The following is a 113409-nucleotide window of genomic DNA, read 5'->3' as shown; positions in this document are numbered from 1 at the left end:
ACCCGGTCCGTCGCGGTGACCCCGGTCGACCTGGGGTCGGACGCCGTGGCCAGCGTGGACGTGACCGTGCCGCTGCCGGCGCTGCCCACGGTCGTGCTGCCTCCGGCGCCCGTCCCGGCCGAGGCCGAGCCCGAGCCCGCCGCCGAGACGGTGCCCGCCGCCGAGGCCGAGGCCGAGACCGAGACCGAGGCCGCCGCCGAGACCGGGGCAGCAGCCGTACCTGCGGCGCCCGCGGTGCGGCACCGCGCCGCCGGTGGCCGGCACCGCCGCCCGGTGGAGAAGCGCCGGCCCCGCGTCTACGTCGCCGCCGCCCTGGTGGGGGCCACCGGCGTGGGTCTGGTCACCACCGGTACCGACGGTGCAGCCCAGGCCGACGAGGCGGTCGAGGTCAGCACCAGCGTCGCCGAGCAGCTCGGTCGCGAGGCGCAGCGGACCCGGGTGAGCGACGTGGAGGCCGGGCGGCTCCTGCAGGAGATGGCGGCCTCCCGCGCCGAGCGTACGAGCGCCGCGGTGCGTGCCACGCAGGTGCAGACCGAGGCCGACCGGGTCGCCGCGGAGGAGGCTGCCGCGGCCGAGGCCGCCGCTGCGGCCGCCGCCGCCGAGGCGGCTCGCCCCACGGTGGTGCTCCCGGTCGCCGGTGCCCGGCTGAGCAGCCCCTTCGGCTACCGCTGGGGCACGCTGCACGCCGGCATCGACCTCGCCGCCCCGATGCTCACCCCCGAGTACGCGGCCATGGACGGCGTGGTCATCGAGGCCGGTGCGGCCAGTGGCTACGGCCAGGTCGTCTACATCCAGCACGCCGACGGCATCGTCACCGTCTACGGCCACATGGAGCAAATCCTGGTCGAGGTCGGTCAGACGGTGCGGGCGGGCGACACCATCGCGCTGCTCGGCAGTCGCGGCCAGTCGACCGGGCCGCACCTGCACTTCGAGGTGATCGTCGGCGGCATCGACGGGGAGAAGGTCGACCCGCTGGTCTGGCTCGCCGACCACGGCGTCGTCCCCTGAGACCTGCACCCGGCTGACCCCTGCCCCGGTCGGCCCCGCCCCGCCCCGCCCTGTCGCCGCGCCCACCACCCGGTCGGCGTCCAGGCCGGGAGGCGTGGTGCACACTCGTCGCATGCACGAGGACGCATGTGACACCCGGCGGTGACGGCGTGGTGCCGGTGAGCGCCGCGCCCGGGCCCGTGCACGACAGGCACCCGTCCACCAGTCGCGGTCCACGTCAGGGGCACGCGCACGGGCACGCCCACGGGCACACGCACGTGCACGGCACGGCCAGCGGCGCGCAGCGCCGCCGGCTGGCCGTGGTGCTGGGCCTGACGCTGGGCGTGCTGGGCGTGGAGGTGGTCGGGGGAGTGCTGTCCGGCTCGCTGGCGCTGCTGGCCGACGCCGGGCACATGGCCACCGACGCGCTGGGCATCGCCCTCGCCCTGGGCGCGGTGTCCCTGGCCCAGCGCCCCGCCGCCGGCCGGCGCACCTTCGGCTGGCAGCGCCTGGAGGTGCTCTCCGCGGTCGCGAACGGGCTGCTGCTCCTCGGGGTCGCCGTCTACGTGCTGGTCGAGGCGGTCGGCCGGATCGGCGACCCGCCCGACATCGCCTCCGGCCTGATGCTGTGGGTCGCGGTGGCCGGGCTGGTGGTCAACCTGGTGTGCCTGGAGGTGCTGCGCCGCGGCCGGGGCGAGTCGCTGACGCTGCGCGGGGCCTACCTGGAGGTGGCCGGTGACGCGCTCGGCTCGGTCGCCGTCATCGTGGCCGCCCTCGTCATCGCCACCACCGGGTGGACGCCCGCCGACGTGCTGGCCTCGGTGGTCGTGGGGTTCCTGGTGCTGCCCCGGGCCTGGTCGCTGCTCCGGGAGGCGCTGGACGTGCTGCTGGAGGCGGCGCCCCGCGGCGTCGACCTGGAAGACGTCCGCCGGCACGTGCTGGGTGTGCCGGACGTGATCGGCGTGCACGACCTGCACGCCTGGACCATCACCTCTGGGCTGCCGGTGCTCTCCGCGCACGTCGTGGTCACCGACGCGGCACTGGACGTCGGCCACGGCGGGCGGGTGCTGGACGCGCTCGGCGCCTGCCTCGGCTCGCACTTCGACGTCGCGCACTGCACGTTCCAGCTGGAGTCCCCGGGCCACCGCACCCACGAGGCCGCCTCGCACGACTGATGAAGGACCGGCCTTCCCCCCACGACGCGCTCCGCACGCCGCGGGCCCCTGAAGGCCGGCCGCCCTCGCCCCCACCGGACGCTCCGCGCGCGGCGGGACCCTGCGAGGGGGCCGACCTCTGTGTCCGAGGTGGTGGGACAGTGGGGGAGCGGGCTGTCCGCCCAGCACGGCACGACGGAGGTAGCGCGTGGACCACACCGACCACAGCGGCATGTGGATGCCGACCGACCCGCCCACCTGGGCGCGGATGTTCGTGCCGCACCTGGACGCGTGGTCGCTGATCCCGGCCGTCTCGGTGCTGGCGCTGGCGGCCTACCTCGTCGGGCTGGTGCGGCTGCGGCGCTCCGGGGTGCGCTGGCCCTGGTGGCGAACGCTCTCGTTCGCGCTGGGCGCCCTGTCGCTGTTCGCCGTCACCGGCACCGGGCTGAACGGCTATGCGATGGTGTTGTTCAGCGTGCACATGTCCCAGCACATGGTGCTGTCGATGATCGCGCCGATCCTGCTGCTGATCGGCTCGCCGGTCACCCTGGCGCTGCGCACGCTGCCCCGCGGCAGGACCGCGGCCGGCACGCCGCGGGCGCTGCTGCTGGAGGCGCTGCACAGCCGGGTGGCGCGCTTCCTGTCGCACCCGGGTTTCACGATGCCGCTGTTCATCGGCAGCCTCTACGGCGTCTACTTCACGCCGGTGTTCGACGACCTGATGGCCGACCCGTTCGGCCACCAGGTCATGCTGGCCCACTTCACCGTCACCGGGCTGCTCTTCTTCGGCCCGATCATCGGCGCCGACCCGTGGCCGCGGAACCTGAGCCACCCGGGCCGGATGGGCGAGCTGCTGCTCCCGGTGCCGTTCCACGCCTTCTTCGGCGTGGCGATCATGATGGCCGACTCGCTGCTGGTGACCAGCTTCGCGAACCCGCCCGCGTCCTGGGGCGTGGACGCGCTCGCCGACCAGGCCACCGCGGGTTCCATCGCCTGGTCGTTCGGGGAGCTGCCGACGGTGCTGGTGCTGGCCGTGGTGTTCTTCCAGTGGGCCGGCAGCGAGGAGCGCAAGGGGCGCACGCAGGACCGCACGGCCGACCGCAACGGTGACGCCGACCTGGTCGCCTACAACGAGCGGCTGCGCCGGATGGCCGACGCCCGCCCTTGAGTGCAGGGCGGGCGCCGGACTCCGTCAGCCGGCGTGCGCGACGGCGCCCTCGGCGGGCAGGTCCTCCTTGGTGGCCTTGATCATCACCAGTGAGGTGAGTGCACCGAGCAGGAGCAGCACCGAGCCCCAGAACAGGGCGGTGGTGTAGCCCTCGGTCATCGCCTGCAGCCCCGGGCCGGCGGGGCCCGTCGTCGGGTCGTCGGAGGCGGCCGCGGTGATCGCGGTGACCGAGATCGTGCTCAGCAGCGCGGTGCCGATCGAGGCGCCGATCTGCTGCACGGCCTGCAGCACCGCGCTGGCCGCGCCGGCGTCGCGCGGGTCGATGCCGACCAGGGCCAGGTTCGACAGCGGCACGAAGGTCAGCCCCAGCCCGAGGCCCAGCAGCAGCTCGCCCGGCAGCACCAGGGTGACGAAGGCGGTGTCCGGCGTCAGGAACGACATCAGGAACAGCCCCGCGGCCGCGAACAGGCCGCCGGCGACCATGAGCGGCTTGGGGCCGATCTTCGGCACCAGTGCGCTGGCGGAACCAGCGGCGACGAGCACGCCCAGGGTGGTGGGCAGCGAGGCGAGACCGGCGGTGATCGGCGTGTAGCCCTTGACCAGCTGGAAGTACAGCGACAGGAAGAAGAACGCGCCGATCAGGCCCGCGCCGACGAACGTCGAGGTCAGGTAGGCGCCGCCGCGGTTGCGGTCGAGCACCAGCCGCATCGGCAGCAGCGGGTTGCGCACCTTGAGCTCGACGACGGTGAACGCCGCGACCAGCACCAGGCCCACGACGATGAAGGCCAGGGCCGCGGGGTCGCCCCAGGCGTTGCCGGTGGGGTCGCTCTGCGCCTGCTCGGCCACCTGGGTGAAGCCGTAGACCAGCGACGCCAGGCCCAGGGTGACCAGCACGGCGCCCGGGACGTCGTACGTCGTCTCACCGGTGGCCTTGCTCTCCGGCACGATCCGCAGGGCTGCGACGACGGCGACGACGGCCACCGGCACGTTGACCCAGAAGCACCACTCCCAGCTGGCGTACTCGGTGAGCACCCCGCCGAGCAGCAGGCCCACGGCCGACCCGCCGCCGGCGATGGCGCCGTAGACGCCGAAAGCCTTCGCCCGCTCGGCCGGGTCGGTGAACAGCACGGTGATCAGGGCCAGCGACGCCGGGCCGAGCAGCGCGCCGAAGGTGCCCTGCAGCGCGCGGGCGGCGAAGAGCATGGCCTCGTTGGTGGCCACGCCGCCCAGCGCGGAGGCGAGGGCGAAACCGACGGCGCCCACCAGGTAGGTGCGCTTGCGGCCCCAGAAGTCGGCGATCCGGCCGCCCAGCAGGAGGAACCCGCCGAATGTCAGCGTGTAGGCGGTGACGATCCACTGCTGCGTGGCGGGGGTGATCTGGAGGTCCGCGGCGACCGCCGGCAGGGCGATGTTCACGATCGTGGCGTCGAGCACGATCATCAGCACCGTGACGGCGATGACGGCCAGTGCGAGCCAGCGTCGGGGGTAGGGCTCGTCGGTCAGGACGGGTCCGGAGGGGGATCGGGCGGGCTCGGTCACGCGGGGTCCTCCGGGAGGGTGCGGGCTGGGTAATCTGTGGCGCTCGTGTGCGGTCCGGACGCTACCGGCGGGAGGTGACCGGTTCATGGCCATCTCACTGACGGTGATCAGCGACACCCACCTGCCGAAGCGGGCGAAGGCGCTGCCGCCCGCGGTGTGGGCGGCGGTCGAGGCGGCCGACGTCGTCGTGCACGCCGGGGACTGGGTCGACGTCGCCCTGCTGGACGAACTCGAGGAGCGCGCCCGCCGCCTCGTCGGGGTGTACGGCAACAACGACCACGGGCCGCTGCGCGACCGGTTGCCCGAGGTCGCCCGGGTGGAGCTGGAGGGCCTGCGGCTGGCCGTGGTGCACGAGACGGGTCCGGCCGCCGGCCGGGAGGCCCGCTGCGCCGCCCGGTTCCCCGACGACGACGTGCTGGTCTTCGGGCACAGCCACATCCCCTGGGACACGACCACCGGCACCGGCCTGCGGTTGCTCAACCCCGGCTCGCCCACCGACCGGCGGCGTCAGCCGCACGGCACCTGGCTCACGGCCGTGGTCGACGACGGGCGGCTGGCCGACGTGCGGTTGCACCCCGTCCTGCGCTGAGCGCGCGTGGCAGCCGGGCGGTCAGCCGGCGCGCAGCCAGGTCTCGACGTCGTCCAGCTCGCGGTGGGTGAGGCCGGCGTGCAGGTCGGGGGCGACGACCAGCACCTCCGGCTGTCCCGCCAGCCAGTCGTCGGTCAGCGGGTCACCACTGCCCAGGTCGTCGTCGATCCAGACCACCCGCCGGCCCGGCCGACTGCGGGTCACCTCCTGCGCGGGGCCGAGCTTCCACCAGGTGCGCAGGCCGCGGAACCGGTCGCCGTGCCCGGTGGGCAGCGCCCGGTCGGGACGCCGGTGGGTGGTCAGCCCGGTGGGCAGCCCCATCGGCCCGGCCAGCAGCCGGTCGGCGTCGGTGGTCCAGGTGGTCAGCCACTGGATCTGCACCAGGCCGTCGTCGTGCCAGCAGCGCAACCGGGCGGTGATCGTGGGGTCCCAGCTGACCAGGTAGCCGTTGTAGGTGCCCTGCTGCCAGCCGTCGGGCAGCGCAGCCAGCCCGGCCAGGCCGTTGAGCACGCCGTCCACGTCCAGCAGCAGCACCGCCGGCCCGTCCGTCGCGGAGTCCATCCCACCCCCTCGCAGGCACCGGCCGTGACCAGGCCGGCGCCCGCTGTCGTCGTCGGCTCCAGGGTCCTCCCCGTCGCCGGCTGGCAGGCTGCCGGGCATGACGTCGCGCCCGCCGATGCCGGCCGAGGCCGTCGCCCTGCTGGCGTGCCCGGTGTGCGGCGCGCGCCTGGGCCCGGACCGGGACGGCCTGCGCTGCACCGTCGGGCACGCCTTCGACCGCGCCCGGCAGGGACACGTGTCGCTGCGGACCCCCGGCGCGCCGGCCGTCGCCGGTGACTCCGCCGGGATGGTGGCCGACCGGGTCGGCTTCCTGGCCGCGGGGCACTACGCGGGCCTGACCTCGGCGCTCGCCGCCGCGGTGCTCGCCGACGGGGAGCCCGGCTCGGTGCTGGACGCCGGGGGTGGGACGGGACAGCACCTGGCCGGGGTGCTCGACCGGGCCCCCGGTGCGGTCGGCGTGGTGCTGGACTCCTCGGTCTACGCCGCCCGCCGAGCCGCCCGGGCGCACCCGCGCGCGATGGCGGTGGTGGCCGACACCTGGGGCCGCTGGCCGGTGCGGTCGGCGGTGCTGGACCGGGTGCTGGTGGTCTTCGCCCCGCGCAACGGTGCCGAGACCGCCCGCGTCCTGCGGTCGGGCGGCCGGCTGGTGGTGGTGACGCCGGCGACCGACCACCTGGGGGAGCTGGTCGGTCCGCTGGGCCTGCTCACCGTCGACCCGCGCAAGGCCGATCGGCTGGGCGCCGCGCTGGAGCCCGACCTCGCCCCGGTGCGGGCCGCGGTGCACCGGGAGGTGCTGCAGCTGGACCACGGCGCCGTGCGGACGCTGGTCGGGATGGGCCCGCACGCCCGGCACCTGGACCCGGCGGCGCTGGGCGCCGCGGTGGCCGCACTGCCGTCCGTCGTGCCGGTGACCCTGGCGGTCGACGTCGCCACCTGGACGCCGCGCCGCTGAGGGCCGGCGGCACCCCGGCAACGCGCGAGGGCCCGGCCAGGTGGCCGGGCCCTCGTGGGTGCGTGGTGCGGCTGCTCCCTCTCGGGGAGGGAGCAGCGGTGCCTCAGTGGTGGACGCGCTTGCGGCCGGTCGCGGCGACGTAGATCCCGAGGACGACGATGGCGCCGAGGATCGATCCGATGATCCCGGAGGTGCCGAGCTCGAACCCGTTGCCCTGGATGAGGCTGCCGAGCAGGTTGCCGACGAACGAGCCGATGATGCCCAGCGCGATGGTCAGCACGATGCCCAGGTCCTGCTTGCCGGGGATGACCGCGCGGGCGATGAAGCCGGCGATCGCACCGATGACGATGAGCACGATGACGTTCCAGATCATGGGGAGCCTCCTTGGTGCTGGTGGCCAGGGCCACCGCGATGCCCTGGTCCGTCCAGAGGCAGGGTCGTGGTGCCCCGGTACTGCCGTTCTCAAACATCGTGTTGATCTTCGGTCGCCCACCTCGGATCCTGGAACGGGCTCCTGAACTGGGCTTTCCCGTGCCGGCCGGTTCCTGTGAGCCAGCTGGACGGTGCTGTCGGTGGCTCACCCCACAGGGTGATGGGGGGCTCCCCGGCAGGTTCCGCACAGGCCGCTCCAGCAGCGTCTAAGCTGCGCCTTGTGACGATCGCACCCGCGCCGATCGTGAGCCGGCCCAGTCCTGCTCACGTGCCCGAGAAGGGCTCGCGGCTGTCGATGCTGCTGCGCACCACGGACCACAAGACGATCGGCCTGATGTACATGGTCGTGTCGTTCATCTGGTTCATGGCCGGCGGGTTGATGGCCATGCTGATCCGAGGAGAGCTGGCCAGGCCCGGCCTGCAGTTTCTCTCGGCCGAGCAGTACAACCAGCTGTTCACGATGCACGGCACGATCATGTTGCTGTTCTTCGCGACCCCGCTGTTCTTCGCGTTCTCGAACCTGATCATGCCGCTGCAGATCGGGTCCCCGGACGTCGCCTTCCCGCGGCTGAACGCCTTCTCCTTCTGGCTGTTCTTCTTCGGGTCCTCCATCGCGGTCGCGGGGTTCCTGACCCCGGGCGGCGCGGCCGACTTCGGCTGGTACGCCTACAGCCCGCTGTCGGACGTGACCAACTCCCCGGGCGCCGGTGGCGACCTGTGGATCGCCGGCCTCGCGGTCAGCGGCCTCGGCACGATCCTCGGTGGCGTCAACTTCATCGCCACGATCGTCTGCCTGCGCGCTCCCGGCATGACCATGTTCCGGATGCCCATCTTCGTGTGGGCGACGCTGGTCACCAGCGTGCTCGTGCTGCTGGCCTTCCCGATCCTCACCGCCGCGCTGATGGCCCTGCTGGCCGACCGGCACCTCGGTGCGCTGGTGTTCAGCACCGAGAACGGCGGGGCGATGCTGTGGCAGCACCTGTTCTGGTTCTTCGGGCACCCCGAGGTCTACATCATCGCGTTGCCGTTCTTCGGGATCATCTCCGAGATCATCCCGGTGTTCAGCCGCAAGCCGCTGTTCGGCTACAAGGGCATGATCTTCGCCCTGATCGGCATCGCGGCCCTCTCGCTCAGCGTCTGGGCGCACCACATGTTCGCCACCGGCGCGGTGCTGCTGCCGTTCTTCGCCTTCCTGACGTACCTGATCGCCGTCCCGACGGGCATCAAGTTCTTCAACTGGATCGGTACGATGTGGCGGGGGCAGATCACCTTCGAGGCGCCGATGCTCTTCTCGGTCGGCTTCCTGATCACCTTCCTGCTGGGTGGCCTGACCGGTGTGCTGCTGGCCAGCCCGCCGCTGGACTGGCACGTCAACGACAGCTACTTCGTCGTGGCGCACTTCCACTACGTGGTGTTCGGCACGGTCGTGTTCGCCGCGTACGCCGGGATCTACTTCTGGTTCCCCAAGATGTGCGGCCGGATGATGGACGAGCGGCTGGGCAAGCTGCACTTCTGGCTGACCTTCGTCGGCTTCCACGCCACGTTCCTCATCCAGCACTGGCTGGGCAGCTCCGGCATGCCGCGCCGCTACGTCGACTACCTGCCGACGGACGGCTTCACCACGATGCACACGGTCTCGACGATCGGGTCCTTCATCCTGGGCGCCTCGACGATCCCGTTCCTCTACAACGTCGTGAAGTCCTGGAAGTACGGGAAGCTCGCCCTGCGCGACGACCCGTGGGGCCACGGCAACTCCCTGGAGTGGGCCACGTCCTCGCCGCCCCCGCGGCACAACTTCACCGAGATCCCGCGCATCCGGTCCGAGCGCCCCGCGTTCGAGCTGCACTACCCGCACCTCAAGGACCGTCTGCAGATGGAGGCGCACGCCGGCAAGGGCCACGAGCCCTACGCCAGCGAGCTGCTGGACGGCACCGGTTCGCGTCAGGGTCCTGCCGACAAGGACCCGACCTGAGCTGAGGCCCCCCGGGCCGACCTCGAACGCCCCGTCAGCCACCCGGCCGGCGGGGCGTTCGTCGTCCGTGCCGGGGGCGTCCGGCACGATGACCGGGTGACCGACACTCGCGCGATCGACGTCTCCGCGACCGCCGACGTGGCCAGTCCGCCTGCCCGCCCGGCTCCCGGCGGCTCCGGGCCGACGGCGCTGATCACGGTCACCGGTGCCGACCGGCCCGGGGTCACCGCCCGGCTGTTCACCGGGCTGGGCGCGCTCGGGGCCGGGGTGGAGGTGCTCGACGTCGAGCAGGTGGTCGTGCACGGCCAGCTCGTCCTGGGCGTCGTCGTCCGCGCGCTGACCGGGCAGCGGCCGCCCGGGTCCGGGGCCCTGGTGGACTCACTCGACGTCGTGGCCGCCGACGTCAGCGCGGCCACCGGCGTCCAGGTGACGGTCGAGCACGGCGACCCCGGCAGTGGCGGGGCGCCGGCTGCCGACGCGCGCCGGCACCACGTGATCGTCCTGGGGCGCCCGGTGCCCCCGGACGCGGTGGCCGGTGCCGCCCGGGCCATCGCCGCGGTGGGCGGCAACATCGACGCGATCCGGCGGCTGTCGGACTACCCGGTGACCAGCTTCGAGCTGACCGTCTCCGGGGCGCAGGCGGCGCCGCTGCGCGCCGGGCTGGCCGGGGTCGCCGCCGAGACCGGCGCCGACATCGCCGTGGAGCAGGTCGGCCTGGCCCGCCGCAGCAAGCGGCTGATCGTGCTGGACGTGGACTCCACGCTGGTGCGCGGCGAGGTGATCGACGAGCTGGCGGCGCGGGCGGGACGGGCCGACGAGGTCGCCCGGATCACCGCCGCCGCGATGAACGGCGAGCTGGACTTCGAGCAGTCGCTGCGAGCCCGGGTGGCGGCGCTGGCCGGGCTGCCGGAGTCGGTGCTGGACGAGGTGCGCGAGCACCTGGTGCTCACCCCCGGGGCGCGCACGCTCATCCGCACCCTGCAGCGGCTCGGCTTCCGCTGCGGCATCGTCAGCGGCGGGTTCACCCAGATCACCGACCCGCTCGCCGCCTCGCTCGGGTTGGACTTCTCCGCCGCCAACACCCTGGAGGTGGTGGACGGCCGGCTGACCGGTGGACTGGTCGGCGAGGTGGTCGACCGGGCGGCCAAGGCCCGCGCGCTGGCCCGCTTCGCCGCCGAGCACGGCATCCCGATGGAGCAGACGGTGGCCGTGGGCGACGGCGCCAACGACCTGGACATGCTGGCGGCGGCCGGCCTGGGCATCGCCTTCAACGCCAAGCCCTTCGTCCGCGAGCAGGCCGACACCGCCCTGAACCAGCCCTACCTCGATGCCGTCCTGCAGGTGCTCGGGTTCACCCGCGACGAGGTGCTCGACGCCGGCCCGGCCGACTGAGCACCCACCGGGCCGGCCTCACGCCCCGAGCGTCTCGACGACGGCCTCCCCGCGGGACAGCGCAGACGCCTCCGCCGGCAGCGCCTCCCGCGAGCGCCGGTGGTGCTCCCGCGCGGCCTCCAGCGCCCGCGCCGGGTCGGTCGGCAGCACGGGGCGCCCGCCCCGCACCAGCGGGACGACGAGCGACCGGTCGCCGTCCCGGGGCTCGATCGGTGCGCTGCTCACCACCTCGGCGGTGACCGTGCCCGCCGGGTCGTGCCGCCGGACCGCCTGCTTGCGGCCACCCACCGAACGCTTGCCCTCGGAGTTCTTCGCCACCGGCACGCCGTCCCGCTCGACGAGCTTGTAGACCATGCCGGCGGTGGGGGCGCCGGAACCGGTGACCAGCGAGGTGCCGACGCCGTACCCGTCCACCGGGGCGGCCTGCAGCGCGGCGATCGCGTACTCGTCCAGGTCGCTGGTGACGATCACCCGGGTGCCGGTGGCACCCAGGGAGTCCAGCTGCGCGCGGGCGGCGGTGGCCAGCGAGGGCAGGTCGCCGGAGTCCAACCGGATCGCACCCAGCTCCGGGCCGGCCACCTCGACCGCCGTCCGGATGCCCTGGGTGACGTCGTAGGTGTCCACCAGCAGCGTGGTGCCGACGCCGAGGGCGGCCACCTGGGCGCGGAACGCCGATGCCTCGTCGTCGTGCAGCAGGGTGAAGGCGTGCGCGCTGGTGCCGGTGGTGGGCACCCCGTAGCGCTGGCCGGCGGCCAGGTTGGAGCTGGCGGAGAAGCCGACCAGGTACGCGGCGCGTGCGGCGGCCACCGCGGCCTGCTCGTGGGTGCGCCGCGAGCCCATCTCGATGCAGGGGCGCCCGCAGGCGGCGCCCACCATGCGGGCCGCGGCGGAGGCGATCGCGCTGTCGTGGTTGAGCACCGACAGCGCGAGGGTCTCCAGCAGCACGCCCTCGGCGAAGGGCGCGCGCACCGTGAGCACCGGCGAGCCGGGGAAGAACACCTCGCCCTCGGCGTAGCCGTCGACGTCCCCGGAGAAGGAGAAGCCGGCCAGCCAGTCCAGCAGCCGCTCGTCGTCCAGGCCCTGGGCGCGGAGCGAGTCGATCTCGGCGGCACCGAAGCGGAACGCGGCCAGCTCCTCCAGCAGCCGCCCCGTGCCGGCCAGCACGCCGTAGCGCCGGCCGTGCGGCAACCGCCGGGCGAAGACCTCGAAGACGCAGTCGCGCATCGCCGTGCCGTCGGCCAGCGCGGCGGCGAGCATCGTCAGCTCGTACCGGTCGGTGAGCAGGGCGGGGCCGGTGCGGCCGGGCGCGGGCGGTGGGTGCTCGTCCGACATGGGCCAGCAGCCTAGATCGTGGGCTCCTACAGTGTGAGCCGTGGCCGGTCCCCTCGCGCCCACGCGCACCCCCGAGACGACGACCGAGGTGGTCTCCGAGCTCGATCGCCCGTGGGTCACCATCGTCTGGAACGACCCGGTGAACCTCATGACGTACGTGACGTTCGTGCTGCAGGAGCTGTTCGGCTACGACGAGCAGACCGCCACCACGCTCATGCTGCAGGTGCACGAGGAGGGCAGGGCCATCGTCAGTTCCGGGCCCCGCGAGCGCATGGAGCACGACACCAGCCGGCTGCACGCCTACGGCCTGTGGGCCAGTTACCAGCGGGACTCATGACGCCCTTCACGCGGACGCGCGACGGCCTGGTGGCTCGGCTGGACCGGGCCGAGGTCGACGTCCTGGGGCTGCTGTGCGACCAGCTGGAGCAGCTGCTCGACGCCGACGCCGAGGACGCCGGCGGCGACCCGGTGCTGGCGCGGCTGCTGCCGCCCGGGCACCGGGGTGACCCCGAGGTGGCCGCGGACTACCGGTCGCTGACCGAGGGCGCGCTGCGGGAGGGCAAGGCCGACGACCTGGCGGTCGTGCGGGCCACTCTGCCGGTCGGTGGCGGGGACCTGCAGCTGGACACCGACCAGGCCCGCGCCTGGCTGCGCTCGACCAACGACCTGCGGCTGGCGCTGGGCACCCGGCTGGACATCACCGAGGACACCGAGCCGCCGGCGGAGGTCACCAGCGACGAGGAGCAGCAGCTGGCGGTCTACTACTGGCTCACCGCCGTGCAGGGGTCGCTGGTCGACGCCGTGACCGCGGCAGGCCGCGGCCGTAGGTGAGCAGCACCAGCACCGCGAGCAGCAGGCTGGCGACGAAGAACACGTACACCAGGCTCGGCAGCTCGAGGCCCTTGACCAGCGCGCCCACGGTGGACACCAGCACGACGGCGGACAGCGCCAGCATGGCCACCAGCCCGAGCACCCGCGCCAGCACCAGCACGACCAGGCCCAGCCGGTCGGCCCGCTGGTCGGGGCTGTAGCGGCCGCTGCGGCGCATCAGGTTCGCCGAGCCGAGCACCAGCGCCGGCACCGGCAGCGCCAGGACGCCGAGCGCCATGAGCACCTGGATGACCACCACGAGACGGCACGGTATCGCCCCGTCGTCCGGCGGACGTCAGCTGTTCACCCGTGCAGGGGTCACGGCCGGGCCGGGGGGTCCAGCAGCCGGGTCGTCGGCTTACGATGGCGCCGTGCTGCGCATCGACCGCGCGACCTACGACGCCATCGTGGCCCACGCCCGGGAGGACCACCCGGACGAGGCCTGTGGCGTCGTCGCCGGTCCCGAGGACAGCGACCGCCCCGAACGGTTCATCCCGATGTTGAACGCCGCGCGGTCCCCGACGTTCTACGAGTTCGACTCCGGGGACCTGCTGCGGCTCTACCGGGACATGGACGACCGGGACGAGGTGCCGGTGGTGGTCTACCACTCGCACACCGCCACCGAGGCGTACCCGTCGCGCACCGACATCAGCTACGCCTCCGAGCCGCACGCGCACTACGTGCTGGTCTCCACCCGCGAGCACGGCACGCAGACCGGCCTGGTCGGCGACGAGGTCGAGTTCCGCAGCTTCCGCATCGTCGACGGCGTGGTCACCGAGGAGGACGTCGACGTGGTGGAGTCCTACCTCTTCGGCCACTCGCCGGCCACCGTCGTCTACGACTGACGCCAGGACCCTCCTGCCCCCACGGCGCGCCCCGCACGTCGCGGGGCCCCGCAGGAGGGCCGGGACGGCGGTGGAATCGGCCGCCGTCGTCGAGCGTTACGCCGTCCAGTTGTCGCGCGCTGCCCTCACGCAGCCCCCCGTCCACCTGAGGAGAACCCGCACACATGGCCATCGAGGTCCGCATCCCGACCATCCTGCGCACCCACACCGGGGGCAACAAGACGGTCGAGGGGAGTGGCGCCACGCTCGGCGCGCTGGTCGACGACATCGACACCCAGCACCCCGGCATCAAGGGCCGCCTGGTCACCGACGAGGGCAAGCTGCACCGCTTCGTCAACGTCTACGTCAACGACGAGGACGTCCGCTTCACCGGCTCGCTGGACACCGCCGTCAAGGACGGCGACTCGGTCACCATCCTGCCCGCCGTCGCCGGCGGCTGACCGCGCCGCACCGCCCCCGGCGCCCTCCCCGGGCGTTCCTGTCTGCCTCTGGAGTCCCGTCATGGCCCGCTTCAACTCCCTCGTCGAGTCCCTCGGCGGCACCCCGCTGGTGGGGCTGCCGTCGCTGTCGCCGACGTCCGACGTCCGGCTGTGGGCCAAGCTGGAGGACCACAACCCGACGGGCTCGATCAAGGACCGCGCCGCCATCGCGATGATCGAGGCCGCGGAGAAGGACGGCCGGCTGCGCCCGGGGGCCACCGTGCTGGAGCCGACCAGCGGCAACACCGGCATCTCGCTGGCCATGGTGGCCCGGCAGCGTGGCTACAAGCTGATCTGCGTCATGCCGGAGAACACCTCGGTCGAGCGGCGCCAGCTGCTGGAGCTGTACGGCGCGCAGATCATCAGCTCGCCGGCCGCCGGGGGCTCCAACGAGGCCGTCGCGGTGGCCAAGGGCCTGGCCGCGGAGCACCCGGACTGGGTGATGCTCTACCAGTACGGCAACCCGGCCAACGCCCAGGCGCACTACGACGGCACCGGCCCGGAGATCCTCACCGACCTGCCCACGATCACCCACTTCGTGGCCGGTCTGGGCACCACCGGCACCCTGATGGGCGTCTCCCGGTACCTGCGCGAGCACAAGCCCGGCGTGCAGGTCATCGCCGCCGAGCCCCGCTACGGCGAGCTGGTCTACGGCCTGCGCAACATCGACGAGGGCTTCATCCCCGAGCTGTACGACCCCGAGCTGCTGGACAGCCGCTTCTCCGTCGGCCCGGACGACGCCCTGCACCGCACCCGCCAGCTGGTCGAGCGCGAGGGCATCTTCGCCGGCATCTCCACCGGGGCGATCCTGCACGCGGCGCTGGGCGTGGCCGACAAGGAGGTCGCGGCCGGCCGCAAGGCCGACATCGTCTTCATCGTCTGCGACGGCGGCTGGAAGTACCTGTCCACCGGCGCCTACGCGGGCAGCCTGGAGGAGGGCGCGGCCGCGCTGGACGGCCAGCTCTGGGCATGAAGGACCACCCTGCCCCCCACCACTCGCAGGCTCGTGGCGGGCCCCTGCAGGATGGCCTGCACCTGGCGGCGGGCGGGGTGCTGTTCGACAACGACGGGGTGCTGGTCGACTCCGACGCGGCGGTCGCGGTGTCGTGGGCGCGGTGGGCGCACGAGCACGACCTCGACCCCGGCCGGGTCATCGCCACCGTGCACGGCCGCCGGTCCGCCGACACCGTCGCGACGCTGGTGCCGCGCGCCCGGCAGGCCGAGGCCACCCGGCTGATCGACGCCTACGAGCTGGAGGACTCGGCCGTGGTCACCGCGTTGCCCGGGGCCGCCGAGCTGCTGCCCACGCTGCCGGCCGAGCGGTGGGCCGTGGTCACCTCCGGCAGCCTGGCGCTGGCCTCGGCCCGGCTGCGCGCCGCCGGCCTGCCGCTGCCGGCGGTCCTGGTCACCGCCGAGGACGTCGAGCGCGGCAAGCCCGACCCGCAGGGCTACCAGCTCGGCGCCCGCCGGCTGGGCCTCCCGGTCGAGCAGTGCCTCGTGGTCGAGGACAGCGCCGCGGGCGTCGCCGCCGGGCTGGCCTCCGGTGCGGCGGTGCTCGGGGTCAGCGAACGCGCCCTGGGCACGGCGGCACCCGTGGTCGTCCGCGACCTCGGCGGTGCCCGGTGGGTCGACGGCGGCCTGCTCCTGCCGTCCGACGCGGTGCTGCGCGCCCCCTGACCCGTTCCGGTCGGCACCGGCGGCTAGCCTGGGCGGTGAGATGAGCACAGCCCCCGCGGACGCCCCGATCGGCATCTTCGACTCCGGGGTGGGCGGGCTGACCGTGGTCCGGGCGGTGCTCGACCAGCTGCCGCACGAGGCGGTCCGCTACACCGGCGACACGGCGCACGGGCCCTACGGTCCGCTGCCGATCGCCGAGGTGCGCCGGCACTCGCTGGCGATCATGGACGACCTGGTGGCGGCGGGGGTCAAGATGCTCGTCGTCGCCTGCAACACCGCCAGCGCGGCCTGCCTGCGGGACGCCCGGGAGCGCTACGACGTCCCCGTCGTCGAGGTGCTGCTGCCCGCCGTCCGCCGGGCCACCGCGGCCACCCGGACCGGCCGGGTCGGCGTGATCGGCACGCAGGCCACGGTCACCAGCGGCGCCTACGAGGACGCGTTCGCGGCCGCGCCGCAGATCACCGTCACCAGCGCGGCGTGCCCCAGCTTCGTGGACTTCGTCGAGCGCGGGGTCACCAGCGGGCGTCAGCTGCTGGGGCTCGCCCAGTCCTACCTGGACCCGCTGCTCGGCGCCGACGTCGACACCGTGGTGCTGGGCTGCACGCACTACCCGCTGCTCACCGGGGTGCTCTCCCTCGTGCTGGGCGACGAGGTGACCCTGGTCAGCAGCGCGGAGGAGACGGCGAAGGACGTGTACCGGGTGCTCACCCGCGCCGACCTGCTGCGCGACCCCGACGCCCCCGCGCCGCAGCACCGGTTCCTGGCCACCGGTGACCCGGAGCCGTTCGCGCGGCTCGGTCGCCGGTTCCTCGGCCCGGAGATCGGCGCGGTCGCCGCGGTGGCGCGCGCGTGAGGCTCACCGTGGTCGGCTGCTCGGGCAGCGCGCCGGGCCCGGAGTCGGCGGCGTCCTGCTACCTGGTGGAGGTGGCCGGGTTCCGGCTGCTGCTCGACCTGGGCAACGGGGCCTTCGGTGCCCTGCAGGGGATCGTCGACCCGGACACCGTGGACGCCGTCTTCCTGAGCCACCTGCACGCCGACCACTGCCTGGACGTCGCCCCGTTCATCGTGTGGCACCGCTACAGCGGCCGCTCGTCGGGCCGGCCGGTGCCGCTGTACGCCCCGGTCGGCGCCGACCGCCGGCTCGCGCTGGCCTACAGCGACGGCGACGGGCCGATCGACGACGTCTTCAGCACCACCGCGGTCGGGCCGGGCACGTTCGAGATCGGGCCATTCACCGCCACCACGGTGCGCACCGAGCACCCGGTGGAGTGTCACGCCGTGCGGCTGGAGGCCGGTGGCCGTTCGCTGGTCTACACCGGCGACACCGGGTCCTGCCCGGAGGTGGTCGAGCTGGCCCGCGGCGCGGACGTCCTGCTCGCCGAGGCCGCCCACCCCGACGGCGTGCCCGGCCTGCCCGCGGCACTGCACCTCACCGGGACCGAGGCCGGCGAGCACGCCGCCGCTGCTGCCGTCGGCCGCCTGCTGCTCACCCACGTGCCGCCCTGGGTCGACGCCCCGGCCCAGCTGGCCGCCGCGACCCGCGCGTTCCCGGCCACCGAGCTGGTGCGCGCCGGCGCCGTCTACGACGTGTAGCGGGCTTGCCGGTCGACGGCGCGGCGGGCACGGTGGGCGGGTGGTCGACGAGGAGCGGGACGGCGTCCGGCTGAGCAGCCTGGACCAGCCGCTGGGCGACGGGCTCGGCGTGACGAAGGGCCAGCTGGTCGACCACCTGGACGCCGTCGCCGACCGGCTGGTGCCGCTGCTGGCCGGCCGGCCGCTCACGGTGGTCCGGGTGCGGCCCGGGCAGGCGCCGTTCGTGCAGCGCAACGTGCCCAAGGGGGCGCCGGCCTGGGTGCGCACGGTGGCGGTCTGGTCCGACGCGGTGCACCGGGAGACCCACCAGGTGCTCTGCGACGACCGGCGCACCCTGCTGTGGCTGGCCAACCAGCGGGCGGTGGAGTTCCACGTGCCCTTCACCCCGGCCGGCGGTGACCGGCCCACCGGCCTGGTGCTGGACCTGGACCCGCCCGAGGGCGCCGACTTCTCCCAGGTGGTCGCGGTGGCCCAGCTGGTGCGCCGCGCCCTGGCCGACGCCGGGCTGGCCGGGGCGGTGAAGACCAGCGGCGCCAGCGGGCTGCACGTCGTCGTCCCGGTGCACGGGTCCGGGCCCGAGGACGTCGCCGCGGCCACCCGGGCGCTGGCCGCGCGCACCGCCGAGCTGGACCCGGCGGCGGCGACCACCGCCTACCTGCTGGCCGACCGGGACGGCCGGGTCTTCGTGGACTCCACCCGGTCGGGCCGCGGCACGGTCGTGGCGGCCTACAGCCCGCGGGTGCGGCCCGGCCTGCCGGTGTCGGCGCCCGTGCCGTGGGACGCCCTGCCCGGGGCGCGGCCCGGCGACGTCTCGGTGGCCGCGCCCGGCGAGCTGGCCGACTGGGCGGCGCTGCTGCCGGCGCCGCAGCAGCTCCCCGCGGACCTGGTCGCGCAGGGCCACACCATCCCGGTCGCCCGGGTGGCGGCCATGCACGAGGGCAAGCGCCGCGCCCGGGCGGCCCGGGAGCGCGGGGACGGGCCGGCACCCGCCACCGGGTGAAGCACGACCCACCGACAGGACCGGCCCCGGCGTCCCCAGGTGGTGCGCCCGTCCACAGGTGCTCCCGTCCAGCACCGGCGCAGCGGGCCGCGGACCAGGCTCGGGGCATGGACCCCCACCCGCAGATCACCGCCTTCCTCGACCAGGCTGGTGCGCACACCGCCCAGCTGGTCCGCCGGCACCGCTTCACCGTCGTGCACGTCGACCGCTGCGATCCGTGGGACGCGGGACCCGACGACTGGGACCTGGTACCCGGCGACGACGGGGACGTGGGGTGGGACGACGACCCGGAGCACCCCATGTCGTCCGCCGGGGGACCCGCGTTCGGCTACACCGTGGGCCTGTTCGGCCTGGGGCACCCCGAGCTGGTCGTCGTCGGGGTGGGGCCGGACGAGGGCCACGACCTGCTCGACACCACGGCCCGGCTGGTGGTCGCCGGTCGGGACCTGCTGCCGGGCGAGCAGATCGACCTGCCGGGCCGGCCGGGCGGGCTGGTGGTGGAACACCTGCCCAACCCCGGCGACGTCGTCGTCCGGGCCAACGAGTTCTACTGCCGGCCCGACGAGTACTCGGTCCCGGCGCTGCAGCTCACCTGGGCGCACACCGACGGCTCGTTCCCGTGGGACCCCGGCTGGCCGTGCGGCCCGGACTGCCAGCCCCGGCCGGGTACCTGGACCACGTGAGGCTGTCGGGCCGCCCGCCGGCTCCCTCGCGGCGACCGCCCGGCCCCCTCGCAGGGGCCGGCCTGCGAGGGGTGGGGGGCGAGGGGGTGGCCGCTCAGTCCAGGCCGAGGTCCCGGCGCAGCTTCGCGACGTGCCCGGTGGCCTTGACGTTGTAGGCGGCCTTCTCCACCCGGCCGTCGGCGTCGATCACGAACGTCGAGCGGATGACCCCGACGACCTCCTTGCCGTACAGCTTCTTCGGCCCGAAGGCGCCGTAGGCGGCGAGCACGGACTTGTCCTCGTCGGAGACGAGGGTGATGTCCAGGCCCTCCTTCTCCCGGAAGGTCATCAGCTTGGCCGGCGGGTCGGGGGAGATGCCGATGATGTCCAGCCCGGCCTCGGCGAGGTCGCCCGCGGCGGCGGTGAAGTCGACGGCCTGCGTGGTGCAGCCGGGGGTCAGCGCGGCGGGGTAGCAGTACACGATCACGCGCCGCCCGCGCCGGTCGGCCAGGGCGACCGGGTTGCCGTCGGCGTCGGGCAGGGTGAACTCGGGCGCCGGGTCGCCGGGGCTCAGCCGGGTGGGCGCGGTGTCCGTGGTCTCGGTCATGCCGTCATTCTGCCGGTCGCCGGTGACGTTCCTGTTCAGGGCGTCGTCCGGGTGACCCCGGCGGGTGCCTCAGCCGGGCAGGAACGTCAGCCGCACGTGCCGCTCGGGGTTGTCCACGTTGGTGTCCACCAAGCAGATCCGCTGCCACGTGCCCAGCGCCATCCGGCCCTCGAGCACCGGCACGGTGGCGTGCGGGGGCACGAAGGCGGGCAGTACGTGGTCCCGGCCGTGGCCCGCCGCGCCGTGCCGGTGCCGCCAGCGGTCGTCGCGGGGCAGCAGCTCGTCGAGCTGGCGCAGCAGGTCGTCGTCGCTGCCGGCGCCGGTCTCGATGATCGCGATGCCGGCCGTCGCGTGCGGCACGAAGAGCTGGAACAGGCCGTCGCCCTGGTCGGCGACGAACTCGGCGCACTCGTCGGTCAGGTCGACCACCACCGGGTCGGCCCCGGTGCGCACGCGGCGCAGTTCCGATCGCATGGCGCGAGCCTGACAGGGCGGCGGGCGGCCCGCAGGGCGACCACTACCCTCGGCGCACGTGACCCGCCCCGACGGCCGTTCGGCCGACCAGCTCCGCCCGGTGACCATCACCCGCAACTGGCTCGACCACGCCGAGGGCTCGGTGCTCGTCGAGTTCGGCCGCACCCGGGTGCTCTGCGCGGCCAGCGTCACCGAGGGCGTGCCGCGCTGGCGGCGCGGCTCCGGTCTGGGCTGGGTCACCGCCGAGTACTCGATGCTGCCCCGGGCCACCCACACCCGGAACGACCGGGAGTCGGTGCGGGGCAAGATCGGTGGCCGCACGCACGAGATCAGCCGGCTGATCGGCCGTTCCCTGCGGGCGTCGATCGACCTCGCCGCCCTGGGGGAGAACAGCGTCGCGCTGGACTGCGACGTGCTGCAGGCCGACGGCGGCACCCGCACCGCGGCGATCACCGGCGCCTACGTGGCGCTCGCCGACGCGGTGACGTGGCTGGGTGGGCGGGGGAAGCTCAGCAGGCCCGCGCCGCTGGTCGAGTCGGTGGCCGCGGTCAGCGTCGGGGTGGTCGACGGCGAGCCGCGCCTGGACCTCGCCTACGAGGAGGACGTGAAGGCCGGCACCGACATGAACGTGGTCTGCACCGGCAGCGGCGGGTTTGTCGAGGTGCAGGGCACGGCCGAGGGCGCCGTGTTCGACCGGGCCACCCTGGACCAGCTGCTCGACCTGGCCGTCGCCGGGTGCGCCGACCTCACCCGGGCCCAGACCGAGGCGCTCGCAGCGCCGGTGCCCACCCGATGAGCACCCGGCTGCTGCTGGCCACCCGCAACGCCGGCAAGCTCGTCGAGCTGCAGCGGATGCTGGCCACCGCCGTCCCCGGCGTCGAGGTGATCGGCCTGCGGGACGTGCCGGAGTACCCCGAGGTGCCGGAGACGGGCGCCACCTTCGAGGAGAACGCGCTGCTCAAGGCCCGTGAGGCGGTGCGCTGGACCGGCCTGCCGGCGGTGGCCGACGACTCCGGGCTGACCGTCGACGCGCTCAACGGGATGCCGGGGATCCTCTCCGCGCGCTGGGCCGGCCGGCACGGCGACGACCCGGCCAACACCGCCCTGCTGCTCGCCCAGATCACCGACGTGCCCGACGAGCGCCGTGGCGGGGCGTTCGTGTGCGCGGCGGCGCTGGTCACCCCGGACGGCCGGGAGCACGTGCTGGAGCGCCGCTGGCGCGGCGTCGTCGTCCGCGAGCCGCGCGGCAGCAACGGCTTCGGCTACGACCCGGTGTTCGCACCGGCCGGGCTGGACGTCACCGCCGCCGAGCTGGCGCCCACGGACAAGGACGCGATGAGCCACCGCGGGCAGGCGTTCGCCGCACTGGTGCCGGTGCTGGCCGAGGTGCTCACCGGCCGCTGACCGGCCGGCTCAGAACGACCGGGACAGCAGCACCGCGCCCAGCACCAGCCCGGCGACCAGCAGGGTCAGCAGCAGCAGGCCCACGGCGGCCGGCACCACCACCCAGCGGCGCTTGAACCGGAAGCGCCGCGGGGCGCGCGGGCCGGTCGCGGGCCCCGCGGTCCTGGTGGGGGTCGCGCGCCGCTCGGCCAGCGTCCGCGCCTGGTCGATGGCGCCGTCCAGTGCCCGGTGCCGCACGTCCCGGGCCTGGGTCCGGGCGTCCCGGGCGACCGCGCCGAGCGCCGAGCGGGACGCCGAGGCCAGCGCCCGCAGCTGCTGCCGGTCGAAGCGCTCCACCCGGTTGCCGGCACCGGCGGCGACGTGCAGCGTCGGCGTCCCCGGCAGGCCACCGGCGGCGTGCGGGCCGGCCGGCGTGCGGCCGGCCACGACGTCCTGCAGCAGCAACCGGGCCTGGTCCACACCCGCCCGGCGGGCCGGCTCCTTGGTGAGCAGCGCGTGCAGTGCGGGGGCCAGCGGCCCGGCGGCCACCGGCGGCTCCGGGTCCTCGCTGACCACGGCCAGCAGCGTGGCCATCGGCTCGCCCCGGGAGAACGGCAGCCGGCCCTCGACCGCGGTGTAGAGCGTGGCGCCCAGCGACCACAGGTCGACCGGGGGGAGCGGGTCCTCGCCGTGCGCCCGCTCCGGGGCCATGTAGCTGGGCGAGCCGAGCACGATGCCGTCCATCGTGAGCGTGGCTGACCCGGTGGTGGAGGCGATCCCGAAGTCGGTGAGCCACGCGTGCCCGTCCGCGCCGACCAGCACGTTGGCCGGCTTCACGTCGCGGTGCACGATCCCGGCCCGGTGCGCGGCCTCCAGCGCGGACAGCACGTCCAGGCCGATCCGGGCCACGGTGGCCGGGGGCAGCGGGCCGTCGGCGTCCACGATCTCCTGCAGGCTGCGGGAGGGCACGTGCTCCATCACCAGCCACGGCTCGCCGCCGTCCTCCACGACGTCGTAGACGGTGGTGACGTTCGGGTGGTCCAGCCGTGCCGCGGCCCGGGCCTCGCGGCGGGTGCGCTCGCGCAGCACCTCGCGCTCCTCGGCCGTGGTGTGCAGCGGGAAGGTGATCTCCTTGAGCGCCACCTCGCGCTCCAGCACGTGGTCGGTGGCCCGCCAGACCACGCCCATGCCGCCCCGGCCCAACTCGGCCGTCAGCGTGTACCGCCCGGCGACCAGCCGGCCGTCGGGCACTGCGTCGGCGACCACGGGCGGACCTTACGTCCTCCGGCGCCCGCCCAAACCCGGGTGACCGGGCGGTCACGGACGGTCTGCGCGGACAGTCAGGACCAGCCGCTCGCCGTCGCCGACCGACCACCACCGGGAGCTGTCCCGGGACGTTCGCCCACGCCGTCAGCGCCCCTGCTGTTCCCTCCTGGAACGGTGGTGCCCGGCCCGGCTGACGTGGTCCAGCGCAGTACGGAAGAGAGATGCCCGCCGCTCGATCTCGGCCATGTCCCCCGACGCCATCGCCGCCCCGGGCATCAGATCCGAACCCGCCCCCACGAGGGCCGCCCCGTGGCCGAACCACGCGCTCAGGGTGTCCGGTGTGACACCTCCCGTCGGCATGAACGACGTGCCGGGGAAGGGGCCGAGCAGAGCGGACAGGTAGCCGGGGCCGACCACCGAGGCCGGGAACACCTTGACGACGTCCGCGTCGTGAGCGCGGGCGAGCATCACCTCGGTGGGGGTGAGAGCGCCGGAGACCACCAAGGCCCCGGTGCCTGCCATCGCGGCGCAGATCACCGGATCGATGCCGGGGCTGACGAGGAACTCCGCACCTGCGTCGGCCGCCTCGCGAGCCTGCGCCGGTCGGAGGACGGTGCCGGCCCCGACGACGACTGCATCACCGTGCTCCTGGACGACCCGACTGATGACCGCGGCTGCGTCCGGCGTCGAGTACGTGACCTCGACCCCGGAGATCCCGCCGCGCACCAACGCCTCGATCGTGGCGGTCGCGCACTCCGCGGACGGGGCGCGCAGGACGGCGACGACGCCCGTCGCGAGAAGCCGGTCCAGGCGCCCGGAGGTCGGGCGTCCGGTCGTCACCAGACGTCCCCCGTCGTGCCGAGCACGCGGGCTGCGCATGTGTGGGCCAGGCGCAGGCGGTCGCCGAGAGACCGCTTCTCCAACGTGGCGGCGAGAAAGCCGGCCGCGAACGCGTCGCCGGCGCCCACCTGCTCGAGGACGTCGACCACGAGCGCCGGCTCGAAGACCACGGCCGCCCCGTGGAAGGCCGTGGCGCCCACCGCAGCGTCCTTCACCACCAGGAGGTCAGGATCGGGCAGGAGGCGCCGGACGTCCTCGGCGTCGGCGCTGCCCCAGAGGGCCTGCGCCTCGTCCAGGCCCACGAAGACGATGTCCGCCTGGCGCGCGAGTTCGCGGAGGAACATCGATGCCCGTTGCGAGCTCCAGAGCGCCGGGCGGAAGTTCACGTCGAAGCTGACGGTCACCGATGCGGCGGCGGCACGATCGAGCACCGCGTCGACCAGGTCGGCGCAGCCGGCTGACAGGGCGGGCAGGATGCCGCTGACGTGGACGATGCTGACGTCGTTCCATCGCACCGCATCGAGCAGGGCCGGGGACGAACTCGCGGCAGCTGACCCGGCTCGGTAGTAGTGCACCCCGGCGCCCGGGTCCTTCAGGTAGAGCCCGGTGGGTCGGTCCGGGTCGATCTCGGCCCACGGCTCGACGCCTGCTGCCACCAGGCGGTCCAGCACCCGCTGACCCAGAGGGTCGTTGCCGAGCCGGCTCCGCCACACCACGCGATGGCCGAGCCGAGCGAGCCCCATGGCCACGTTCGACTCCGCACCTCCGGCGTCCATGCGGAAGGTCTCCGCCAGCCGGAGGGGCTCGGGCGCCATGGGCGCCACGACGCCCATCGTCTCGCCGAGACACAGCACGGCGCCGGTGAGGGATGGGATCATGGACTCACTCCCAGGTGACGATCGGGTCATGGGGCCGCATCCCGCGTGCGGATGGCCGTGCGGCGTCCGGCTCGTCACCGGGCCAGCACCCCGCGGTTGCCCTGCTCGCGCCCGGGGAGCAGGCCGCTGCCGACGAGGCGCTGGACGCCGCGCGTGAGCTCGAGGTCCGAGTTCGCCAGAGCGACCCTGATCGCGTGCCTGCCCGCACTGCCGAACGTGGGCCCCGGCGCGACAGCGACCCCGTGGTGTGCCACGAGTGCGCGGGCGACCTCCTGGCCGTTGCGCTCTCCCACGTCGAGCCACAGGTAGAAGCCGCCGGCGGGCTCGGTGTAGCCGATCCCGGCATCGCCGAGCATGCCGCCCACGGATCGTGCGCGTTCGCGGTAGGTCTCCACGCCGACGCGGACGCACTCCTGGGGGCCGGTCAGTGCGGCCAGCGCGGCGAACTGTGCCGGTGTGTTGACGCAGGAGATGATCGGCTCCTGCAGCTTGGCGAGCGTGGGGTGCAGCGCGGGCGGGCTGACCACGTAGCCCACGCGCCAACCCGTCATCGCGTACGTCTTCGAGAAGCTGTAGACGCTGATCACCCGTTCCGGACGAGCCTCCAGGGAGCCGGCGGCCGTGTGCTCGCCGGTGAAGACCAGCTGGTCGTACACCTCGTCGGAGACGATCCACAGGTCGTGGTGCTCGGCGAACGCGTGCAGGGCGGCGAGGCCGGCGGCCTCGATCACGGTGCCCAGGGGATTCGACGGGCTGTTCAGCACGAGGGCCCGGGTCCGCGGCGTCACCAGCGAGGCGAGGTGATCGAGGTCCGGCTGCCCGGTGAGCACGTCGATCCGGTAACCGCGTGCCTCGATGCCGAGGATGTCGGCCATCATCCGGTAGTTGGGCCATCCGGGATTCGGGAGCAGCACGTCGTCACCCCGGCTGACGATCGAGGTGAGCACGCTGAAGAGACCTTGCACCGCGCCGTTGGTGACGATCACGTCGTCCGGGCCGGCGGCCACGCCGTTGACCGAGGTGACCTTGTCGGCCAGGGCTTCCCGCAGCTCGGGGAGTCCGGTGTTGGGCGCGTAGTGCGTCATACCGCGGGACGCCGCGTCATGGGCGGCCTCGATGATGTGCGGAGGCGTGTCCAGGTCGGGCTCACCGATCTCGAGACGGACGACGTCGTCGAGGCGACCGGCCAGCTCGCCGATCTCGCGGATGCCGGATCGCTGCATGTCCTGCAACCGAGGTGCGATGTACATGGTGGGCTCCCGATCGGGCGAGGGTGGGGGCAGAGCTGGCGGTCGGGACGAGCGGTCGTCAGGTCGACTCGGTACCCACCGCGTGCCGACCCCCGGTGGACAGGACGACGGCGTCGGCACGGACGTACCCGCGGCCCAGGGCGAGGCCGGCCAGGCAGAGCGTCTCCGGCGTCCCAGAAGTGTCAGCTGGCAGGATGCTGCAGGTACAGCGAAAGATCGCGAACGAATAGTTCAGAGAACGTGATGAGCCTCCCGAACCTCAAGATTCTCCGAACCTTCCTCGAGGTCGCCTCGCAGGGCTCCATGACCGACGCAGCCACAGCGCTGGGGTACGTCCCGTCCGCCGTGTCGAGCCACGTGGCCGACCTGGAACGTGAGCTCAGAGTGCGGCTCATCGACCGCAGCCCGGGCAGCCGGCTCGTGCTCACCGCAGCCGGTCGGGCGGTGCAGGCAGCCGCGGCGGAGCTGTTGGTCTCTACGACCTCCTTCCAGGACGCCGTGGGCGAGCTGGCAGACGGCCACGTCGAGGAACTGCGGCTCGGTAGCTTCCCCTCTGCGCTCGCCCATCTGGTCGCACCAGCTCTGTCGGGCGTCGCCGACGGCGTGCGGCTGCACATCGTCGAGGTGGAGACCCCGGCGGGGTTGCGCATGGTGAAGTCGGGTGAGATCGATGCGCTCGTCGCCTATCGCTACCTGCCGGACGACGAGCCGTACGCGCGGGACGGCTTCCAGGTCAGCCAGCTCGGGCACGACGCGCTGACGCTGGTCGCCTCGAGCGACCGGGACTGGGACTTCGCGGCGTGTGTCGACGCCAGGTGGGTCGCGGGGCACGCGGGGAACGGAGATCGACGCCTGCTCGAACGATGGGCGCGTTCCCTGCGCTTCAAGCCGACCATCCGCTACGAGGTGGAGGAGTTCCAGAGCTCCCTCGCGCTGATCCAGACCGGCTGCGCCGTCGGACTCCTGCCGACCCATGTCGCGGCGCCGTCCATCGATCGCGGCCTGATCCGCCCCGTGGCGCTCCCGGACGACCTCAGCTGTCCGCCCCGCGAGATCCTCGGCGTGACCAGGACCGTCCACCGACCCCGGGTGGTGCTGCGCCTCTTCGACGAACTGACGGTCCGACTCGGGGGCTGACGGGCGTGACCGACCGTGCGGGAGGGGGGACTCGAACCCCCACGCCCGAAGGCACCAGATCCTAAGTCTGGCGTGGCTGCCGTTACACCACTCCCGCGTCGGGGGGAGTCTAGGACGGTGTGGCAGCGCGCGGCCGCCCGCGGCATGGCACGATCTGGCGCGTGCCCCGCGACCCCCGACAGATCCAGCTGGAGATCGACGCTGCTCGGGAGTCGCTCGCCGCGACCCTCGACGAGATCGCGTACCGGGGCAGCCCGAACAGGCTGAAGGCGCAGGGGCAGGTCGCCGCGCAGCGCTGGCTGGAGTCCCCGGCCGGCAAGGCCACCATCGGCGCGATCGGCGTGCTGGTCACCTTCGTCGTCGTGCAGCGGATCCGGCACCGCCGCCGCTGAGCCGGCGCCCGCACGTGCGGGCGCACACTGGGGCCATGTTCTCCAGCCACCATCCCACCCCCGACCCGGTCGGACCCGGACAGGAGTCGGTGTGGGACTACCCGCGCCCGCCGTCGGCCGAGGTCAGCCCGCGCCGGGTCGTCGTCGAGATCGGCGGCCGTGTCGTGGCCCGCACCCAGCGAGCGATCCGGGTGTGCGAGACCAGCCACCCACCGGTGTTCTACGTGCCCCGCGGGGACGTCGTCGAGGGCGTGCTGGAGCGCGGGCAGGGCGCCTCGTGGTGCGAGTTCAAGGGCACGGCGACCTACTGGGACGCCGTCGTGGACGGCGTCCGGACGCCCGCGGTGGGCTGGTCCTATGAGCGGCCCACCCCCGGGTACGAGCACCTGGCCGGCGCCGTGGCGTTCTACCCGAGCAAGGTGGAGCGCGCCCTGGTCGACGGCGAGGTGGTGCTGTCGCAGCAGGGCGACTTCTACGGCGGCTGGATCACCGCCGAGGTGGTCGGGCCGTTCAAGGGCGGGCCCGGCAGCCGGGGATGGTGACACACCCCCGGCCCGCCGTCAGGCAGGCTGGGCAGCCGTCGCCGAGCGCACCAGCGGCATGACGACCTGCTCGAGCACGAGGTCGGCGTAGTCGTCGTCGACCGTGTCGCCGGTGAGCAGCCAGCGCTGCACGAGCATCGCCGAGGCTACGTCGGGCACCGGGCCGGTCGCCTGGCCGGCGGCGACCTCACCGCGGCGCTCGGCCTGGGCCCAGACCTCGTTGAAGCTGTGGGTCCACTGCCCGAGCGGGCCGTTGCGGAAGGCCGCGGCGAGAGCGGGCTGGTGGGGCAGCGTGGACAGCAGGCTGACGGTCGCCGAACCCAGCGGGGAGTTCATGGTGGTCACCAGCGCGTGCAGCAGCATGCGGAGGTCCCCCTCCAGGCTGCCGGTGTCGGGCACGAGCGCCTCGGTGCGGTTGACCTCGGAGATCGTGTCGACGACCAGGTCGCTCTTGGTGCGCCAGCGGCGGTAGATCGTCGCCTTGCCCACGCCCGCCTCGGACGCCACGGCGTCCATGGTGAGGGCCGCGTAACCGCTGTCGGCCAGCAGCCGCAGGATGGCCGCGCGGATCACTCCGTCGCGGGACGGGTCGCGCGGCCTGCCGCCGCGATTGGGCCGCACGTTCTCGGCGGCGGTGGGGGAGACCATGAGTCGCACTTTAGACCGGGAACCCCTGGTTCAATAGCGCCCCACGCCTGCTCCGGGGAGTTGAACACCACCTCCTGACCTGCGGATGTGACCGCGGCGGAGGACTCGACGGCCCCCGTGCGGGCGCGCCTGGGCGCGTCGGCTGCCGAACTCGGTCATCCTGGCCGGGTGACCCAGCTCATCGGCCGCGCGGACGGGCCCGCCCGTCCGCGGCAGCGGCGCGGCGCCAGGCCCGCCGTCCTGGCGCCGCCCGCCGCCGGGTCGGTGCGGGCTCGCTCGCTGGCGCTCGGCCCGGTCGCGGCCGGGCCCGAGCCGTTCGCCGTGCCCCGGCCGGACTGGCCGCTGCCGGTGCGGCCGCGCCGCGCGCTGTTCGCCACGACGGTCGGGCACCTGCTGCCGGCGGTGGTGGACAACGCCGGCGGGCTCGGGCTCGACGTCGCCCGCGCGCCCGGACTGCTCGACGTCGTGGACCCCGGCGACGGCGCCGGCCTGCTCGGCCTGCTGGACCGGCTGGCCCGCGAGCTCACCGTCGCCGAGACCGAGCAGCTGCGGATCGCCACCGACCCCGCCGCCGACGGCGTCCGGCTGGCCGCGCAGCTGCTCGTGGCCCCGACCCTCGCCGTGGAGCTCGCCCGCCGGGGCGTCAGTGCCGAGATCGGGTTGCTCGTCGAGGCCGACCTGTGGCCGGTCTACCAGCCGATCGTCTCCCTCGCCGACCGGCGGGTCACCGGGCACGAGGCCCTGCTGCGGGGTCAGGTCGACGGCCGGCACGTGGGCGGCGGTGACCTGTTCTTCCTGGCCGAGGCCGCCGGCTGGCTGCCCGAGCTGGACCGGGTGGCCCGGCACGCGGCGCTCGGCGGCGCGGCGCCCTGGCTGGGCTCGGCCGACCTGTACGTCAACCTGCACCCGGCGTCGGTGCACCGCCCGCAGGTGTGCCTGGCCGGCACCGAGGCGCTGGCCGCCGAACTCGGGGTCGCCCCGGGGCAGCTGGTGATCGAGGTGGTCGAGTCGCACGCCGTCGTCGACCGCGGGCACCTGGTCGCCCTGCTGGAGCACCACCGCTCGCTGGGCTGGCGGGTCGCCCTGGACGGCGCCGGCTGGTCGAGCCTGGGGCTGCTCGGAGCGCTGCGGCCCGACGTCGTCAAGCTGGACAAGGCGCTGGTGCAGCAGCTGCCCGCACCGGGCGCCCGGGCCGTGGTGGCGGCCGTCGTCGAGCTGGCCCACTCCCGCGGTGCCACCGTGGTGGCCGAGGGCGTGGAGGACGAGGAGACGGCCCAGGAGGTGGCCGCGCTCGGCGCGGACCTGGGCCAGGGCTGGCTGTTCGGCCGTCCGGTCCTGCAGCCGGCCGCCACGACCGACGACCGGCCGGCCGCGGGCTGAGCCCGGTCAGCCCACGTTCCACCCGGTGAGCACGGGCCGGCCGTGCTCCCGGCCCAGCACGCCGTAGGACCCGGCGGCCAGGGCGAACAGGGCCCCGGACTCCGGGGCCAGCCGCAGGTAGCGCGCGGTGAGGATGCGCAGCACGTGGCCGTGGGCGACCAGCGCGACGTCACCGTCGGCCAGGGCGGGCTGCACCCGGTCCAGCACCCGGTCGACCCGCGCCGTCACGTCACCCAGGCTCTCCCCGGGGGTGTCGCCGGGCACCGTGCCCAGCGTCCACAGCGACCACTCCCGGCCGAGCTCAGCGCTGATCTCCGGCGTGGTGCGGCCCTCGTAGCCGCCGTAGTCGACCTCCACCAGGTCCTCGTCGACCTCGACCGGGTGCAGGCCGGCCAGCTCGGCGGTGTGCTGTGCCCGCCGGCGCGGGCTGACCAGCACCTGGGCGAACCTGCGGCCGGCCAGCTCCGTGCCGAGCACCCGGGCCCGCTCCTCGCCCTCCGGCAGCAGCGGCAGGTCGGTGACCCCGGTGTGCTGACCGCTCTTGCTCCACTCGGTCTGTCCGTGCCTGACCACCACGAGTTCGCCCACGCGTCCGTCTCCTCACCGTGGCCGGCCCGCCGCCCGGGCCGACCCGACCAGCCTGGCCCAGCCGCCGCCGCGCCGCGCGGGCGGGGCCGCCGAGTGGTGGTCCCGGTCACATGCCGCGCGCATCGGGAAGCCCGGGCCGGTCGTGCTCGCTGTGCCCGGCATGACCACCTCCACGACAGCCCGGGACACCTTCGACCTCGGTGGCGACCTCACCGTGCACCGCCTCGGCTACGGCGCCATGCAGCTGCCCGGCCCCGGCGTCTGGGGTGAGCCGGTCGACCGCGACGCCGCCCTCGCCGTGCTGCGGGCCGCCGTCGAGCTCGGCGTCGACTTCATCGACACCGCCGACTCCTACGGCCCGCTGGTCAGCGAGCAGCTCATCGCCGAGGCGCTGCACCCCTACCCCGCCTCGCTCGTCGTCGGCACCAAGGCGGGGCTGACCCGCCAGGGCCCCGGCATCTGGACGCCGGTGGGCCACCCCGCCTACCTCCGGCAGCAGGTGGAGCTCTCCCTGCGGCACCTGCGGGTGGAGCGGATCGACCTCATCCAGCTGCACCGCATCGACCCGGGCGTCCCGCTGGCCGACCAGCTCGGCGCCTTCGCGGAGCTGCGCGAGGAGGGCAAGGTCCGGCACATCGGCGTCTCCGAGGTCTCCGTCGAGGAGCTCCGGGCCGCGCAGCAGATCACCCCGATCGCCAGCGTGCAGAACCTGTACAACCTGACCAACCGGCAGAGCCAGGACGTGCTCGACCACGCCACCGCCGAGGGCATCGCCTTCATCCCGTGGTTCCCGATCGCCACCGGTGACCTGGCCCGCCCGGACAGCCCGGTCGCGGCGATCGCCGCCGAGCTGGACGCCACCCCGTCGCAGGTCGCGCTGGCCTGGCTGCTGCAGAAGTCGCCGGTCGTGCTGCCCATCCCGGGCACCAAGTCCGTCGACCACCTGCGGGAGAACCTCGGCGCCGCCCAGCTGACGCTGTCCGAGGCCGACATGGCACGCCTGGACGGGCTGGCCTGAGGCCGCACCCCGCCGTCCCGCCCGGGACGGCGGGGAGGTCGCCGGGCCTGCTCGCGCGGGCGGGCCCCGGGCGACGATGATGCAGCCATGGACGCCGACGTCTTCGACCAGGTCCGGGCCGCGGTGCGGCAGCTCGTGCGGGAGGTCGTGCTCCCGCGCGAGGAGGAGATCGACCGGCACGACCGCGTGCCCGAGGAGCTGCGCGGGGCGGCGGCCGACATGGGCCTGTTCGGCTACGCGCTGCCCGAGGAGTTCGGCGGGCTCGGCGTCACCATGGTCGAGGACGTGCAGCTGGCCTTCGAGTTCGGCTACACGACGCCGGCCTTCCGCAGCCTGTTCGGCACCAACAACGGCATCGCCGGGCAGGTGATCGCGAAGTTCGGCAGCGACGAGCAGAAGAAGACGTACCTGCCGCGGCTGGCCGCCGGTGAGCTGATCGGCTCCTTCGCCCTCACCGAGGCCGAGGCCGGGTCCGACCCCGCCGGCCTGCGCACCAGTGCCCGTCGCGACGGCGACGGCTGGGTGATCGCCGGCGGCAAGCGGTACATCACCAACGCGCCGATCGCGGACCTGTTCGTCGTCTTCGCCCGCAGCGACCCGGCCGCGGCCGGTGGCCGCGGCATCTCCAGCTTCGTCGTCGACGCCTCGCTGCCCGGGGTGAGCGTGGGCCCGCACGACAGGAAGATGGGCCAGTCCGGCGCCTGGACGGCGGAGGTGTTCTTCGACGACGTCCGGGTCGACGGCGACGCGCTGGTCGGCGAGGAGGGCCGCGGGTACGCCAAGGCGCTCACCGTGCTCTCCCGCGGCCGGCTGCACGTGGCGGCGCTGTGCGTCGGCATGGCACAGCGGGTGCTCGACGAGTCGGTCGCCTACGCGGCCACCGCGAAGCAGGGCGGTGCGCCGATCGGCCGCTTCCAGCTGGTGCAGGCGATGCTCGCCGACATGCACGCCGAGCTGATCGCCGGCCGCAGCATGGTGCTCGACGTCGCGCGGCGTTACGACTCCGGTGAGGACACCTCGGTCGGTCCGTCCGCGGCCAAGCTGTGGTGCAGCGAGATGGTCGGCCGGGCCACCGACCGCGCCGTGCAGGTGCACGGCGGGCTGGGCTACCTGCGCACCACGCCGGTCGAGCGCTTCTACCGCGACGCCCGGCTGTACCGGCTCTACGAGGGCACCAGCGAGGTGCAAAAGGTGATCATCGGCGGGTCGCTGCTGCGCGAGGCCGGCATGCCGCGGTGACGCCCGAGCGGCCGGTGCACGCCCGGACGGGGTCCGACGTCCGCGGCGCGGTCGAGCAGGGCGGTGCATGATCGGGTCGTGCCCATCAGGACCAGCGCCTTCGCCCATGTCCGCCTCACCGTCACCGACATCGCCCGGTCCCGCGCCTTCTACGACGACGTCTTCGGCCTCCCGGTGGCCTTCGAGGTGCCCGCGGACGCCGACGACGCCACCCGCGAGCAGCTCGGCTTCCTCTACGGCGGGGTGATCTACGCCCTCGGCGACAGCCTGCTCGGCCTGCGCCCGGTCGCCGACGACGGCTTCGACGAGGACCGCACCGGGTTGGACCACGTCAGCTTCCTGGTCGACACCGCGGAACTGCACGCCGCTGCGGCGATGCTCGACGAGAAGGGCATCGCGCACAGCGGTGTCAAGGACATCGGTGCCGGGCACATCCTGGAGTTCCGGGACCCCGACGGCATCGCCCTGGAGCTCTTCGCCCCCGCGGGCTGACCGCCGGCGCCGTCAGCTGCGCGAGTCGGCCGGCTGGGCGGGGTGCTCGGGCACGCTGCCGGCCGGCCGCATGATGTCCCCGGGCGCGCCCTGGCCGCGGCTCAGCGCGGCGACGAACTCCGGCAGCAGGTGGTTGCCGGTGTGCCGCGGCGTCCACTCCAGCAGTCGCTTGGCCCGGGTGTTGTCCAGCGCGGGCACGCCGAGGCCCAGGTCGAGCCACCCGGGCTCGATCGGCACCAGGTGGGCTGCGTAGGCGGCCTGCAGCCCGGCCCGCAGCAGGGCGGCCGGCACCGGCACGCGCACGGTGCCCAGTGCCTCGGCGATCTCCGCCGGGCCCATGATCGGGTCGGCGGTCAGGTTGAAGGCGCCGTCGGCCCGGCGGTCCAGCACCCGGACCAGCGCCTGGCCCACGTCGTCGGCGTGCACGAAGCCCAGGTGCAGGTCACCGGGCAGCGGCAGCGGCAGCCTGCTGGCCAGCGAGCCGGGCACCATGCGCACCGCGGCCAGCGCGAACGGGCCGAGGAAGTAGCGGCCGATCTCGCTCGCGGCGTCCGGCTGGAGCACCAGGGTGGGCCGGATCATGGTGATCGCGGTGTCCGGCGCGGCGCCGACGACGTCCCGCACGATCTGCTCGGTGGCGACCTTCATCCGGCTGTACTGCGAGGACGGCACCCCGGTGGTCGGCCAGTCCTCGGTGATCCGCCGTGCCGGCGGCCCGGCGGCGTACGCGCCGAGGGAGGACAGGTGGACGACGTGGCCCACGCCGGCGGCGACCGCCGCCTCCATCACCCGCCGGGTGCCGTCGACGTTGCACCGCTGCAGCAGGTCGTGGTCCCGGTCGGGGGACAGCAGCCACGCGGTGTGCACGACGGCATCGGCGCCCTCGAGCAGCTCGGCCAGTGCGGCGCTGCTGGCCTCCTCGCCCAGGTCGGCGCGGGTCCAGCGGACGTCGGAGAAGAGCTGGGTGGGCGGCGGCGGGCGGCGGGAGAGCCCGCGGACCTCGGCCACCCCCGAGTCGCGGAGCGCGCGCAGCAGGCCGGTGCCGACGTTCCCGGTGACCCCGGTGACGGCGACGGTCATGCCCTGGAGGCGTCCGGTGGTGAGTGCAGACATGCCGGTCGGCTACCCACCGATGCCGGTGCCCACCCCTCGCCCGCGGCTCAGCCGTGCGTGCGGGCGTGCGCGACGACCAGCCCGGCGGTGTGCTCGGCGGCCACCTCGGGGATCCAGTGCGGCACCCCGAGCAGCACCTCCAGCTGGTACGGGGCGTCCACGTACCGCCCGGTGGCCTCCGCGCCGGCGCGGGACAAGGCCGGGTCGCCCGAGCTCCACACGTGCAGCGTCGGCACCGTGATCCTGCCGACGGTGCCCCGTCCCCGGGTGCCGGCCATCGCGCGGGCGGAGAAGGGCAGCGCCCGGTACCAGTCCAGGGCGGCGGTGAGTGCCCCGGGCTCGCGCATCCGGGCGACGTAGCGCTCGGCGTGGTCCCGGTGGAGCCCCATGGTCTCCAGCAGGCGGGTCAGCGGGGTGCCGTTGCCGGCCAGCAGGACCCGCTCGGGCAACGCCGGCAGCTGGAAGAACGCGATGTAGGTGCTCATCAGCGCCTGCGGGCTGGTGATCAGGGCGCGGCTGAACGCGGCCGGGTGCGGCACCGACAGCGCGGTGAGCGTGCGCACCCGCTCCGGGTGCCACGCGGCGAGCGCCCAGGCCACCACGGCGCCCCAGTCGTGGCCGACCACGTGCGCGCTGCGCAGGCCGGCGGAGTCCAGCAGCGCCCGGACGTCGTCCACCAGCTCGCGCAGCGCGTAGGCCGAGCGGCCGGTCGGCCGGGCGCCGGGGGAGTAGCCGCGCTGGTCCGGGGCCAGCGTGCGGAAGCCCTGGCCGTGCAGCGCCGTCGCCAGCCGGTCGTAGGCCGAGGAGTCCTGCGGGAAGCCGTGCAGCAGTACGACCGGTTCGCCGTCGGCGGGGCCGCCGTCACGGACGTCGAAGACGAGGGGACCGCGTCGGAAGGTGTCCACGCCGACAGCATGCCCGGCGCGGCGCGCCCTCACTCCCGCACCCGACCGGCCCCCGGCCGGGGACGGGAGCGACATCGACACCCGGACACCATCGACACGAACTCCTCGCCACGATGGCCATCGTGGCGAGGAGTTCGTGTCGGTCGCTGTGTCAGGCGGCGTCGGAGAGCACCTGCAGGTAGTCGTCCAGGCTGTAGGTGAGCGACAGGACGGTCGGCGGGGACACCGCGGCGATGGCCTCGGTGCCGATCATGGTGGCGTGGTGGCCGGACTGCACCTGCGGCATCAGCTGCGTGTACGGCTGGGCGTCGAAGGTCGCCGCCTCCTCCGGGGTGGAGGCGTAGCTGAGCAGGATGTCGCTGGTCAGCTCGGGCACCTGCTCGTAGCTGATCGTGGTGTAGAAGGTCGACTCGCCGCTGTCCAGCGCGGTCACGCTCGGCGCCACGGTCAGGCCCAGGTCGGTGAGGAACTCCACCCGGGCGTCGGCCGGCTTGTAGACGTAGAAGGTGCCGGCGGTGTCCCAGACGGCGGCGACGGTCTTGCCCTGCAGCTCCGGGTGCTCGGCGGCGGCATCGGAGATCACCTTGTCGGTGTCGGCGACCAGCTGCTCGGCCTCCTCGGCCTTGCCGAGCGCCTGCCCGACGGTGGTGACGACGTCGCGCCACGGGGTCGCCCACGCCTCACCGGGGTAGGCGACGGTCGGCGCGATCTCGCTGAGGGTCCGGTACTCCTCCTCGGTGATGCCCGAGTAGTTGGCCAGGATGACGTCCGGCTGGGCCGCGGCGATGGCCTCGAAGGGCACCTCGTCGCCGTCGGGCAGCATGGTCGGCCGCTCGGCGCCCATCTCGTCCAGCTTCTCGCCGATCCACGGCAGCACGCCCTCGGCGTCCCCGCCGTAGGTCTGCGTCGGGATGGCGACCGGGACGACGCCGAGGGCCAGGGCGGCGTCGGTGCTGCCGAAGCCCCACGTGACGACGTCGACCGGCTGCTCGTCGATGACGGTCTCGCCGAACGTGTGCTCGATGGTGACCGGGAAGGCACCGGAGGAGGACCCGCCGGCCGCGGACGAGTCGGTGTCGGACTCCGAGGAGCCGCAGCCGGTGACCAGCAGGGCGGCCACCGCCAGGGGGGCGACGAGGCGGACGGGACGGGTAGAGCGCACGGTGAGGACCTCCGGGGTGGTGATTAGGCGAGGCTAACCTAGCCTGCTGTGTCCGGCCGGGTGGCCCCACCCCTGCCGGGACGGCGGCGGGTGGCTGGCCGGCGGGTCGCCCGGGCCGCGTCCGCCCCGTGCGGCGAGGAGCACGGTGGTCGCACACAGGCTGCCGATCGCCAGCACGAGCAGGGTCAGGAACAGTCCAGTGGAGGTCATGCGACCAGCCTGGCGGCGCGAGGACTGGTGTGGATCGGTCCAATACGGCATGGTGGCCTGCATGCCAGTGGTCGGTCAGCTGCCCGGGTCGGCCGTCGCGTCCGGGTCCGCCCGCGCGTTCGGGTCCGCCCTGGGGTCGCTCGACGACCTGCCCGGCCCGCGCTACGCCGCCTTGGCCCGCCGGGTGCGGGAGCGGGTCGCCTCCGGCGAGCTGCCGGTGGGCACCCGGCTGCCCGGGGAGCGGGAGCTCGCCGCCGCCCTCGGGCTGAGCCGGGTCACCGTCGCCTCGGCCTACCGCGTGCTCCGGGAGGAGGGCTTCGCCCGCACCCGGCACGGGTCGGGCACGGTGGTCGAGCTGCCGCCCGGCCGGGCGGCAGCCGACTGGCCGCCGCACGACACCGGCCTGGTCGACCTCGCGCACGCGGCCCCGGGCGCGGCGGGGCAGCTGGTGCCGGCCTACCGCGCCGCGCTGGACCAGCTGCCCCGGCTGCTCGACGACCACGGCTACCACCCCGGCGGTCTGCCGTCGCTGCGGGCCGCGGTCGCCGCGCGCTTCACCGCCCGCGGGCTGCCCACCGAACCCGAGCAGGTCGTGGTCACCGCCGGCACGATGGACGCCACCGCCGTCGTGCTGCAGACCCTGGTGCAGGCCGGCGACCGGGTGCTGGTCGAGCACCCCACCTACCCGGGCGCGGTCACCGTGATCGAGCAGGCCGGTGGGCGCTGCATCCCGGTGCCGGTCGACGCCGCCGCCCCGGATGCGCTCGTCGAGGCCGTGCACCTCGCGGCCCGGCAGAGCGCGCCCCGGCTGGCCTACCTGATGCCCGACTTCTCCAACCCGTCCGGGGCCGTGCTGTCGGCCGCCGGCCGGCGCCGGCTGGCCGCGACGCTGTGGCGCCACGGCGTGCTCGGCGTCGTCGACGAGGTCTCCGCGGAGTTGCGCCTGGACGGCGCGCAGGACGTGCCGCCCTTCGCCGCGAGCCTGCCGGACGCCGCGACCGTGACGCTCGGTGGGCTCAGCAAGGTGGTGTGGGGTGGCCTGCGGATCGGCTGGCTGCGCACCGATGCCGCCCTCGCCGCCCGGCTCGGTGCCGCGCTGGGCCACCGGCAGATGACGGTCAGCGCGCTGGACCAGCTGACCGCCGTCGAGTTGTTCGCCCGCTGGGACGACGTCCTGGCCGAGCGCCGCGCGCTGCTGCGGCACCGGCGCGACGTGCTGCTGGGCGAGCTCGCCGAGCACCTGCCGGACTGGCAGGTGACGCCGCCGGCCGGCGGGCTGTCGCTGTGGTGCCGTCTCCCCGCCGGGCTGGGCTCGGCGGCGCTCGCCGCTGCCGCCGCCCCGCACGGGCTGGTGCTCGCCGAGGGGCGGGCGTTCGGCACCGGGCACGCCTTCGACGACCACCTGCGGCTGCCCTTCACCCTCGGTGAGGACGACCTGCGCACCGCGGTCGCCGTGCTGGCCGGGCTGGTCGGCCAGGTGCAGACGACGGCCGGCCGGACCTCACGAGCGGTCGCCGTCGTCTGAGCGTCACCCCCGGCGGGGTGTCACGCCGCCGGGGGCCACTGCTTGGCGACCATCGTCAGCACGTCGTAGGTGGCGACCGGCTTCCCCTCGGAGTTGACCACGACGGCGTCCCAGCGCACCTCGCCGTGCTCGGCACCGCCCCGCGGGCTGATCTGCTTGCAGGTCAGCGTCACCGTCAGCGTGTCCCCGGGCTTGACCGGGGTCAGGAACCGCAGGCCGTCGACCCCGTAGTTGGCCAGGACCGGGCCCGGGTCGGGGTCGACGAACAGCCCGGCGGCGAAGGAGACGATGAGGTAGCCGTGCGCCACCCGGCCGCCGAACAGGGGGTTCGCCGCGGCGGCCGCCTCGTCCATGTGCGCGTAGAACGTGTCGCCGGTGAACTCGGCGAAGTGCTCGACGTCGGCCAGGGTCACCTCGCGCGGGCCGGCGGTGACCGAGTCGCCGATGCGCAGCTCGGCCAGCGACTTCCGGAACGGGTGCACCCCGTCGTCGGTGCGCCGGGCGCCGGTCATCCAGCGGCCGCCGACCTCGGTGAGCACGTCGGGTGAGCCCTGCACGGCGGTGCGCTGCATGTGGTGCAGCACGCCGCGGATGCCGCCCAGCTCCTCACCGCCGCCGGCCCGGCCCGGGCCGCCGTGCACCAGCACCGGCAGCGGGGAGCCGTGGCCGGTGCTCTCCCGGGCGTCGTCCCGGTCCAGGACCAGGATCCGGCCGTGCGCGTGCGCGGCACCCAGCACGAACTCCCGCGCGACCGCCGGGTCGTGGGTGACCAGGGAGCCGACCAGCGACCCCTGACCACGTTCTGCGAGGGCCACGGCATCGGCGACGGAGTCGTAGGGCAGCACGGTGCTCACCGGGCCGAACGCCTCGACGTCGTGCGGCTCGCCGGCGCCCAGGTCGTCGCAGCGCAGCAGCATCGGCGGCAGGAAGGCCCCGCGCTCGCGGTCCGCGCCGCGGACCGTGAAGTCGTCCGGGTCACCGGCGACCAGCCGCGCCACCCCGCGCAGCGCGCCGACGGCCTTCAGCACCTCGCGGCGCTGGTCCGGGCTGGCCAGCGCGCCCATGGTCACGCCCTCGGCGGCCGGGTCGCCGACCACGACCTCGGCGAGCTTCACCCGGGTCGCCTCGACGACGTCGTCCACGAGTGCGCGGGGGACCAGGGCGCGGCGGATCGCGGTGCACTTCTGGCCGGCCTTGACCGTCATCTCGGTGACCAGCTGGTCGACGAACAGGCCGAACTCGGGGGTGTCCGGGGTGGCGTCCGGGCCCAGCACCGAGCAGTTCAGCGAGTCCGCCTCGGCGTTGAACCGCACCGAGTTGGCCAGCACCGCCGGCGTGCTGCGCAGCTTGCGGGCGGTCTCGGCCGAGCCGGTGAAGAAGACCAGGTCCTGCCCGCCCAGGGAGTCGAGCAGCCCGGCGGGGTTGCCCACGAGCAGCTGCACCGAGCCCTCGGGCAGCAGCCCCGACTCGACCATCCGGCGGAACACCAGCTCGGTGAGGTAGGCGGTCTGGCTGCCCGGCTTCACCACCGTCGGGACGCCGGCCAGGAACGCCGGTGCCAGCTTCTCCAGCATCCCCCACACCGGGAAGTTGAAGGCGTTGACCTGCACGGCGACCCCGCGCATCGAGGTGTAGACGTGCTGGCCGAGGAACGTGCCCCGCTTGCCCAGCACCTCCGGTGCGCCGTCCAGGACGACGGTGTCGTCGGGCAGCTCGCGGCGGGCCTTGCTGGCGTAGGACAGCAGCGTGCCGAACCCGCCGTCGACGTCCACGGCGGAGTCCCGGTCGGTGGCGCCGGTGCGGCGGCTCAGCGCGTAGAACTCGTCCTTGCCGGCCATCAGCTTCAGGCCCAGCGCCTTGAGCAGGCCGGCCCGCTGGTGGAACGTCAGCTCGCGCAGCGCCGGGCCGCCGACCCGGCGGGCGTGGTCGAGCATCGCGGTGACGTCGACGCCGGCGGTGGACACCCGGGCGACGGTCTCCCCGGTCACGGCGTCCGGCAGAGGTGTGCCCTCGTCATCGGCGGCGACCCAGCGTCCGGCGATGTGGCTCTCCAGCAGCGGTGCGGTCATCGTGTGCAGCTCCTTGACGTCGTCCTTCACCTTGACTTCTTCCCGAAGAAGTCAGGAGGGGTGGTGCGCAGGCCGGTGAAGAGGGTGGTGACGAGGGCGTCGGCCAGGGCGTCGGGGGTGAGCGGGCCGCCGGGGCGGTACCACTCGGTGAGCGAGTTGACGGTGCCGAAGAGCAGCCGGCTGGTGACCGCGGGGTCGACGTCCGGGCGGACGCTGCCCTCGTCCTCGGCCAGGCGCACCAGGTCGGTGACGACCCGGTCGAACTCGCGCCGGCGCCCGAGGGCGTGCTGCTCGACCTCGGTGTTGCCGCGCACCCGCAGCAGCAGCGTCACGAAGGGGAGCTCGCCGGTGAGCACCCGGACCGACCCGCGGACGACGTGCTCCAGCCGGTCGATCGCCGGGCCGCTGGTCGCCGCCGGCTCGGCGAGGACGGCGAACAGCCCGTCCAGCGCCCGGTCCAGCGCGAGGCGCAGCAGCTCGACCTTGCTCGGCACGTGGTGGTAGATCGCCGACTTGGTGACCCCCAGCCGCTCGGCGAGGGAGTCCATCGACGTCGCCTCGTAGCCGCGCTCGTTGAACACCTCGACGGCGACGTCGAGCAGCGAGTCCAGCGAGTGCCCCGGCCGCCCCCGGCGCGCGGCGACGGTCACGAGCGCTGGTCCACGAGCCGCTGCAGCTTGCCCACCGACCGGGCCAGGGTCTCCGGGTCGACCACCTGGACGTCCATGCTGACGCCGACCGTCTCCTTGACGGCCCGGGCGACCTCCTCGGCGGCGTCGGCCCGGCGGGCGGGCGGGCAGTCCGGGCGGGCCTCGACGGTGACGGTCAGGTGGTCCATCCGGCCGCGGGTGGACAGCAGCAGCGAGAAGTGCGGCGACAGCCCCGGCGTCCGGAGCACGACCTCCTCGATCTGGGTCGGGAAGACGTTCACCCCGCGCAGGATGATCATGTCGTCGGTGCGGCCGGTGACCTTCTCCATCCGGCGCATGCCGGGGCGGGCGGTGCCGGGCAGCAGCCGGGTGAGGTCGCGGGTGCGGTACCGGATGATCGGCATCGCCTCCTTGGTCAGCGAGGTGAACAGCAGCTCGCCGCGCTCCCCGGCCGGCAGTGGCTCCGCGGTCAGCGGGTCGACGACCTCGGGGTAGAAGTGGTCCTCCCAGACGTGCAGGCCGTCCTTGGTCTCCACGCACTCGTTGGCGACGCCGGGGCCCATCACCTCGCTCAGCCCGTAGATGTCGACCGCGTCGATGTCCAGGCGCTGCTCCATCTCCTGGCGCATCTGCTCGGTCCACGGCTCGGCGCCGAAGATCCCGATCTGCAGGGACGACGTCCGCGGGTCGATGCCCTGCTTCTCGAACTCGTCGATGACGGTGAGCATGTAGCTGGGCGTCACCATGATGATCCGCGGCGCGAAGTCGGTGATCAGCTGCACCTGGCGCGGGGTCATGCCGCCGGACACCGGGACGACCGTGCAGCCCAGCTCCTCGGCGCCGTAGTGCGCGCCCAGCCCGCCGGTGAACAGCCCGTAGCCGTAGGCGTTGTGCAGCACGTCGCCCGCCCGGCCACCGGACGCGCGGATCGACCGGGCCATGACGGTCGCCCAGGTGCGGATGTCCTGCTCCGTGTACCCGACGACGGTGGGGCGGCCGGTGGTGCCCGACGACGCGTGCACCCGGCGGACCTGCTCCCGCGGGACGGCGAACATGCCGAACGGGTAGTTCTCCCGCAGGTCCGCCTTCGACGTGGTGGGGAAGCGGGCCAGGTCCTCCAGCGAGCGGCAGTCGTCGGGGTGCACGCCGGCCGCGTCGAAGACCTTGGTGTAGTGCGGGACGTTCTCATAGGCGTGCCGCAACGTCCACTGCAGCCGCTGCAGCTGGAGGGCGCGCAGCTCGTCGACGCCCATCCGCTCGGCGTCGTCCAGGAGTGCCGGATCGGGGGCCTGGCCCAGTCGCCGCGTCGTCATGCCGCTCTCCTCGCCTTCCGGGCCGCACGTGATTACCGACCGGGTGGTCAGTAATCAACTCGGCCCGGCACGCGCTGTCAAGACGGGTTGTGCGCGGCATGGTTCTGGGGCACACTGATTACCGACCGCTTGGTCAGTAATTGATCGGAGGCCCCCGATGTCCGCACCCACGCTCGACCGCCCGGCCGCTCCGGACGAGGCCGCGCTGCAGGCGCACTTCGACGCCACGATCGCCGCCGACAAGCGCGTCGAACCGCGCGACTGGATGCCCGAGGGATACCGCAAGGGCCTGATCCGGCAGATCGCCCAGCACGCGCACTCGGAGATCATCGGCATGCAGCCCGAGGGCGACTGGCTGCTCGCCGCGCCGTCGCTGCGCCGCAAGGCGATCCTGCTGGCCAAGGTGCAGGACGAGGCCGGCCACGGCATGTACCTCTACTCCGCGGCCGAGACGCTCGGCGCCGACCGGGCCGACCTCACCGACAAGCTGATCGAGGGCCGGCATAAGTACAGCTCGATCTTCAACTACCCGACGCTCACCTACGCCGACGTCGGCGTCATCGGCTGGCTCGTGGACGGCGCGGCGATCTGCAACCAGGTGCCGCTGTGCCGCTCGTCGTACGGGCCCTACGCCCGCGCGATGATCAGGGTCTGCAAGGAGGAGTCCTTCCACCAGCGGCAGGGCTACGAGCTCCTGATGACGATGATGCGCGGCACCGACGAGCAGCGGGCCATGGTCCAGGACGCCGTCGACCGCTGGTGGTGGCCGTCGCTGATGATGTTCGGCCCGCCGGACGACGACAGCCCCAACTCGGCGCAGTCGATGGCGTGGGGCATCAAGCGGCACTCCAACGACGAGCTGCGCCAGCGCTACGTCGACATGTCGGTCCCGCAGGCCGAAGCGCTCGGCGTCACGCTGCCCGACCCGGAGCTGCGGCTGGACCCCTCGACCGGGCGGTACCGGTTCGGCCAGATCGACTGGGACGAGTTCAAGCGGGTCATCTCCGGCAACGGCCCGGCCAACGCCGAGCGCATCGCCCGCCGCCGGGCCGCCCGCGACGACAACGCGTGGGTGATCGAGGCGGCGACCGCGTACGCGGAGAAGCACGCGTCGTGAGCGACCTGACCGCCGAGGGTGGCCACGGGGCAGTGCCGACCGGGCCCGAGGTGCCGACCGGGACGGGCAAGGCGGCCCGCCGCGACTGGCCGCTGTACGAGGTGTTCGTCCGGGGCAAGCGCGGGCTGAACCACGTGCACGTCGGCTCGCTGCACGCCCCGGACGACGAGATGGCGGTGCACGCCGCCCGCGACCTCTACACCCGCCGCAACGAGGGCGTCAGCATCTGGGTCGTCAAGGCCACGCACATCACGGCGTCCTCGCCGGACGAGAAGGACCCCATGTTCGCGCCGTCCGGCGACAAGGTCTACCGGCACCCGACCTTCTACGAGATCCCGGACGACGTCCCCCACATCTGAACGGCCCCCCTGACTCCCAGCTCCTTCCCCCGAAGAAGTGAACTGACTTTTGCCCGAAAAAGTGAGGAGCGCGTCCGTGGCGCACGAGGAGACGGTGTACGACGCGCTGGACCATGCCCATGGGGGCGAGGGGCAGTGGGCGTTCGGCACCGGGTTCGACGACCCGCTGGCCGGGGTGGACACCACGGTGCCGGAGGGCATCGACCCGGCTGACCTGGGCGTCTACTGCCTGATGCTGGGTGACGACGCGCTCGTGCTGTGCCAGCGGCTGACGCAGTGGGCGACCAACGCGCCGGAGCTGGAGGAGGAGGTCGCGCTGGCCAACAGCGGGCTCGACCTGCTCGGCCAGGCGCGGCTGCTGCTCGCCCGCGCCGGCTCGGTCGGGGTGCTGGGCCGGTCCCGCGAGCAGGCGACCGACTCCATCCCGGACGAGGACGCGCTCGCCTACTTCCGCGACGCCGACGAGTTCCGCAACACCGCGCTGGTCGAGGCGGAGAACGGCGACTTCGCCCGGACGATGGTGCGGCTGCTGGTGGCCTCGGCATGGCGGCTCGCGCTGTTCACCCGGCTGCGCACCTCCCGCGACCCGGTGCTCGCCGCGATCGCCGCCAAGGGCGTGCACGAGCTGACCTACCACCGCGACCACGCCGCCCGCTGGCTGCTCCGCCTCGGTGACGGCACGACCGAGTCGCACCGCCGCGCGCAGGCCGGCGTCGACGCCGTCTGGCCGCTGACGGCCGATCTGTTCACCGCCACCGACGTCGAGCGCCGGCTGGTCGAGGCCGGCGTCGCCGTCGACCCCGCCGAGCTGCGCGACGAGGTCACCGGTGTCCTGACGATGGTCGTCGAGCGGGCCACGCTCGCCGTCCCCGCCTGGCCCGCCGACGCCGCCCCCAGCGGCCGCCTCGGCCGGCACGGCCCCGAGCTCACCGCCCTGCTCGCCGACCTCCAGGGCCTCGCCCGCCAGCACCCCGCAGCCACCTGGTGACGGCGGTGGTGACGAGCGCGCGGGCAGTGGCGGAGACGGTGACCGACCCGGAGCTGCCGATGCTGACGCTGGCCGACCTCGGGGTGCTGCGGGACGTGCGCGAGGAGGCCGGCACCGTGGTCGTCGAGATCACGCCGACCTACTCCGGCTGCCCGGCGATGGGCGTGATGCGGGCCGACCTGGTCCACGCGCTGCACCGGGCAGGGTTCGCCGAGGTCGACGTGCGCACCGTCCTGTCGCCGCCCTGGAGCACCGACTGGATCAGCGAGGCCGGCCGGCGCAAGCTCGCCGACGGTGGCATCGCGCCGCCCGGGAAGGCGCCGGTCCGCCCGTCCGGGCCCGTCCCGCTCACCCTCGGACCGAGCCGGCGGACGGCGTCCTGCCCGGTCTGCGGATCGGCGGACACCGTTGAGGTCAGCGAGTTCAGCGCGACGGCGTGCAAGGCCATGCGCCGGTGCCGCAGCTGCGCCGAGCCGTTCGAGCACGTGAAGGAGGTCTAGTGACCAGCACCCAGCGCAGGCGACCGCAGTTCCACCAGCTGACGGTCGCCCGGGTCGAGCGGCTGACCGACGACGCGGTCGCGGTGACCTTCGACGTCCCGCCGGAGCTGGCCGAGGACTACGCGTTCCGGCCCGGGCAGGCGCTGACGCTGCGCCGGGTGGACGGCGAGCGCGATGAGCGCCGGTCGTACTCGATCTGCGCGCCGATGGGCTCGCCGCCGCGGGTCGGTGTCCGGGAGGTGCCGGGCGGTTTCTTCTCCGCCTGGCTGGTCAACGAGGTGCAGGCCGGCGACACGATCGAGGTGCTGCCGCCGTCCGGCACCTTCACCGCGGACGTCTCCACCCCGGCCGACCACGTGTTCGTCGTCGCCGGCTCGGGGGTCACCCCGGTGCTCAGCCTGGCCGGCACGGTGCTGCGGGACGGCGAGTCGACGGTCACCGTCTTCTACGGCAACCGGCGCACCAACACGGTGATGTTCGCCGACGAACTGGCCGACCTGAAGGACCGCCACGGCTCCCGGCTGCAACTGGTGCACGTGCTCTCCCGCGAACCCCGAGACGCCGAGGTCACCAGCGGCCGGCTGGACGGCGACCGGCTGCGCACCCTCGTGAGCGCGCTGGTCGACGTCGAGGACACCGACCACTGGTGGCTCTGCGGCCCGCACGGCATGGTGACCGAGGCCCGCGAGCTGCTCGCCGAGCTCGGGGTGCCGGCGGAGAAGGTGCACCAGGAGCTGTTCTTCGTCGACGACGTGCCTCCGGTGCCGGTGCGCGGCGACGACGAGGTCCTCGACGGGCCGAGCAGCCAGGTCACCGTCGTCCTGGACGGCCGGTCCACCACGCTGGCGCTGCCCAAGGACGCACCCGTGCTCGACTCCGCCCAGCGCGTGCGCAGCGACCTCCCATTCGCCTGCAAGGGCGGCGTGTGCGGCACCTGCCGCGCCCGGGTCACCGACGGCGACGTCGACATGCGGCGCAACTACGCCCTCGACGCCAGCGAGGTAGACGCGGGCTACGTGCTCACCTGCCAGACCCTGCCCGTCTCCGACGCCGTCACCATCGACTTCGACGCCTGACCCCCCGAGTGTCGGCTCGGCGGGGTCTCCAGCGGCCGGACACCCCGCTGAATCGACACTCGACGGGCGTCACGGCAGGAAGGCCAGCGCGGCGGCGATCCGGGCGACCAGCTCGGCCGGGTGGTACAGGTCGGCGGCGGTGACGAAGACGATGCGCCAGCCGGCGGCGGTGAGCCGGTTGAGTCGCCGGCGGTCCTTCGCGAACTGCCCCGGCTCGGCATGCCACGACCCGTCGTACTCGACGGCGACCTTGCGCTCCGGCCAGCCGAAGTCGACCCTCGCCAGGACGACGCCGGCCACGACGATGCGGTGCTGGGCGACCGGCCGCGGCAGGCCGGACCCACCCAGGAGCAGCCGCAGCCGGGTCTCCTGCGGCGACTCGGCCAGTCCGTCGGCGAGGTCGGCGGCCCGCCGCAGCTGCCCGCATCCACGGCCGGTCGTGAGATGAGCGGCCCGGCGGACCGCGTCCAGGTCGACGACCCCGGAGACGACCAACCGGTCGAGGGCGATCACGGCGCCCTCCAGGTCGACGCTCGTCCGCGCCACCTCGACCGCAGTGGCCAGCGGGGTGGTCACCGGGAGCGACCGCCGACGGGTGACCTCCTCGGGTGTCAGCCGTGCACGCCTGACCCGGACACCGGTCAACGTGCGCGCCGACGATCCCGGCGGCACGGTCAGCTCGACGGTGTCGGTGGTGCCGGCGAGGTCGACACCCCACAGCACGGCCGCACTGCGCCCGGTGACCACGGCGCGGGGGACGGCGAGGCAGCCGGCGCGGCAGAGCAGCATGTGGGTCGCCGGGAGCCGGGCGTCGCAGTAGACGTCGGGGAACAGCCGGCACCACGCACGCCCGCGCAGCTGGTCGCGGGTGAGCAGCCCACGGTGCACGGCGTCGGTGCCCCGGAACGGCCCGCTGACCAGCGAGGACGGTCGCATCGCAGGCCGAGGCACGAGCGCAGATGCTGCCCCGATCACCCCCGAGCCCGCTGCCGTCGTCCACAGGCCCGTCGAGTGTCGGTCCAGCGGGGTGTCCGGGTGGCCGAGACCCCGCTGGGCCGACACTCGCGGGAGATGAGCGAGCGGTCGTGACCGGACGGCGCGCCGGCAGTGGTGGGGCGGGGACCTGGCCACGGTGTGTCCATGTCGACACGTCCCCGTGTCGACTGCTCGGCCTGTCGACCCGTCCGGTCAGCCGATCGCCACGCGGGACAGCTCGAGTCCGCGGTAGGCGGCCAGTCGCTCGGCCTGCTCCGTGATCGCGACCTGGCTGACCTGGGACCACAGGTGCGCGGTGACCGCGACCGTCCGGTTCTTCTTGGCTGCCCGCCACGTGCCGGCGAGTTCCCCGTCGGCCAGCACGCCGCCGGGCCGGCCGAGGACCGGCCACAGCTCCTTCTGCCGGTCCCGGTCGGGTACCAGCAGGGTGCGGTCCCGGGCCTGCAGGAACGGGTCGAACGGCCCGAGCAGCCGGACGCCGCGCACCGGGTCGCCGTCCAGGTCACCGAGGGCCCAGCACGGCCTGCCGTCGACGGAGACCACCACCGCGTCGGCCGGCCAGCGGGCCCTGACGTCCTTGACCGGGGCGTCGAGGTAGCCGGCGACGTCCTGCGGGGTCGCCGGGCCGAGCAGGCGCAGGTAGCCGCGCACCACGTCGAACCGCTCGCCCGCGACCGGGGCCGGTGCGAAGTCGGGGATCGGCTGCAGCACGGGGGGAGAGGTGCCGGCCACGAGCTCCAGCCCGGCTCGCAGCGCCGCCAGGCGGAACGGCTGCTCGTACAGGTGGACGGCGTCGCAGGGCCGGCAGTGCCGCAGGTAGGGCGCCGGCATCAGATCGGCGACCCGCCGGGACATCACGCCCTTGACCGTCGGCTCGCGCACGACCGAGCGCATCGTGGAGGCGACGGCGTCCAGCGCCTCCAGGTTGCCGATCCCGGCCGCCTGCAGCGGCTTGCTCGCGTCGAAGATCCGCTTGCCGGCGTCGGCGTCGGAGAACGGCGCGGTCGCCGCGGCGATCTGCGGCAGATCGGCGCGGCGGTAGAGGTGCGGGGCGCCGCGGACCGTCCAGACGGTGGCCAGCCCGCTGTCGGCGGGTACGACGCCGCGGATCGCCAGCGCCCACAGCCCGCCGTCCGGGCCGGTGTCCTGCACGCCCAGGTCGAGCGCGTCCGCGTCGTCGGCGGAGCCGGCCTCCCGGTCGAGCTGCTGCGCCCGCACCCGGCTCGCCAGCGCCTGCGACCGGGTGACCTGGAGCACGAGGCCACCCTAGGGTCGCGGGCGCCACATCGGAGCTCCCGCGTCAGCCGGGCTCGTCGTCCTGCCAGGTGGCGTGGCCGTCGGGCTGGACCACGATCCACTGCCGGCTGCCCGTGGTGACGGTGACCGGGCGCAGGCGGGGGCGGGCGACCAGCCGGGTGACCAGCTGCACCAGCTGGAGCTGGGTGTCGTGCCGGTTGCCGGTGCGCACCTGGTGCTCGGCGTCGTCGATGGTGATCCGGGCGGTGGTCGGCGTGGGAAAGCTGGCCTGGAGGGTCATCGGCGGGCCCCAGGGCGTCGTCCGCACCGTCAGCTCGTCGACGAGCTCGGCACGGCGGGCGTAGGTGAGCTGCTTGAGCTGGAGCTCCAGCAGTGCCTCGGCCGCTCCCGGCGCGAGGTCGAGGCCCTCGGTGACGAGGGTCGCGGCGTGGTCCTCGTCGTGGGCCTGCAGGATCAGCTCGACCAGTCGCTCGCGGTCGGCCAGCCCGGTCACCACGCCCTCGTCCCGCGCGGCGCGCGGGTCGGGTGCCGGGGTCTCGTCGTCGCTGCGGTCCGGGGTGGGGAGGCTCTCGGGAGCCGGTGGCTGCAGCATGGTCCGACGGTATCGGCCGCCGCGGGTCTCAGCGCACCGGAGCCCGGAAGCGGGCGACGAACCGGCGCTGGCCGGGCGTCTCCACCGCGCGGCGGGCGTACCGCTCCCGCACGAAGCGCACCGCGTCGGCCGGCGCCACCCCGTCCAGGACGGCGAGACACGCCAGCGCCGTGCCGGTGCGGCCGTGTCCGCCGTGGCAGGCGACCTCCACCCGACCGGTCGCCGACCGGTGCCACGCCTCGATGAGCACCTCGGTGAACGCCGCCGGGTCGCGGGGCAGCCGGAAGTCCGGCCAGGCCACCCAGCGGTGCTCCCAGCCGGGGTCGGGGGGTGGCGCGCCGAGCAGGTGCACGGCGAACGTCGGCGGCGGGCCCGGCGGCAGCGGCCGCCCCAGTGCGCGACCCCGGACCAGCCGGCCGGACGGCAGGGCCAGCAGCCCGGGCGTCCCCGGCGGCCAGGGGGCGTCCTCCCGCGGCGCCCCGTCGTCGCTGGTGTCAGGTGTAGAGGTCACGGTCGTGCTCGTTGACCTGCACCCACACCCCGTCCGGGTCGGCGACCCGCAGCGAGCGGCCGAAGCTCTCGTCGACCACACCGTCCGGGGTGAACCCGGCGGCGCGCAGCCGGTCGGCGACGGCCTCGAGCGGTTCGTCGCACTCGAAGGCCAGCTCGCACGACCCGGCCGGGCTCTCCCCGCCGGCGTGGTGCAAGGCCAGCATGCCGGTGGCGGCGGGCAGCTCGGCCCACTCCCCGGGCCGGGAGACCGGGCCGCCGTCCAGGCCGAGGGCACGGTAGAAGCGGGCGGACGCGGCGACGTCCGAGCAGTAGCGGATGGGCATGAGCTTCACGGACGGTCGTCCTCCTCGAGCCGGGACAGGTGGGCGGTGAGCGCCTGCTCGACGAAGAGCGACAGCGACTCACCGGCATCGACGGCCGCGTGCTTGACGCGGCGGACGAGTGCCGGGGGCAGGTAGACGTTGAACTGCTGCTTGCCGTCAGGTGGCATGCTCGAATGCCAGCAAACTAGTCGGGGGGCCGGGTCGGCAGCCGCGGGTGTGCACCAGTGGTCGCCCCGTACCGCGCGCACCCGACCACTCGTGCACATCGGCAGGCTGGGTCAGGGGGCGAGGGCGGCGGCGATGCGGGCCAGCAGGTGCTCGGGTGCGTGCAGGTCGGCCGCGGTCACGAAGACGATCCGCCAGCCGGCAGCGGTGAGTCGGTTGAGCCGTGCGCGGTCCCTGGCGAACTGGCCGGGCTCCGCGTGCCACAGGCCGTCGTACTCCACCGCCACCCGCTGCTCGGGCCAGCCGAAGTCGACCCGCGCGATCTCGCGGCCGCCGTACCGGATCCTGTGCTGTGCGATCGGCCGGGGCAGCCGGCTGGCGTGCAGCAGCAGCCGGAGCCGGGTCTCCTGCGGAGACTGCGCCAGTCCGTCCGCGCGGGCGGCAGCCGTGCGGGCGCGCCGGGCACCGGCACCGGTCAGCGTCCCGGCCGCGGCGCGGACCGCCGCGAGCTCGACGACCCCACTGAGCACCAGCCGGTCGAGCGCGACGACGGCGTCCACGGGCGGCAGTGCAGCGGCGACCGACGCTGCCGACGCCTCCGGGGTGAGCACCCGCACCCCAGCGCGGCACCACACGACGTCCGGGTGCAGGTCGGTGCGGCGTACGCGGAGGCCCGGCACCCGCACCGGGTGCGTGCCCGCCGCCCGGGTCAGCTCGACGTCGTCGTGGGGGCCGACGAGGTCGACACCCCACAGGACCGCCGCACTGCTCCCGGACACGACGGCGTCCGGGAGCAGGACGCTGGCGGCCGCCCGGGCGCGCAGGGCGTGGTCGACCGGTACGTCGGCGTGCGCGTACACGTCGGGGAACAGTCGCCGCCAGGCCGAGCTGCGCAGCTGCCGGGGTGTCAGCACCCCGTCGCGGACGACCCGCGAGCCGCGGAACACCCGCCCACGCAACTGCTCGGGCACGTGAGCGAGCACCCGCGCACCATGCCCGGACCACCCCGCCCCCGCTGCCGCCGTCCACAGGCACCGCGGCTGTGCGCTGGTCGTCGCCCGGGAGCGGACCCGGACGACGACCAGCGCACGATGGCGAGGTCAGGGCGTGAAGACCGCCCGCACGCAGCCGTCGGTCTTGGCCTTGAACATCTCGTAGCCGCGCGGGCCGTCGATGAGCGGCATGGTGTGCGTGGCCAGGTGCTCGGTGACCAGCTCGCCCTTCTGCATGTGGTCCAGGATCCGCGGCAGGTACCGCTGGCCGTGCTGCTGGGCACCGCGCACGGTCAGGCCCTTGTTCATCATGGCGCCCAGCGGGAACTTGTCGACCATGCCGGCGAAGACGCCGAGCACGAACACGCTGCCGCCCTTGCGGCAGGCCCGGATCGCCTCCCGGACGGCGGTGGGCCGGTCGGTCTGCAGCCGCAGCTGCTGCTTGACCTGGTCGTAGACACCCGCCGGGCCGGGGGAGTGGGCCTCCATCCCGACCGCCTCGATGCACACGTCCGGCCCGCGGCCACCGGTGCGCTCGCGCAGTTCCGCCGTCACCTCGACCGCGGTGTAGTCGATCGTGTCGGCGCCGATGAACTGGCGCACCTGCTGCAGCCGCTCCGGGATGCGGTCGATGACGACCACCTGCTCGGCGCCCAGCAGCATCGCCGAGCGGGCCGCCATCTGGCCGACCGCGCCGGCACCCCACACCGCGACGGTGTCCCCGGGCTGCACGCCGCCCAGGTCGGCGCCGGTCCAGCCGGTGGTGACCGAGTCGGAGGCGAACAGCGCCCGGGTGTCCGAGACGCCGTCCGGGACGAGGAAGGCGCCGACGTCGGCGTAGGGCACCCGCATGTACTCGGCGTGGCTGCCGGCGTAGCCGCCCATGGCGTGGGAGTAGCCGAAGCAGCCGCCGGGGCTCTGACCCCACAGCCCCTCGGTGATGCCCGGGTTGGGGTTGCCGTTGTCGCAGAGCGAGTAGAGCTCCTTCTTGCAGTACCAGCAGCTGCCGCACCCGATGAACGACGGGACGACGACGCGGTCGCCGACCTTGCGCCTCGTGACGGCCTTGCCGACCTCGACGACCTCGCCCATGAACTCGTGGCCGAGCACGTCGCCGGCGCGCATGAACGGGACGTAGCCGCCGATGAGGTGCAGGTCGGACCCGCAGGTGACGGTCTGCCGGATCTTCAGGATGACGTCGTGGTCGTTGAGCAGCTGGGGCTCCGCGACGTCCTCGACGGACACCTCGTTGATGCCGGTCCAGGTCAGCGCCTTCACAGCACACCCTCCCGCGGGGCGGTCTGCGCCACGCCCTCGAGTGCAGCGCCCTGCGGTGTCTTCTTCCGGTGGCCGTGCGGCTGGGGGTCGACCCGCAGCACCTCGCCGGTCTCGATGAGCTGCTTCGTGCGGCGCAGGGCCGCCCGCAGCTCGCCGATCTCGTCGCTGCTGCCACCGGCCGGGAACCGGGCGGCGAGCTCGGTGCCCAGGTCGCGCGGGGCCGGGGTGGTGCGCACCTCGATGCGGGGACCCAGGGCGTCGAGCTCGGGGAAGGGGCCGGGCAGCTCGGGTACGCAGACGGTCACCGCGCGCCAGCGCCGGGCGGAGACGGCCGGGTCGTCGGTGACCGACGCACCGCCGATGCCGGGCAACCGGTTGTGCTGCACCGCCGTCAGCACGGCGCTCCCGGCGCCGGACGCGACGGACGTCGCCCTGGTGGTGACCCTGTTCAGGAGGTCGGTGAGTGCCATGCAGCAGCTCCTCGCCGGCCCGGCCGCGGGGAGGGCGGCGGGACCTGCGTCGGTGGGGTGCCGCCGAGGGTTCAGCGGTGCCCGGGCGGCTACCCGGCGCCCACCCGGGTGAACCCCGGTGCCCGCCTCGAGGGGCGGGCACCGGGCGGCTCACCGGCGGCGCAGCACGTGCTCCACGGCATCGGCCAGCAGCCGCTGGCCGTCAGCGGTGGGGTGCACGTCGCCCGGCAGCACCAGACCGGCCGCGACGGAGCTGCCGCCCGCCTGCCGTGCCCGCGGCAGGAAGGCCGCGTAGCCGTTGGCGATGGTGGCGTCGTGCTCGCGCGCGGTCGCGGCGATGGCCGTGTCCAGCACCAGGGTGCTGAGGGACTGGCCGCCGGAGTACTGCAGCGCGTAGTAGGTGACCACGACGATCCGGCCGGTGTAGTGGGCCTGCTCGCGCAGGGCGGTGAGGATCTGGTCGAGCTCGCCCTGCACCTGGCCGAGCAGGGCGGCCTGCTCGTCCGCGCCGGTGCACCGGCCGGGCGTGCTGGTCTGGCAGATGAAGGCGTTGTTCGCCCCGAGCTGCAGGGTCACCAGCGAGACGTCCGGGGTGGCCCGCAGCGTCTGGACGGCGTAGTCGAGCTGGGACTCCGGGAGCGGGTAGGGCACGTGCAGCGGGGCGAAATCGCGGTACGCGCCGGCCACGCCGTTGCGGTTGGTGCAGCCGTTGCTGGCGGCGGTGACGTCGATGAAGCTGCTGGTGGTCTCACCGGGGCAGGTGGCGTTGAGCAGTCGCAGGCCCAGGTCCTGGGCGACCAGCTCCGGGTAGCCGACGAAGTCCGCGGCGTCGGCGTACCCGCCCGGGTTGTTCGCGCGGAAGCCGAAGGGCACCGAGTCGCCGAGGGCGAGGTAGGTGCTGCCGGCCGGCGGGGTGCGGTCGGCGGGCCGGGCGGACGCCGGCGCGACGCCGAGGCCGAGCACGGCCAGCACGGCGGTGAGGACCAGCACGAGCGCGCGGGCGCGGGTGGTGTGGGTGGGCATCAGTTCTCCTCCTGGGGCCGCGGCACGTCGGTGTGCACACCGGGGGAGGCGCCGTGCGGCGACCGCGACAGTACGACGCGATCGCCTGCGCGGCTCAGGAGGTCCACTCGAACGGGTGCCGACGGTACCGTCGGGCCGGCGCCTCGACCGGGGCCGCCCATCGCCCGGGTACGCCGACGGCACGACCGTCCGGCGGGTCGGGCCGCCCCACCGCCGTCCAGTGGTCCCGCCGTCCACGAGGTCCTGCCGTGCCCCGGTCTCCCGTTCCCCCGCTCGCCCGCCGCCTCGCCGGTGTCGCCAGCTCGCCCGTGCGCGAGCTGCTGGCGCTGACCGCGCGGCCCGGTGTGATCTCCTTCGCCGGCGGTCTGCCCGCCCCGGAGCTGTTCGACGTCGAGGGGCTTCGCGCGGCCTACGACTCGGCGTTGAGCGGGACGGTCGGGAGGCGGAGCCTGCAGTACGCCCCGACCGAGGGTGACCCGCTGCTGCGCGAGCTGGTGGCGGCGCGCCTGGGGCGCCGCGGCCTGCCCACCGACGCCGCCGACCTGCTGGTGACGACGGGTTCCCAGCAGGCGCTGACCCTGGTCACCGCGGCGCTGCTCGACCCGGGCGCCGTCGTCGCGGTGGAGGACCCCACCTACCTGGCGGCGCTGCAGTGCTTCCGGATGGCCGGCGCCCGGGTGGTGCCGGTCGCCGGCGACGACGGCGGCATCGACCCGGACGCCCTGGCCGAGGTGCTCCGGCGGGACCGGCCGGCGCTGCTGTACCTGGTGCCCACCTTCGCCAACCCGACCGGGCGCACGCTGACCGCGCAGCGGCGGGCCGCGGTCGCAGAGCTGGTGGCGCGGGCCGGCACCTGGGTGGTGGAGGACGACCCGTACGGCGAGCTGCGCTACCGCGGTCGGGCGCTGGCGCCGCTGGCCGCGGAGCCCGCGTCGGCCGACCGGGTGCTGCACCTGGGCAGCTTCTCCAAGACCGGGGCGCCGGGGATGCGGCTGGGCTGGGTGCGTGCGCCGGCCGCGCTGCGGGCTGCGCTCGTCGTCGCCAAGCAGGTGGCCGACCTGCACACCTCGACGGTGGACCAGGCCGCCGCGGCGGCGTACCTGGCGGTCGCCGACCTGGACGCGCACGTGGCCCGGCTGTGCGCCGCGTACTCCGCCCGCCGGGACGCGATGGTCGCGGCGCTGCCGGGCACGCTGCCTGCGGGCTCGACCTGGACTGAGCCGGACGGCGGCATGTTCACCTGGGCCCGGCTGCCCGAGGGCGTGGACACCGCGGCGCTGCTGCCCGCCGCCCTGGAGCGTGACGTCGCCTTCGTGCCCGGCGCGGCCTTCTCGGTGGGCGAGCCCGACCACGCGACGCTGCGGCTGGCGTTCACCACGCACACGCCCGCGGGGATCACCGAGGGCATGGCGCGGCTGGCGGAGGTGCTGCGGCCCGCGGGCGGCTGAGCCCGCGGGCCGGTGCGCTCACACGGTGAACCGGGCGACCAGCGTGCGCAGCGTGCCGCTCATCTGGGCCAGGTCCGCGGCGGCCACCCGGGCCTGGCTCACGCCCTCGGTGGTGACCAGGGCCGCCTCCGCGACGCCGGCGATGTTCTCGGCGATCTGGCTGGCGCCGGTCGCCGCCTCGGTGACGTTGCGGTTCATCTCGTCGGTGGTCGCGCTCTGCTCCTCCACCGCGCTGGCGATGGTGGTCTGGTAGTCGCTGATCCGGCCGATGATCTGGCTGATCTGCGCGATCGCGGCGACCGCCTCGGCGGTGTCCACCTGGATGGTCTCCACTCGGCGGGCGATGTCCGTGGTGGCCTGGCCGGTCTCCTGGGCGAGCTCCTTGACCTCGTTGGCGACGACCGCGAAGCCCTTGCCGGCCTCCCCGGCGCGGGCCGCCTCGATGGTGGCGTTCAGGGCCAGCAGGTTGGTCTGCTCGGCGATCGAGGTGATCACCTTGACGACGTCCCCGATCTCGCGGGAGGACGCGCCTAGCTTGGACACCGTGACGTTCGTGGCGTCGGCGACCTGCACCGCCTCGGCCGCCACCTGGGCGGCGGCGGTGGCGTTGCTGGCGATCTCCCGGATCGAGGCCCCCATCTCCTCGCTGCCGGCGGCGACGGTCTGCACGTTGGAGGAGACCTGCTCGGCGGCTGCGGACACCACCCCGGACTGGGCGCCGACCTCCTCGGCGGCCGCGGCGATCTGTGTGCTGGTCGTGGACAGCTCCTCGCTGGAGCCGGCCAGTGCGACCGCGTTCTCGTCCAGGGCGGTGACGGTGTCGCGCAGGGTCTGCACGGCGCGGTCGAGGTCGTCGGCCATCCGGCCCACCTCGTCGCCGACCGAGACGTCCGCCCGGACCGTGAGGTCACCGGCGGCGAGCCCGGTGGCCACCCGGCTGACCGCGCGCAGGGTGCCCACGATCTGGCGGGCCACGGCCACGCCGAGCGCCAGGGCGAGCGCGCCGCCCACCACCAGGCTGAGCACGATCGACGTCCGGGCGGAGGAGTAGCTCGCGGCCGCGTCGGCCGATCGCCGGCCGGCCTGCTCGGACTCCGCGACGAACGCGTCCTGCAGGTGCGCCTCGGCCTCGAAGACCAGGGGGAGGTAGCGGGCGTCGCGCTCGGCCTGGAAGCCGACCGCGTCGTTGGCCCGCGACATGGGCACCATCACCTCGTCGCGGATCTGCCGCACCTGGGCCCACACCTCGGTGAACGCGTCGACCGCGGTGGGCGAGGCGGCGTCGACCCGGTAGTCGGCCAGCAGCTCGGCCAGCAGCTGCTCGTCGGCGGTGAGCGCCGCCTCGGCCTTCTGCATGGCCGGCACGTCGAGGCTGGTCGCGTGGTTGAGCAGGGAGACGCGCAGCTGCATCTCCGTCCGCTGGGCCTCGGCGAGCACGCCGAGCGGCTTGACCTGAACCTGGTACATCTCCTGGACCTGGTCGGCGGTGCTGCCGAGCTTCACCAGCCCCAGCACCCCGGTCCCGACGGCGAGCACCAGCGCCACGGTGATCGCGGCGAGGATCTTCGTCATCACGGACAGGTCTCCCAGGCGGGCGAGAGATGAGCGTCCGGTGGTGGCAGGTCTCATGAGGTGCTCCGTGGTTCGTGCCCGGGGGGCCGGGTCGGGGTACGGCTCCGGGCCGCTTGCCCTCTCCATCGGCTGTCGGCAGGAGCACACGAACCTGGCGACGGACTCGCGGGTGGCATGGTGTTGTGCGCGATCGGGATGCCTGGTATGCCACGGACGTCGTCCCGGTTGTCCGTGGTTCGCGGCCCCCCGGGGACGGCGTCCGCTGGGCGCGGTGCACGATGCAACCGTGCAGACCGAGGTGCGGACCACAGCAGGCAGGGTGCGCGGTGTCGTCCGTGGGCCGGCGACGGTGTTCCTGGGCATCCCCTACGCGGCACCGCCGTTCGGCGACCGGCGGTTCGCCGCACCGGAGCCGGTCGAGCCGTGGGAGGGCCTGCGGGACTGCGTGGAGTTCGGGCCCACCGCGCTCAAGCCGCCGTACCCGGCCCCGATCGCGGCCCTGCTGCCGGAGCCGGTGGTGCCCGGTGAGGAGGTGCTGAACCTCAACGTCTGGACGCCGGACCCCGGGGCGGCCGGTCTCCCGGTGCTGGTGTGGGTGCACGGCGGCGCCTTCGCCAACGGCTCGGGCGCGGTACCGCAGTACGACGGGACGGCGTTCGCCCGCGACGGCGTGGTCACGGTGACGATCAACTACCGGCTCGGCGTCGACGGGTTCCTCTACTTCGGGGACGGCGGACCGGAGAACCGCGGCCTGCTCGACCAGGTGGCGGCACTGGAGTGGGTGCGGGACAACATCGCCGCGTTCGGCGGTGACCCGGCGCAGGTGACCGTTGCCGGTGAGTCGGCCGGTGGGATGAGCGTGCTCTCGCTGATGAGCATGCCGCGGGCCGCCGGGCTGTTCTCCCGGGCCGTGGCGCAGAGCGGGTCCGGGCACATCGCGCTGACCCCGGGCACGGCGACCGCCGTGGCCGATGCGCTCGCCGAGCAGCTGGGCGTGCCGCGCACCCGCGCCGGCCTGGCCGGTGTGCCGACGGCGGAGCTGGTCGCGGCGCAGGCTGCCCTGGCCCGGCAGATCCAGTCCCAGCCGGACCCCGCCCGGTGGGCGGAGCTGACGCTGAACACCATGGCCTTCGAGCCGACCGTGGACGGCGACGTGCTGCCCGGGCTGCCGGTGCACGGCCTGCAGCAGGGGGCGGCCACCGACGTCGACCTGCTGATCGGCACCAACACCGACGAGATGGCGCTGTTCATCGTGCCGCCGGGCCTGGTCGACCTGGTCGACGAGGGCCTGCTGGGCATGCTGAGCGGTGGCTACGGCGTCGCGCCCGAGGCGCTGCAGGTGTACCGGGACGCCCAGCCGTCGGCGTCCCCGGGTCAGCTGCTGATCGCGGTGGGCACCGACTGGATGTTCCGCATCCCGTCGCTGCGGGTCGCCGAGGCCCGCGCCCAGGCTGCCGGGCGCACGCACGTCTACGAGTTCGCCTGGCCGTCGCCGCAGTTCGGCGGGCAGATCGGTGCCTGCCACGCGCTGGAGATCGGTTTCGCCTTCGACACGCTCGGTGCCGAGGGCGGTGCGCCGCTGGCCGGTGACGCACCTCCCCAGCAGCTGGCCGACGTCGTGCACCGGGCCTGGGTCGACTTCGTCACCACCGGTGACCCGGGGTGGCCCGTCTACGACCTGGACACCCGCCCGGTGCAGGTGTTCGGCACCCCGTCGGCGGTCGTGCCCGACCCGCACGGCGACACCCGGCGTGTCTGGGAGGGTCTGCGCAGCTGACCGGCCCGCGCCCAGGCCAGTGCGTGCGGTCCCCAGGTCGTGCGCGGCCGTGCCAGCCGGCCGACCACCGACGCCTGGTGAGCGGAGAGCTGGGACTGCAGCCCGCGACGCCCGCCGGTCAGGGACCGGGGGACGACGTCCCGAGTGCGACCAGCGATGCGGCGACGGATCGGAAGACGCCCGGGTCGACCTCGAGCTCGGCGGCACAGCTCCACCGGGGTGGCGCGCCGCCGGCGAGGAGCACGTCGAGGAGCACGGTGTTCGGCTTGTCGTGGCGGGCGGTCACCTGGAGCTCCCCGTCGTCCGACGTCCAGGACCTCGCGCCGGTCCAGCCACGCCAGTCGTGGTCGAGCGAGGCGAAGAACTCCGCCAGCGACTGCGCTTGCCAGGGCGATTCGGGGCAGTCGAGGACGGCGTCGAGCCCCGCCCCGGTGAGCCGGACGCGCCAGCAGGGGAGCTGCTCGTGGGGGTGGCGGGCCGCGGAGACCTCCAGGCGCACCCCGGTGCGTGAGGCGAGCACGGCCGGCCCGAGCGGCGTGCCGCTCACCGGTCGGTGCTCCCCGGGGCGTGCGGCTCCGCCCGGGGGGCGACCGTGGACGGTCCGGCTGACGTCGGGTTCTCGGTGCGGGGCAGCAGCAGGGAGGCGAGGAGCATCAGCACCGTCACCACCACCAGGACGACGCGTGCCGAGCTGACGGCGACCAGCAGCCCGCCGGCCAGCACCGCCACCGGCTGGGCGACCGTGCGGGCGAAGGACCACAGCGTGCCGACGCGGGCCATCAGGTGCTCGGGCGTGTGCAGCTGGCGGTAGCTGCTCATCGTGGTGTTGGCCAGCGCGGAGCCGAACAGGGTGACCGCGATCCCCGTGCCGCAGAGCACCAGCCCGACCGGTCCCGGGACGGCGAGGCACACCAGCAGCTGGCCGGGCGCCCGCAGCTGGCTGGACCACCACAGGGCACGCACCGCTCCCAGCCGGGCGACCAGCCGGCGACCCAGCCGCGCCCCGGTGAAGCCGCCGAGCGACGGCAGGCCCATCAGCAGCCCGAACTGCCAGGCGGTGAACCCGAGGTCGCGCAGCAGGAAGACCACCGTCACCGCCGAGCCCATCCCGACCGCGCCGGCGAAGAGCACCCAGCTCAGCAGCATGCGCCGCAGCACGGGGTCCGCCCACACGAAGGCCAGCCCCGCGGTCAGTTCGGTGCGGCGGCTCGTCGTCGTCGTCCGGGGTGGGGGTGTGGGTTCCGGTTCCCGGATGCGCCGGACGGCGAGCGCGCTGACCAGGAACGACGCCGCGTCCACCAGCAGCGTGCCCACCGCGCCGAGCAACCCGACGAGCACGCCGCCCGCCGAGGGGCCGGCGGTGAGCGACAGCCAGACCGTGGACTCCAGCCGGCCGTTCGCGTCCACCAGCCGCGCCGGGCCGACCAGCGACCGCAGGTGTGCCTGCGCCGCGGCCTGGAACGCCAGCTGACCGGCCGCGTTCAGCACCGCCACCACCACGAGGTGGGTGACGGTCACGCTGCCGACCACCGCCGCGACCGGGATGCTGACCAGCGCCAGCAGGCGGACGACGTCCGCGGCCACCATGACCGGGCGCTTGCGGCGGTGCTCCACGGCGGCGCCGGTGGGGAAGGCGAGCAGCGCCGTCGTCGCGGCAGCGGCCGCGGTCAGCAGCGCCACCTGCACCGCGCTCGCCCCGACCACGACGACGGCGACCACCGGCAGCGCCACCATGCCGACGGCCGACCCGAGCTGGCTGACCGCGAGCCCGCTCCACAACCTCCGGAAGTCCCGGTGCCCGCTGACCGTCCCGGTGCCGGCGCTCACCGCATCCGACCTCCCCCTGGTCGCCGTCGATCACGGACCTGCGTGAGCGACGCGCCGGCGTGTCCCTCACGCAGCTCCATGATCGTCGCCCCGGGGCGCGGAGGCGGCAGCACCGGGGGGCGGGGGGCGGTGCCGAGCCCCGGGCGCAGCGGTCGGCGGGCTGGGAGATCATGGGGGCGTGGCGGAGGAGCTGATCGTGCTGGTGGACGACGACGGACGAGCGATCGGTGCCATGCCCAAGCCGCTGGTGCACCACGGGGAGACCCCGCTGCACCGGGCGTTCTCGGCCTACCTGTTCGACGACGACGACCGGCTGCTGGTCACCCGGCGGGCCATCACGAAGCAGACGTTCCCCGGCATGTGGACCAACACCGTCTGCGGCCACCCCGGCCCGGGCGAGGCCGACGACGACGCGATCGCGCGGCGCGCCCGGCAGGAGCTCGGCGTCCAGGTCGCCGACCTGCGCCCGGCTGTGCCGGGCTACCGGTACCGCGCGGAGTTCCGCGGCGTCGTGGAGAACGAGATCTGCCCGGTCTACCTGGGCCGGCTGGTCGGGCGCCCGGTACCCGAGCCCAGCGAGGTCGACGACTGGGAGCTGCTGGGCTGGTCCGACTTCCGGGCCCGGCAGGAGACCGGCGCACCCGACGAGTGGTCCCCGTGGTGCCGCGAGCAGGCCCGCCTCATCGAGACGGCCGGCCTGGTGCCCGGGCCACAGGGCTCCGAGGTCCTGCCCGGCAGCTGACGGCCGGGGTCAGGCGGAGACGACCAGCCGCACCGTGCAGCCGCCCTCGCTGGTGGGCGCGGCGGTCAGCTGGTCCACCGAGCGGCGGGCCAGCCACAGGCCCATGCCCCCCAGGGAGGGGTCGCCGCGGTGTGCCGGCCCGTACCCGGCCAGCGGGTCGTCGAAGCAGGCCCCCCGGTCGGTGACCGCACAGATCAGCTTCTCCGGCGACGCCCACAGCCGGACGTCGACCGGGGGCACACCGTGCTCGGCGGCGTTCGCGGTGACCTCGTCGATGGCCAGCACGAAGTCCTGGGCGGCGTCCTCGCTCAGCGCGCTGTCCCGGAGCACGGCGCCGAGGCGGCGGCGCAGCACACGGGGGTCCTCGATGTCCAGCGCGGTGAGCGCGGGTTCGGTCTGCTCCAGTGGGTCCGGTTCGGGCGTGCGGGCCACGGCGCGGAGCACCTCGTCGGGGGGCAGGTAGGCGTCGTTGTCGTGCACGCCGTCGGCGTCCCGGATCAGCGGGTGCGTCTGGTGCGCCACCGCCTGCACCTCTTCGGGCGCCGACGACAGGTCGATCAGGCACAGGTGCTGCACGGGCTGCTCGGCCAGTGTGTGGTTCAGCAGCGCCTCGGTGTGCATCCAGCAGTCCCAGCCGGTCGAGGTGCCACTGGCGTCGGTGACCAGCAGCAACTCGCCCTGGTCGGGGAGCTCGCGACTGATCAGGTCCTGGTGGGCAGCGAGCGCCACCGGGGTTCGCCCGTCGAGCTGGTGCGCCGGCGCGCAGACCACCTCCGGGGGGCTGCCGAGCGCGGCCAGCACGTCGGAGCTGATGGCCTCGTCGCAGCAGAGCACGACGTGCCTCCCGTGGGCGAGAGCGTCGGTGACGACACCGCAGACGAGGGTGACCGTGCTCTCGTGTGCGCCACGGAAGTGGCCCTCGTGCCGGTACCTCGTCGCGCCCACAGCCGTCCTGACCATCGTTCCCACCTGTCGTGTCGACCTTCTCCGACGGTGAGTGGGTGCCCGGTGAGCGTCGATGCAACCCCCGTGCGGCCCGCTGTCTCCCCGGACCCGGGCCGCAGGGCACCCGCGGGGCCGCGGCATGCGGGCGCCGACCACGGTGTTCACCCGGCCGTGGACGCGGACGTGGTGGTCATCGGGGCCGGGCAGGCCGGCCTGTCGGCCGGGCACGCCCTGCGCCGTGCCGGGCTGGACGGGGCGAGGCCGGGGGGCAGGCCCGGCGGCTTCGTGCTGCTGGACGCCGGGGACGGCCCGGGTGGCGCGTGGGCGCACCGGTGGCCGTCGCTCCGGCTGGACCGGGTGAACCGGATCCACGACCTGCCCGGGATGCCGCAGCCCGCCGCCCCGCCGGACACCCCGGCGTCGGAGCTGATGAGCGCGTACTTCGCCGACTACGAGCAGGTCTTCGAGCTGCCGGTGCGCCGGCCGGTGCAGGTGCGCGCGGTCCGGGCCGACGACCACGGGTTCCGGCTGGACACCTCCGAGGGCTGGTGGACCGCGCGCGGGCTGGTCAACGCCACCGGCACCTGGACCCGGCCGTTCGTTCCGTCCTACCCGGGCCGGGCCGACTTCCGGGGCCGGCAGCTGCACACCGCCGGCTACCGGGGGCCGGAGGAGTTCGCCGGGCAGCACGTGGTGGTCGTCGGCGGCGGCATCTCGGCGGTGCAGCACCTGGCCGAGATCAGCGAGGTCGCCACCACCACCTGGGTGACCCGCCGCGAGCCCGTCTGGCGCACCGACGACTTCGACGCCGACGCCGGCCGGGCGGCGGTGGCCATGGTCGACGAGCGGGTGCGGGCCGGCCTGCCACCGGTCAGCGTCGTGCGGGTCACCGGGCTGGCGCGGTCGCCGATGCTGGCGGCGGCGACCGCCCGCGGGGTCTACACCCGGCTTCCGGTGTTCGACCGGATCACCCCGGACGGCGTGCACTGGGACGCCACCGCCACGAGCCCGGCCCGCGACCTGCGCGCCGACGTGCTGCTCTGGGCCACCGGCTTCCGGGCGGCGCTGGACCACCTGGCCCCGCTGCACCTGCGCACCCCCGGCGGCGGGATCGTCATGGACGGCACCCGGGTCGTCGCCGAACCCCGGCTGCACCTGGTCGGGTACGGGCCGTCGGCCAGCACCGTCGGAGCCAACCGGGCCGGGCGCGCCGCGGTCCGGGAGCTGCTCGCCACCCTGCAGCGGGCGCCCGCGGCCTGACCGGGTCGGTCGGGGTGCCGGCCGGGCGGGTCAGCCGCCGGGGGTGAAGCGCACCGCGACCAGCGCGACGTCGTCCTCGCAGCGCCCGGGCACCAGCCGGTCGAGCAGCCGGTCGGCCAGCTGCTGCACCGGCCGGTCGTGCAGCTCGGTCAGTGCCGCGGTCAGCCGGCCGACCCCGGCGTCCAGGCTCTCCCGGCGGCGCTCGACCAGGCCGTCGGTGTAGAGCACGAACGTGTCGCCGGCGGTCAGCGGGACCTCGCGGTCCTCCCGCCGGGCGGCCGGGTCCACCCCCAGCAGCAGGGCCGGCCGGGGTGTGCGCAGCACCCGCTCGGAGCCGTCGGCGGACACCACCGCCGGCGGCAGGTGGCCGGCGCTGGCCCACCGCAGCCGGGCTGCCCCGCGGGCGCGCTCGTCGGGCGTCTGCTCCAGCCGGGCGACGACGACGGTGGCCATCGCGTCCAGCTCCAGCCCGGCGATCGCCCGGTCCAGGGTGCCGAGCACCGCGGCGGGCCCGTCGTCGGTGGCGTACGCGATGCCGCGCAGCAGCCCGCGCAGCTGGCTCATGCACGCCGCGGCCTCGGTGTCGTGGCCGACCACGTCGCCGATGACGAACACGGTGGCGCCGTCCGGCTGGGGGAACACGTCGTACCAGTCACCACCGATGTGCGACTCGAGCGCGGCCGGCGTGTAGCGCACCGCGATCTCCAGGTCGGGCAGCCGCGGCGGTTCGGACAGCATGCTGCGCTGCAGCGTCTCGGCGGCCTGCTGCACCCGGCGCGAGCGGGCGTACAGCGCCTCCAGCAGGTGCGTGCGCAGCTGGGCGACGTCGGCGAGCTCGGCCGGTGTCCAGGGCTCCGAGCGGCCGCGCACCGTCTCCCGCCAGCGCTCGAAGGACTTCCGCGGGGAGATGCGCACCTGGTCGCCGTCGGACTCGGCGATCGCCTTGTTGTGCGGGTCGCCGCCCCAGTCGACGGTGCGCACCGTCTCCCCGCGCACCCACAGCACGAACTGGTCGCCCGGCAGCGGCACCACCAGCGCACCGCTGGCGTCCCCGGCCGGGGCGCCCAGCTCGGGGGCGCTGTCGCGCAGGCAGTCGGTGGCCACGACGTCCTCGCCCCGGGTGGCCGCCCAGCGGGCCAGCCGGGCGATCAGCCGCTCGGACAGCGACGCACCGGCGCTGCCCAGGTCACCGCGCAGCGAGACCACCACCGAGTCCGCGGGCACCAGCTGCAGCAGGTCGGGCTCGCCGAGCAGGGCGTCGGTGAGCGTGCGGTCCTCGTCCAGCGTGGCGGCGGTCAGCCAGGCCAGCGTGGAGCGGGCCCGCAGGGCGCGCCGCATCTCGTCGTCGGAGACGCGGTCGACCAGCCGCACCGACAGCGTCGAGCCGAGGAACTCCGCCGCGGCGCGGGTGGCGTACGGCGGGGCGTGCGGTCCGCTGTGGTGGTGGCAGGCGATCAGGCCCCACAGCTTCCCGTCGCGCAGCAGCGAGATCGACATCGACGCCTGCACGCCCATGTTGGACAGGTACTCGACGTGGATGGGCGAGACGCTGCGCAGCGCCGACCAGGTCAGGTCCAGCGGCCGGCCGGTGCCCGGGTGGTCGACGGGGTGGATCCGCGCGGGGGTGTACCCGACGTCGGAGATCAACCGGATCCAGTTCTTCTCGTACAGCGCCCGGGCCTGGGCCGGGATGTCCGAGGCCGGGTAGTGCAGGCCGAGGAAGGAGTCGAGGTGCCCGGCCTTGGCCTCGGCGACGACCTCGCCGTTGTGGTCGGCGTCGTAGCGGTACACCATGACCCGGTCGAAGCCGGTCAGTGCCCGCACCGCCTGCGCCGTGATGTCGTACAGCTCCTGCACGGTGGCCGCCCGGTCGAGCTGGGCGACCGTGCCGCGGATGGCCTGGTAGGTGTTCGGGAAGGAGAACGGCCGCGGCCCGGACGCCGGCTCCAGCTCCACCACCAGCGTGCTCACCCGGGCGTCCCCGGCCGGTGCGTCCGAGCGCACCGACCCCCACGCGCTGCTGGCGGTCGCGCCGCCGCCGAACACCACCCGGTGCAGCAGGGCGTCCACCGGCAGCGGCGTGCCGTCCCGGTCGATGATCAGCTCGACCGGGTTGCGCTCGCGCAGGTCGCCGAAGGCGCTCGCCGAGCGGGCGATCGCACCGGCAGGCACCACGCCCAGCACCTCGGTCAGCGGCCGGCCCAGGGCCTGCTGCCAGGGCACGCCGAACACGTCGGCCAGGTTCTCCGACACCTGGACGACGACCTGGTCGGGCTCGGTGACGGCCAGCAGGACCCCGCGCGGCTGGATGCTGCCCGGGACGTGGATCGGCTCCCGCTCGCAGTTGGACAGGTCGACGGGCGCCCCCGGGGCCAGGAAGTCGGCGGCCGGCGGGGGCGTGCGGTCGCTCATCCCGGCTCCCCGTGCGCGCCCACCGGAGCGCACCAGGCCGACAGCGCCCGGAAGGTCCGGCGGGCGGCGTCCACGACGGCGTCCGGGTCGGCGCCGGCGGCCACGGCGTCCCGGGTGGCCCGACGGTAGGCCGCCCACAGCGCGCCGGTGTCCTCCCCGTACGGGGTGAAGGCGCGCAGGCTGCCCGCGGGCGCGAGGTGCGGCAGCGTCGCCAGGTGCCGGTCGATGAACGTGCCGCCCAGGGTCGACCCCTCCAGGACGTACATACGGCCGAGCGCCTGCTCCGGGCCGGTCACCGCGTCCAGCCGGGGCCGGGTGCCGGCCGGCTCGGCGCCGAGGATCCGGAGGTCGGCGGCGAACAGGTACGCACGGCGGCGCCGCGACCACTGCAGCCGGGCGGCCGCACCGGGGTCGGTGCCGAACCAGGCGTCCAGCCCGTCCTCGGCGGCGCACCAGAAGCCGTGCATGCCGCGCAGCACCGACACCAGCCGGTCGGTGGTCAGTTCCGGGTCGGTGAGCGCCAGGCCGTCCTCGACCTGCCGGTGCTCCACGGCCGTCGCGGTGCGCAGCCGGCGCAGCACGTCGGTCGGCCCCGGCGCGCTCGTCCCGCCCTCGTCCGCGTGGCCCTCCAGGACAGCTCCCCCCGAGCTCGTGCGTCGCCCTGCCGGTGTCCCGGGAGGGCGGGCGCGTGGTCCGCCCGCCGGTCGTCGGTGACCTGACCCAATGTAGGTCAGCCGCCCGGGGGGCGCGGGACGAGGCCGCGGGCCAGCCTTGCGGACTTCAGCCCGGCGTGCAGCAGCAGCCGGTGCTCGCCGTCGGTCAGGTCCAGCCCGGTCAGCTGGGCCACCCGGGCCAGCCGGTAGTAGAGCGTCTGCCGGTGCACGCACAGCGCGGCCGCCGCCCGCTGCACGCTGCCGGCGCAGTCCAGGTACACCTCGGCCGTGCCGGCCAGCAGCGGGTCGGCCAGCAAGCCGTCCAGTGCGGCGTCCGGCGGCGGCAGCGCGGCGACCTGCCGCCACACGCCGAGCTCGGTCCAGTGCGCCACGGGGGAGAACCGGTCGACCACCGCCGCCACCCGCGCCGCGGTGCCGGCCTCCCGCCACTGCGCGGCGAGCTCACCGCACCCGGACCGGGCGGCGGCCACCCCGGCCGTGCTGCCCGCCGGCAGACCGCCGAGGGCCGCGGCCGTGAGCGCGCCGGCCGGTCGCAGGTCCGCCGGCCGGGGGAGCGGGACCAGCACGGCCACCACCTCAGCGCCGTCGTCACCGGCGCCGGGCAACACGGTGGAGACCGCCCCGGCCCCGGGCAGCGACCAGCCCGCCGGCAGCCGGCCCGGGCCGGGGTGCAGCGCGACGAGCGTGAGCGGTGCACCGGCACCGAGGGCCCGCTCCAGCGTGCGGCGCGCCCGGTCCGGCGCCGGCGCGGTCAGGCACTCGTGCAGGGCCCGGCCCAGGTCGGCGTCGCGGTCGCCGCGGTCGGCCAGCAGCCGGCCGGCCTCCAGCGCCAGCTCCTCGGCCCGGCGCAGCGCGGGGGCAGTGCGGTCGGTGACGTCGGTGCGCCCCTCGTCGAGCAGCCAGAGGTAGCCGTGCGTCCGCGCGTCGTGCCGCACCGGCAGGCACAGCCGGGTGAGGACCCCGGCCGCCGGGTCGGCCGGGGTGCGCAGCGGGCCGGTGGCCGAGGCGATGCCGAAGTCCTCGAACCACCGGCGGGTGGCAGCCGACGAGCGGCGGGTGAGGATCGACCGGGTGCGCACCGCGTCCATCCCGGCGGCGACCTCGTCCGGCCCGGCGTCGTCGCTGCCGGTGACGTGCGCGCAGAAGGCGAGCAGCGTGAAGTCGGCGTCCTCCAGCGTGGCCGGCGCACCGAGCAGCCGGGACACGTCGTCCACCAGGTCCTGCAGGTCGTCACGCACGCGGGCCCCCTCGCTGATCAGACAAGTGTATGAGACCCGGGCCACGGATCCGGACATCTGTCGCTGGTCCCGACCGGGACCGGGCTCCTAGCGTCGGAGGTGTCGTCGCCGCAGCCCCCGGAGGTCGCCGTGCTCACCCAGAAGGCCCTGCTCGCCGCCTCCCGCACGTCCCGGCTGCGCCGCGTGGTGACCGGCACCGCCGTCACCCGCCGGGTGGTCGACCGGTTCGTGGCCGGCGAGACCCTCACCGACGTCCTGCCGGTGGTCTCCGCGCTTTCCGGCGACGGCATAGCGGTGACCGTGGACCACCTGGGCGAGGACGTCGCCGACCGCGCCCAGGCCGCCCGTTCCCGGGACGCCTACCTGGCCCTGCTGGAGGCGCTGGCGCCGCTGCGGCTGGGGCCGGCCGCCGAGGTGTCGGTGAAGCTGTCCGCGTTCGGCCAGGCGCTGCCCGGCGGGCACGACGTCGCCGCCGAGCTGGTCCGCCCCGTCGTCGAGGCGGCGACCGCGATCGGCACCACGGTCACCCTGGACATGGAGGACCACCGCACCGTGGACTCCACCCTCGCGGTGCTCGCCGGCCTGCGCGAGCAGCACCCGGCCACCGGCGCCGTCGTCCAGGCCGCGCTGCACCGCACCGAGGACGACGTCCGTGCCCTCGCCGTGCCCGGCTCCCGGGTGCGGCTGGTGAAGGGCGCCTACGACGAGCCGGCCGGCGTCGCCCACCAGGACAGGGCCGACGTCGACGCCGCCTACGGCCGGTGCCTGGCCACGCTGATGGCCGGTGGCGGGTACCCGATGGTCGGCACGCACGACCCGGCGCTGATCACCCTCGCCGGGCAGCTGGCCGAGCTCGCCGGCCGCACGGGCGACTCCTGGGAGTTCCAGATGCTCTACGGCATCCGGGTGCAGGAGCAGCGCCGGCTGGCCGCGGCCGGGTACACGGTGCGCTCCTACGTGCCCTACGGCGCCGACTGGTACGGCTACTTCATGCGCCGCCTGGCCGAGCGCCCGGCCAACCTGCAGTTCTTCCTCCGCTCCCTGGTCACCTCCACCTGAACCCCGCCCTCCTACCTGACTTTTTCGGGCAAAAGTCGGCTCTCCCGAACGGAGCACCACGCATGGACGCCGTCACCCAGGTCCCCGCGCCGCGCAACGAGCCGGTGCTCGACTACGCCCCCGGCTCGCCCGAGCGCGCCGAGCTGGAGCGCACGCTCGCCGAGCTCACCGCCGCCGGCCCGGTCGAGCTCACCTCCACCATCGGCGGGAAGCAGGTGATGGCCGGCGGCGAGCGGATCGACGTGGTCGTCCCGCACCGCCACGCCCACGTGCTGGGGACGACGGCCAACGCCACCCACGCCGACGCCGAGGCCGCCGTCGCCGGCGCCAAGGCGGCCGCGCCCGGATGGCAGGAGCTCTCCTTCGACGACCGTGCCGCGGTGTTCCTCAAGGCCGCGGACCTGCTCACCGGCCCGTGGCGGCAGCGGATGAACGCGGCCACCATGCTCGGGCAGAGCAAGACCGCCTACCAGGCCGAGATCGACGCCGCCTGCGAGCTGGCCGACTTCTGGCGCTTCAACGTGCACTTCGCCCGCCAGATCACCGCCGAGCAGCCGGTGTCGTCGGCGGGGGTGTGGAACCGCGTCGACCACCGCCCGCTGGAGGGCTTCGTCTACGCGGTGACGCCGTTCAACTTCACCGCCATCGCCGGCAACCTGCCCACCGCGCCGGCGCTGATGGGCAACACCGTGGTGTGGAAGCCCAGCCCCACCCAGCAGTTCGCCGCCCACCAGCTGATGCGGCTGCTGGAGGCGGCCGGGCTGCCGGACGGCGTGGTCACCATGGTCACCGGTGACGGGGTCGCGGTCTCCGACGTCGCGCTGGCCGACCCGGACCTCGCCGGCATCCACTTCACCGGCTCCACCCGGGTGTTCCAACAGCTGTGGCGCACGGTGGGGGAGAACATCGCGTCCTACCGCGGCTACCCGCGCATCGTCGGGGAGACCGGCGGCAAGGACTTCATCGTGGCCCACCCCTCCGCCGACAGGTCCGTGCTGCGGACGGCGATGGTGCGCGGGGCCTTCGAGTACCAGGGCCAGAAGTGCTCGGCGGCGTCCCGGGCGTACGTGCCGCGCAGCATCTGGGCCGGCCTGCGCGACGAGCTGGTCTCGCTCACCGAGTCGCTGCCCATGGGCGACGTCGCCGACCTGTCGAACTTCCTGGGCGCGGTGATCGACCGCCGGGCCTTCGACCGGCTCGCCGGCGTGCTGGACCGGGCCCGCGCCGACGACGCGCTGAGCGTGGTCGCCGGCGGGACGTGCGACGACAGCGAGGGCTTCTTCGTGCGGCCCACCCTGATCGAGGGCACCGACCCCACGCACGACGTGTTCACCACCGAGTACTTCGGCCCGGTGCTCGCCGTGCACGTGTACGACGACGCCGACTACGACACGGTGCTGACCCAGATGGAGCGGCAGGCGCCGTACGCGCTCACCGGCGCGGTCATCGCCCAGGACCGCGCGGCGATCGCCTCGGCGCAGCGGCTGCTGCGGCACGCCGCCGGCAACTTCTACGTCAACGACAAGCCCACCGGCGCCGTCGTCGGCCAGCAGCCCTTCGGCGGCGGGCGGGCCTCGGGCACCAACGACAAGGCCGGCGCCGCGCAGAACCTGATGCGCTGGACCAGCGCCCGGACCATCAAGGAGACCTTCGTGCCGGCCACGGACCACCGCTACCCGCACATGGGGTGACCGGCGGGGACGACGGCGCCCTTGTGCAGTGACGAGAGGCCCGGCGGGCGGTCAGGTGAGCGCCTGCGCGATCCCCCGGAGCAGGGTGATGACGCCACCGGCCACGGCCAGGGCCAGGACGGCCGGCCGGAGCGCTCCCGGCGGGAAGTGCCGGCCGGCGAGGTGGCCCAGGGCGACACCCACCCCGAGCGCAGCGGTGTACGTCAGCCACTGGCCCACCGGGAGCTCCGGCAGCCCCTTGGTCAGCAGGGACGCCGTGTTGACGCCGAGGAAGTAGACCTGGGCGGTGGCCACGAAGGTCGCCGGTGCCCACCGGTCGGCGGTGGCGTGCACGGCCAGCGCCGGGCCGCCGACCCCGGCGGTGACGTTCATGAACCCCGACGCCACCCCGCCGACCACGGCCCCACCGCGTCCGGACACCAGCGGCAGCGGGCGCCGGGACGCCACCAGGGCCACCGCGACGAGCACCAGCCCCCCCATGACGATGCGGAGCGCCCCCTCGGGCGCGGACCTCGTGACGGCGCTGCCGGCCAGCACCCCGACCACCGAGCACGCCACCAGTAGCACTGCCCGCCGCCACCAGACGTCGCGCCAGGTGCGCACCAGCACCAGCAGCGCCAGCAGCACGGCCAGCGCGTTGCTGAGCGAGACCCCCACCACCGGGCCCGCCACGAGCGCCAGGAGGGGGGCGGCCACCAGCGCGAAGCCGAGTCCGGTGACGCGCTGCGCCGCCGCCCCGACCAGTACGGCGAGCGCCACGAGCACCTGCTCGGTCACCGTTTCCACCCCACGCTCCCCTGCCGGGGTGTGCGCTCAGGCGGCCGCACGTGGGCCCGGCGGATGCGAGCGACGACCACGGCGCGAACAGGGAGCTGCACGGCGGCGGCAGCGGCGATCAGCAGGAGCGGGCCCAGCGAGCCGCCCAGGATCGACGCCACCGTCGCGGCGATCACGAGAAGGCCGGCGAAGGACACCGCCGGTGACCAGCTCGGCTGCATGCCGAGGGACATGCGCTGCCAGGGGTTCCCGGACAGCGGGATGCGCAGCCGGCTCACGACGACGGCCGTACCGGCGCCTCGCAGCAGCACCCCGAGCGACACGCCGGCGAACAGGATGACCCACTTCGCCGGAGAGGGGCCGGGCGGCAGGGGTCGCAGCCCGTACCGGTCCCGGAGCTCGCTGGTCGACCGGGCGAGCGGACCAGGGCGGGACGCGGGGTCGACGAACGCGCTCTCGGCCACCGGGTCCTGGCCGTCGCTCAGCCGGACGGCTGCCCCGAGGGTGTCCACCGGGCTGATGGCGCTGGTCCACAGCGACGCCTCCATGACGCTCAGCAATGCCTCGGCGTCAGCATCCGGCGTCGTCCACACCGAGCCGCTCAGCACAGCCTGACCGCCCAGGAGACCGCGCTGTCGGTAGGTCACGCTCGCGCGGACCACCCCGGGCACCGACGTCAGCCGCTGCTCGACGGTACGGGTCTGTTCCGCCACCGTGGGCGGACCGAGGCCGGCCACCGGGTGCGCAGCCACCTGCGGCACGACGATCACGACGACGGCCACGACGGCCAGCAGGAAGCGGCCGACCGCCTCGCCGTGCACGCGCCCGCCGTCTCAGTCCGGCGGGTGTACGCCGCGGTCCTCGGCGACGGCGGCCAGCAGGCCGGCCACGGTCTCCTCGACGGAGTGGTCCCCGGGCACCCGGCGGCCGGGCTCGTCGTCCTCGAGCGGTTCCAGTGTCTGCAGCTGGCTGGTCAGCAGCGAGGGCGCCATGTAGTGGCCCTTCCGGGCCTGCAGCCGCTGCACCAGCACCTGCTCGGTGACCGTGACGTGGGCGAACCACACCGACGGGTTCTCGTTCCGGAGCAGGTCGCGGTAGGAGCGCTTGAGCGCCGAGCAGGTCACCACGCACGAGCGGCCGGCGGTCTCCTCGCCGTCGATCCAGCCGGCCAGCGACCGCAGCCACGGCCAGCGGTCCTCGTCGTCCAGCGGGATGCCGGCGCGCATCTTCGCCACGTTCGCCTCGGGGTGGAAGTCGTCGCCCTCGGTGAAGGTCCACCCGAGGCGCTGCGCCAGCTCGACGGCGACCGTGGTCTTCCCCGAGCCGGACACCCCCATGACGACGATCGACGTCCCGGGCCGCGGCGTGGCTGTCATGCCGGTCAACGTAGAGGGTGCCCCTTCCGGGCGAGGTGCGGAGGCGGGGTGGTGCGGTGGTCGACAGACTGCACGGGTGATCGAGAGCGTGGACGACCGTCCTACCGGCCCTGTCCTCCCCGCGACGGACGGCGTGAGCGTCCTGGTGCCGGGGGAGACCTGCTGGCGGGTCGAGCGGGCCGAGCGGCACGCGGTCTTCATCGACGCGGCCGACTACTTCGCCACCCTCAAGCAGGTCGTGCTGCAGGCGAAGCGCCGGGTGCTGTTCATCGGCTGGGACTTCGACCCGCGCATCCGGCTGGACCCGCGGGCCGGCGGCCGGGCCCGGGACGACCGGCTGGGCCGCGTGCTGGAGCATGCGGTCGCCGCCACGCCGGAGCTGGAGATCGGCGTCCTGCAGTGGGACCTCGGCATGCTCTACGCACTGGGCCGCGGGATGGCACCGCTGGTGCTGCTGGACCGGCGGACCCCGGACCGGCTGCGTTTCGCCGTGGACACCCACCACCCCCTCGGCGCCGCCCACCACCAGAAGATCGTGGTGGTCGACGACTGCCTGGCCTTCGCCGGCGGCATCGACGTCACCGCCGACCGCTGGGACACCCCCGAGCACCTCGACCGGCACCCGCTGCGACGCCGGCCGGGCTCGCGCCGGCTGCGCGGGCCGTGGCACGACGTGACCAGCCTGGTGTCCGGGCCGGCCGCCCGGGCGCTGGGCGACCTGGCGCGGGAGCGCTGGGAGAGCGGCACCGGCCAGCGCCTGGAGCCGGTGACCGGCGTCGACGCCTGCTGGCCCGAGGGCGTGGAGCCGTTCCTCACCGACGTCGACGTGGCCGTCTCCCGCACCCGGCCCGAGCACGACGGCACGCCGCTGGTGCACGAGGTCGAGCTGCTGTGGCTGGCCACCGTCGCGGCCGCGCGGCGCACCGTCTACATCGAGGCGCAGTACTTCGCCAACCGCCGGGTCGCCGAGGCGATCGCGGAGCGGCTGGCCGAGCCCGACGGGCCGGAGTTCGTCGTGGTCAACCCGGAGTCGGCCGACGGCTGGCTGGAGGAGAAGGCGATGGGCACCGCCCGCGCCCGGCTGCTGGAGCACGTGCGCCGCGCCGACCGGTACGACCGGTTCCGGCTGCTGGTCCCGGTCACCGAGCGACGTCGCCCGGTGTACGTGCACGCCAAGGTGACCTGCCTGGACGACCGGCTGCTGCGGATCGGCTCCTCGAACCTGAACAACCGCTCGATGGGCCTGGACACCGAGTGCGACCTGTCGATCGAGGCGCTGCCGGGCGACCCGCGGGAGGCGGAGGTGTCCGCCGCCGTCCTCGCGCTGCGGCACCGGCTGCTGGGCGAGCACCTCGGCGTCGCCCCCGCCGACGTGGCCGCCGCCGTCGACCGGTGCGGTGGCTCGCTGGTCCGGGCCGTGGACGCGCTGTGCGCGGAGACCGGCCGGTCGCTCGTGCCGTTCACCCCGCCGGACCTCGGACCGGTCGAGCGGTACCTCGGTGACAGCGAGCTGCTGGACGCCGAGCGCACCCCGGACCGCCGGCGACGCGTGCAGCGCGCCTTCTCCGGCCGGCGGCGCTCCCGCCGGCGCTGAGCACGGCGGCGGGGCCACCGGGTGCGGCCCCGCGCCCGGCACCCCGGCATGCTCATCGGGTGGCACCCCCGCCCGAGCACCCGCCGGCCGTCCAGGTGCAGGGCCCGCTGTGGCGGCTGCCCGGCATGCAGGCGCTGGTCGGCGTCGGGCTGGTCGCCTTCGGCAGCTTCAGCCTGACCATCGCCTCGCTGCCGGCGCACGCGGTCGCCGAGGGCGCGGGCGTGCAGCTGGCCGGCGTGGTCACCACCGTCATGCTGGTGGCCACCGTGGCCTCGCAGACCGGGGTGCCGGCGCTGGTGCGCCGGCTGGGCACCGGCCGGGTGCTGGCCGCGGGCCTGCTGGCTCTCGGGCTGCCGGCTCCGCTCTACACCCTCGACGCCGGTGTCGGCTGGCTGTCCGCGGTCTCCGCGGTGCGCGGCTTCGGCTTCGCGGTGCTCACCGTGCTGGCGTTCACGCTGGCCGCGGGCCTGGTCCAGCCTGCCCGGCGGGGCGAGGCGATCGGCGTCTTCGGGGTGTCCGTCGCGCTGCCGAACCTGGCCGCCGTGCCCGCCGGCGCGGCGCTGACCCTGGGCGGGCACTTCCCGTGGGTGGCCTGGCTGGCGGCGATGCCCGTGCTGGGCGTGCTGCTGGTGCCGGCGGTGGCCCGCGCGGCCACCGTGACCCCGCCCGGGCAGCGGCAGGGCGGGGTGGGCACGGCGGCCCGCGCGGCGGCGGCCCCGTCGCTGCTGCTCCTGCTGGTCACCGTCACCGGCGGGGGCCTGATCACCTTCCTGCCCATCGAGCGGCCGGACGGCGCCACGGCCACCCTGGCCCTGCTCGTGCTCGGACTCGGTGCCGCGCTGACCCGCTGGCGGGTGGGCGCGCTCGCCGACCGCGCCGGCAGCCGGGTGCTGCTGCCGGCGGCGGTGCTGGTCTCGGCCGCCGGCATCGCGCTGGTCGCCGGCGGGCTGGTGCTGGACCGTGGCGGCGACGTGGTGGTCGTGCTCGGGGCGGCGGTCTTCGGCGCGGGCAACGGGGCGCTGCAGAACCTGACCCTGCTGGCGGCCTTCGCCCGGGCCGGCGAGGGCGGGACGACGGCGGCGAGCGCGGTGTGGAACGCCTCGTTCGACTCCGGGACGGCGATCGGCGCCGTCGGCGTCGGCGTGCTGGCCGGTGCGGTGGGCCTGCCGGTGGCCTACGTGCTGCTGGCCGTGGTGCTCAGCGCGGTCGTGCCGGTCGCCGTGGCGGCCGCCCGATCGGGGCCCGGACCCGGCTGAGCCGACCCGCCGGGTTCACGCGGAGGCGCCGCGCCGCAGCTCGGCGAGCCGGTCGGCGGGGTCGGGGATCGAGCGCCCGAGCAGGCCGAGGGTCTCGGTGGCGGAGGCGGAGATCCAGCGCCGCAGCCCGACGGTCGAGCCCTTGCCGGCGTCGCGCAGCAGCTGCAGCCGCATCTGCCGGCCGGTGGCCTGGGCCCGCTCGGCCGGTGACAGCGACCGGGCCGCCCGCCGGGCCAGCCCGGTCAGCTCGGCTCCCAGGAACACCAGGTCGGCGCGGTCGTCGAGCTGGGCGAGCAGCCCCTCGGCGGCCGCCTCGTCACCGGACTCCAGGGCGCTCAGGTAGGCGTGCGCGTGGCGCCGGCCGGCGAGGGCGCGGGGATCGGTCATGCCGTCCAGGATGCCCTCCACCGCCCGGCGCCACGCGTGGCCACCGCCGTCAGGTGATGGAGACGGCGATGACCACACCGATGACCAGGTGCGCGACGCCGACGAACACCGACGCCGGGTGGAACTGCTGGCCGACGATCAGCTCGGGCAGGTAGCCGGGGGTGAGCTTGTCCACCAGCCAGTCGACCGCGGCCAGCAGCAGCACGCCGACCAGGCCGAACACCGCGGTGGTGACCAGGCCGTAGGCGAAGTCGTCGTGGGTGGACCAGATGGCCATCGTCACGATGGCGCCGACGGCCAGCAGGTTGGTCGCGGCCACGATGGTGGCGTTGACGTTGCGGTCGGTGCAGATCAGCGTCCCCAGCTTGCCGGGGGTGGTGAGGTCGGTCAGGACGAAGCCGAGGACCAGGATGACGACGGCCACGGCGACGTAGGCGAGCAGCGCCCCCAGTCCGGTGGCGATGTCGCCCCACTGCGTTTCGGTGATCATGGTCGTCGGGCCTCTCGGACGTGGTGGTCGATGGTGTGCGGGGCGAAGTGGGACAGGTTGTCGGTGATCAGGCCGTCGGACTCGCGGATCCCCATGCCCTCGGGGTGCCCGTCGACGACCCAGGTGCCGAGCACCGGGTGGTGCGGGCCGTCGGGGCCGGCGAAGTCCGGCAGCGGGTGCAGCTGCTGCCAGACCCGGCCGCCGGCGCCGTAGCGGCCACCGGCCTCGGCGAGCAGCTCACCGGAGCGCGGGGCGCGCAGTTCCACGTTCGCGCCCTCCCGGCCCAGCAGCGGCTTGGTCGCGTAGCCGGTGGTGACCAGGTCCAGCCGGGCCGGGTCGTCGGCGAAGTAGGCGGGCAGCAGGTACCGGGACAGCACGCTGTCGTGCTCGAACAGCTGCCACAGCACCGGCAGCAGGCCCTTGTTGGACCAGAGCATCTTGTAGACCGGCTCGACCCACGTGGTGCCGCCGCCGCGCCGCAGGTCGGCGACGACCGACGGGCCGAACGCGTCCTCGGCCAGCCACTCCCAGGGGTAGAGCTTGAACACGACGTCGAGGTGCCGGCCCTCGGCGTCGTAGAAGTAGGCGTCACCCGGGTCGAGCTGGATCTGCTCGGTGGTCATCACGGTGAACTCGTAGCCGGCCCGGCGCACGCAGTCGGCCATGTAGGCCACCGTCATCTGGTCCTCGCCCGACCGGTCCTCCGACGTCCAGGCCAGGTGCACGTGCGGCTTGCGGCCGTTGCGCAGCTCCCACAGCCGGAGGTTCCGCGTCCAGGCCTCGATGAGCGCCTCGTCCAGCCGGTTCCACTGGTCCAGGCCGTTGCCGGTCTCCAGGTGCCAGGACCACTGGGACACCGCGCTCTCGACCAGGCTGGTCGGGGTGTCGGCGTTGAACTCCAGCAGCTTGGGCAGCTCGCCGGACTGCTCGCCGCCCCAGGACAGGTCGAACCGGCCGTAGACGCTGGGCGGCTCCGCCTCCCAGTCCCGCCGGACGACGTCCCAGCAGTCGCGCGGGACGCGCATGCGCTGCAGCAGCTCGTCGGAGGCGACGATGCGGTCACCGGCCTCCACGCAGGCGGCGAACAGCTGCTGGGTGGCGCTGAACAGGGTGTCGATCTCGGTGGTGCTGAAGTCGTAGAAGACGTCCTCGCGCCAGTAGGAGACCGGGTCGGCGCCGGGCACCTCGGTGCGGTTGTAGACCAGCCCCTCCGCCTCCACCGCCGCCTGCCAGCCCAGCCGGGCCGTGCCGTACAGGCGTCTCACGAGCCGCCGCTCCGGCTGCCGGTGCCGGAGTCCGAGCCCGAGCCGGTGCCCGACCCGATGCCGCCGCTGACCCGGGATCCCGAGCCGACCGTGCCGGTGCGCGGCAGACCGGCGGCCGCCCGTGCCGCCTGGTCGGAGGGGTTCACGCGCTGGGCGGCGCCGGACCCGCTGCGGTACTGGTTCGGGATCACGTCGCCGCGGCGGTAGGAGTTGCCGCCGAAGCTGCCCACGAAGAAGAAGAACCCACCCCCGCCGCTGCGCTCGGCCTCCTCGCACTCCTCGTCGTCCACGACGGTGCCCTGCTCGTCGGTGCAGTAGACGGTCTGGGCCTGGTCGTCGTCCGTGCCGCAGGCGGCGAGGAAGCCCACCGCCGCCCCGGCGAGGGTGACCGTGGACAGAGCTGCCTTCACGCGGTTCGAGCGCGGGTGGACCCGACTCGGCGTACTGGTCATGGTCTGCTCTCCGGGGTCTCGGATCTCGTGGCAGTGGAGTGTGCCTCAGGTGAGTGCACCCTGTGCCGGGGGTGTCCGTGCAGGCGGGGGATGGTGTCCGAGCCGTGACCCTGCGCCGCCGGTCGGGGACGGCGTGCGGGCGCCCGGCACGACGAAGCCCCCGCCCTCACGAGGAGGACGGGGGCTGGGTTGTGCGCCATCAGGGACTTGAACCCCGAACCCGCTGATTAAGAGTCAGCTGCTCTGCCAATTGAGCTAATGGCGCGGTGCGACGCACTGGGCGGCGACAGGTGAGGACTCTACCAGCGCCCGGGGGCTGCGCCGGGTGGGGGGAGCGAGACACGCAGCACGCCGCGTCGTCGCCGCCGTCCGGGCTGGAGGTGGACACTGGTGCACCGGCGCGTGGTCGGCCCGGGAGACACCCGGGTGCGAGCGCCCGTGTGGGGGTCGGACTGGTGCGACGGATCGCTGCTGTGTTCACCGCGGGGGCCGTGCTCCTGCTCGCCGGGTGTCAGGGCGACACGAGCGACGGGGCGGAGGCCGCGCCGTCGACGTCGTCTGCGCCTGCGGCGTCGCCGGCCGAGGTCTCGGTCACGCCCACCGACGGCACCGCCGACGTGGCACCGACCGTGCCGCTGGAGATCACCGTCGCCGGCGGCGAGCTCACCTCGGCCACGCTGACCGACGCCGCGGGTGCCCGCATCGACGGTGCCGCGGCGCCGGCACCCGAGGGTGGGGACGTGCAGCTGTTCACGCCCAGCACCCCGCTCGCCTACGGCACGACCTACACGTTCACCGCCGTCGCCGAGAACGCCGACGACGAGCCGACCGAGGCCGCCACCACGTTCAGCACGGTGGCCCCGGGCACGCTGAGCACGCCCTCGATCGGTCCGCTGGACGGCACGACGGTCGGCGTCGGCATGCCGATCCGGGTGTACTTCGACGAGCCGGTCGCCGACCAGGCCGCCGCCGAGCGCAACCTGCACGTGACCAGCTCGAGGCCCACCGACGGCGTGTGGAGCTGGGTCACCAGCTCCGAGGTGCACTTCCGGCCCTCCACCTACTGGCCGGCCGACACGCAGGTCACCCTGGACGCCGACCTGTACGGCGTCGACCTCGGGGACGGCGTGTGGGGGGAGAAGGACCGCACGGTGAGCTTCCAGGTGGGGGAGAAGCACGTGTCGGTGGCCGACGCCGCCACGCACACGCTGACCGTCTACGACAGCGACCAGGTCGTGCAGACCTACCCGATGAGCGCCGGCAGCAACGAGAACCCGACGCACAACGGCGCCCACGTGGTGCTGGAGAAGCGGGCCGACATCACGATGAACTCCGAGACCTTCGGCCTCGCCGTGGACGCACCCGGCGGCTACCGCACCGACGTGAAGTGGGCCACCCGCATCTCCAACAACGGCGAGTTCGTGCACGCCGCCCCGTGGTCGGTGGGGCAGCAGGGCAGCAGCAACGTGTCGCACGGCTGCATCAACCTCTCCACCGAGCGGGCCCGCTGGTTCTTCGACTTCTCCCAGCCCGGCGACGTCGTGGAGGTGGTCAACTCGATCGGCGGCACCCTCTCGCCGGCCGACGGCGACATCTACGACTGGGCCGTGCCGTGGGACCAGTGGAAGGCCGGCAGCGCCCTGCAGTGACCGCAGCCCGACCCGCCCGGCCCGCGTGACCGGGCGGGGGTCGCGGCCGGCCCGCCCGGACACGCGGGGCCGGCCTGAGCGGCGTTTGGGAGTCGATCTTCGCGGGCACCCACCCGGCCGACTCCCAGGAAGGGGATGGCCGTGGACACCTGGCTCATCGTGCTCATCGTCGTGGCCGCGCTCGTGGTGCTCGCACTCGTCGCACTCGCGCTCGCCCGGCGCAGCAGGAACGACCCGAGGAAGCAGGCCCAGGCGCGCGAGCACCTGGAGCAGGCCCGGCTGCACGGCGCCCGCGCCGAGCGTGAGCAGGCCGCCGCCGAGGAGACCGCCGCCCGCGCCCGCCGCGAGCGTGCCGAGGTCGAGATGCGGTCCACCGAGGCCGAGCAGGAGGCCCGCGAGCGGGCCGCGCACGCCGAGCGCGAGCGGGCGCAGGCCGCCGAGCTGCGCGCCAAGGCCAAGAAGCTGTCGCCGCACGTGCTGGACGAGCCGCAGACCCCGCACAGCAACTCCCACGGCCTAAACGCCGACCACGACGGCACCAGCGGGCACGGCTTCGACGGTCGCAGCGACCTGGACGGTCAGGGCCTCAGCCGCGGCGCCGGGCAGCGGTTCGACCGTGACCACGAGCGCCGCGGCGACCTGGACGGTGAGGGCCTGAACCGGGTCAACCAGCAGAGCGGCCACGGTGACCGCGTGGAGACCCGGCGCAACGAGGTGGTCGACCACGGGCGCAACGAGGCCCGGGAGCACGACGACGACCTGACCCGGCCCCAGCAGGTCGTCGCCGACCAGCGTCACCAGGGTGGTGCGACCCGGGCCTGACCCCCGGCACACCGGCACCGAGGCCGCCGTCCCCCCGTCGGGGACGGCGGCCTCGGTGCGTCCCCGTTCGTCACGAGCTGTTCGCCCGCTGTGCGCCGACCGGACGGGCGGGGCAGGGTGGGATCGGCAGAGGCCGTCGGCGAGGGTCGCCGTCGGAGCCTCCGGGAGAGCCCTCATGACCAGATCCCCCCGCCTGCACGTCGGCGTCGTCGCGGTCGCCCTGGCCGTGCCGCTCGTGGTGGCCGCCCCGGCCGTGCAGGCCGCGCCCGGTGGTGGGCACGGCGCCGAGAGCGCCGACGAGCTGCTGGTCATCGGCCACCGCGGCGCCTCCGGCTACCGGCCCGAGCACACCCTGGCCTCCTACGAGCTGGCCGCGCGGATGGGCGCCGACTACATCGAGCCCGACGTGGTGAGCACGAAGGACGGCGTGCTGGTGGCCCGGCACGAGCCGGAGATCTCCGGCACGACCGACGTCGCCGAGCACCCGGAGTTCGCCGACCGGAAGACCACCAAGGACCTCGACGGGGTGCCCACGACCGGCTGGTTCACCGAGGACTTCACCCTCGCCGAGCTGCAGACCCTGCGCGCCGTCGAGCGCATCCCCGACGTGCGCGAGGAGAACACGCTCTACGACGGGCTCTACCAGGTGCCGACCCTGGACCAGGTGCTCGAGCTGCGGGACGAGCTCAGCCGCGAGCTGGGCCGCGAGATCGGCGTCTACGTGGAGACCAAGCACCCCACCTACTTCGACGCCGAGGGCCTGTCGCTGGAGGAGCCGCTGCTCGCCGACCTGCACGAGGCCGGGCTGGACAAGCGCCGCTCGCCGGTCTTCATCCAGTCCTTCGAGACCACCAACCTGCAGGAGCTCCACGACGATGGCGTCCGGGTGCCGCTGGTGCAGCTGCTGTCGGCGACCGGCGCGCCCTACGACCTCGTCGCCGCCGGCGACCCGCGCACCTACGCCGACCTGTCCAGCGCCGAGGGCCTCGCCGGGATCGCCGAGTACGCCGCGGGCGTCGGGCCGGAGAAGGTCCAGGTCATCCCGCGCGCGGAGGACGGGACGCTGGGGGAGCCGACCAGCTTCGTGGCCGACGCGCACGCGGTGGACCTGCTGGTGCACCCCTACACGTTCCGCAACGAGAACTCCTTCCTCCCGGTCGACCTGCGCGAGGGCGAGGCGCCCGACGACTACGGCCGGGCGCTGGAGGAGCAGCAGCGCTACTGGGAGGCCGGCGTCGACGGCCTGTTCACCGACAACCCGGACACCGGTGTCGTCTCGCGTGAGCTGTTCGAGCAGAGCGGCGGGCAGGCCACGGCCTGAGCCGCGATCCGTCCCGGGCGCCCGGCACCCGTCCGCGGGGTGCCGGGCGCCCGCTCGGCACCGGGACGGGGACCCAGGTGAGGACCACCGGCAGGGCGCCCGTGAGGTCCTGGGGACACCGGTTCCCCGCGGATGTCGCCGACCGAGGTCCCGATCTCCGGGTCCTGCCCGGTCACCCGTCCGGGTGGACCACGGCCGCACGGGTCCTCGGGGCGCGCCCTGGTCCGGCATCCTCGGCGGCGCGCCGCCGACGACGCGGGCGTCCCGCCGGACCCGAGGGAGACCCGTGCCGCAGCTGTTCACCCAGGCATCGCTCGCCGCACAGGCCGGGGTGGACCCGTGGGCACTGCGGGACCTGCTGACCAGCGGCGACCCGGCCGAGATCATCACCCTGGCGCAGGCCTTCTACACCGCCGCCGGTGAGGTCGACGACGCGGCCGCCACCCAGGCCCGCGCACAGCAGTACGTGGCCGACGGGTACGTCGTCGACGGCAGTTCGCCGATCGACGCCTCCGCGCAGGCGACCGCGTTCCGGGACGGCATGGGCGCCTCGTCGGCCGCCCTGGACTCGATCGCAGGGCTGCTGGTCACGATCAGCGACTCCCTCGCCGCCAGCACCGCGACCGCGGTGGACCGGGTGGTCGCCCTGGAGGGCACGCTGAGCACGGTCGTCGCCGACCTGAACGCGCGGATCGCCCGGCTGCCCGCCGAGGACGTGGCGGCCAACCGCCCCGCGATGGAGGACAGTGCGGTCAGCACCGCGGTACAGGCGGTGGAGGACGCCGGCGGCGCCGTGCAGACGGTCGTCGACGGCTACGAGCACCTGCTGGCCGACAGCCTGCGCAGGCTGGCCGACCTGGGCTACATCCCGCCGGACGCCCTCGACGAGGGACCCGGTGACCTGGACCCGTCGGCCGCCGACGGCGCCGCCGACGCGGCGACCACGCTGGAGGCGCTGACCGCCCCGGACGCGGCCACGGGCCTGGCGCAGTACGACGCGGCGACGCAGTACGTCGACCTGCTCAACCGCCGGTACGCCGCGACCGGGCAGCTCAGCGACGCCGAGTTCGCGTACCTCTCGGCGTACTACGACGCCACCGCCCCGCACTTCGGCGAGATCGACGCCTGGCTGCAGAGCGGGCCGGTGCGCGACGCGCTGGCGCTGCCGCCGAGTCTGCCCCTCGCCGAGCAGGACGCCGCGCGCACCGCCGCCGTCGAGACCCGGGCCGCGGTGCTCGCCGACGGCCTGCTGCACCTCAGCGCCGCCGCCGAGCAGACCGACGACGCCGGTGACCCGCGCGCCGGGTACGACGACCGGGGCCGGCCCGCCTCCGGCTTCGCCGCGCTCCCGGCATCGGTGCGGGAGATCCTCACCAGCGACATCGGGGAGCACCTGCCCTCGCCGCAGACCCCGGACGCCCCGGACGCGCCGCTCCTGCTCCGCGCCAGCTGGGTCGACGGGCACTGGGTGGTGGCGAACCTCGAGCGCAACAGCGGGTTCACCGCCCTGCTCGACCACGCCAGCCCGGACGTCACCGGCGGCGACGCGTTCTCCCGGCAGCTCGCCCAGTCGGCCGTGAGCTGGAAGCAGGACCTGAACGCCGTCCAGCTGAACACCGAGAACTGGCTCTCCGGCGCGCACCGGGCCGACGTGACGGTGTTCTACAGCGACGAGCCGGGCGCCACCGGCTTCAGCGACCGGGCCGTCGCGTTCGGCTTCCCCCCGGACCTGGACCCGGAGCACCTGGACCTCGGGCTCTCCGACGCAGGCTCCTCCGACGGCCTGTCGGTCGCCGCCCGCAACCCCGCCGTCGTCGCGTCGCTGCTGGCGGGTGAGCACGACGGCGGGGACTTCCGGCACGCGGTGATCGGGCTGGACTGGCAGGACGGCGAGGGCGCCGGGGACCTGATCGTCGCCGGCACCACCCCCGGGGTGCCGGGCAGCGACCGGGCAGCCCTGGCGGTGGTGCAGGACGTCGGCTCGGACTCCCTCTCGCTGGCCAGCACGGTGAACGGCAGCGTGGCCACCGCGCTGACCGTGGTCGGCGTCCAGCGGCTGGAGGCGCTGTCCCACGCCGGCGAGGGGGTGGAGACCAGCGGCATCAACCGGGTGTACCCGCTGGCCGGCGGCCCGGTCGACGGGCTGGAGCTCTCCGACCACGACGCCGCCAACTACCTGAAGTTCGTGGCGCTCACCGGCCCGGAGCGCTACGGGCTGCTGCACGCGGCTGCGCTGGAGCAGGGAGCGCAGTGGATCGCCGCGTATGGCTCCGACGGGGCGCACCGCGCGTCCGTCCTCGCCGGCTCGGTGCAGGCGGCCGGCTTCTCCGCCGCCATCGACCAGGCCTCCGCGGCGCAGTCGAAGGACGCTGACGCCTTCGTGGCCGCCGTGCGCTCCGAGCAGGAGCAGGCGAGCCGGCACCTGCTCACGACGATCGGCCTGCAGACGGTGGGTGCCTTCATCGACGTGGCCTCGCTCGGTGCCGCGGACAACGTCGGCACGGTGCTCGACGCCCTCGGTACGGTGCACGGCATCGTCTCCGACGGGGTGGGCGACGTGCAGGAGGCCACCGGCGAGGACCCGTACGAGGACGCGATGTCCGGTGTGCTGGAGTGGGGGGAGTTCAGCGTCAACGGGTACCGCACCAGTGCCGGGGTCGACGCCGGCACCACGGCCGACCAGCAGTGGATGGCGACCCGCGCCGCCGGTGTCACCGGCGCTCCGGACGTCGTCACCGCCGGGCTGGTCGACGGGGACGGCATGCCGACCCGGGACAGCGGTGGACTGGCCCAGCCCGACGGCTCGCGTGCCCCCGCCACGGAGTCCGGGTCACCGGTCGGGCCCGTGCCCGACGACGTCGACCCGCGCGCCGTCGCCGACCAGCTGCTGGACGCGACCTACGGGCCCTACCTGGGCAGCTGGGGCGATGCAGGGATCGACACGGTGGTCGCCGCCCCACCGACCGACCGGTACACCTCCTGGAGCGACCACGAACAGCTCAGCGCCATCCGCACCGGCAGCAACCAGGTCTACGAGTGGCGCACCGACGACATCCTGGTCGGGTACCTGATCGACCCGGTGCGGGTGGACTCCGTGCTGAAGGACCTGAAGAGCGAGAAGCCGTCCTGGGACGCGGGCCGGGCCCGGTGACGGCGGGCACCCGCCGGCCACGCCGCAGCGCCCCCGCAGCGGTCGCCGCGGTCGCGGCACTGCTGCTGGCCGGGTGCTCGACGGCCGAGCCGGCCGCACCGGCGGCCGCGCCAGACGACTGCTCGTGGCCGGACACCTCGACTCCGGTGCAGGACGGCTACGGCCTCGCCGTCTCCGGGGTGGGGCCGACGGAACTGCGCGCCTACCGGGCCGCCACCGGTGAGCTGGTGGGCCGGTGCCGCTTCGAGCGGGCCGTGTCCGCCGACCCGCCGCTGATCGACGCCGCCGGGCAGCCGGTCGACCCCGGCCGCGCCGGCCGGCTGCCGCGGCCGCCGGTGGCCGGCCCCGTCGTCGACCTGCTCCCGGACAACACCCGGGACCCGCAGGGGGCACCGCTCCAGGGCGGCGTCCGGCAGCTGGACGGCGGCCGGCGGGTCGCGCTCGGCTTCACCGGCTGGGCGGTCACCACCACGATCGCCGACCGGCTGCTGCTCGCCCGGGTGCCCGAGAGCCGCGACGGCGTGGCGGCCGCCGAGGCGTCCACCGACCCGGCCGACTGGTGCGTGCTGCCCGAGGTCACCGCCCCGCTGACCGACTGCGTCGCCGTCCCGGGGGCCACGGTCCCGGGCACGGCGACGGTCACGCCCGCCGGTGACGTGCGGTGGGTGCCCGAGCAGGGCGTGCCCGCCGTCGTCGGTGCCGTGCCCGGGTCGCTGGCCGGGGACGGTGCGGACTTCACCGCCGGCTTCGTCCCGGAGACCGGGCCCGTCCTGCCCGGCACCCTCGACGGCCGGGCACTGGTCGGCTGGGACGTCGGCGACGGCCTGACGGCCCCGCCGGAGGTGCGCTGGTCGGTGCGGTCCGACGGCGCCGAGCACCGCTCGCCCACCCGTGCCGGGGAGCTGGTCGACACCTTCTCCGGCGCGCAGCTGTCGGCCGACGGGCGCACCCTGACGCTGATCGCCGTCGCCGACGCCGGTGGACGAGAGTGCGGCCTGCTCCGGCACCGCGACGACGGTTCGCTGCCCGTGCTGCTCGGGCTGAGCACGCGCGACCGTGGGGTCTGCCCGTCCCTGGTGGCCTGGCCCGAGGCCGACGGCGCCGCGGCGTAGCCGGCGCGCGGATCAGGCCACGAGGGTGGCGAAGCCCTCCTGCCAGGAGGCGAGGCGCGGCCGCCACCCCAGGTGCTCCCGCGCCGCCGCGTTGGACGCGGGTGGGAGCTGCTCGCCGTAGTAGACGGCCTGGGCCCCCTGCTGCCGGCCGGCGTCCGCGGCCGTGCTCCGGCCGGGCTCCGGGGCGTGCAGCAGCCGGGCCAGGTGCGGCAGCCAGCGGGCCTGCGCGGCGGGGTCGTCGTCCACCACGTTGTAGACGCCCGCCGGACCCTGCTCCACGGCCAGCACGGTGGCCGCGACGGCGTCCAGGGTGTGCACGAACGGGTAGCTGCCGCGGCCCTCGCCGACCACCGGCACCCGACCGGCCCGCACCGCCTCCCACAGCTCACCGCCGGGGCCGAGGGCGGTGCCGGGCCCGTAGAGGAACCCGTAGCGCAGGACCACGCCCTCGACGTCCGGCGTCCCGGTGACGACGCGTTCGAGCGCGGCGTTCGCGAGCACGTGACCCAGGACCGGCTCCGGTGCCCCGGTGTACAGCGGCGACCGCTCGTCGGTGGGGGCGGGGGCGTCGGGTGCGGTCATGAAGCTGGCGCTCTGCGCGACCACCCGGCGGGTGCCGGCGGCCCGGGCGGCCTGCGCCAGCGTCGCCGACGCCTCGGCGCGCAGCCGGTTGGTGGTGGCCAGCCACCGGGCGTGGTCGGTGGCCGGGGTGGACAGCGAGGTCAGCTGGTTGACCAGCACCTCCGGGCGGGCCCGGAGCACCGCGGCGTGCACGGCGTCCCGGTCGAAGGCGTCGAGCACCACCGGCTCGGCGCCCAGCTGCCGCACCAGGGACGCCGTCCGGTCGGAGTGGGTGCTGGCGGTGACCTGGTGACCGAGGGTGACGAGCTGCTGGACGAGCGGGCGGCCGAGGACACCCGAGCCGCCGGCGACGAAGACGTGCATGTCTGCTCCTGCTGCTGGTCGGGTGCGGCTTAGGCCGCGGGGACGGTGCGCTCGGCGCGGGGTGCGGCGGCGAGCGGTGCCGGGCGGCTGATGGCCCGGGCCTGGGCGGCGGCCGCGCTGGTGAACGCCGCGCGCGGTGTCCGGACGTCGGAGAGGCCCACGGTGTCCCGGCCGAGCAGCAGGGCGGTGGCCCACCCCGCGGCGACCCGCCACTTCCGCTCCCAGGTGGGGACGGCCAGCACGTGGTAGCCGCGGTGCACCAGCCAGGCCGGGAACCCGCGGACCACCAGCGGGCCGGACTGGAAGACCCCGTGGCCGAGCCCGAGGGTGGCCACCGCCCCGAGGTCGCGGTGCCGGTAGCTGCGCGGGCTGCGACCGCGCAGGGTGCGCACCAGGTTCTCGGCCAGCAGCTTGCCCTGCCGGACGGCGTGCTGGGCGTTGGGCACGGTGGTGCCGTCGATCCCGCCGCCGGTGAGGTCGGGCACCGCGGCGTCGTCGCCGGCCGCCCAGGCGCCCGGCACCACGGAGGTGGCGGTGCCCACCCGCAGGTCGGCCCGGGTGCGGATCCGGCCGCGGGCGTCGGTGGGCAGGTCGGTGTGCCGCGTCACCCGGGGGTCGGCGACGACGCCGGCGGTCCAGACCAGCAGGCCGGTGTCCAGCGTCCGCCCGTCGGACAGCAGCAGCCGGTCGCCGTCGACGGAGACCAGCTGGGTGTGCAGGTGCACGTGCGCCCCGCGCCCGGCCAGGTGGCGCAGCACCCAGCGGCTGGTCCGCTCGGACACCTCGGGCAGGATCCGGCCGGAGGCCTCCACGAGGTGGAAGTGCGTCTCGGCCGGGCTCAGCTCGGGGTAGCGCCGCAGCAGCGCGGTGGCCAGCGACCGGAGCTCGCCGAACGCTTCGATGCCGGCGTAGCCGCCGCCGACGAACACCACCGTCAGCAGCCGCTCCCGCTCCGGCCCGGGCGGGAGGCCGGCGGCGGTGTCGACGTTGCGCAGCAGGGTGTCCCGGATGAAGACCGCCTCCTCGATGGTCTTCAGGCCGACGGCCCGCTCGGCGACGCCGGGCACCGGGAACGTCCGGGTGACCGCACCCGCGGTGACCACAACCGTGTCGTAGCCCAGCGACGACGCGGTGCCGTCGGGCAGCTCGACGTCGAGCCGGCGCTGCGCGTGGTCGACCCGGGTGACCCGGGCGGTGAGCAGCCGGGTGGACCGCAGGTGGCGGCGGAAGGACACGACGCTGTGCCGTGGCTCGATCGACCCGGCCAGCACCTCGGGCAGGAACGGCTGGTAGGTCATGTACGGCCGGGGGTCGACCAGGGTCACCTCGGCCTCGCCCGGCCGCAGCGTCTTCTCCAGCCGCCACGCGGCGTAGAAGCCGGCGTACCCGCCACCCACGATCACGATCCTGTGCACGATGTCTCCTCGGTCCGTCGGGAGGCGCTGCGTGCCGGGGGTGGCCCGTCGCCTCTGCCGATGACGGTGGCCCGGGCCGGGACGGGGGAGCCAGGAGATGGGACGATCGCGGCCGGTTCGTCCCGTCCACGTGCGCCGACGGCGGAGGAGGTCCCCCGGGTGACCCGCAGCCAGCCCCGCCCCGCCGAGCGACCCGGCACCGCCCCCGGGCCGCCGGTACCGCGCGCGGGCACCGGTGCCCGGCGGGGGCCCTCGGAGCAGACGCGGCGCCGGGTCTTCCTCGCCGTCGGTGCGCTGGTGGAGCGGTTGGACCACCGGTCGGTCACCGTCGACGCCGTCGCGCGGGCCTCGGGTGTCGGCCGGTCGACCATCTACCGGCACTGGCCCTCCCGGCAGGTGCTGGTCCTGGAGGCGTACTCCTGGACGACCAACCGCGTGACGCCGCTGCCCGACACCGGCGACGTGGTGGAGGACCTGCGGGTGTACCTGTCCGAGCTCGCATTCTGCACCAGCTTCGGCGGGGCCGCGCCGACCGTGGCCGGGTTGCTGGTCGACGCCCTGGAGGACGCGGAGTTCGCCGTGGCCTTCCGCCGGGTCCTGGTGGGGGAGCGACGCCGGGCGTTCGCGACGATCCTGGCCCGCGGGCAGCAGCGCGGCCAGGTCCGCCCCGACCTGGACCGGGACGCCGCCGTCGACGCCCTCTACGGTGCCCTGCACCACCGGCTGCTGATGAGCGGTCAGCCGGTCGACGGGCCCTTCGTCGCCGCGCTGGTCGACGTGGTGACCCGGGGGCTCGTCGCGCGCCCCGCGGACGACGGGAGCGCTGCCGCTGCCCGGACACGGGAGAGGCCCCGGTCAGCGGACTGACCAGGGCCTCCCGGTGTGGGGTGAGTGACGGGACTTGAACCCGCGACATCCAGGATCACAACCTGGCGCTCTACCAGCTGAGCTACACCCACCATCGCCCGGACCGGCTCACGCCTGACCCGCGGACGCCGCAACGATACCCGAGGGGTGCCGCGTCCCCGTCAGGCCGGGGTCGAGGGGTCCACGGCGTGCTCGTCGGCGGCCAGCAGCTCGGCGTACCGGGCGACGACGGTGCCGGACGCGGCCTGCGCCTGGTCGCTGGTCGGGCCAGGTGCCGGCACGAAGACGGTCTGCTGGTAGTAGGCCAGCTCGCGCACCGACTCGACGATGTCGGCCAGCGCGCGGTGGGCGAGGCCCTTGGGCGGCTGGGAGAAGTACACCCGGGGGAACCAGCGGCGCGACAGCTCCTTGATCGAGGAGACGTCGATCATCCGGTAGTGCAGGTACGCGTCCAGCTCGGGCATGTCCCGGGCCAGGAAGCCACGGTCGGTGGCGATGGAGTTGCCGCACAGCGGGGCCGAGCGCGGCTCGGGCACGAACCGCTTCACGTAGGCGAGCACCTGCTCGGCGGCCTGCTCCATCGTCACGGTCGAGGCGCGCACCGCCTCGGTCAGCCCGCTCTTGGCGTGCATCGCGGTCACCACGTCGCCCATCCGGGCCAGGGCCTCGTCGTCGGCGTGGATGACGATGTCCAGGCCCGGGTCCAGCACGTTCAGGTCGGAGTCGGTGATCACCACCGCGACCTCGATGAGCGCGTCGGTGAGCACGTCCAGCCCGGTCATCTCGCAGTCGATCCAGACCAGGCTCTGCGGGTTCTCTGCCACGTCGAAGGACCCTACGGCGTGCTCGCGCGGGCACCCCGCGGACACACCTGACGCACGGGCACCGCGCGGCACACCCCGAGCCCGCGGACCGGCTGTCCGGCCAGGTCGCCCGGCTACGCTCACGGCTCCTGCACCGAGACAGCGGAGTCGCTCGTGTCTGCACCCACCCGTCCTGCCCCGGCGGTCACCGCACCGGCGTCCCCCCGCGAGGCGCTGCGGCACCCGGTGCAGCTGGTGCGGTGGCTGTGGCGGGACTACATGACGCCGGGCCTGCCCGGCCGGGCGACCACCGCCACCGAGCTGCGCTGGATCTACACGGCCTGGCTGGTCGCGTTCGCGCTCAAGATGGTCGGCAGCACCTGGGACGTCTCCTGGCACTTCCGGTGGTTGCGCGACGACCTGGCGCCCCCGCACCTGCTCAACTCCGCCGGCACGGCCATGGTGGTGGGCCTGGTCGTCTTCCACAGCTACGCCGGGTACGGGGTGGACCGCCGGGCGCTGCGGCTCATGCAGGCGGGCATCGGCACCTTCCTGGTCGCGATCCCGATCGACCTGCTCAACCACCGCCTCAACGGGCTGGACATCACCAGCTGGAGCCCCAGCCACGCCCTGCTCTACACCGGGACGGCGATCATGCTGGCCGGCGCGATCCGCGGCTGGTGGCTGTACGCCGCCCCGGGCCGCACCCGCGACCGGGTCTCGCTGGGGTTGTGGCTGTTCTTCCTGGAGAACGCGCTGTTCCCCAACCAGCACCAGGAGTACGGCGTGCTGTCGCTGGCCGACTACCGGGCCGGGCAGACCACCGCCGAGCCGTCGCTGCTGGACTTCGCCCTGTCCCAGGGGCAGACGCCCACCCAGTTCATGCTGCCGGTGCCGCCGTGGGTGCACCCCGCGTGGCTGGTCTGCGTCTGCCTGCTCACCCTGGTCGTCGCCCGGCGGGTGGTGGGCCTGCGCTGGACGGCCACGCTGCTGGCCGCCACGTACCTCGGCTACCGGGCGGTGGCGTGGGGCCTGCTGGAGGTCGGGGGTTTCCCGCCCTCGGTGCTGCCGGTGATGCTGCTGGCCGGCGCGGTGGTGGTCGACCTGGCGGTGACCCGCAGGCTGCCCGGCTGGGTGGGCGGTGTGCTGGCCGGTGGCGTCACCTTCCTCGCCGCCCTCGTCCAGGACCTGCTGGCCGTCATCCCGCCGTGGAACTGGTGGTCGGCGGGGCCCGTCGTCCTCGGGTTCGCGGTGCTGTGGGCCGGCCTGGACCGGCTGGAGCGCAGTGCGTGGGCGGCGTCCTGGCGCGCCCCGGTGGAGCTTGCCCCGGCAGCCGGGCCGGCGACGGACGCGGTCGGCCGCGCCGCCGACGTCCCGGCCGGTCCGTCGGCGGCGGAGCCGGGCTCCCATGTCGTACGGTCGGGGCGGTCCCCGCGCCGGTGACCTGACCGGCCGACGCGCGCCCCGGTCCGGGCCGCAGCCCCTGCCGGCCCTCGCACCCCCCCTGGAGGACCTCTCGTGCTCGTCCTGACGCCCGCCCCGCTGGAGACGGCGGCCGAGCGCGCGTTCTTCACCGAGCTGGCGGGGTGGGAGACGGGCGGCGCGACGCGCGGGGCGGTGGTCGCCGCCCTCCCGGTGGTCGACGGGCCGATGGAGCGCCGGCAGGCCGACGCGGTGGTGTTCGTCCCGGAGGGTCTCGCGGTCGTCCGGGTGGTCGAGGTCGTGCGGCAGTCCGGCGTGGTCACCGCGCTGCCCGAGGGTGCGTGGACGATCGGCCCCGGTGCCGGGCCCGGTGACGTGCTGCGCCTGTCCGGTGGTGGGTCCACCCCGCTGGACGGCCTGATGCGCGCCGGCATGGACGCCGCCGTCCGGCTGCGCCGTGCCGGGCTCGAGCCCGGTCGGATCGCCCGGCTGACCGTGCTGCACGGCGCGGTCACCGGCCTGCTGCCCGCCGACGGCGACCTCGGTGAGGGCGACCAGGTGGCCCTCGTCGAGCCCCGCTCGCTGCTGCTGGCGATCGCCCGCGTCGCCCGGCACGCCGGCACCGACAACCCCCGGCTGTGGACGACGGCGGACGTGCGCGCAGCCCTGGAGGCGCTCGGGCTGCAGGGCCGGTCCCCGTCGGTGGAGGAGCTCAACGGCGAGGGGTTCCCCTACTCGCCCTACGTGCTGCGCCGGCCGGACCTGCTGACCCCGGCGGCGATGGCCGCGGCACCCCCGCGCTACGGCGGCCCCACCGCCGCACCCCAGTCCGCCGCCGTGCCACCGGCGGCCGTCCCGCCGTCGGCACCCGCGGCGGTGCCCGCGCCCGCGCCGGCACCCGGCCCGCCGCTGGTCGACCCCGCGGCCGCGGCGCGGGTCGCGCACGCCGCGGTGCAGGCGCAGCAGCAGAGCCCCGGCACCGAGCGGATCGCCGGCAGCACGGCGCCGGCCTGGGCCGGCAACGAGGTGGTCGAGCAGACCGGCGGGCTGGGCGGGCTGTTCGGCGCCGCGCCGGCCGGGTCCACGCCGCACCCGGCGACCGAGGCGGCCCCCCGCGGCGACGCGCCCGCGCGCGAGCGGCCGGCCGCGGCCCCGGCGCCCCGCGAGGCGCCGTCCGGGCAGCAGGCACCCTCGTCCTGGCACCAGGCGCCGGGCTCGTGGCAGCAGGCCCCCCGGCAGCAGGAGTCCTGGCAGCCGGCGTCCCCGCCGGTGCAGCAGGGCGGCTGGCAGCAGCCGGCCACGCCGCAGCAGCAGGGCGGCTGGCAGCAGCCGGCCGCACCGGTGCCGGGCACCTCGGTGTTCTCCGGCTCCGGCACCTTCCTGGAGGAGGACGAGCCTGCCGGGACCGGGAGCTCCGACCGGTCGCGGCGCACCCTGCTGGTGGTCGTGGCCAGCCTCGTGGTGCTCGTCCTGGCCGCCGGCGGCGGCGTGCTGCTGCTCGGCCAGACCGGTGGCGACACGGCGGAGGCCGGCCGCACCGGCACGCCCAGCGCGTCGGCGCCGGCCACCCCCGCGGCACCGACGGTGGGCGGCGTGCAGACCCTGGACGACGTGGCCTACACGCTGCAGGCGGGCACGACCGAGCCGACCTGCCGGGACAACTCCTACGGCCAGGTGGCCGGGTTCTTCGCCGCCACCGACTGCCAGCAGCTCGTCCGCGCGCTGTTCTCCGCCGAGATCGACGGCCTGCCGGTGGTGATCGCGGTGTCGGAGGTCGAGATGCCCGACGCGGCCGCCGCGCAGCAGCTGCGCACGGTGGCCAACACCGACGGCACCGGCAACGTCAACGACCTGCTGCGGGAGGGCGTCAGCTACCCAGGGGCGCCGGCCCGGCTCACCGACGCCGCCTACGACAGCCTGCAGCGCGGCTCGACGGTGCTGATCGTGGAGGCGGCCGCCGCCGGACCCGGTGGTCCCCCCGACGCCGTGCTGGAGGAGCTGGCCTCCGACGCGCTCGGCCTGGAGCTGCCGGAGCCCGCCGGCGGCTGACCGGTCAGCTGCTCGTCGGGCGCACCCCGGAGGAGGCGGCGGCCACGGCCATGCCGGTGAGCAGGTCGGCCATCTGGGCCCGGGGCAGCTGGCCCGCGCTGTGCGGGGTGGAGTTGATCAGCCCGAACACCGCGTGCGCCCGGGCCCGGCAGGTCCGCGTACCGGCCGCCGGGTCCAGCCGGCCGATGACGGCGACCCACTCCTCCACGTAGCGCCGCTGCAGCCGGCGCACCTGGGCGGCGTCGCTGTCGCCGAGCTGGCCGAGGTCGCGGTCCTGCACGGTGATCAGCGAGGGGTTGTCCAGGGCGAAGTCGACCTGGAAGGCGACCAGCGCGGCCAGCTGGGCGGCCGGGTCGTCCCCGGCGGCGGCCACCGTCGCCCGGCCACCGGCCAGCAGCCGCTCGCTGATCCGCAGCAGCATCTCGGCCAGGACGGCGTCCTTGCTGGCGAAGTGCCGGTAGATCGCCGGGCCGGTGACCCCGACGGCGGCCCCGATGTCGTCGACGCCCACCGCGCGTGAGCCGCGCTCGGCGAACAGCTGGGCGGCGGCCCGCAGGATCTGCTCGCGCCGGGAGGGCCGGGCGGCGTCCAGGTGCAGGGCGGAGTCGGGCGCGACGGGCGTCGGGGCGGGCTCCGACGGCATGGCCGGATGCTACTCGCGGGTAAACCACTGTTCACGGTGGCGGCCCCAAGTGAACCGTGGTTAACCTACGGTGGTGGACGCACCGGTGCTCGTGAGCACGCCTCCCGCCGACCCGGACGCCCCCGCGCGGAACGCCGCGGCGCACGGCTCCCTGGTGGCCGACCTGGCCGACCAGCTGACCCGGGTCGCGGCCGGTGGCGGCGAGAAGGCCCAGGCCAGGCACGTGTCCCGGGGCAAGCTGCTGCCCCGGGAGCGGGTGGACGCCCTGCTCGACCCGGGCAGCCCGTTCCTCGAGCTCTCGCCGATGGCCGCGCACGGTCTCTACGACGGGGACGCCCCGGCCGCGGGCATCATCACCGGCGTCGGGCGGGTGCAGGGGCGGGAGTGCGTCGTCGTCGCCAACGACGCGACCGTCAAGGGCGGCACCTACTACCCGATGACGGTGAAGAAGCACCTGCGGGCGCAGGAGGTGGCGCTGCACAACCGGCTGCCGTGCCTGTACCTGGTCGACTCCGGCGGGGCGTTCCTGCCCCGCCAGGACGAGGTCTTCCCCGACCGCGAGCACTTCGGCCGGATCTTCTACAACCAGGCGACGATGTCGAGGGCCGGGATCCCGCAGATCGCCGCGGTGCTCGGCTCGTGCACCGCCGGTGGTGCCTACGTGCCGGCGATGAGCGACGAGGCGGTGATCGTCCGCGGTCAGGGCACGATCTTCCTGGGCGGGCCGCCGCTGGTGAAGGCGGCCACCGGTGAGGTCGTCACGCCCGAGGACCTCGGCGGCGGCGACCTGCACTCCCGGGTCAGCGGTGTCACCGACCACCTCGCCGAGGACGACGCGCACGCGCTCCAGGTGGTGCGCCAGATCGTCGGCACGCTCGGCCCGCGCAGCGCCCGGCCGTGGGAGGTGCACCCGACCGAGGAACCGGCGTACCCGCCCGAGTCGGTCTACGAGGTGGTGCCGCCGGACAGCCGCACGCCCTACGACGTGCGCGAGGTGATCGCCCGGCTGGTCGACGGCAGCCGGTTCCACGAGTTCAAGGCGCTCTACGGCCAGACCCTGGTCACCGGCTTCGCCCGGCTGCACGGGCACCCGGTGGGCATCGTGGCCAACAACGGCATCCTGTTCGGCGAGTCCGCGGTCAAGGGCGCGCACTTCATCGAGCTGTGCGACCGGCGCTCGGTCCCGCTGCTGTTCCTGCAGAACATCTCCGGCTTCATGGTCGGCCGCGACTACGAGGCCGGCGGCATCGCCAAGCACGGCGCCAAGATGGTCACCGCCGTCGCCGGTGCCCGGGTGCCCAAGCTGACGGTGGTGATCGGCGGGTCCTTCGGCGCCGGGAACTACTCGATGTGCGGCCGGGCGTACTCGCCGCGCTTCCTGTTCACCTGGCCCAACGCCCGCATCTCGGTGATGGGCGGCGAGCAGGCCGCCAGCGTGCTGGCCACCATCCGGCGCGACGGGCTCGAGGCGCGCGGGGAGCAGTGGCCGGCGGCCGAGGAGGAGGCCTTCAAGGACCCGATCCGCCAGCAGTACGAGGAGCAGGGTCACCCCTACTACGCCACCGCCCGGCTCTGGGACGACGGCGTGATCGACCCCGCGCAGACCCGCACCGTGCTCGGCCTCGCCCTGTCCGCCTGCGCCAACGCGCCGTTGGAGGACGTCGGCTACGGCGTCTTCCGGATGTGAGCAGCCCGCTGATGTTCGAGACCGTGCTCGTGGCCAACCGGGGCGAGATCGCCGTCCGGGTGATCCGCACGCTGCGCCAGCTGGGCATCCGCTCGGTCGCGGTGTACTCCGAGGCCGACGCCGGCGCGCTGCACACCCGGGTGGCCGACGTCGCCGTCCCGATCGGGCCGGCGCCGGCCGTGCAGAGCTACCTGTCGGTGGAGCGGGTCGTCGAGGCCGCCCGGCGCACCGGCGCGCAGGCGGTGCACCCCGGCTACGGCTTCCTGTCCGAGAACGTGGAGCTCGCCCGGGCGCTGGAGGCCGCCGGCATCGTGTTCATCGGGCCGCCGGTGGCCGCCATCGAGGCCATGGGCGACAAGATCCGCGCCAAGCAGACCGTGTCCGCGGCCGGCGTCCCGGTGGTGCCCGGCCGCACCGAGCCGGGCATGGACGACGCCGCGGTGGCCGCCGCCGCCGTCGAGGCCGGCTTCCCGGTGCTGCTCAAGCCGAGCGCCGGCGGCGGTGGCAAGGGGATGCGGGTGGTGCGCTCGGCCGACGCGCTCGCCGAGGAGATCGCCGGTGCCCGCCGGGAGGCCCGCAGCTCCTTCGGCGACGACACGCTGCTGGTGGAGCGCTACATCGGCAACTCCCGGCACATCGAGATCCAGGTGCTCGCCGACACCCACGGCACCGTGCTGCACCTCGGCGAGCGCGAGTGCAGCCTGCAGCGCCGGCACCAGAAGGTGGTGGAGGAGGCGCCGTCGCCGCTGCTCACGCCGCTGCGCCGGGCCTCGATGGGCCGCGCCGCGGTCGAGGCCGCCCGGTCGGTCGGCTACACCGGTGCCGGCACGGTGGAGTTCATCGTCGACGCCGACGACCCGGACGCCTTCTACTTCCTGGAGATGAACACCCGGCTGCAGGTCGAGCACCCGGTCACCGAGTGCATCACCGGGCTGGACCTGGTCGAGCAGCAGCTGCGGGTCGCGGCCGGCGAGCCGCTGCGGATCGACCAGAGCGACGTCGTGCTGGACGGGCACGCGATGGAGGCCCGGCTCTACGCCGAGGACCCCGCCCGGGGGTTCCTGCCGCAGACCGGCACTGTGCTCGGCCTGCACGAGGCCACCGGGCCCGGGGTGCGGGTCGACTCGTCGCTGGCGGTGGGCAGCGTGGTCGGGCCGGACTACGACCCGATGCTGGCCAAGGTCGTGGCCTGGGGCCCGGACCGGGCCACCGCACGCGCCCGGCTGGTCGGTGCGCTGGGCCGCACCTCCGTGCTCGGCGTGCCCACCAACGCCGCGTTCCTGCGGGCACTGCTGGCCGACGCCGACGTCGTCGCCGGCCGGATGGACACCGGCCTGATCGAGCGCCGCGGCGAGCTGCTCACCGGCACCTCCGGCCCGCCCCCGCCGCACGTGTTCGCCGCGGCCGCGCTGGCGCTGCTGCTCGACCAGGAGCCGCCGGGCACCGGCGGGGTGCGGGCGGGGTCCGGGGGCAGGGCGGAGGTCGTCGACCCGTGGGACGTGCCCGGCGGGTGGCGGCTGGGCGCCCCGGCGTGGATGCGCCGGCTGCTGCAGGCCGGCGGCTCCGACGTCGTCCCGGTGCGCACCCGTGGCCGGGCGGGCGACGCCGAGGTGGCGGTCGGCGGTGGTGACCCGCAGCGGGCCCGGGCACACCGGGTCGGTGACGAGCTGGTGGTAACCCTGGACGGGGTCAGCAGCCGGTACCGCACCGTGCGGGACGCCGCGACCGTGTGGCTCTCGGTCGAGGGCCACTCGGTGGCCGTGCACGAGCGGCAGCCGCTGACCGCCGCCGCGGCGGCCGGTGGCGGGGACGGGACGGTGAGCGCCCCGATGCCGGGCACGGTCACCGTCGTGCGGGCATCCGTCGGCGACCAGGTGAGCGCGGGGACCCCGCTGCTGGTCGTCGAGGCGATGAAGATGGAGCACGTGCTGACCGCGCCGATCGACGGCACGGTCACCGAGCTCGCTGTGACGGCCGGCCACCAGGTCCGGCTGGACGAGCGGCTGGCCGTGGTCACCCCCACGGGTGCCGCATCCGAGCAGGGGGAGTGACGATGCTGGACTACCGGCTCGACGACGAGACCGAGACGCTGCGCAAGGTCGTCCGCGAGTTCGCGCTGGAGGTGGTGGCCCCGCAGATCGGGGACTTCTACGAGCGCGACGAGTTCCCGACCGACATCGTGCGGCAGATGGGCGAGCTCGGGCTGTTCGGCCTGCCTTTCCCGGAGGAGTACGGCGGCTCGGGTGGCGACTACTTCACCCTCTGCGTCGCGCTGGAGGAGCTGGCCCGGGTCGACTCCTCGGTGGCGATCACGCTGGAGGCCGGTGTCTCCCTCGGCGCCATGCCGATCTACCGGTTCGGCACCGAGGAGCAGAAGCAGCAGTGGCTGCCGCGGCTGTGCGCCGGTGAGGCGCTGGGTGCCTTCGGCCTGACCGAACCCGGTGGCGGCTCGGACGCCGGCGCCACGAAGACCACCGCGAAGCTCGAGGACGGGCACTGGGTGCTCAACGGCTCGAAGGCGTTCATCACCAACTCCGGCACCGACCTGACCGAGTTGGTCATCGCCACCGCCGTCACCGGCACCCGGCCCGACGGCGGCAAGGAGATCTCCGCGATCCTGGTGCCCAGCGGCACGCCGGGCCTCGCGGTCGGCAAGCGGTACTCCAAGGTGGGCTGGAACGCCTCGGACACCCGCGAGCTGAGCTTCACCGACGTGCGGGTGCCGGAGGAGAACCTGGTCGGCGGGCGCGGCCGCGGGTACGCGCAGTTCCTGCAGATCCTGGACGAGGGCCGGATCGCCATCTCGGCCCTCGCCGTCGGCCTGGCGCAGGGGTGCGTGGACGAGTCGGTCAAGTACGCCGCCCAGCGCGAGGCGTTCGGCCGGGCCATCGGCAAGAACCAGGCCGTCCAGTTCATGATCGCCGACATGGAGGTGCGGGCCTCGACCGCCCGGCTGGCCTACTACCGGGCCGCGGAGAAGATGCTGCGCGGTGAGCCGTTCAAGCGCGAGGCCTCCATCGCCAAGCTCTACAGCTCGGAGATGGCGATGGAGAACGCCCGCTACGCCACCCAGGTGCACGGCGGCTACGGCTTCATGAACGAGTTCCCGGTCGGCCGGTTCTACCGCGACGCGAAGATCCTGGAGATCGGCGAGGGCACCAGCGAGGTGCAGCGGATGCTGATCGCCCGCGACCTCGGCGTCGGCTGACCCACCCCGCCCTCGCCTCCGGCCCTCGCGAGTGGGTGGGGGCCCGTCCCGGCGCGCGCGGAGCTGCTACCAGACGGATGGGTCCGGCGGGTGGCGCAGGGGGCTCCTGGGGCCGGAGGGTCCGGTGGGGCGGGTGGCTGGTGAGGGGCCTGCGCGTCACGCTCTCAGGAACGTGGCTGGAGGTCACCTGTGGGCCACGCTCCGGGACGACTCGCGGCGATGGTCGTCGGGAGCCGACAGGAGACCTCCGATGGCGCCGCACCGAGCCCCCACGCCCGCAGCCCGTCCCGCCCGCCGGCGGGTGGTCCGGGGTGTCGCCGTCGGTGCCGGTCTGCTCGTCGTCACCGGCCTGTCGGCTCCCGCGGCGCTCGCGGAGAAGGCCGCTGACAGCACGAGGACGACCGAGGCCAAGAAGACGACCTCCAGCTCGGCGCCGCTGACCACCGCGCCGACGGTCGAGAAGGCCAACGGCAACGGCAACGGCAACGGCAACGGCAACGGCGGTGGCACCGGGGGTGCCGGCGGCAACGGGCAGGGTGCGGCGAACGGCAACGGGGTCGGCGACGGCACCGGCAACGGCGCTGGCGCGACCAACGGTAACGGCAACGCCAGCACGCCGACGACCACGACGGCGCCGACGACCACGACGGCGCCGACGACCACGGCTGCGCCGACGACGACCGAGACCGCCGCCACGACCACCCCCTCGTCGACCGAGGCCCCGGCCACCAGCCCGAGCGCGACGCCCACGACACCGGTCGTCGACCTCAGCGGCTTCTTCGGCACCGGCAAGCGGGCCATGGTGCAGGTCGACTCGCCCACGGGCACGGTGCCGGGCGACCTCGACCGGTCCGGCGCGACGTTCGACGTCCTCCCGGTCGGAGCTCCTGCCGGGCGTCCGGCCGGTGTCTGCGTGACCGACCCGAGCGGTGGGTGCACCGTCCACCGTGCCGACGACGAGCCGGGGGAGCAGGCCGACCTGCCGGCGGGCGCCTACTCCGTGGTGCAGACCTCGGCGGCTCCCGGCCTGGTCGCCATGACCGCCCCGCAGCCGATGACGGTCCGCGAGCAGTGCGAACGGGACGACATCATGTGCGCGCTCTTCGGCCGACAGGAGTCCCTCGAGGTCCTCAACGCGGCACGCTTCCGCACCGAGGTGTCGCTGGAGCTCACCGACGCCCTCACCGGCGCTCCGGTGGTCGGCGCGGCGTACGCGCTCACCGGGCCCGGGTACCGGCAGCACGTCGAGCAGGACGATGACGTCGAGGTGCTCCGGGACGAAGCGGTGATCGCGGCCTCCGCCAGCCGGACGGCGACGGTCCCCACGACCGAGCTGTCCGCCATCAGCGACGAGGACGGCACCGTGCGCTTCACCGGGTTCTTCCTCCCCGGCGCGTACGAGGTCACCCCGAGCACGGCGGCCGACGGGTACCAGCTCGGCGAGCCCCGGTCGATCACGATCGAGGAGACCGAGGCACCCGCCATCACGCCGGTCGAACTCACAGGCGAGCTGTTCCTCGCCGTCAGCGCGGCGACGTCTGCCAGCTCCTCGCCGGCCGGCTCGTCGTCGGCTTCTCTGTCGTCCAGCGCCTCGTCGTCGAGCTCGTCGTCGGCCAGCGCGTCACAGAGCCCGGCGCCGACCACGGCCGCCCGCCCCGCCGACACCGCGACCACCCAGGCGGTGCCGACCGGCGCTCCCCTGCCGACGGCCGTGACCACGGCGACCGCCCCGGCGCCGCGCACCGCCTCCGTGCCCAGCGGCAGTGCGCCGAGCCCGGCCGAGACGGCCGCTGTGCCGTCGGTCGGGGCGCCGGCCGCCGTGGGTGCGCCGCCCGTGGTGGCCGGCGGTGGGTCCGTCGCGTCGGACCCGGCCGGCCGGGTGCCGGCAGCTCGCGCCGCCGGCCGGGCCCCGTCCCTCACCGACGACGGTGGGCTGGTCCTGATCACCCCGGGCCAGTCGACGGCTGTCACCGCGCCGTCCACCGGCCCGGCCACCGCCGGTGCCCCGGCGGCCGGCGGCGCGCCGTCCGGCGCGGCCCAGGAGCAGCTGGCCACCGAGCCCCAGCTGCGGACCGTGGCCAGCGCGGTCACGATGACCGGCGTCGTCGCCTTCGGCCTGGCGTTCGTGTTCCTGCTGGTGCCGATAATCTTCTTCCTGGTGCGGCGACGTGGCCAGCACGCCGGCTGACCTGGCCGCGCGGGGCTGGTGGGTCCGCTCCTCGCTGCCGGGACCCGCAACCCGCCTGCAGTGGGTCGGTGTGCTCTCCACCGACTTCCCGCCCGGCTCGGTGGTGGACCTGCCGCACGGGCCGCGCCCCCCGGCCTGGCAGGTCCGCGTGGTCGCTGACGGCGACGGGGACCGGGTGCACGAGGTCGAGGTCGCCGCACCCGCGGCGCCACTGCTCTGGTACGTCGAGGTGCCCGAGCCGGACGCGGGGCCGGCGGCGACGACGCTGCTGGCGTTCTCCGACGAGCGGCACCCCGACGGCACCGTGCGCACGCTGGCCGAGGCGCGGGCGGAGGGCGTGACCGGCACCGAGCAGGTCGCCGCCGTGCGCTGGTGGCCCGGCGACGGGCTGGTGCACCAGCTCTACGTCGCCGAGCCCGCCCGCCGGCGGGGGATCGCCGGCAAGCTGGTGCAGGCGGCGTACGGCGTGCAGGCGGCCCGCGGGCTGCCCGAGCTGCACGCCGACGGCCGGCGCACCGAGCTGGGTGAGCAGTGGCGCCTGGCGCTGCCGGCCCACGTGGCCCTGCGCTTCGCCGACCTCACCGAGGTCGCCGCGCCGATGACGCCGGTCGGCTGAGGGCGCCCGGCGCTCACGCGGTGACGTCGACCAGCACCTTGCCCACGACACCGTCCTGCACCGCCTGGTGCGCGGCCGCGGTCTCGGCCAGCGGGAACACGTGCAGCGGCAGGCCGGCATCGGGGCCGACCCGTACGGCGCCGTCGAGCACCGCGGCGGTGACGTCCTCGACCGCCAGCGCCTTGGCCCGGCGCGGCTCGGTGTAGACCAGCACGAACTGCCACCGGGCGTTGGTGATCATCGACGCGCGCACCGGCACGGTCACCTCCGCGCCGCCGTCGTCGGCGTACATCGCCACCGCCCCGCCCTGGGCGACCACCTGCGCGTCCACGGCGGCGTTCGCCGCGGCCGACACCTCCACGACGGTGTCCACGCCGTCCGGTGCGATCCGCCGCACCTCGGCGACGACGTCCTGCTCGGTGTAGGTGATCACGTGCGAGGCGCCGGCGGCCGCGGCGAGCTGGGCCTTGCGCGGCCCGCTGACCGTGGCGATCACGGTGGCGTCCGCCCAGCGGGCCAGCTGCACGGCGGCGTTGCCGACCGCACCCGCACCGCCCTGCACCAGCACCGTACGGCCGGCCAGCGAGCCGGGGCCCAGCCGGTCGGGCAGCGACTCGGCCACGGTCAGGCAGCGGTGCGCGGTGAGGAACGGGATGCCGAGGGCGGCGCCGAGCTCGAACGACGCGTCAGGCCCGAGCAGCACCGCCTGGCCTGCCGGGACGACGGTGTGCTCGGCGGCGGTGCCGTACCGGCGCTGCCACGCGGCCTCCCAGACCCACACCCGCTGACCGAGCACGGCCGGGTCGACGCCCGCACCGACGGCTTCCACCCTGCCCGCGCCGTCCTGGCCGGGGGTCTGGCCGTCCGGACCCGGCTGCGCGGTGCTCCGGGACTTCCAGTCGGTCGGGTTGACCCCGGCCACGGCGAGCCGGACGCGCACCTCGCCCGGGCCCGGCTCGGGCACGGGCCGCTCGACCAGCTGCAGGACGTCGGGGCCACCGGGACGGGTGTGGGTGATCGCGCGCATGCCCCGTTCCTACCCGCGCGGCCCCCGGGGCGCCCAGCGGCGCCGTCCGTGGTGCACGATCACCGCCAGCGGCCCAACCCGCGAGCCGCTGACCTGGAGGTCCTCAGTGAAGTACGGCGTGTTCCTTCCCAATGCGACCAACGGCTTCATCCTCAGCAACGGCAGTCCGCAGTACCTGCCGAGCTTCGAGCACAACAAGGCGATCGTGCAGGCGGCCGAGGCGCAGGGCCTGGACTTCGCGCTGTCGATGATGAAGCACAAGGGCCCGGGCGGGACCAGCGACTTCTGGGGGTCCTGCCTGGAGTCCTTCTCGCTGATGTCCGGGCTGGCAGCGGTCACCGAGCGGATCGAGCTGATCCCCAGCGTCACGCTGCTCGCCACGCACCCGGCCGTCGCCGCGCGCATGATCGCCACGCTGGACGACATCAGCGGTGGGCGGGCCGCGCTCAACCTGGTGACCGGCTGGAACAAGCCGGAGTACGAGTCGCTGGGCCTGTGGCCGGGCGACGAGTACTTCGACCGCCGCTACGAGCTGGCTGCCGAGTACGTGCAGGTGCTGCGCCGGCTCTGGACCGAGGACGACGTGCACCACGCCGGTGAGTTCTTCCAGCTGGCGGGCGCGACGATCAAGCCCAAGCCGCGGCGCGCCGTCCCGCTGGTGTGTGCCGGGCAGTCGCCCAAGGGCCAGGACTTCACCGCGGCGGTGGGCGACTACAACTTCGTGATGGCCGCCCCGGACGACCTGCGCGGCATCGTCGACGGCCTGCAGACCTACGCCACCGGGCACGGCCGGTCCGGCGTCGGCACCTACGCCCTGTACTGCATGATCGCCGAGGAGACCGACGCCGAGGCCGACCGGCTCTGCCAGTCGATCATCGACACGGCCGACCTGGACGCGATCGCGCACCTGACCGGTGCCGCCGCGATCGACACCAACACCGGCGGCACCAGCACGCAGCTGCTGAAGAGCCTGGAGCGCCCCGCGGTGGAGGGGAACATGACGTTCCTGTCCTTCCCGGTGATCAAGGGCTCCTACGAGTCGGTCGCCCGCCAGCTCGACGAGCTGGTCGAGCGCACCGGCATCGACGGGATCCTGCTGACCTGGCCGGACTTCGTCGACGGCGTGACCAAGTTCGGCGAGCGGGTGATGCCGCTGCTCACCACCGCGGCGTCGCAGACCCGGCTGGCGTCGCAGGCCTGAGCGAGGGGCGGGCCCGGGCGCACCGCCCGGGCCCGCCCCGCCCCTCACATGCGGGCGAGCTCGGCCGTCAGGGGCGCGAGCCCCAGCGAGCCGAGGTCGAGCACCGCGCGGTGCCAGGCGGCGAGGTCGAAGTCGTCGCCGGCCCGCAGCCGGGCCTGCTCCCGGCAGGTCAGGAACACCCGCTCGCCGACCTTGTAGACCGGTGCCTGGCCGGGCCAGCCGAGGTAGCGGTGCAGCTCGTCGACCAGCATCGCGTCCTCCATGGACACGTGGTGGCGCAGGAAGGCCAGGGCCACGTCGTAGGTCCAGCGCGGGCCCTCGGCGGCGCCGGGCGGGATCGGCAGGTCCAGGTGCACGCCAATGTCCAGCACCACCCGGGCCGCGCGCAGCTCCTGGGCGTCCAGCATGCCCAGCCGGTCGCCCGGGTCGTCGAGGAAGCCGAGCTCGCCCATCAGCCGCTCGGCGTACAGCGCCCAGCCCTCGGCGTGCGCACTGCACAGCGCGAGCAGTCGCTGCCAGCGGTTGAGCAGCGCGGCGTTGGCCACCTGCTGGCCGATCTGCAGGTGGTGGCCGGGGGCCCCCTCGTGGAAGACCGTGGTCGTCTCGCGCCACGTGGTCATGTCGGTGACGCCGTCCGGCAGCGACCACCACATCCGCCCCGGCCGGCTGAAGTCCTCGGTCGGCCCGCTGTAGTAGACGCCCTCGCCGCTGGTCGGGGTGAGCAGGCCCTCGATGCGGCGCACCCGCGGGTCCAGGTCGAAGTGCGTCCCGTCCAGGGCGGCGATCGCCTGGTCGGCGGTGCGCTGCAGCCACTCCTGCAGGGCCTCGCGGCCACGGACCATCCGCGCCGGGTCGGCGTCCAGGGCCGCCATCGCACCCGCGATGCCCTGCCCCGGGGCGATCGACTCGGCCACGGCCTCCTTCTCCGCGCGCACCCGGGCCAGCTCCTCCCAGCCCCAGGCGTACGTCTCGTCCAGGTCGAGGTCGGCGCCGGTGAACCAGCGGGACTCGACCGCGTACACCTCCCGGCCCACGCCGTCGGCCTCGGGCGCCCGCGGCAGCAGGTCGCGCTCGACGGCGTCGGCGAAGGCGTGCATCGCGGCACCGACGCCCTCGGCAGCGCGGGCGAGGTCGGCGGCCAGCGGCCCGGAGACCGCAGCGCCGGCCACCAGGCCGGCGTAGAAGCCGGGGCGCGCGGGGTCGCCGGCCCACTTCCGGGCGCTGGCCGCGGCCAGCCGCAGCTGGCGCGCCGCCGGGACGCGGCCGGCGTCGGTGAGCCCGGCGAGGTAGCCCTGCAGCGCGTCGGGGAGCGCGGTGAGCCGGCGGGCGACCACCGCCCAGTCGTCCTCGGTGTCCACCGGCATGAGGTCGAAGACCACCCGGAACTCCTGCAGCGGGCTCTGCGTGCTGTTGAGCTGTGACTGGGCCAGGCCCGCGTCGTACCGGGCGAGCTCCGCGCCCAGCCGCTCCAGCATCGCGCCGCGGGCCACCTCGTCGCGCCGGTCCACCGGCTCGGTGCGCTGCACCGCGGCGATCGTGCGGCGCAGCAGCCCGGCGTGCGCCTCGTGACCCGCCGTCGTCAGGTCCGGCCAGCGGTCGTCGTGGCCGGGCACGCCGATGTAGGTGGCGATCACCGGCTGGGAGGCGGCGTACTCGTCGACGTAGGCGTCGGCGAGCCGGTCGAGGGGGGACGCCGGGCGGGTGGGTTCGGTCACCCCGGTCACGCTAGTGCGCCCGCGGGCCGCCGTCCCGGCCGAGCAGGTCGCGCAGGGCCGGCTCCAGGTGCGGGAAGGTGAACGCGAAGCCCGCCTCGGCCAGCCGGGCCGACACCACCCGGCGTCCGGTGAGCGCCAGCGCCGGGTCGGTGCGCAGCAGGACGGCGCCCAGCCGCACCAGCAGCGCTGGTGTGGGCGGCGCGGGGGGCCGGTGCAGCACCCGTCGCAGGGTGGCCATCAGCTCGCGGTTGCGCACCGGGTTCGGTGCGCTGGCCACCACCACCCCGGACAGCGGCGGGCCCTCGGGCTCCAGGACCGCGGCGACGATCCGCAGCCAGTCGGTGACGTGTACCCAGCTGGTCCACTGGTCGCCCGAGGCGATCCGCCCACCGAGCCCCCAGCGCACCAGGCCGGCCAGCCGGTCCAGGGCCGGGGTGTCCCGGTCGAGCACCACGGCGGTGCGCAGGACCACCTGCCGCTCGGCGTGCACGCCCCGTGCGGCGTCCTCCCAGGCGCGGGCGACGCCGGCCATCTGGGGCGGGCCGTCGGCCGGTGGCGTGTCCTCGGTGCAGAGCTGCTCGCCGGCGTCGCCGTGCACTGCCACGGTGGTGACCTGCACCCACACCGGCAGCGGCTCGGCCAGCTGCGCGGCCGCCGCCCTCAGTGCGGCCGTCGGCTGCACCCGCGAGCGCGTGAGCAGCTCCACCGCAGCCGGGGTGGGCCGGCGGTCGACCAGCTCGCCCGCCAGGTTCACCAGCGCGGCACCGGCGAGCTCGGCCGCCCAGGGCCCCACGGTGACGCCGTCCCAGGCGACCTGGCGGTGCGGGCCGGGGCGCGGGCTGCGGGTGAGCACCACCACCTCGTGGCCGCGGGCGGCGAGGTCGTCGGCCAGCCGCCGGCCCAGCGCGCCGGACCCGCCGGCGAGCACGACCCTCACCGGCGGCCAGGACCGGTCGGCGGGATGGCGTCCATGCGGCCGGACCGTAGCAGCGGAGCCGGTGCGCGCACCCCACCCCGGACCCTGCCCGCACTGCTGGTCAGGTTAGCCTGCCCTAACATGTCCCGGGTCGGCTGAGCGCCGACGCCCATCCGTGACAGAGCCTCCGGAGGACCCGCGTGACCACCCTGACCGACCCCGGCTCCGCGCCGGTACAGCACGCGACCGCACCCGTCCCCGCCGCCGGCGGGCACCTGCTCAACGACGCCACCGTGCGCGCCTACCGCCGGGCGGTGACCGACGCCGTGGAGCTGGTGGCCGGCGCCATGGCCGCCACCACCCGCCCGGCCACCGGGATCACCCCGGCGGAACTGGCCCGCGAGGTCGACGCCGTCGACCTGGACCGGCCGCTGCACGACGCCGGGGCCGCACTGGCCGAGATCGGCCGGCTGTACCTGCGCGACGCCGTCTGGTTCCACGAGCCGACCTACCTGGCGCACCTGAACTGCCCGGTGGTCATCCCCGCCGTGCAGGCCGAGGCCGTGATCGCCGCGGTCAACTCCTCGCTGGACACCTGGGACCAGAGCGCCGGCGGCACCCTGATCGAGCAGCGGCTGATCGACTGGACGGCGGCCCGGATCGGCTTCCCGGCCGGCGACGGCGTCTTCACCAGCGGTGGCACCCAGTCCAACCTGCAGGGCCTGCTGCTCGCCCGCGAGGAGGCGTGCGCCCGGCTGCGCGGCGCCCGACCGGACCGGCCCCGGCTGCCCGAGCTGCTCGGCGGCCTGCGCGTGTTCGCCTCCGACGTCAGCCACTTCAGCGTGTGCACCTCTGCCGCACTGCTCGGCCTCGGTGAGGACGCCGTCGTCGAGGTGCCCACCGACGAGCACCGCCGGATGCGGCCCGATGCCCTGGCCGACGCCCTCGCACGGTGCGCCGCCGAGGGCCTGACCCCGATGGCCGTGGTGGCCACCGCGGGCACCACCGACTTCGGCAGCATCGACCCGCTGACCGAGGTCGCCGCCCTCTGCGCGGCCACCGGCACCTGGCTGCACGTGGACGCCGCCTACGGCGGCGGGCTGCTGGTCGCCCCGCGGCGCCGCCCGCTGCTGGCCGGCATCGAGCTCGCCGACTCGGTGACCGTCGACTTCCACAAGACCTTCTTCCAGCCGGTCAGCTCCAGCGCACTGCTGGTCCGCGACCCGGCGTCGCTGCGGCACGTGACCTTCCACGCCGACTACCTCAACCCGGCCGAGCCGGTCGGGCTGCCGGTGCCCAACCAGGTGGACAAGAGCCTGCAGACCACGCGGCGTTTCGACGCCCTCAAGCTCTGGACGACGCTGCGGGTGATGGGCGCCGACGCGGTCGGCGAGCTGTTCGAGCAGGTCGTCGACCTGGCCGCGCAGGGCTGGGTGCTGCTGGCGGAGGACCCGCGGCTGGAGGTGGTGGTGCGCCCGCAGCTGTCCACGCTGGTGTTCCGGTACGTGCCCGCCCGGCCCTGCCCGCCGGAGCTGGTGGACCAGCTCAACCGGCACGTGCGGGCCGCGGTGGCCGCCTCCGGGCAGGCGGTCCTCGGCGGCACCACCGTCGACGGCCGCGCCCACCTCAAGGTCACCCTGCTCAACCCGGAGACGACGATCGACCACCTGGCCGACGTGTTCGCCCTGGTGCGCACGCACGCCGAGGTGTTCCTGGCCGGCACCCCGGGCGGGGTGCCGGCATGAGCGGCCCCCACGTGCACGACGTCATCGGCATCGGGCTCGGGCCGTTCAACCTGGGCCTGGCCTGCCTCGCCGAGCCCACCGAGCTCGACGCCCTGTTCCTGGAGCAGCGGGACGACTTCTCCTGGCACCCCGGCATGCTGCTGCCCGGCGCGACCCTGCAGGTGCCCTTCCTCGCCGACCTGGTCTCGCTGGCCGACCCCACGTCGCCGTTCTCCTTCCTCGCCCACCTCAAGGAGGAGGGCCGGCTCTACCGGTTCTACATCCGCGAGCAGTTCGCCCCGCTGCGCGCGGAGTTCGACCGGTACTGCCGCTGGGCCGCCGGCCGGCTGCCCACGGTCCGGTTCTCCCGGCACGTGCACTCGGTCGAGCACGACGGCGACCACTACCTGGTGCACAGCATCGACACCCGCACCGGTGACCGGCTGACCGACCGGGCGCACCGGCTGGTGCTGGGCACCGGCACCCCGCCGTGGGTGCCGGACCCCTGCCGCGAGCTGCTGGACGGCGTCTCGGTGGTGCACACCGGGGGCTACCTGCCGGCGCGCGAGCAGCTGCAGCACTCGGGCTCGATCACCGTGCTCGGCAGCGGGCAGAGCGCCGCGGAGGTCTACCGCGACCTGCTGCCCGACGCCCGGCGGCTGGGCTACCAGCTGGACTGGGTCACCCGCTCGCCGCGGTTCTTCCCGCTGGAGTACACCAAGCTGACCCTGGAGATGACGTCGCCGGACTACGTCGACCACTTCCACGCCCTGCCGGCCGGTCGCCGGGAGGCGCTGCTGGCGAGCCAGCACGGGCTGTACAAGGGCATCGACGCCGCGCTGGTCGACGAGCTGTACGACCTGCTGTACGAGCTCGACCTGGACGGACCGCCGCCCACCCGGCTGATCACCTCCAGCGAGCTGCAGACCGCCACCCGGGACGACGCCGGCGGGTACGTGCTCGGCCTGCGCAACACCGACCAGGACCGGGTGTTCGAGCACCGCACCGCCTCGCTCGTGCTCGCCACCGGCTACCGGCACACCGTGCCGGACTTCCTGGCCCCGGTGCGCGGCCGGCTGCGGCTGGACGACGCCGGCCGCTTCGACGTGCGCCGCGACTACAGCGTCGACGTGGGCGGGGGAGAGGTGTTCGTGCAGAACGCCGAGCTGCACACCCACGGCTTCGTGGCCCCCGACCTGGGCATGGCCGCCTACCGCAACTCGTGCATCCTGCGCTCGCTGCTGGGCCGCGAGGTCTACCCGGTGGAGCGGTCGATCGCCTTCCAGACATTCGGGTCGCCGGCGCGGGAGCCGGCCGAGGCACTCCGGTGAGCCCGGTCGTGTTCACCCGGGACGTGCCGGGGCTGGGCGAGTTCGCCCTGCGGCCGGTCCAGGTCGGTGCCGACGCCGCCCTGCTGCACCGCTGGGTCACCGCCCCGCGGGCCCGGTTCTGGCAGATGCAGGACTGCTCGCCGGCCCAGGTCGCCGCGGCCTACGCCGAGATCGACGCCGACCCCACCCACGACGCGCTGCTCGGCCTGGTGGACGGCAGCCCGCAGTTCCTGGTGGAGCGCTACGACCCGGCGCACGACCCGGTCGGCGCCGTGTACCCCGTGCGTCCCGGCGACGTCGGCATGCACGTGCTGGTCGGCCCGGCCGACGTGCCGCGCCCGGGGTTCACCACCGAGGTGATGCGCACGGTGATGGCGTTCCTGTTCGACGACCCGTCCACCACGCGCGTGGTGGTGGAGCCCGACGTCGGCAACACCGCCGTGCACGCCCTCAACGCCCGGGTCGGCTTCGTCGTGCACGACGTCGTCGACCTCGGCACCAAGCAGGCGCTGCTGTCCAGCTGCACCCGCGACCAGTTCACCGCCACGATCGTCCCCGACGGGAGCCCCTCGTGACCTCGCTCGCCGAGCACGCCACCGACCACAGCACCGCCCACCTCACCCCGCAGGCGTGGGCCGCCGCCGACCGCCACCTGGTGGCCAAGGCGCTCGCCGAGTTCGCGCACGAGCGGCTGCTGGCGCCGCGCCCGCTGGGCGGGGACCGGTACGTCGTGCGCAGCGACGACGGCCGCACCGAGTACCACTTCGCCGCCCGACGGCGGGCGCTGGACCACTGGTCGGTCGACCCGGCCAGCATCGTCGCGCTGCGCGGCGCCGACATCGACGCCCCGGACGCGCTGCGCTTCGTGCTGGACCTGCGCAGCACCCTCGGCCTGTCCGACGCGGTGCTGCCGGTGTACCTGGAGGAGCTCAGCAGCACCCTGGCCCGCCGCGCGTTCCAGGCATCCCGGCCGCAGCCCACCGCCGAGGAGCTGGTGGACGCCGACTTCCAGGCCGTCGAGGCGGCGATGACCGAGGGCCACCCGTGCTTCGTGGCCAACAACGGCCGGCTCGGCTTCGACGCCGCGGAGTACCGCGCCTACGCCCCGGAGGCCGCCGAGCCCGTCCGGCTGACCTGGCTGGCGGTGCGCCGGGACCGCTCCCGCTGGTCGTCCAGCGCGGGCCTGGCCGAGCAGGAGTTCCACGCCGCGCAGCTCGACGCCGGTACCCTCGCCCGGTTCGACCAGCGGCTGCGCGCCCTGGAGCTGGACCCGGCGGACTACCGGCTGCTGCCCGTGCACCCCTGGCAGTGGACCAACCGGGTCGCGGTCACCTTCGCCGCCGCGCTGGCGCACCGGGACCTCGTCGAGCTCGGTGAGGGCGACGACGAGCACCGCGCGCAGCAGTCGATCCGCACCCTGTTCAACGTCAGCGACCCGCACCGGGACTACGTGAAGACGGCGCTGTCGGTGCTCAACATGGGCTTCGTGCGCGGGCTGTCGGCGGAGTACATGGCCGTGACCCCGGCGATCAACGACTGGGTGCACGAGCTGGTCAGCGGCGACGAGGTGCTGGCCGCCCGCGGGTTCAGCGTGCTGCGCGAGCGGGCCGCCGTCGGCTACACCGACCGCTGGTACACCGACGCCACGGTGCCCGGCTCGCCGTACCGGAAGATGCTGGCCGCGCTCTGGCGGGAGAGCCCGGTGCCCACGCTGCGGCCCGGGCAGCGGCTGGCCACGATGGCCTCCCTGCTGCACGTCGACGCGGCGGGCCGGCCGTTCGTCTCGGCCCTGGTCGCCCGCTCCGGGCTGGCCCCGGCGCAGTGGCTGCGGCGCTACCTGGAGGCCTACCTGGTGCCGGTGCTGCACTGCTACTACGCCCACGACCTGGTGTTCATGCCGCACGGGGAGAACCTGGTCCTCGTGCTGGAGGACGGCGTCCCGGTGCGGGTGGTCATGAAGGACATCGGCGAGGAGGTCGTGCTGATGCACCCGGACACCCCGCTGCCGGCCGAGGTCGAGCGGATCCGCGCCGACGTGCCGGAGGAGCTGCGGCTGCTGTCGGTGCAGACCGACGTGTTCGACTGCTTCCTGCGGTTCCTGTCCGCGCTGCTCGACGAGGACGGCGTGCTCGGCGAGCACGAGTTCTGGGCCACCGTCGCTGCCTGCGTGCGCGACCACCAGGCCGAGGTGCCCGAGCTGGCCGGGGCGTTCGCCCGCGGCGACCTGTTCGCCCCCACGTTCGCGCTGTCCTGCCTGAACCGGCTCCAGCTGCGGGACAACCGGCAGATGGTCGACCTGGCCGACCCGGCCGGTGGACTGCAGTTCGCCGGTGAGCTGGTCAACCCGCTGGCGGCGCACCGCTGACGCACCGCCCGGGGGCCGTCGCGGCCGGCTCCCGGGCACGCCGCAGCAGCAGGTCGCGGGGGACTGCCGGGACAGGCGTGGCGGCCGGGGCGGGCACGTTGCGCAGCCGTCGGATCGGACTAACCTCGCAGGTCCGGCGCCCACGAGGGATCGTCGTCCCGACCACTCGATCCCGTCCCGGCCAGCCCCGGGCCGACCGCTGGCCACTCCGCCGGGACCCGCCGACGCTGCAGCCACCGTCCGAGAGGCACACATGACCAGCGACGTCCAGGTCCCGACGCAGGCCCCGCCCGCTCCGACCCCGCCGGTCCCGGTGGGGCTCACGCTCGACGAGTCGGTGCTCGTCGACGACGACGGCCCGGCCGACACCGACGTCGAGGACGCACCGCCGACGGCCGCCGTCGAGGACGAGTGGGACGACGACGAGTCCGCGGCACTGCGCAAGGCCCGGCACGACGCCGAGCTGACCGCCTCCACCGACTCGGTGCGCGCCTACCTGAAGCTGATCGGCCGGGTCCCGCTGCTGGACGCCGTGCAGGAGGTCGAGCTGGCCACCCGGATCGAGGCCGGGCTGTACGCCACCCACCTGATGGAGACCGCCGCCGGGAGCGGCAAACCGCTGTCCCCGACCCGGAGGCGCGAGCTCGCCTGGGTCGCACGGGACGGTGTCGCGGCCAAGAACCACCTGCTGGAGGCGAACCTGCGGCTGGTGGTGTCGCTGGCCAAGCGGTACACCGGCCGGGGCATGGCGTTCCTGGACCTGATCCAGGAGGGCAACGTCGGGCTGATCCGCGCGGTGGAGAAGTTCGACTACACCAAGGGCTTCAAGTTCTCCACCTACGCCACCTGGTGGATCCGGCAGGCGATCACCCGCGCGATGGCCGACCAGGCCCGCACCATCCGCATCCCGGTGCACATGGTCGAGGTGATCAACAAGCTCGGCCGCATCCAGCGGGAGATGCTCCAGGACCTGGGTCGTGAGCCCACCCCGGAGGAGCTGGCCAAGGAGATGGACATCACCCCGGAGAAGGTGCTGGAGATCCAGCAGTACGCCCG

At 74.8% G+C, this 113409-nt stretch carries 110 protein-coding genes and 3 tRNA genes (1 of these 113 only partly in view); 59 read left to right on the top strand and 54 right to left on the bottom strand.

Features of this window, described 5'->3' with window-relative positions; all coding sequences use genetic code 11:
- The 3 genes from G1H19_RS22560 to G1H19_RS07835 all read left to right on the top strand — a co-directional run.
- A protein-coding gene (locus tag G1H19_RS22560) for a M23 family metallopeptidase (protein WP_235928056.1) crosses the window boundary here: on the top strand, positions 1 to 1008 show its 3' portion. It extends 75 nt beyond the left edge of the window; 1008 of the gene's 1083 nt are visible here — the last part of the coding sequence; its start codon lies off the left edge, out of view; the stop codon is at positions 1006 to 1008.
- Positions 1009 to 1265: 257 nt separating this feature from the next.
- Positions 1266 to 2162 (top strand): cation diffusion facilitator family transporter, encoded by an 897-nt coding sequence (locus tag G1H19_RS07840; protein ID WP_202925854.1) that lies wholly within the window; start codon positions 1266 to 1268, stop codon positions 2160 to 2162.
- A gap of 187 nt (positions 2163 to 2349) precedes the next feature.
- Complete coding sequence (locus tag G1H19_RS07835; RefSeq protein ID WP_235928055.1) at positions 2350 to 3309, top strand: cytochrome c oxidase assembly protein; 960 nt, start codon at positions 2350 to 2352, stop codon at positions 3307 to 3309.
- Positions 3310 to 3333: 24 nt separating this feature from the next.
- On the opposite strand, the gene G1H19_RS07830 is transcribed toward G1H19_RS07835, so the two are convergent.
- Complete coding sequence (locus G1H19_RS07830; protein ID WP_235928054.1) at positions 3334 to 4848, bottom strand: MFS transporter; 1515 nt, start codon at positions 4846 to 4848, stop codon at positions 3334 to 3336.
- A gap of 85 nt (positions 4849 to 4933) precedes the next feature.
- Here G1H19_RS07830 and G1H19_RS07825 point away from each other — a divergent pair, with 85 nt between their 5' ends.
- A complete protein-coding gene (locus G1H19_RS07825; protein WP_152729821.1) occupies positions 4934 to 5437 on the top strand; it encodes a metallophosphoesterase family protein in 504 nt (167 codons plus the stop codon).
- Between the two features lie 21 nt (positions 5438 to 5458).
- Here G1H19_RS07825 and G1H19_RS07820 read toward each other — a convergent pair whose 3' ends face one another.
- The gene (locus G1H19_RS07820; RefSeq protein ID WP_152729820.1) at positions 5459 to 5998 is read right to left on the bottom strand and encodes an HAD domain-containing protein; all 540 of its coding nucleotides are present in this window, start codon (positions 5996 to 5998) and stop codon (positions 5459 to 5461) included.
- A gap of 97 nt (positions 5999 to 6095) precedes the next feature.
- Between G1H19_RS07820 and G1H19_RS07815 the strand changes: the two genes are divergently transcribed.
- Positions 6096 to 6950: a putative RNA methyltransferase gene (locus G1H19_RS07815; RefSeq protein WP_152729819.1), complete on the top strand. Its 855-nt coding sequence runs from the start codon at positions 6096 to 6098 to the stop codon at positions 6948 to 6950.
- Between the two features lie 103 nt (positions 6951 to 7053).
- Here G1H19_RS07815 and G1H19_RS07810 read toward each other — a convergent pair whose 3' ends face one another.
- Positions 7054 to 7323, bottom strand: coding sequence for a GlsB/YeaQ/YmgE family stress response membrane protein (locus tag G1H19_RS07810; RefSeq protein WP_152729818.1), 270 nt, complete (start codon positions 7321 to 7323; stop codon positions 7054 to 7056).
- Between the two features lie 279 nt (positions 7324 to 7602).
- Here G1H19_RS07810 and ctaD point away from each other — a divergent pair, with 279 nt between their 5' ends.
- Both ctaD and serB read left to right on the top strand, forming a co-directional pair.
- The gene (gene ctaD / locus G1H19_RS07805) at positions 7603 to 9354 is read left to right on the top strand and encodes an aa3-type cytochrome oxidase subunit I (RefSeq protein ID WP_235928053.1); all 1752 of its coding nucleotides are present in this window, start codon (positions 7603 to 7605) and stop codon (positions 9352 to 9354) included.
- Between the two features lie 96 nt (positions 9355 to 9450).
- A complete protein-coding gene (serB, locus tag G1H19_RS07800) occupies positions 9451 to 10746 on the top strand; it encodes a phosphoserine phosphatase SerB (RefSeq protein ID WP_235928052.1) in 1296 nt (431 codons plus the stop codon).
- Positions 10747 to 10764: 18 nt separating this feature from the next.
- Here the strand turns inward: serB and G1H19_RS07795 are convergent, their stop codons facing one another.
- On the bottom strand, positions 10765 to 12078 hold the full coding sequence (locus G1H19_RS07795) for a nicotinate phosphoribosyltransferase (protein ID WP_152729816.1): 1314 nt from the start codon (positions 12076 to 12078) through the stop codon (positions 10765 to 10767).
- Positions 12079 to 12118: 40 nt separating this feature from the next.
- On the opposite strand from G1H19_RS07795, the gene clpS reads away from it, so the two are divergent.
- Together clpS and G1H19_RS07785 are read left to right on the top strand one after the other, a co-directional pair.
- Positions 12119 to 12415, top strand: a complete 297-nt coding sequence (gene clpS / locus G1H19_RS22555; RefSeq protein ID WP_162392712.1) for an ATP-dependent Clp protease adapter ClpS — start codon at positions 12119 to 12121, stop codon at positions 12413 to 12415.
- Positions 12412 to 12909 carry a DUF2017 domain-containing protein gene (locus G1H19_RS07785; protein WP_152729815.1) on the top strand — a complete coding sequence of 166 codons (498 nt, stop codon included), beginning with the start codon at positions 12412 to 12414 and terminating at the stop codon, positions 12907 to 12909. Before clpS ends, G1H19_RS07785 begins: the two co-directional genes overlap by 4 nt.
- Here the strand turns inward: G1H19_RS07785 and G1H19_RS07780 are convergent.
- The gene (locus tag G1H19_RS07780) at positions 12848 to 13207 is read right to left on the bottom strand and encodes a hypothetical protein (protein WP_152729814.1); all 360 of its coding nucleotides are present in this window, start codon (positions 13205 to 13207) and stop codon (positions 12848 to 12850) included. The two genes, G1H19_RS07785 and G1H19_RS07780, sit on opposite strands and share 62 nt — an antisense overlap.
- A 112-nt stretch (positions 13208 to 13319) precedes the next feature.
- On the opposite strand from G1H19_RS07780, the gene G1H19_RS07775 reads away from it, so the two are divergent.
- From G1H19_RS07775 to G1H19_RS07740, 8 genes are all read left to right on the top strand, one after another.
- Positions 13320 to 13793 (top strand): M67 family metallopeptidase, encoded by a 474-nt coding sequence (locus G1H19_RS07775; protein ID WP_162392711.1) that lies wholly within the window; start codon positions 13320 to 13322, stop codon positions 13791 to 13793.
- A gap of 164 nt (positions 13794 to 13957) precedes the next feature.
- A complete protein-coding gene (locus G1H19_RS07770; protein ID WP_152729813.1) occupies positions 13958 to 14233 on the top strand; it encodes a MoaD/ThiS family protein in 276 nt (91 codons plus the stop codon).
- Positions 14234 to 14294: 61 nt separating this feature from the next.
- Positions 14295 to 15245 (top strand): PLP-dependent cysteine synthase family protein, encoded by a 951-nt coding sequence (locus tag G1H19_RS07765; RefSeq protein WP_152729812.1) that lies wholly within the window; start codon positions 14295 to 14297, stop codon positions 15243 to 15245.
- Complete coding sequence (locus tag G1H19_RS07760) at positions 15242 to 15949, top strand: HAD-IA family hydrolase (protein ID WP_152729811.1); 708 nt, start codon at positions 15242 to 15244, stop codon at positions 15947 to 15949. The genes G1H19_RS07765 and G1H19_RS07760 overlap by 4 nt, the downstream gene beginning before the upstream one ends.
- A 40-nt stretch (positions 15950 to 15989) precedes the next feature.
- Complete coding sequence (gene murI, locus G1H19_RS07755; protein ID WP_152729810.1) at positions 15990 to 16802, top strand: glutamate racemase; 813 nt, start codon at positions 15990 to 15992, stop codon at positions 16800 to 16802.
- The gene (locus tag G1H19_RS07750) at positions 16799 to 17542 is read left to right on the top strand and encodes an MBL fold metallo-hydrolase (RefSeq protein ID WP_162392710.1); all 744 of its coding nucleotides are present in this window, start codon (positions 16799 to 16801) and stop codon (positions 17540 to 17542) included. The genes murI and G1H19_RS07750 overlap by 4 nt, the downstream gene beginning before the upstream one ends.
- 40 nt (positions 17543 to 17582) lie before the next feature.
- Positions 17583 to 18542 carry a non-homologous end-joining DNA ligase LigD gene (ligD, locus tag G1H19_RS07745; protein WP_162392709.1) on the top strand — a complete coding sequence of 320 codons (960 nt, stop codon included), beginning with the start codon at positions 17583 to 17585 and terminating at the stop codon, positions 18540 to 18542.
- A gap of 107 nt (positions 18543 to 18649) precedes the next feature.
- A complete protein-coding gene (locus G1H19_RS07740) occupies positions 18650 to 19225 on the top strand; it encodes a DUF4262 domain-containing protein (protein WP_152729809.1) in 576 nt (191 codons plus the stop codon).
- Between the two features lie 94 nt (positions 19226 to 19319).
- Here the strand turns inward: G1H19_RS07740 and bcp are convergent, their stop codons facing one another.
- Positions 19320 to 19811 carry a thioredoxin-dependent thiol peroxidase gene (gene bcp / locus G1H19_RS07735; protein WP_152729808.1) on the bottom strand — a complete coding sequence of 164 codons (492 nt, stop codon included), beginning with the start codon at positions 19809 to 19811 and terminating at the stop codon, positions 19320 to 19322.
- Between the two features lie 69 nt (positions 19812 to 19880).
- Complete coding sequence (locus G1H19_RS07730) at positions 19881 to 20285, bottom strand: YjbQ family protein (RefSeq protein WP_152729807.1); 405 nt, start codon at positions 20283 to 20285, stop codon at positions 19881 to 19883.
- A 58-nt stretch (positions 20286 to 20343) separates the two neighbouring features.
- On the opposite strand from G1H19_RS07730, the gene rph reads away from it, so the two are divergent.
- The gene (rph, locus tag G1H19_RS07725; RefSeq protein WP_162392708.1) at positions 20344 to 21081 is read left to right on the top strand and encodes a ribonuclease PH; all 738 of its coding nucleotides are present in this window, start codon (positions 20344 to 20346) and stop codon (positions 21079 to 21081) included.
- Positions 21078 to 21689: an RdgB/HAM1 family non-canonical purine NTP pyrophosphatase gene (gene rdgB, locus G1H19_RS07720; protein WP_152729806.1), complete on the top strand. Its 612-nt coding sequence runs from the start codon at positions 21078 to 21080 to the stop codon at positions 21687 to 21689. The genes rph and rdgB overlap by 4 nt, the downstream gene beginning before the upstream one ends.
- Before the next feature lie 9 nt (positions 21690 to 21698).
- On the opposite strand, the gene G1H19_RS07715 is transcribed toward rdgB, so the two are convergent.
- From G1H19_RS07715 to G1H19_RS07700, 4 genes are all read right to left on the bottom strand, one after another.
- Positions 21699 to 22934: a serine/threonine-protein kinase gene (locus tag G1H19_RS07715; protein WP_235928051.1), complete on the bottom strand. Its 1236-nt coding sequence runs from the start codon at positions 22932 to 22934 to the stop codon at positions 21699 to 21701.
- Positions 22935 to 23078: 144 nt separating this feature from the next.
- A complete protein-coding gene (locus G1H19_RS07710) occupies positions 23079 to 23774 on the bottom strand; it encodes a bifunctional 4-hydroxy-2-oxoglutarate aldolase/2-dehydro-3-deoxy-phosphogluconate aldolase (protein WP_202925853.1) in 696 nt (231 codons plus the stop codon).
- Positions 23771 to 24682: a sugar kinase gene (locus tag G1H19_RS07705; protein WP_202925852.1), complete on the bottom strand. Its 912-nt coding sequence runs from the start codon at positions 24680 to 24682 to the stop codon at positions 23771 to 23773. Before G1H19_RS07705 ends, G1H19_RS07710 begins: the two co-directional genes overlap by 4 nt.
- A gap of 44 nt (positions 24683 to 24726) precedes the next feature.
- On the bottom strand, positions 24727 to 25902 hold the full coding sequence (locus tag G1H19_RS07700; RefSeq protein ID WP_152729804.1) for a pyridoxal phosphate-dependent aminotransferase: 1176 nt from the start codon (positions 25900 to 25902) through the stop codon (positions 24727 to 24729).
- A gap of 243 nt (positions 25903 to 26145) precedes the next feature.
- Here G1H19_RS07700 and G1H19_RS07695 point away from each other — a divergent pair, with 243 nt between their 5' ends.
- Entirely contained in the window at positions 26146 to 27039 is an 894-nt protein-coding gene (locus G1H19_RS07695) for a LysR family transcriptional regulator (protein ID WP_162392707.1), read from the top strand.
- A 16-nt stretch (positions 27040 to 27055) separates the two neighbouring features.
- Here G1H19_RS07695 and G1H19_RS07690 read toward each other — a convergent pair.
- Positions 27056 to 27136, bottom strand: a tRNA-Leu gene (locus G1H19_RS07690).
- A gap of 64 nt (positions 27137 to 27200) precedes the next feature.
- Between G1H19_RS07690 and G1H19_RS07685 the strand changes: the two genes are divergently transcribed.
- Positions 27201 to 27431, top strand: coding sequence for a DUF3618 domain-containing protein (locus G1H19_RS07685; RefSeq protein ID WP_162392706.1), 231 nt, complete (start codon positions 27201 to 27203; stop codon positions 27429 to 27431).
- Between the two features lie 35 nt (positions 27432 to 27466).
- Positions 27467 to 27973, top strand: a complete 507-nt coding sequence (locus tag G1H19_RS07680) for a DUF427 domain-containing protein (protein WP_152729802.1) — start codon at positions 27467 to 27469, stop codon at positions 27971 to 27973.
- Positions 27974 to 27991: 18 nt separating this feature from the next.
- On the opposite strand, the gene G1H19_RS07675 is transcribed toward G1H19_RS07680, so the two are convergent.
- Positions 27992 to 28621: a TetR/AcrR family transcriptional regulator gene (locus G1H19_RS07675; RefSeq protein ID WP_152729801.1), complete on the bottom strand. Its 630-nt coding sequence runs from the start codon at positions 28619 to 28621 to the stop codon at positions 27992 to 27994.
- 168 nt (positions 28622 to 28789) lie between these two features.
- Here G1H19_RS07675 and G1H19_RS07670 point away from each other — a divergent pair, with 168 nt between their 5' ends.
- The gene (locus G1H19_RS07670; RefSeq protein ID WP_235928050.1) at positions 28790 to 30001 is read left to right on the top strand and encodes an EAL domain-containing protein; all 1212 of its coding nucleotides are present in this window, start codon (positions 28790 to 28792) and stop codon (positions 29999 to 30001) included.
- A 6-nt stretch (positions 30002 to 30007) separates the two neighbouring features.
- Here G1H19_RS07670 and G1H19_RS07665 read toward each other — a convergent pair whose 3' ends face one another.
- Positions 30008 to 30589, bottom strand: coding sequence for a histidine phosphatase family protein (locus tag G1H19_RS07665; protein ID WP_162392705.1), 582 nt, complete (start codon positions 30587 to 30589; stop codon positions 30008 to 30010).
- Between the two features lie 160 nt (positions 30590 to 30749).
- On the opposite strand from G1H19_RS07665, the gene G1H19_RS07660 reads away from it, so the two are divergent.
- From G1H19_RS07660 to G1H19_RS07650, 3 genes are all read left to right on the top strand, one after another.
- Positions 30750 to 31607: an aldo/keto reductase gene (locus tag G1H19_RS07660; RefSeq protein WP_152729800.1), complete on the top strand. Its 858-nt coding sequence runs from the start codon at positions 30750 to 30752 to the stop codon at positions 31605 to 31607.
- An 87-nt stretch (positions 31608 to 31694) separates the two neighbouring features.
- Complete coding sequence (locus G1H19_RS07655) at positions 31695 to 32846, top strand: acyl-CoA dehydrogenase family protein (RefSeq protein ID WP_152729799.1); 1152 nt, start codon at positions 31695 to 31697, stop codon at positions 32844 to 32846.
- A gap of 78 nt (positions 32847 to 32924) precedes the next feature.
- Entirely contained in the window at positions 32925 to 33338 is a 414-nt protein-coding gene (locus G1H19_RS07650) for a VOC family protein (protein WP_162392704.1), read from the top strand.
- Positions 33339 to 33350: 12 nt separating this feature from the next.
- Here the strand turns inward: G1H19_RS07650 and G1H19_RS07645 are convergent, their stop codons facing one another.
- The 4 genes from G1H19_RS07645 to G1H19_RS07630 all read right to left on the bottom strand — a co-directional run bounded on the left by G1H19_RS07645 (position 33351) and on the right by G1H19_RS07630 (position 36728).
- A complete protein-coding gene (locus G1H19_RS07645; RefSeq protein WP_152729798.1) occupies positions 33351 to 34451 on the bottom strand; it encodes an NAD-dependent epimerase/dehydratase family protein in 1101 nt (366 codons plus the stop codon).
- A 47-nt stretch (positions 34452 to 34498) separates the two neighbouring features.
- On the bottom strand, positions 34499 to 35356 hold the full coding sequence (locus tag G1H19_RS07640; protein WP_202925851.1) for an alpha/beta fold hydrolase: 858 nt from the start codon (positions 35354 to 35356) through the stop codon (positions 34499 to 34501).
- Between the two features lie 151 nt (positions 35357 to 35507).
- Positions 35508 to 36518, bottom strand: coding sequence for an iron-siderophore ABC transporter substrate-binding protein (locus G1H19_RS07635; protein ID WP_162392703.1), 1011 nt, complete (start codon positions 36516 to 36518; stop codon positions 35508 to 35510).
- Between the two features lie 33 nt (positions 36519 to 36551).
- A complete protein-coding gene (locus tag G1H19_RS07630) occupies positions 36552 to 36728 on the bottom strand; it encodes a hypothetical protein (protein ID WP_162392702.1) in 177 nt (58 codons plus the stop codon).
- Between the two features lie 61 nt (positions 36729 to 36789).
- Here G1H19_RS07630 and yczR point away from each other — a divergent pair, with 61 nt between their 5' ends.
- Positions 36790 to 38253: a MocR-like transcription factor YczR gene (gene yczR / locus G1H19_RS07625; RefSeq protein ID WP_152729797.1), complete on the top strand. Its 1464-nt coding sequence runs from the start codon at positions 36790 to 36792 to the stop codon at positions 38251 to 38253.
- 20 nt (positions 38254 to 38273) lie between these two features.
- On the opposite strand, the gene paaZ is transcribed toward yczR, so the two are convergent.
- The 3 genes from paaZ to paaK are packed head-to-tail and all read right to left on the bottom strand — an operon-like array spanning position 38274 to position 42285.
- Positions 38274 to 40352, bottom strand: coding sequence for a phenylacetic acid degradation bifunctional protein PaaZ (gene paaZ, locus G1H19_RS07620; protein ID WP_235928049.1), 2079 nt, complete (start codon positions 40350 to 40352; stop codon positions 38274 to 38276).
- Positions 40349 to 40972 (bottom strand): TetR/AcrR family transcriptional regulator, encoded by a 624-nt coding sequence (locus G1H19_RS07615; protein WP_162392701.1) that lies wholly within the window; start codon positions 40970 to 40972, stop codon positions 40349 to 40351. Before G1H19_RS07615 ends, paaZ begins: the two co-directional genes overlap by 4 nt.
- Positions 40969 to 42285, bottom strand: a complete 1317-nt coding sequence (gene paaK / locus G1H19_RS07610) for a phenylacetate--CoA ligase PaaK (RefSeq protein ID WP_152729796.1) — start codon at positions 42283 to 42285, stop codon at positions 40969 to 40971. Before paaK ends, G1H19_RS07615 begins: the two co-directional genes overlap by 4 nt.
- Positions 42286 to 42442: 157 nt before the next feature.
- On the opposite strand from paaK, the gene paaA reads away from it, so the two are divergent.
- The 5 genes from paaA to paaE all read left to right on the top strand — a co-directional run bounded on the left by paaA (position 42443) and on the right by paaE (position 46325).
- Positions 42443 to 43402 (top strand): 1,2-phenylacetyl-CoA epoxidase subunit PaaA, encoded by a 960-nt coding sequence (gene paaA, locus G1H19_RS07605; protein WP_152729795.1) that lies wholly within the window; start codon positions 42443 to 42445, stop codon positions 43400 to 43402.
- The gene (gene paaB / locus G1H19_RS07600) at positions 43399 to 43761 is read left to right on the top strand and encodes a 1,2-phenylacetyl-CoA epoxidase subunit PaaB (protein ID WP_162392700.1); all 363 of its coding nucleotides are present in this window, start codon (positions 43399 to 43401) and stop codon (positions 43759 to 43761) included. The genes paaA and paaB overlap by 4 nt, the downstream gene beginning before the upstream one ends.
- 76 nt (positions 43762 to 43837) lie before the next feature.
- Complete coding sequence (paaC, locus tag G1H19_RS07595; RefSeq protein WP_162392699.1) at positions 43838 to 44749, top strand: 1,2-phenylacetyl-CoA epoxidase subunit PaaC; 912 nt, start codon at positions 43838 to 43840, stop codon at positions 44747 to 44749.
- Positions 44750 to 44754: 5 nt separating this feature from the next.
- Complete coding sequence (paaD, locus tag G1H19_RS07590) at positions 44755 to 45249, top strand: 1,2-phenylacetyl-CoA epoxidase subunit PaaD (RefSeq protein ID WP_235928048.1); 495 nt, start codon at positions 44755 to 44757, stop codon at positions 45247 to 45249.
- Positions 45249 to 46325: a 1,2-phenylacetyl-CoA epoxidase subunit PaaE gene (paaE, locus tag G1H19_RS07585; protein WP_162392698.1), complete on the top strand. Its 1077-nt coding sequence runs from the start codon at positions 45249 to 45251 to the stop codon at positions 46323 to 46325. Before paaD ends, paaE begins: the two co-directional genes overlap by 1 nt.
- Before the next feature lie 69 nt (positions 46326 to 46394).
- Here the strand turns inward: paaE and G1H19_RS07580 are convergent, their stop codons facing one another.
- The 10 genes from G1H19_RS07580 to G1H19_RS07535 all read right to left on the bottom strand — a co-directional run bounded on the left by G1H19_RS07580 (position 46395) and on the right by G1H19_RS07535 (position 53934).
- Positions 46395 to 47276, bottom strand: a complete 882-nt coding sequence (locus G1H19_RS07580) for an endonuclease domain-containing protein (protein ID WP_235928047.1) — start codon at positions 47274 to 47276, stop codon at positions 46395 to 46397.
- 237 nt (positions 47277 to 47513) lie between these two features.
- The gene (locus G1H19_RS07575) at positions 47514 to 48578 is read right to left on the bottom strand and encodes a winged helix DNA-binding domain-containing protein (RefSeq protein WP_162392697.1); all 1065 of its coding nucleotides are present in this window, start codon (positions 48576 to 48578) and stop codon (positions 47514 to 47516) included.
- Positions 48579 to 48621: 43 nt separating this feature from the next.
- Positions 48622 to 49170 carry a hypothetical protein gene (locus G1H19_RS07570; protein ID WP_152729793.1) on the bottom strand — a complete coding sequence of 183 codons (549 nt, stop codon included), beginning with the start codon at positions 49168 to 49170 and terminating at the stop codon, positions 48622 to 48624.
- 28 nt (positions 49171 to 49198) lie between these two features.
- Positions 49199 to 49681 carry a protein-tyrosine phosphatase family protein gene (locus G1H19_RS07565; RefSeq protein ID WP_162392696.1) on the bottom strand — a complete coding sequence of 161 codons (483 nt, stop codon included), beginning with the start codon at positions 49679 to 49681 and terminating at the stop codon, positions 49199 to 49201.
- Positions 49665 to 50006, bottom strand: a complete 342-nt coding sequence (locus tag G1H19_RS07560) for a VOC family protein (RefSeq protein WP_152730031.1) — start codon at positions 50004 to 50006, stop codon at positions 49665 to 49667. The genes G1H19_RS07565 and G1H19_RS07560 overlap by 17 nt, the downstream gene beginning before the upstream one ends.
- A gap of 5 nt (positions 50007 to 50011) precedes the next feature.
- Positions 50012 to 50173, bottom strand: coding sequence for a ribbon-helix-helix domain-containing protein (locus G1H19_RS07555; protein ID WP_152729792.1), 162 nt, complete (start codon positions 50171 to 50173; stop codon positions 50012 to 50014).
- Positions 50174 to 50284: 111 nt separating this feature from the next.
- Complete coding sequence (locus G1H19_RS07550) at positions 50285 to 51154, bottom strand: endonuclease domain-containing protein (protein WP_235928046.1); 870 nt, start codon at positions 51152 to 51154, stop codon at positions 50285 to 50287.
- 117 nt (positions 51155 to 51271) lie between these two features.
- Positions 51272 to 52441 carry a zinc-dependent alcohol dehydrogenase gene (locus G1H19_RS07545; RefSeq protein ID WP_162392694.1) on the bottom strand — a complete coding sequence of 390 codons (1170 nt, stop codon included), beginning with the start codon at positions 52439 to 52441 and terminating at the stop codon, positions 51272 to 51274.
- Complete coding sequence (locus G1H19_RS07540) at positions 52438 to 52911, bottom strand: hypothetical protein (protein ID WP_152729791.1); 474 nt, start codon at positions 52909 to 52911, stop codon at positions 52438 to 52440. The genes G1H19_RS07545 and G1H19_RS07540 overlap by 4 nt, the downstream gene beginning before the upstream one ends.
- Positions 52912 to 53061: 150 nt before the next feature.
- The gene (locus tag G1H19_RS07535; RefSeq protein WP_152729790.1) at positions 53062 to 53934 is read right to left on the bottom strand and encodes an SGNH/GDSL hydrolase family protein; all 873 of its coding nucleotides are present in this window, start codon (positions 53932 to 53934) and stop codon (positions 53062 to 53064) included.
- 248 nt (positions 53935 to 54182) lie between these two features.
- Here G1H19_RS07535 and G1H19_RS07530 point away from each other — a divergent pair, with 248 nt between their 5' ends.
- Positions 54183 to 55382, top strand: coding sequence for an aminotransferase-like domain-containing protein (locus tag G1H19_RS07530; RefSeq protein ID WP_162392693.1), 1200 nt, complete (start codon positions 54183 to 54185; stop codon positions 55380 to 55382).
- Between the two features lie 18 nt (positions 55383 to 55400).
- Here the strand turns inward: G1H19_RS07530 and G1H19_RS07525 are convergent, their stop codons facing one another.
- Positions 55401 to 57011: a methyl-accepting chemotaxis protein gene (locus tag G1H19_RS07525; RefSeq protein ID WP_152729789.1), complete on the bottom strand. Its 1611-nt coding sequence runs from the start codon at positions 57009 to 57011 to the stop codon at positions 55401 to 55403.
- Positions 57012 to 57225: 214 nt separating this feature from the next.
- Between G1H19_RS07525 and G1H19_RS07520 the strand changes: the two genes are divergently transcribed.
- Entirely contained in the window at positions 57226 to 58731 is a 1506-nt protein-coding gene (locus tag G1H19_RS07520) for a carboxylesterase/lipase family protein (RefSeq protein ID WP_322099357.1), read from the top strand.
- Between the two features lie 118 nt (positions 58732 to 58849).
- On the opposite strand, the gene G1H19_RS07515 is transcribed toward G1H19_RS07520, so the two are convergent.
- Both G1H19_RS07515 and G1H19_RS07510 read right to left on the bottom strand, forming a co-directional pair.
- Positions 58850 to 59278, bottom strand: coding sequence for a DUF6228 family protein (locus tag G1H19_RS07515; protein WP_152729787.1), 429 nt, complete (start codon positions 59276 to 59278; stop codon positions 58850 to 58852).
- Positions 59275 to 60558: an MFS transporter gene (locus tag G1H19_RS07510; protein WP_162392692.1), complete on the bottom strand. Its 1284-nt coding sequence runs from the start codon at positions 60556 to 60558 to the stop codon at positions 59275 to 59277. Before G1H19_RS07510 ends, G1H19_RS07515 begins: the two co-directional genes overlap by 4 nt.
- Before the next feature lie 178 nt (positions 60559 to 60736).
- Here G1H19_RS07510 and idi point away from each other — a divergent pair, with 178 nt between their 5' ends.
- The gene (gene idi, locus G1H19_RS07505) at positions 60737 to 61300 is read left to right on the top strand and encodes an isopentenyl-diphosphate Delta-isomerase (RefSeq protein WP_235928044.1); all 564 of its coding nucleotides are present in this window, start codon (positions 60737 to 60739) and stop codon (positions 61298 to 61300) included.
- A 9-nt stretch (positions 61301 to 61309) separates the two neighbouring features.
- Here the strand turns inward: idi and G1H19_RS07500 are convergent, their stop codons facing one another.
- Positions 61310 to 62260 (bottom strand): ATP-binding protein, encoded by a 951-nt coding sequence (locus G1H19_RS07500; RefSeq protein WP_162392691.1) that lies wholly within the window; start codon positions 62258 to 62260, stop codon positions 61310 to 61312.
- A gap of 156 nt (positions 62261 to 62416) precedes the next feature.
- Here G1H19_RS07500 and G1H19_RS07495 point away from each other — a divergent pair, with 156 nt between their 5' ends.
- Entirely contained in the window at positions 62417 to 63505 is a 1089-nt protein-coding gene (locus G1H19_RS07495) for an NAD(P)-binding domain-containing protein (RefSeq protein ID WP_162392690.1), read from the top strand.
- A 30-nt stretch (positions 63506 to 63535) separates the two neighbouring features.
- Here G1H19_RS07495 and G1H19_RS07490 read toward each other — a convergent pair whose 3' ends face one another.
- From G1H19_RS07490 to G1H19_RS07480, 3 genes are all read right to left on the bottom strand, one after another.
- Positions 63536 to 65917 (bottom strand): SpoIIE family protein phosphatase, encoded by a 2382-nt coding sequence (locus tag G1H19_RS07490; protein ID WP_152729784.1) that lies wholly within the window; start codon positions 65915 to 65917, stop codon positions 63536 to 63538.
- Positions 65914 to 66498 carry a biliverdin-producing heme oxygenase gene (locus tag G1H19_RS07485; RefSeq protein ID WP_235928043.1) on the bottom strand — a complete coding sequence of 195 codons (585 nt, stop codon included), beginning with the start codon at positions 66496 to 66498 and terminating at the stop codon, positions 65914 to 65916. Before G1H19_RS07485 ends, G1H19_RS07490 begins: the two co-directional genes overlap by 4 nt.
- A gap of 149 nt (positions 66499 to 66647) precedes the next feature.
- On the bottom strand, positions 66648 to 67829 hold the full coding sequence (locus G1H19_RS07480; protein ID WP_174278003.1) for a PucR family transcriptional regulator: 1182 nt from the start codon (positions 67827 to 67829) through the stop codon (positions 66648 to 66650).
- 99 nt (positions 67830 to 67928) lie between these two features.
- Between G1H19_RS07480 and G1H19_RS07475 the strand changes: the two genes are divergently transcribed.
- On the top strand, positions 67929 to 68888 hold the full coding sequence (locus G1H19_RS07475; protein ID WP_235928042.1) for a proline dehydrogenase family protein: 960 nt from the start codon (positions 67929 to 67931) through the stop codon (positions 68886 to 68888).
- A gap of 62 nt (positions 68889 to 68950) precedes the next feature.
- Entirely contained in the window at positions 68951 to 70579 is a 1629-nt protein-coding gene (pruA, locus tag G1H19_RS07470) for an L-glutamate gamma-semialdehyde dehydrogenase (RefSeq protein ID WP_152729782.1), read from the top strand.
- A gap of 51 nt (positions 70580 to 70630) precedes the next feature.
- On the opposite strand, the gene G1H19_RS07465 is transcribed toward pruA, so the two are convergent.
- From G1H19_RS07465 to G1H19_RS07455, 3 genes are read right to left on the bottom strand one after another with little or no spacing between them, the layout of a single operon-like run.
- A complete protein-coding gene (locus tag G1H19_RS07465; RefSeq protein WP_152729781.1) occupies positions 70631 to 71365 on the bottom strand; it encodes a TSUP family transporter in 735 nt (244 codons plus the stop codon).
- Positions 71353 to 72177 (bottom strand): hypothetical protein, encoded by an 825-nt coding sequence (locus tag G1H19_RS07460; protein ID WP_152729780.1) that lies wholly within the window; start codon positions 72175 to 72177, stop codon positions 71353 to 71355. Before G1H19_RS07460 ends, G1H19_RS07465 begins: the two co-directional genes overlap by 13 nt.
- 12 nt (positions 72178 to 72189) lie before the next feature.
- Complete coding sequence (locus tag G1H19_RS07455) at positions 72190 to 72732, bottom strand: gluconokinase (protein ID WP_152729779.1); 543 nt, start codon at positions 72730 to 72732, stop codon at positions 72190 to 72192.
- A 133-nt stretch (positions 72733 to 72865) separates the two neighbouring features.
- Between G1H19_RS07455 and G1H19_RS07450 the strand changes: the two genes are divergently transcribed.
- Positions 72866 to 74326, top strand: a complete 1461-nt coding sequence (locus G1H19_RS07450; protein WP_235928041.1) for a phospholipase D-like domain-containing protein — start codon at positions 72866 to 72868, stop codon at positions 74324 to 74326.
- A gap of 59 nt (positions 74327 to 74385) precedes the next feature.
- A complete protein-coding gene (locus G1H19_RS07445; RefSeq protein ID WP_235928040.1) occupies positions 74386 to 75582 on the top strand; it encodes an MFS transporter in 1197 nt (398 codons plus the stop codon).
- Between the two features lie 15 nt (positions 75583 to 75597).
- Here the strand turns inward: G1H19_RS07445 and G1H19_RS07440 are convergent, their stop codons facing one another.
- From G1H19_RS07440 to G1H19_RS07420, 5 genes are all read right to left on the bottom strand, one after another.
- Positions 75598 to 75969, bottom strand: coding sequence for a hypothetical protein (locus G1H19_RS07440; RefSeq protein ID WP_152729777.1), 372 nt, complete (start codon positions 75967 to 75969; stop codon positions 75598 to 75600).
- A gap of 49 nt (positions 75970 to 76018) precedes the next feature.
- Entirely contained in the window at positions 76019 to 76459 is a 441-nt protein-coding gene (locus G1H19_RS07435) for a DUF350 domain-containing protein (RefSeq protein ID WP_152729776.1), read from the bottom strand.
- On the bottom strand, positions 76456 to 77724 hold the full coding sequence (locus tag G1H19_RS07430) for a glutathionylspermidine synthase family protein (RefSeq protein ID WP_162392688.1): 1269 nt from the start codon (positions 77722 to 77724) through the stop codon (positions 76456 to 76458). Before G1H19_RS07430 ends, G1H19_RS07435 begins: the two co-directional genes overlap by 4 nt.
- A complete protein-coding gene (locus G1H19_RS07425) occupies positions 77721 to 78134 on the bottom strand; it encodes a hypothetical protein (RefSeq protein ID WP_152729775.1) in 414 nt (137 codons plus the stop codon). The genes G1H19_RS07430 and G1H19_RS07425 overlap by 4 nt, the downstream gene beginning before the upstream one ends.
- A 234-nt stretch (positions 78135 to 78368) precedes the next feature.
- Positions 78369 to 78441 (bottom strand) — tRNA-Lys (locus tag G1H19_RS07420).
- A gap of 190 nt (positions 78442 to 78631) precedes the next feature.
- Here G1H19_RS07420 and G1H19_RS07415 point away from each other — a divergent pair.
- From G1H19_RS07415 to G1H19_RS07395, 5 genes are all read left to right on the top strand, one after another.
- Positions 78632 to 79825 (top strand): Ig-like domain-containing protein, encoded by a 1194-nt coding sequence (locus G1H19_RS07415; protein ID WP_328727095.1) that lies wholly within the window; start codon positions 78632 to 78634, stop codon positions 79823 to 79825.
- 141 nt (positions 79826 to 79966) lie between these two features.
- Entirely contained in the window at positions 79967 to 80647 is a 681-nt protein-coding gene (locus tag G1H19_RS22550; protein ID WP_193616507.1) for a hypothetical protein, read from the top strand.
- Between the two features lie 175 nt (positions 80648 to 80822).
- Positions 80823 to 81968 (top strand): glycerophosphodiester phosphodiesterase, encoded by a 1146-nt coding sequence (locus G1H19_RS07405; protein ID WP_152729774.1) that lies wholly within the window; start codon positions 80823 to 80825, stop codon positions 81966 to 81968.
- A gap of 286 nt (positions 81969 to 82254) precedes the next feature.
- Positions 82255 to 85119, top strand: coding sequence for a putative alpha/beta hydrolase (locus tag G1H19_RS07400; RefSeq protein ID WP_152729773.1), 2865 nt, complete (start codon positions 82255 to 82257; stop codon positions 85117 to 85119).
- Positions 85116 to 86231 carry a hypothetical protein gene (locus G1H19_RS07395; protein ID WP_152729772.1) on the top strand — a complete coding sequence of 372 codons (1116 nt, stop codon included), beginning with the start codon at positions 85116 to 85118 and terminating at the stop codon, positions 86229 to 86231. Before G1H19_RS07400 ends, G1H19_RS07395 begins: the two co-directional genes overlap by 4 nt.
- A 12-nt stretch (positions 86232 to 86243) precedes the next feature.
- Here the strand turns inward: G1H19_RS07395 and G1H19_RS07390 are convergent, their stop codons facing one another.
- Positions 86244 to 87176, bottom strand: coding sequence for an NAD-dependent epimerase/dehydratase family protein (locus G1H19_RS07390; RefSeq protein WP_152729771.1), 933 nt, complete (start codon positions 87174 to 87176; stop codon positions 86244 to 86246).
- 29 nt (positions 87177 to 87205) lie between these two features.
- Positions 87206 to 88591 (bottom strand): NAD(P)/FAD-dependent oxidoreductase, encoded by a 1386-nt coding sequence (locus G1H19_RS07385; protein WP_162392686.1) that lies wholly within the window; start codon positions 88589 to 88591, stop codon positions 87206 to 87208.
- 159 nt (positions 88592 to 88750) lie between these two features.
- On the opposite strand from G1H19_RS07385, the gene G1H19_RS07380 reads away from it, so the two are divergent.
- Positions 88751 to 89458, top strand: coding sequence for a TetR/AcrR family transcriptional regulator (locus tag G1H19_RS07380; RefSeq protein ID WP_162392685.1), 708 nt, complete (start codon positions 88751 to 88753; stop codon positions 89456 to 89458).
- Positions 89459 to 89474: 16 nt separating this feature from the next.
- Here G1H19_RS07380 and G1H19_RS07375 read toward each other — a convergent pair.
- Both G1H19_RS07375 and orn read right to left on the bottom strand, forming a co-directional pair.
- Positions 89475 to 89550: transfer RNA gene (locus G1H19_RS07375), tRNA-His, on the bottom strand.
- A gap of 69 nt (positions 89551 to 89619) precedes the next feature.
- Positions 89620 to 90282 (bottom strand): oligoribonuclease, encoded by a 663-nt coding sequence (gene orn, locus G1H19_RS07370; protein WP_162392684.1) that lies wholly within the window; start codon positions 90280 to 90282, stop codon positions 89620 to 89622.
- A 153-nt stretch (positions 90283 to 90435) separates the two neighbouring features.
- On the opposite strand from orn, the gene G1H19_RS07365 reads away from it, so the two are divergent.
- A complete protein-coding gene (locus tag G1H19_RS07365; RefSeq protein WP_193616505.1) occupies positions 90436 to 91704 on the top strand; it encodes a hypothetical protein in 1269 nt (422 codons plus the stop codon).
- Between the two features lie 75 nt (positions 91705 to 91779).
- On the top strand, positions 91780 to 93732 hold the full coding sequence (locus G1H19_RS07360) for a hypothetical protein (protein ID WP_162392683.1): 1953 nt from the start codon (positions 91780 to 91782) through the stop codon (positions 93730 to 93732).
- A 4-nt stretch (positions 93733 to 93736) separates the two neighbouring features.
- Here the strand turns inward: G1H19_RS07360 and G1H19_RS07355 are convergent, their stop codons facing one another.
- Positions 93737 to 94375, bottom strand: a complete 639-nt coding sequence (locus G1H19_RS07355) for an SACE_7040 family transcriptional regulator (RefSeq protein WP_152729769.1) — start codon at positions 94373 to 94375, stop codon at positions 93737 to 93739.
- Between the two features lie 73 nt (positions 94376 to 94448).
- Here G1H19_RS07355 and G1H19_RS07350 point away from each other — a divergent pair, with 73 nt between their 5' ends.
- The 5 genes from G1H19_RS07350 (at position 94449) to G1H19_RS07330 (ending at position 102074) form a co-directional block, all read left to right on the top strand.
- Positions 94449 to 96062, top strand: coding sequence for a carboxyl transferase domain-containing protein (locus G1H19_RS07350; RefSeq protein ID WP_162392682.1), 1614 nt, complete (start codon positions 94449 to 94451; stop codon positions 96060 to 96062).
- Positions 96059 to 98113 carry an ATP-binding protein gene (locus tag G1H19_RS07345; protein ID WP_235928039.1) on the top strand — a complete coding sequence of 685 codons (2055 nt, stop codon included), beginning with the start codon at positions 96059 to 96061 and terminating at the stop codon, positions 98111 to 98113. Before G1H19_RS07350 ends, G1H19_RS07345 begins: the two co-directional genes overlap by 4 nt.
- A 2-nt stretch (positions 98114 to 98115) precedes the next feature.
- Positions 98116 to 99270, top strand: coding sequence for an acyl-CoA dehydrogenase family protein (locus G1H19_RS07340; RefSeq protein WP_152730015.1), 1155 nt, complete (start codon positions 98116 to 98118; stop codon positions 99268 to 99270).
- Between the two features lie 250 nt (positions 99271 to 99520).
- On the top strand, positions 99521 to 101458 hold the full coding sequence (locus G1H19_RS07335; protein WP_152729768.1) for a collagen binding domain-containing protein: 1938 nt from the start codon (positions 99521 to 99523) through the stop codon (positions 101456 to 101458).
- Positions 101439 to 102074 (top strand): N-acetyltransferase, encoded by a 636-nt coding sequence (locus tag G1H19_RS07330; RefSeq protein WP_152729767.1) that lies wholly within the window; start codon positions 101439 to 101441, stop codon positions 102072 to 102074. Before G1H19_RS07335 ends, G1H19_RS07330 begins: the two co-directional genes overlap by 20 nt.
- A 13-nt stretch (positions 102075 to 102087) precedes the next feature.
- Here G1H19_RS07330 and G1H19_RS07325 read toward each other — a convergent pair whose 3' ends face one another.
- Positions 102088 to 103101, bottom strand: coding sequence for an NADPH:quinone reductase (locus G1H19_RS07325; protein ID WP_152729766.1), 1014 nt, complete (start codon positions 103099 to 103101; stop codon positions 102088 to 102090).
- Between the two features lie 118 nt (positions 103102 to 103219).
- Between G1H19_RS07325 and G1H19_RS07320 the strand changes: the two genes are divergently transcribed.
- Positions 103220 to 104302: an LLM class flavin-dependent oxidoreductase gene (locus G1H19_RS07320; RefSeq protein ID WP_204282658.1), complete on the top strand. Its 1083-nt coding sequence runs from the start codon at positions 103220 to 103222 to the stop codon at positions 104300 to 104302.
- 44 nt (positions 104303 to 104346) lie between these two features.
- On the opposite strand, the gene G1H19_RS07315 is transcribed toward G1H19_RS07320, so the two are convergent.
- A complete protein-coding gene (locus tag G1H19_RS07315; RefSeq protein WP_162392680.1) occupies positions 104347 to 106017 on the bottom strand; it encodes a DUF885 domain-containing protein in 1671 nt (556 codons plus the stop codon).
- Positions 106018 to 106027: 10 nt separating this feature from the next.
- Positions 106028 to 106954, bottom strand: a complete 927-nt coding sequence (locus tag G1H19_RS24440) for an epimerase (RefSeq protein WP_162392679.1) — start codon at positions 106952 to 106954, stop codon at positions 106028 to 106030.
- A gap of 179 nt (positions 106955 to 107133) precedes the next feature.
- Here G1H19_RS24440 and G1H19_RS07305 point away from each other — a divergent pair, with 179 nt between their 5' ends.
- The 5 genes from G1H19_RS07305 to G1H19_RS07285 all read left to right on the top strand — a co-directional run.
- Entirely contained in the window at positions 107134 to 108678 is a 1545-nt protein-coding gene (locus G1H19_RS07305; RefSeq protein WP_322099356.1) for a pyridoxal phosphate-dependent decarboxylase family protein, read from the top strand.
- Positions 108675 to 109988: a lysine N(6)-hydroxylase/L-ornithine N(5)-oxygenase family protein gene (locus G1H19_RS07300; RefSeq protein WP_152729764.1), complete on the top strand. Its 1314-nt coding sequence runs from the start codon at positions 108675 to 108677 to the stop codon at positions 109986 to 109988. Before G1H19_RS07305 ends, G1H19_RS07300 begins: the two co-directional genes overlap by 4 nt.
- Positions 109985 to 110563: a GNAT family N-acetyltransferase gene (locus G1H19_RS07295; RefSeq protein WP_162392678.1), complete on the top strand. Its 579-nt coding sequence runs from the start codon at positions 109985 to 109987 to the stop codon at positions 110561 to 110563. Before G1H19_RS07300 ends, G1H19_RS07295 begins: the two co-directional genes overlap by 4 nt.
- Positions 110560 to 112353, top strand: coding sequence for an IucA/IucC family protein (locus G1H19_RS07290; RefSeq protein ID WP_162392677.1), 1794 nt, complete (start codon positions 110560 to 110562; stop codon positions 112351 to 112353). The genes G1H19_RS07295 and G1H19_RS07290 overlap by 4 nt, the downstream gene beginning before the upstream one ends.
- Positions 112354 to 112606: 253 nt before the next feature.
- A partial coding sequence (locus G1H19_RS07285) for an RNA polymerase sigma factor (RefSeq protein WP_204282657.1) occupies positions 112607 to 113409 on the top strand: 803 nt, incomplete at its 3' end.

The organism is Goekera deserti, from assembly GCF_010685995.1.
GTDB lineage: Bacteria > Actinomycetota > Actinomycetes > Mycobacteriales > Geodermatophilaceae > Goekera > Goekera deserti.
This window is presented reverse-complemented; position numbering and strand designations above follow the sequence as displayed.

Coding starts and splice junctions, on each gene's coding strand:
- G1H19_RS07825 (WP_152729821.1), top strand. CDS start 4,934: ATGGCCATCTCACTGACGGTGATCAGCGACACCCACCTGCCGAAGCGG.
- G1H19_RS07820 (WP_152729820.1), bottom strand. CDS start 5,998: ATGGACTCCGCGACGGACGGGCCGGCGGTGCTGCTGCTGGACGTGGAC.
- G1H19_RS07815 (WP_152729819.1), top strand. CDS start 6,096: ATGACGTCGCGCCCGCCGATGCCGGCCGAGGCCGTCGCCCTGCTGGCG.
- G1H19_RS07810 (WP_152729818.1), bottom strand. CDS start 7,323: ATGATCTGGAACGTCATCGTGCTCATCGTCATCGGTGCGATCGCCGGC.
- G1H19_RS07795 (WP_152729816.1), bottom strand. CDS start 12,078: ATGTCGGACGAGCACCCACCGCCCGCGCCCGGCCGCACCGGCCCCGCC.
- G1H19_RS07785 (WP_152729815.1), top strand. CDS start 12,412: ATGACGCCCTTCACGCGGACGCGCGACGGCCTGGTGGCTCGGCTGGAC.
- G1H19_RS07770 (WP_152729813.1), top strand. CDS start 13,958: ATGGCCATCGAGGTCCGCATCCCGACCATCCTGCGCACCCACACCGGG.
- G1H19_RS07765 (WP_152729812.1), top strand. CDS start 14,295: ATGGCCCGCTTCAACTCCCTCGTCGAGTCCCTCGGCGGCACCCCGCTG.
- G1H19_RS07760 (WP_152729811.1), top strand. CDS start 15,242: ATGAAGGACCACCCTGCCCCCCACCACTCGCAGGCTCGTGGCGGGCCC.
- murI (WP_152729810.1), top strand. CDS start 15,990: ATGAGCACAGCCCCCGCGGACGCCCCGATCGGCATCTTCGACTCCGGG.
- G1H19_RS07740 (WP_152729809.1), top strand. CDS start 18,650: ATGGACCCCCACCCGCAGATCACCGCCTTCCTCGACCAGGCTGGTGCG.
- bcp (WP_152729808.1), bottom strand. CDS start 19,811: ATGACCGAGACCACGGACACCGCGCCCACCCGGCTGAGCCCCGGCGAC.
- G1H19_RS07730 (WP_152729807.1), bottom strand. CDS start 20,285: ATGCGATCGGAACTGCGCCGCGTGCGCACCGGGGCCGACCCGGTGGTG.
- rdgB (WP_152729806.1), top strand. CDS start 21,078: ATGAGCACCCGGCTGCTGCTGGCCACCCGCAACGCCGGCAAGCTCGTC.
- G1H19_RS07705 (WP_202925852.1), bottom strand. CDS start 24,682: ATGACCCGATCGTCACCTGGGAGTGAGTCCATGATCCCATCCCTCACC.
- G1H19_RS07700 (WP_152729804.1), bottom strand. CDS start 25,902: ATGTACATCGCACCTCGGTTGCAGGACATGCAGCGATCCGGCATCCGC.
- G1H19_RS07695 (WP_162392707.1), top strand. CDS start 26,146: ATGAGCCTCCCGAACCTCAAGATTCTCCGAACCTTCCTCGAGGTCGCC.
- G1H19_RS07680 (WP_152729802.1), top strand. CDS start 27,467: ATGTTCTCCAGCCACCATCCCACCCCCGACCCGGTCGGACCCGGACAG.
- G1H19_RS07675 (WP_152729801.1), bottom strand. CDS start 28,621: ATGGTCTCCCCCACCGCCGCCGAGAACGTGCGGCCCAATCGCGGCGGC.
- G1H19_RS07660 (WP_152729800.1), top strand. CDS start 30,750: ATGACCACCTCCACGACAGCCCGGGACACCTTCGACCTCGGTGGCGAC.
- G1H19_RS07655 (WP_152729799.1), top strand. CDS start 31,695: ATGGACGCCGACGTCTTCGACCAGGTCCGGGCCGCGGTGCGGCAGCTC.
- G1H19_RS07645 (WP_152729798.1), bottom strand. CDS start 34,451: ATGTCTGCACTCACCACCGGACGCCTCCAGGGCATGACCGTCGCCGTC.
- G1H19_RS07630 (WP_162392702.1), bottom strand. CDS start 36,728: ATGACCTCCACTGGACTGTTCCTGACCCTGCTCGTGCTGGCGATCGGC.
- yczR (WP_152729797.1), top strand. CDS start 36,790: ATGCCAGTGGTCGGTCAGCTGCCCGGGTCGGCCGTCGCGTCCGGGTCC.
- paaK (WP_152729796.1), bottom strand. CDS start 42,285: ATGACGACGCGGCGACTGGGCCAGGCCCCCGATCCGGCACTCCTGGAC.
- paaA (WP_152729795.1), top strand. CDS start 42,443: ATGTCCGCACCCACGCTCGACCGCCCGGCCGCTCCGGACGAGGCCGCG.
- G1H19_RS07570 (WP_152729793.1), bottom strand. CDS start 49,170: ATGCTGCAGCCACCGGCTCCCGAGAGCCTCCCCACCCCGGACCGCAGC.
- G1H19_RS07560 (WP_152730031.1), bottom strand. CDS start 50,006: ATGCCCATCCGCTACTGCTCGGACGTCGCCGCGTCCGCCCGCTTCTAC.
- G1H19_RS07555 (WP_152729792.1), bottom strand. CDS start 50,173: ATGCCACCTGACGGCAAGCAGCAGTTCAACGTCTACCTGCCCCCGGCA.
- G1H19_RS07540 (WP_152729791.1), bottom strand. CDS start 52,911: ATGGCACTCACCGACCTCCTGAACAGGGTCACCACCAGGGCGACGTCC.
- G1H19_RS07535 (WP_152729790.1), bottom strand. CDS start 53,934: ATGCCCACCCACACCACCCGCGCCCGCGCGCTCGTGCTGGTCCTCACC.
- G1H19_RS07525 (WP_152729789.1), bottom strand. CDS start 57,011: ATGAGACCTGCCACCACCGGACGCTCATCTCTCGCCCGCCTGGGAGAC.
- G1H19_RS07500 (WP_162392691.1), bottom strand. CDS start 62,260: ATGGTCAGGACGGCTGTGGGCGCGACGAGGTACCGGCACGAGGGCCAC.
- G1H19_RS07490 (WP_152729784.1), bottom strand. CDS start 65,917: ATGAGCGACCGCACGCCCCCGCCGGCCGCCGACTTCCTGGCCCCGGGG.
- pruA (WP_152729782.1), top strand. CDS start 68,951: ATGGACGCCGTCACCCAGGTCCCCGCGCCGCGCAACGAGCCGGTGCTC.
- G1H19_RS07455 (WP_152729779.1), bottom strand. CDS start 72,732: ATGACAGCCACGCCGCGGCCCGGGACGTCGATCGTCGTCATGGGGGTG.
- G1H19_RS07440 (WP_152729777.1), bottom strand. CDS start 75,969: ATGACCGATCCCCGCGCCCTCGCCGGCCGGCGCCACGCGCACGCCTAC.
- G1H19_RS07435 (WP_152729776.1), bottom strand. CDS start 76,459: ATGATCACCGAAACGCAGTGGGGCGACATCGCCACCGGACTGGGGGCG.
- G1H19_RS07405 (WP_152729774.1), top strand. CDS start 80,823: ATGACCAGATCCCCCCGCCTGCACGTCGGCGTCGTCGCGGTCGCCCTG.
- G1H19_RS07390 (WP_152729771.1), bottom strand. CDS start 87,176: ATGCACGTCTTCGTCGCCGGCGGCTCGGGTGTCCTCGGCCGCCCGCTC.
- G1H19_RS07355 (WP_152729769.1), bottom strand. CDS start 94,375: ATGCCGTCGGAGCCCGCCCCGACGCCCGTCGCGCCCGACTCCGCCCTG.
- G1H19_RS07340 (WP_152730015.1), top strand. CDS start 98,116: ATGCTGGACTACCGGCTCGACGACGAGACCGAGACGCTGCGCAAGGTC.
- G1H19_RS07335 (WP_152729768.1), top strand. CDS start 99,521: ATGGCGCCGCACCGAGCCCCCACGCCCGCAGCCCGTCCCGCCCGCCGG.
- G1H19_RS07325 (WP_152729766.1), bottom strand. CDS start 103,101: ATGCGCGCGATCACCCACACCCGTCCCGGTGGCCCCGACGTCCTGCAG.
- G1H19_RS07300 (WP_152729764.1), top strand. CDS start 108,675: ATGAGCGGCCCCCACGTGCACGACGTCATCGGCATCGGGCTCGGGCCG.